General features: G+C 64.0%; 111 protein-coding genes and 2 tRNA genes (2 of these 113 only partly in view). 56 read left to right on the top strand and 57 right to left on the bottom strand.

Translation table 11 applies throughout. The features are described 5' to 3' along the window. A protein-coding gene (locus tag V8683_RS01005; protein ID WP_017422962.1) for a hypothetical protein crosses the window boundary here: on the bottom strand, window positions 1-149 show its 5' portion. 118 nt of this gene lie to the left of the window's left edge; 149 of the gene's 267 nt are visible here — the first part of the coding sequence; its start codon is at window positions 147-149; the stop codon falls past the left edge of the window. Window positions 150-336: 187 nt separating this feature from the next. On the opposite strand from V8683_RS01005, the gene V8683_RS01010 reads away from it, so the two are divergent. Next, window positions 337-1,314, top strand: coding sequence for a hypothetical protein (locus tag V8683_RS01010; protein WP_411187769.1), 978 nt, complete (start codon window positions 337-339; stop codon window positions 1,312-1,314). Between the two features lie 12 nt (window positions 1,315-1,326). On the opposite strand, the gene V8683_RS01015 is transcribed toward V8683_RS01010, so the two are convergent. From V8683_RS01015 to V8683_RS01030, 4 genes are all read right to left on the bottom strand, one after another. Further along, window positions 1,327-1,458 (bottom strand): hypothetical protein, encoded by a 132-nt coding sequence (locus V8683_RS01015; RefSeq protein WP_411187771.1) that lies wholly within the window; start codon window positions 1,456-1,458, stop codon window positions 1,327-1,329. 24 nt (window positions 1,459-1,482) lie between these two features. Beyond that, complete coding sequence (locus V8683_RS01020) at window positions 1,483-1,983, bottom strand: hypothetical protein (protein ID WP_411187773.1); 501 nt, start codon at window positions 1,981-1,983, stop codon at window positions 1,483-1,485. Between the two features lie 68 nt (window positions 1,984-2,051). Continuing rightward, window positions 2,052-2,351 (bottom strand): hypothetical protein, encoded by a 300-nt coding sequence (locus V8683_RS01025; RefSeq protein WP_060091684.1) that lies wholly within the window; start codon window positions 2,349-2,351, stop codon window positions 2,052-2,054. Continuing rightward, window positions 2,351-2,884, bottom strand: coding sequence for a hypothetical protein (locus V8683_RS01030; protein WP_411187775.1), 534 nt, complete (start codon window positions 2,882-2,884; stop codon window positions 2,351-2,353). The genes V8683_RS01025 and V8683_RS01030 overlap by 1 nt, the downstream gene beginning before the upstream one ends. A gap of 978 nt (window positions 2,885-3,862) precedes the next feature. Between V8683_RS01030 and V8683_RS01035 the strand changes: the two genes are divergently transcribed. The 3 genes from V8683_RS01035 to mobF (V8683_RS01045) all read left to right on the top strand — a co-directional run bounded on the left by V8683_RS01035 (window position 3,863) and on the right by mobF (V8683_RS01045) (window position 11,871). After that, a complete protein-coding gene (locus tag V8683_RS01035) occupies window positions 3,863-4,204 on the top strand; it encodes a hypothetical protein (protein ID WP_059890110.1) in 342 nt (113 codons plus the stop codon). Between the two features lie 198 nt (window positions 4,205-4,402). Beyond that, window positions 4,403-6,766 carry a type IV secretion system DNA-binding domain-containing protein gene (locus tag V8683_RS01040; protein WP_411187777.1) on the top strand — a complete coding sequence of 788 codons (2,364 nt, stop codon included), beginning with the start codon at window positions 4,403-4,405 and terminating at the stop codon, window positions 6,764-6,766. A gap of 113 nt (window positions 6,767-6,879) precedes the next feature. Then, window positions 6,880-11,871: a MobF family relaxase gene (mobF, locus tag V8683_RS01045; RefSeq protein ID WP_411187779.1), complete on the top strand. Its 4,992-nt coding sequence runs from the start codon at window positions 6,880-6,882 to the stop codon at window positions 11,869-11,871. A gap of 31 nt (window positions 11,872-11,902) precedes the next feature. Here the strand turns inward: mobF (V8683_RS01045) and V8683_RS01050 are convergent, their stop codons facing one another. The 11 genes from V8683_RS01050 to def all read right to left on the bottom strand — a co-directional run bounded on the left by V8683_RS01050 (window position 11,903) and on the right by def (window position 21,794). Continuing rightward, window positions 11,903-12,139, bottom strand: a complete 237-nt coding sequence (locus V8683_RS01050; protein WP_060091675.1) for a hypothetical protein — start codon at window positions 12,137-12,139, stop codon at window positions 11,903-11,905. A gap of 22 nt (window positions 12,140-12,161) precedes the next feature. Continuing rightward, window positions 12,162-12,740, bottom strand: coding sequence for a hypothetical protein (locus tag V8683_RS01055; RefSeq protein WP_411187781.1), 579 nt, complete (start codon window positions 12,738-12,740; stop codon window positions 12,162-12,164). Window positions 12,741-13,021: 281 nt separating this feature from the next. Next, window positions 13,022-13,097: transfer RNA gene (locus V8683_RS01060), tRNA-Phe, on the bottom strand. Window positions 13,098-13,145: 48 nt separating this feature from the next. Next, on the bottom strand, window positions 13,146-13,829 hold the full coding sequence (gene esaR / locus V8683_RS01065; protein ID WP_027793215.1) for a response regulator transcription factor EsaR: 684 nt from the start codon (window positions 13,827-13,829) through the stop codon (window positions 13,146-13,148). Continuing rightward, window positions 13,830-16,238 (bottom strand): sensor histidine kinase, encoded by a 2,409-nt coding sequence (locus V8683_RS01070; RefSeq protein WP_411187783.1) that lies wholly within the window; start codon window positions 16,236-16,238, stop codon window positions 13,830-13,832. It abuts the gene before it with no gap. Continuing rightward, on the bottom strand, window positions 16,228-16,818 hold the full coding sequence (locus V8683_RS01075; protein WP_411187785.1) for a DUF4390 domain-containing protein: 591 nt from the start codon (window positions 16,816-16,818) through the stop codon (window positions 16,228-16,230). The genes V8683_RS01070 and V8683_RS01075 overlap by 11 nt, the downstream gene beginning before the upstream one ends. After that, the gene (rsmB, locus tag V8683_RS01080; RefSeq protein WP_411187787.1) at window positions 16,815-18,323 is read right to left on the bottom strand and encodes a 16S rRNA (cytosine(967)-C(5))-methyltransferase RsmB; all 1,509 of its coding nucleotides are present in this window, start codon (window positions 18,321-18,323) and stop codon (window positions 16,815-16,817) included. Before rsmB ends, V8683_RS01075 begins: the two co-directional genes overlap by 4 nt. A gap of 165 nt (window positions 18,324-18,488) precedes the next feature. Next, complete coding sequence (gene htpX / locus V8683_RS01085; RefSeq protein ID WP_411187789.1) at window positions 18,489-19,346, bottom strand: zinc metalloprotease HtpX; 858 nt, start codon at window positions 19,344-19,346, stop codon at window positions 18,489-18,491. A gap of 114 nt (window positions 19,347-19,460) precedes the next feature. After that, window positions 19,461-20,114, bottom strand: a complete 654-nt coding sequence (locus V8683_RS01090) for a LysE family translocator (protein ID WP_411187791.1) — start codon at window positions 20,112-20,114, stop codon at window positions 19,461-19,463. 102 nt (window positions 20,115-20,216) lie between these two features. Beyond that, entirely contained in the window at window positions 20,217-21,215 is a 999-nt protein-coding gene (gene fmt, locus V8683_RS01095; protein WP_411187793.1) for a methionyl-tRNA formyltransferase, read from the bottom strand. A gap of 75 nt (window positions 21,216-21,290) precedes the next feature. After that, the gene (def, locus tag V8683_RS01100) at window positions 21,291-21,794 is read right to left on the bottom strand and encodes a peptide deformylase (protein WP_411187795.1); all 504 of its coding nucleotides are present in this window, start codon (window positions 21,792-21,794) and stop codon (window positions 21,291-21,293) included. Window positions 21,795-22,049: 255 nt separating this feature from the next. Here def and dprA point away from each other — a divergent pair, with 255 nt between their 5' ends. From dprA to V8683_RS01115, 3 genes are all read left to right on the top strand, one after another. Next, a complete protein-coding gene (gene dprA, locus V8683_RS01105) occupies window positions 22,050-23,282 on the top strand; it encodes a DNA-processing protein DprA (protein ID WP_411187797.1) in 1,233 nt (410 codons plus the stop codon). 65 nt (window positions 23,283-23,347) lie between these two features. Then, window positions 23,348-23,725 carry a thioredoxin family protein gene (locus V8683_RS01110; protein ID WP_411187799.1) on the top strand — a complete coding sequence of 126 codons (378 nt, stop codon included), beginning with the start codon at window positions 23,348-23,350 and terminating at the stop codon, window positions 23,723-23,725. 240 nt (window positions 23,726-23,965) lie between these two features. After that, window positions 23,966-26,599, top strand: a complete 2,634-nt coding sequence (locus V8683_RS01115) for a DNA topoisomerase III (RefSeq protein ID WP_411187801.1) — start codon at window positions 23,966-23,968, stop codon at window positions 26,597-26,599. A 117-nt stretch (window positions 26,600-26,716) separates the two neighbouring features. Here the strand turns inward: V8683_RS01115 and V8683_RS01120 are convergent, their stop codons facing one another. Both V8683_RS01120 and V8683_RS01125 read right to left on the bottom strand, forming a co-directional pair. After that, window positions 26,717-27,814 (bottom strand): LysR family transcriptional regulator, encoded by a 1,098-nt coding sequence (locus V8683_RS01120; protein ID WP_411187803.1) that lies wholly within the window; start codon window positions 27,812-27,814, stop codon window positions 26,717-26,719. A gap of 309 nt (window positions 27,815-28,123) precedes the next feature. Beyond that, window positions 28,124-29,980, bottom strand: a complete 1,857-nt coding sequence (locus V8683_RS01125; protein ID WP_411187805.1) for a phosphoenolpyruvate carboxykinase (GTP) — start codon at window positions 29,978-29,980, stop codon at window positions 28,124-28,126. A 413-nt stretch (window positions 29,981-30,393) separates the two neighbouring features. On the opposite strand from V8683_RS01125, the gene V8683_RS01130 reads away from it, so the two are divergent. Beyond that, complete coding sequence (locus tag V8683_RS01130) at window positions 30,394-31,407, top strand: D-2-hydroxyacid dehydrogenase family protein (protein WP_411187807.1); 1,014 nt, start codon at window positions 30,394-30,396, stop codon at window positions 31,405-31,407. A 49-nt stretch (window positions 31,408-31,456) separates the two neighbouring features. Here the strand turns inward: V8683_RS01130 and V8683_RS01135 are convergent, their stop codons facing one another. Both V8683_RS01135 and V8683_RS01140 read right to left on the bottom strand, forming a co-directional pair. Next, window positions 31,457-32,332, bottom strand: coding sequence for a patatin-like phospholipase family protein (locus tag V8683_RS01135; RefSeq protein WP_411187809.1), 876 nt, complete (start codon window positions 32,330-32,332; stop codon window positions 31,457-31,459). Between the two features lie 20 nt (window positions 32,333-32,352). Beyond that, window positions 32,353-32,769, bottom strand: coding sequence for a PaaI family thioesterase (locus V8683_RS01140; protein ID WP_027793201.1), 417 nt, complete (start codon window positions 32,767-32,769; stop codon window positions 32,353-32,355). 253 nt (window positions 32,770-33,022) lie between these two features. On the opposite strand from V8683_RS01140, the gene V8683_RS01145 reads away from it, so the two are divergent. Continuing rightward, window positions 33,023-33,098, top strand: a tRNA-Lys gene (locus V8683_RS01145). A 54-nt stretch (window positions 33,099-33,152) separates the two neighbouring features. Here the strand turns inward: V8683_RS01145 and V8683_RS01150 are convergent. Beyond that, a complete protein-coding gene (locus V8683_RS01150) occupies window positions 33,153-34,163 on the bottom strand; it encodes a tyrosine-type recombinase/integrase (protein WP_411187812.1) in 1,011 nt (336 codons plus the stop codon). Further along, window positions 34,061-34,306, bottom strand: a complete 246-nt coding sequence (locus V8683_RS01155) for a hypothetical protein (protein ID WP_411190465.1) — start codon at window positions 34,304-34,306, stop codon at window positions 34,061-34,063. The genes V8683_RS01150 and V8683_RS01155 overlap by 103 nt, the downstream gene beginning before the upstream one ends. On the opposite strand from V8683_RS01155, the gene V8683_RS01160 reads away from it, so the two are divergent. Next, on the top strand, window positions 34,220-34,411 hold the full coding sequence (locus V8683_RS01160; protein ID WP_411190597.1) for a hypothetical protein: 192 nt from the start codon (window positions 34,220-34,222) through the stop codon (window positions 34,409-34,411). The genes V8683_RS01155 and V8683_RS01160 overlap by 87 nt on opposite strands. Here V8683_RS01160 and mobF (V8683_RS01165) read toward each other — a convergent pair. From mobF (V8683_RS01165) to V8683_RS01180, 4 genes are read right to left on the bottom strand one after another with little or no spacing between them, the layout of a single operon-like run. Continuing rightward, entirely contained in the window at window positions 34,367-36,967 is a 2,601-nt protein-coding gene (gene mobF, locus V8683_RS01165) for a MobF family relaxase (protein ID WP_411187814.1), read from the bottom strand. The genes V8683_RS01160 and mobF (V8683_RS01165) overlap by 45 nt on opposite strands. Next, window positions 36,961-38,199, bottom strand: coding sequence for a type IV secretion system DNA-binding domain-containing protein (locus V8683_RS01170; RefSeq protein WP_411187815.1), 1,239 nt, complete (start codon window positions 38,197-38,199; stop codon window positions 36,961-36,963). Before V8683_RS01170 ends, mobF (V8683_RS01165) begins: the two co-directional genes overlap by 7 nt. Window positions 38,200-38,203: 4 nt before the next feature. Further along, entirely contained in the window at window positions 38,204-38,530 is a 327-nt protein-coding gene (locus V8683_RS01175) for a hypothetical protein (protein ID WP_411187816.1), read from the bottom strand. Further along, window positions 38,530-38,844, bottom strand: a complete 315-nt coding sequence (locus V8683_RS01180; protein ID WP_411187818.1) for a hypothetical protein — start codon at window positions 38,842-38,844, stop codon at window positions 38,530-38,532. The genes V8683_RS01175 and V8683_RS01180 overlap by 1 nt, the downstream gene beginning before the upstream one ends. Before the next feature lie 327 nt (window positions 38,845-39,171). Between V8683_RS01180 and V8683_RS01185 the strand changes: the two genes are divergently transcribed. Continuing rightward, complete coding sequence (locus V8683_RS01185) at window positions 39,172-40,155, top strand: helix-turn-helix transcriptional regulator (RefSeq protein WP_411187820.1); 984 nt, start codon at window positions 39,172-39,174, stop codon at window positions 40,153-40,155. Here V8683_RS01185 and V8683_RS01190 read toward each other — a convergent pair. Beyond that, window positions 40,152-40,394, bottom strand: coding sequence for a helix-turn-helix domain-containing protein (locus V8683_RS01190; RefSeq protein ID WP_411187822.1), 243 nt, complete (start codon window positions 40,392-40,394; stop codon window positions 40,152-40,154). The genes V8683_RS01185 and V8683_RS01190 overlap by 4 nt on opposite strands. A gap of 245 nt (window positions 40,395-40,639) precedes the next feature. Here V8683_RS01190 and V8683_RS01195 point away from each other — a divergent pair, with 245 nt between their 5' ends. The 4 genes from V8683_RS01195 to V8683_RS01210 all read left to right on the top strand — a co-directional run bounded on the left by V8683_RS01195 (window position 40,640) and on the right by V8683_RS01210 (window position 44,432). Continuing rightward, window positions 40,640-41,290 (top strand): hypothetical protein, encoded by a 651-nt coding sequence (locus tag V8683_RS01195; RefSeq protein ID WP_411187824.1) that lies wholly within the window; start codon window positions 40,640-40,642, stop codon window positions 41,288-41,290. A gap of 62 nt (window positions 41,291-41,352) precedes the next feature. Next, window positions 41,353-42,123 (top strand): hypothetical protein, encoded by a 771-nt coding sequence (locus V8683_RS01200; RefSeq protein ID WP_411187826.1) that lies wholly within the window; start codon window positions 41,353-41,355, stop codon window positions 42,121-42,123. A 69-nt stretch (window positions 42,124-42,192) separates the two neighbouring features. Then, the gene (locus tag V8683_RS01205) at window positions 42,193-43,707 is read left to right on the top strand and encodes an SEL1-like repeat protein (protein WP_411187828.1); all 1,515 of its coding nucleotides are present in this window, start codon (window positions 42,193-42,195) and stop codon (window positions 43,705-43,707) included. 29 nt (window positions 43,708-43,736) lie between these two features. Further along, window positions 43,737-44,432 carry a hypothetical protein gene (locus V8683_RS01210; protein ID WP_411187830.1) on the top strand — a complete coding sequence of 232 codons (696 nt, stop codon included), beginning with the start codon at window positions 43,737-43,739 and terminating at the stop codon, window positions 44,430-44,432. 358 nt (window positions 44,433-44,790) lie between these two features. On the opposite strand, the gene V8683_RS01215 is transcribed toward V8683_RS01210, so the two are convergent. Beyond that, complete coding sequence (locus V8683_RS01215; protein WP_411187831.1) at window positions 44,791-45,048, bottom strand: hypothetical protein; 258 nt, start codon at window positions 45,046-45,048, stop codon at window positions 44,791-44,793. A 188-nt stretch (window positions 45,049-45,236) separates the two neighbouring features. Continuing rightward, the gene (locus V8683_RS01220) at window positions 45,237-45,431 is read right to left on the bottom strand and encodes a hypothetical protein (protein ID WP_411187833.1); all 195 of its coding nucleotides are present in this window, start codon (window positions 45,429-45,431) and stop codon (window positions 45,237-45,239) included. Between the two features lie 294 nt (window positions 45,432-45,725). Here V8683_RS01220 and adh point away from each other — a divergent pair, with 294 nt between their 5' ends. Next, window positions 45,726-47,246, top strand: coding sequence for an aldehyde dehydrogenase (gene adh, locus V8683_RS01225; protein ID WP_411187835.1), 1,521 nt, complete (start codon window positions 45,726-45,728; stop codon window positions 47,244-47,246). Window positions 47,247-47,321: 75 nt separating this feature from the next. Continuing rightward, window positions 47,322-47,702 (top strand): DUF779 domain-containing protein, encoded by a 381-nt coding sequence (locus V8683_RS01230; protein ID WP_411187837.1) that lies wholly within the window; start codon window positions 47,322-47,324, stop codon window positions 47,700-47,702. A 12-nt stretch (window positions 47,703-47,714) separates the two neighbouring features. Here V8683_RS01230 and eutC read toward each other — a convergent pair whose 3' ends face one another. Both eutC and V8683_RS01240 read right to left on the bottom strand, forming a co-directional pair. Next, window positions 47,715-48,509 carry an ethanolamine ammonia-lyase subunit EutC gene (eutC, locus tag V8683_RS01235; protein ID WP_411187839.1) on the bottom strand — a complete coding sequence of 265 codons (795 nt, stop codon included), beginning with the start codon at window positions 48,507-48,509 and terminating at the stop codon, window positions 47,715-47,717. Further along, a complete protein-coding gene (locus tag V8683_RS01240) occupies window positions 48,506-49,912 on the bottom strand; it encodes an ethanolamine ammonia-lyase subunit EutB (RefSeq protein WP_411190466.1) in 1,407 nt (468 codons plus the stop codon). Before V8683_RS01240 ends, eutC begins: the two co-directional genes overlap by 4 nt. A 157-nt stretch (window positions 49,913-50,069) precedes the next feature. On the opposite strand from V8683_RS01240, the gene V8683_RS01245 reads away from it, so the two are divergent. Beyond that, window positions 50,070-50,549 (top strand): AraC family transcriptional regulator, encoded by a 480-nt coding sequence (locus tag V8683_RS01245; protein WP_411187841.1) that lies wholly within the window; start codon window positions 50,070-50,072, stop codon window positions 50,547-50,549. A gap of 385 nt (window positions 50,550-50,934) precedes the next feature. Here the strand turns inward: V8683_RS01245 and V8683_RS01250 are convergent, their stop codons facing one another. From V8683_RS01250 to V8683_RS01260, 3 genes are read right to left on the bottom strand one after another with little or no spacing between them, the layout of a single operon-like run. Next, window positions 50,935-52,359 carry an amino acid permease gene (locus V8683_RS01250; RefSeq protein ID WP_411187843.1) on the bottom strand — a complete coding sequence of 475 codons (1,425 nt, stop codon included), beginning with the start codon at window positions 52,357-52,359 and terminating at the stop codon, window positions 50,935-50,937. Between the two features lie 42 nt (window positions 52,360-52,401). Continuing rightward, window positions 52,402-52,791 carry a RidA family protein gene (locus V8683_RS01255; RefSeq protein ID WP_411187845.1) on the bottom strand — a complete coding sequence of 130 codons (390 nt, stop codon included), beginning with the start codon at window positions 52,789-52,791 and terminating at the stop codon, window positions 52,402-52,404. A 56-nt stretch (window positions 52,792-52,847) separates the two neighbouring features. Then, window positions 52,848-54,053, bottom strand: a complete 1,206-nt coding sequence (locus V8683_RS01260) for an amino acid aminotransferase (RefSeq protein WP_411187847.1) — start codon at window positions 54,051-54,053, stop codon at window positions 52,848-52,850. Window positions 54,054-54,267: 214 nt separating this feature from the next. Here V8683_RS01260 and V8683_RS01265 point away from each other — a divergent pair, with 214 nt between their 5' ends. Further along, window positions 54,268-54,741, top strand: coding sequence for an Lrp/AsnC family transcriptional regulator (locus V8683_RS01265; RefSeq protein WP_411187849.1), 474 nt, complete (start codon window positions 54,268-54,270; stop codon window positions 54,739-54,741). Window positions 54,742-54,832: 91 nt separating this feature from the next. On the opposite strand, the gene gyrB is transcribed toward V8683_RS01265, so the two are convergent. From gyrB to dnaA, 3 genes are all read right to left on the bottom strand, one after another. After that, window positions 54,833-57,304, bottom strand: a complete 2,472-nt coding sequence (gene gyrB, locus V8683_RS01270) for a DNA topoisomerase (ATP-hydrolyzing) subunit B (protein WP_411187851.1) — start codon at window positions 57,302-57,304, stop codon at window positions 54,833-54,835. Between the two features lie 114 nt (window positions 57,305-57,418). Continuing rightward, window positions 57,419-58,522, bottom strand: a complete 1,104-nt coding sequence (dnaN, locus tag V8683_RS01275; RefSeq protein ID WP_411187853.1) for a DNA polymerase III subunit beta — start codon at window positions 58,520-58,522, stop codon at window positions 57,419-57,421. 281 nt (window positions 58,523-58,803) lie between these two features. After that, entirely contained in the window at window positions 58,804-60,405 is a 1,602-nt protein-coding gene (gene dnaA / locus V8683_RS01280; RefSeq protein ID WP_411187855.1) for a chromosomal replication initiator protein DnaA, read from the bottom strand. 406 nt (window positions 60,406-60,811) lie between these two features. On the opposite strand from dnaA, the gene rpmH reads away from it, so the two are divergent. The 4 genes from rpmH (at window position 60,812) to yidC (ending at window position 63,562) form a co-directional block, all read left to right on the top strand. After that, entirely contained in the window at window positions 60,812-60,946 is a 135-nt protein-coding gene (rpmH, locus tag V8683_RS01285) for a 50S ribosomal protein L34 (RefSeq protein WP_026120950.1), read from the top strand. Between the two features lie 74 nt (window positions 60,947-61,020). Beyond that, on the top strand, window positions 61,021-61,536 hold the full coding sequence (rnpA, locus tag V8683_RS01290; protein WP_411187857.1) for a ribonuclease P protein component: 516 nt from the start codon (window positions 61,021-61,023) through the stop codon (window positions 61,534-61,536). Window positions 61,537-61,624: 88 nt separating this feature from the next. After that, window positions 61,625-61,855 (top strand): membrane protein insertion efficiency factor YidD, encoded by a 231-nt coding sequence (yidD, locus tag V8683_RS01295; protein WP_027793133.1) that lies wholly within the window; start codon window positions 61,625-61,627, stop codon window positions 61,853-61,855. A 30-nt stretch (window positions 61,856-61,885) separates the two neighbouring features. After that, window positions 61,886-63,562 (top strand): membrane protein insertase YidC, encoded by a 1,677-nt coding sequence (gene yidC, locus V8683_RS01300; RefSeq protein WP_411187859.1) that lies wholly within the window; start codon window positions 61,886-61,888, stop codon window positions 63,560-63,562. A 125-nt stretch (window positions 63,563-63,687) separates the two neighbouring features. On the opposite strand, the gene V8683_RS01305 is transcribed toward yidC, so the two are convergent. Continuing rightward, complete coding sequence (locus V8683_RS01305; RefSeq protein ID WP_411187861.1) at window positions 63,688-64,107, bottom strand: transcriptional regulator; 420 nt, start codon at window positions 64,105-64,107, stop codon at window positions 63,688-63,690. Window positions 64,108-64,436: 329 nt separating this feature from the next. Between V8683_RS01305 and mnmE the strand changes: the two genes are divergently transcribed. The 15 genes from mnmE (at window position 64,437) to V8683_RS01380 (ending at window position 76,723) form a co-directional block, all read left to right on the top strand. Next, window positions 64,437-65,837: a tRNA uridine-5-carboxymethylaminomethyl(34) synthesis GTPase MnmE gene (gene mnmE / locus V8683_RS01310; RefSeq protein ID WP_411187863.1), complete on the top strand. Its 1,401-nt coding sequence runs from the start codon at window positions 64,437-64,439 to the stop codon at window positions 65,835-65,837. A gap of 167 nt (window positions 65,838-66,004) precedes the next feature. Then, complete coding sequence (locus V8683_RS01315) at window positions 66,005-67,240, top strand: tyrosine-type recombinase/integrase (protein ID WP_411187865.1); 1,236 nt, start codon at window positions 66,005-66,007, stop codon at window positions 67,238-67,240. Between the two features lie 103 nt (window positions 67,241-67,343). Beyond that, on the top strand, window positions 67,344-67,688 hold the full coding sequence (locus V8683_RS01320) for a S24 family peptidase (protein ID WP_411187867.1): 345 nt from the start codon (window positions 67,344-67,346) through the stop codon (window positions 67,686-67,688). A gap of 84 nt (window positions 67,689-67,772) precedes the next feature. Further along, on the top strand, window positions 67,773-68,069 hold the full coding sequence (locus V8683_RS01325; protein WP_411187869.1) for a hypothetical protein: 297 nt from the start codon (window positions 67,773-67,775) through the stop codon (window positions 68,067-68,069). A gap of 48 nt (window positions 68,070-68,117) precedes the next feature. After that, complete coding sequence (locus V8683_RS01330; protein WP_411187871.1) at window positions 68,118-68,585, top strand: hypothetical protein; 468 nt, start codon at window positions 68,118-68,120, stop codon at window positions 68,583-68,585. A 46-nt stretch (window positions 68,586-68,631) separates the two neighbouring features. Beyond that, window positions 68,632-69,222, top strand: a complete 591-nt coding sequence (locus tag V8683_RS01335) for a hypothetical protein (protein ID WP_411187873.1) — start codon at window positions 68,632-68,634, stop codon at window positions 69,220-69,222. A 109-nt stretch (window positions 69,223-69,331) separates the two neighbouring features. Then, window positions 69,332-69,574, top strand: a complete 243-nt coding sequence (locus V8683_RS01340; protein ID WP_411187874.1) for a helix-turn-helix transcriptional regulator — start codon at window positions 69,332-69,334, stop codon at window positions 69,572-69,574. A 10-nt stretch (window positions 69,575-69,584) separates the two neighbouring features. Next, the gene (locus V8683_RS01345) at window positions 69,585-69,803 is read left to right on the top strand and encodes a hypothetical protein (RefSeq protein WP_411187876.1); all 219 of its coding nucleotides are present in this window, start codon (window positions 69,585-69,587) and stop codon (window positions 69,801-69,803) included. 644 nt (window positions 69,804-70,447) lie between these two features. After that, window positions 70,448-71,362 (top strand): integrase domain-containing protein, encoded by a 915-nt coding sequence (locus tag V8683_RS01350; protein ID WP_411187878.1) that lies wholly within the window; start codon window positions 70,448-70,450, stop codon window positions 71,360-71,362. 269 nt (window positions 71,363-71,631) lie between these two features. Continuing rightward, window positions 71,632-72,210, top strand: coding sequence for a DUF6037 family protein (locus V8683_RS01355; RefSeq protein WP_411187880.1), 579 nt, complete (start codon window positions 71,632-71,634; stop codon window positions 72,208-72,210). A gap of 83 nt (window positions 72,211-72,293) precedes the next feature. Next, window positions 72,294-73,298, top strand: coding sequence for an HNH endonuclease (locus V8683_RS01360; protein WP_411187882.1), 1,005 nt, complete (start codon window positions 72,294-72,296; stop codon window positions 73,296-73,298). Window positions 73,299-73,415: 117 nt separating this feature from the next. Beyond that, window positions 73,416-73,733, top strand: a complete 318-nt coding sequence (locus tag V8683_RS01365) for a DUF3761 domain-containing protein (protein ID WP_411187884.1) — start codon at window positions 73,416-73,418, stop codon at window positions 73,731-73,733. A 224-nt stretch (window positions 73,734-73,957) separates the two neighbouring features. Next, a complete protein-coding gene (locus V8683_RS01370; RefSeq protein ID WP_411187886.1) occupies window positions 73,958-74,641 on the top strand; it encodes a DUF433 domain-containing protein in 684 nt (227 codons plus the stop codon). After that, the gene (locus V8683_RS01375; protein ID WP_411187888.1) at window positions 74,638-75,042 is read left to right on the top strand and encodes a PIN-like domain-containing protein; all 405 of its coding nucleotides are present in this window, start codon (window positions 74,638-74,640) and stop codon (window positions 75,040-75,042) included. Before V8683_RS01370 ends, V8683_RS01375 begins: the two co-directional genes overlap by 4 nt. A 658-nt stretch (window positions 75,043-75,700) precedes the next feature. After that, window positions 75,701-76,723 (top strand): S1C family serine protease, encoded by a 1,023-nt coding sequence (locus tag V8683_RS01380; RefSeq protein ID WP_411187890.1) that lies wholly within the window; start codon window positions 75,701-75,703, stop codon window positions 76,721-76,723. 57 nt (window positions 76,724-76,780) lie between these two features. On the opposite strand, the gene V8683_RS01385 is transcribed toward V8683_RS01380, so the two are convergent. The 4 genes from V8683_RS01385 to V8683_RS01400 form a co-directional block, all read right to left on the bottom strand. Continuing rightward, window positions 76,781-76,945 carry an Ac45/VOA1 transmembrane domain-containing protein gene (locus tag V8683_RS01385; RefSeq protein ID WP_411187892.1) on the bottom strand — a complete coding sequence of 55 codons (165 nt, stop codon included), beginning with the start codon at window positions 76,943-76,945 and terminating at the stop codon, window positions 76,781-76,783. Window positions 76,946-77,009: 64 nt separating this feature from the next. After that, window positions 77,010-77,171: a hypothetical protein gene (locus tag V8683_RS01390; protein WP_027793128.1), complete on the bottom strand. Its 162-nt coding sequence runs from the start codon at window positions 77,169-77,171 to the stop codon at window positions 77,010-77,012. A 169-nt stretch (window positions 77,172-77,340) separates the two neighbouring features. Next, entirely contained in the window at window positions 77,341-77,967 is a 627-nt protein-coding gene (locus V8683_RS01395; RefSeq protein WP_411187894.1) for a LysE family translocator, read from the bottom strand. Window positions 77,968-78,209: 242 nt separating this feature from the next. After that, a complete protein-coding gene (locus V8683_RS01400; protein ID WP_411187896.1) occupies window positions 78,210-78,485 on the bottom strand; it encodes a hypothetical protein in 276 nt (91 codons plus the stop codon). On the opposite strand from V8683_RS01400, the gene sap1 reads away from it, so the two are divergent. Continuing rightward, window positions 78,484-78,825, top strand: coding sequence for a surface attachment protein Sap1 (sap1, locus tag V8683_RS01405; RefSeq protein ID WP_411187898.1), 342 nt, complete (start codon window positions 78,484-78,486; stop codon window positions 78,823-78,825). The genes V8683_RS01400 and sap1 overlap by 2 nt on opposite strands. Window positions 78,826-79,060: 235 nt before the next feature. After that, window positions 79,061-79,615 (top strand): YaeQ family protein, encoded by a 555-nt coding sequence (locus tag V8683_RS01410; protein ID WP_411187900.1) that lies wholly within the window; start codon window positions 79,061-79,063, stop codon window positions 79,613-79,615. Between the two features lie 24 nt (window positions 79,616-79,639). Here V8683_RS01410 and V8683_RS01415 read toward each other — a convergent pair whose 3' ends face one another. Beyond that, the gene (locus tag V8683_RS01415) at window positions 79,640-80,050 is read right to left on the bottom strand and encodes a VOC family protein (RefSeq protein WP_411187902.1); all 411 of its coding nucleotides are present in this window, start codon (window positions 80,048-80,050) and stop codon (window positions 79,640-79,642) included. A gap of 474 nt (window positions 80,051-80,524) precedes the next feature. On the opposite strand from V8683_RS01415, the gene ada reads away from it, so the two are divergent. From ada to V8683_RS01435, 4 genes are all read left to right on the top strand, one after another. Further along, entirely contained in the window at window positions 80,525-81,706 is a 1,182-nt protein-coding gene (gene ada / locus V8683_RS01420) for a bifunctional DNA-binding transcriptional regulator/O6-methylguanine-DNA methyltransferase Ada (RefSeq protein ID WP_411187904.1), read from the top strand. Then, window positions 81,703-82,698, top strand: a complete 996-nt coding sequence (locus tag V8683_RS01425) for a DNA-3-methyladenine glycosylase family protein (RefSeq protein ID WP_411187906.1) — start codon at window positions 81,703-81,705, stop codon at window positions 82,696-82,698. The genes ada and V8683_RS01425 overlap by 4 nt, the downstream gene beginning before the upstream one ends. 233 nt (window positions 82,699-82,931) lie before the next feature. Further along, on the top strand, window positions 82,932-84,554 hold the full coding sequence (gene gshA / locus V8683_RS01430) for a glutamate--cysteine ligase (RefSeq protein WP_411187908.1): 1,623 nt from the start codon (window positions 82,932-82,934) through the stop codon (window positions 84,552-84,554). A 142-nt stretch (window positions 84,555-84,696) separates the two neighbouring features. Continuing rightward, window positions 84,697-85,155: a hypothetical protein gene (locus V8683_RS01435; RefSeq protein WP_411187910.1), complete on the top strand. Its 459-nt coding sequence runs from the start codon at window positions 84,697-84,699 to the stop codon at window positions 85,153-85,155. A gap of 44 nt (window positions 85,156-85,199) precedes the next feature. Here the strand turns inward: V8683_RS01435 and V8683_RS01440 are convergent, their stop codons facing one another. Both V8683_RS01440 and V8683_RS01445 read right to left on the bottom strand, forming a co-directional pair. Further along, window positions 85,200-86,762, bottom strand: coding sequence for a DHA2 family efflux MFS transporter permease subunit (locus V8683_RS01440; RefSeq protein ID WP_411187912.1), 1,563 nt, complete (start codon window positions 86,760-86,762; stop codon window positions 85,200-85,202). A gap of 149 nt (window positions 86,763-86,911) precedes the next feature. Then, the gene (locus tag V8683_RS01445) at window positions 86,912-87,430 is read right to left on the bottom strand and encodes a MarR family winged helix-turn-helix transcriptional regulator (protein WP_411187914.1); all 519 of its coding nucleotides are present in this window, start codon (window positions 87,428-87,430) and stop codon (window positions 86,912-86,914) included. A gap of 15 nt (window positions 87,431-87,445) precedes the next feature. Between V8683_RS01445 and V8683_RS01450 the strand changes: the two genes are divergently transcribed. Beyond that, complete coding sequence (locus tag V8683_RS01450; RefSeq protein ID WP_411187916.1) at window positions 87,446-88,003, top strand: hypothetical protein; 558 nt, start codon at window positions 87,446-87,448, stop codon at window positions 88,001-88,003. A gap of 179 nt (window positions 88,004-88,182) precedes the next feature. Beyond that, window positions 88,183-89,721 carry an efflux transporter outer membrane subunit gene (locus V8683_RS01455; RefSeq protein WP_411187918.1) on the top strand — a complete coding sequence of 513 codons (1,539 nt, stop codon included), beginning with the start codon at window positions 88,183-88,185 and terminating at the stop codon, window positions 89,719-89,721. Between the two features lie 39 nt (window positions 89,722-89,760). On the opposite strand, the gene V8683_RS01460 is transcribed toward V8683_RS01455, so the two are convergent. From V8683_RS01460 to gspG, 8 genes are read right to left on the bottom strand one after another with little or no spacing between them, the layout of a single operon-like run. Continuing rightward, on the bottom strand, window positions 89,761-90,540 hold the full coding sequence (locus V8683_RS01460) for a type II secretion system protein N (RefSeq protein WP_411187920.1): 780 nt from the start codon (window positions 90,538-90,540) through the stop codon (window positions 89,761-89,763). Between the two features lie 38 nt (window positions 90,541-90,578). Further along, window positions 90,579-91,085, bottom strand: a complete 507-nt coding sequence (locus tag V8683_RS01465; protein WP_411187922.1) for a type II secretion system protein M — start codon at window positions 91,083-91,085, stop codon at window positions 90,579-90,581. Further along, window positions 91,082-92,482, bottom strand: coding sequence for a type II secretion system protein GspL (gene gspL / locus V8683_RS01470; RefSeq protein ID WP_411187924.1), 1,401 nt, complete (start codon window positions 92,480-92,482; stop codon window positions 91,082-91,084). Before gspL ends, V8683_RS01465 begins: the two co-directional genes overlap by 4 nt. Before the next feature lie 34 nt (window positions 92,483-92,516). Next, entirely contained in the window at window positions 92,517-93,662 is a 1,146-nt protein-coding gene (gene gspK, locus V8683_RS01475; protein WP_411187926.1) for a type II secretion system minor pseudopilin GspK, read from the bottom strand. Further along, a complete protein-coding gene (locus V8683_RS01480) occupies window positions 93,659-94,357 on the bottom strand; it encodes a PulJ/GspJ family protein (protein ID WP_411187928.1) in 699 nt (232 codons plus the stop codon). The genes gspK and V8683_RS01480 overlap by 4 nt, the downstream gene beginning before the upstream one ends. Next, window positions 94,335-94,739: a type II secretion system minor pseudopilin GspI gene (gene gspI / locus V8683_RS01485; protein WP_411187930.1), complete on the bottom strand. Its 405-nt coding sequence runs from the start codon at window positions 94,737-94,739 to the stop codon at window positions 94,335-94,337. Before gspI ends, V8683_RS01480 begins: the two co-directional genes overlap by 23 nt. 1 nt (window position 94,740) lies before the next feature. After that, window positions 94,741-95,259: a GspH/FimT family pseudopilin gene (locus tag V8683_RS01490; RefSeq protein WP_411187932.1), complete on the bottom strand. Its 519-nt coding sequence runs from the start codon at window positions 95,257-95,259 to the stop codon at window positions 94,741-94,743. A gap of 16 nt (window positions 95,260-95,275) precedes the next feature. Beyond that, on the bottom strand, window positions 95,276-95,764 hold the full coding sequence (gene gspG, locus V8683_RS01495; protein WP_411187934.1) for a type II secretion system major pseudopilin GspG: 489 nt from the start codon (window positions 95,762-95,764) through the stop codon (window positions 95,276-95,278). 170 nt (window positions 95,765-95,934) lie between these two features. Here gspG and V8683_RS01500 point away from each other — a divergent pair, with 170 nt between their 5' ends. Continuing rightward, window positions 95,935-96,348, top strand: coding sequence for a hypothetical protein (locus V8683_RS01500; protein ID WP_411187936.1), 414 nt, complete (start codon window positions 95,935-95,937; stop codon window positions 96,346-96,348). A gap of 20 nt (window positions 96,349-96,368) precedes the next feature. On the opposite strand, the gene gspF is transcribed toward V8683_RS01500, so the two are convergent. The 3 genes from gspF to gspD are packed head-to-tail and all read right to left on the bottom strand — an operon-like array spanning window position 96,369 to window position 101,547. Next, window positions 96,369-97,586 carry a type II secretion system inner membrane protein GspF gene (gspF, locus tag V8683_RS01505; RefSeq protein ID WP_411187938.1) on the bottom strand — a complete coding sequence of 406 codons (1,218 nt, stop codon included), beginning with the start codon at window positions 97,584-97,586 and terminating at the stop codon, window positions 96,369-96,371. Window positions 97,587-97,630: 44 nt separating this feature from the next. After that, a complete protein-coding gene (gspE, locus tag V8683_RS01510; RefSeq protein WP_411187940.1) occupies window positions 97,631-99,154 on the bottom strand; it encodes a type II secretion system ATPase GspE in 1,524 nt (507 codons plus the stop codon). Beyond that, window positions 99,151-101,547, bottom strand: coding sequence for a type II secretion system secretin GspD (gene gspD / locus V8683_RS01515; RefSeq protein ID WP_411187942.1), 2,397 nt, complete (start codon window positions 101,545-101,547; stop codon window positions 99,151-99,153). The genes gspE and gspD overlap by 4 nt, the downstream gene beginning before the upstream one ends. Window positions 101,548-101,991: 444 nt before the next feature. On the opposite strand from gspD, the gene V8683_RS01520 reads away from it, so the two are divergent. Next, window positions 101,992-102,441 (top strand): lytic transglycosylase domain-containing protein, encoded by a 450-nt coding sequence (locus V8683_RS01520; RefSeq protein WP_411187944.1) that lies wholly within the window; start codon window positions 101,992-101,994, stop codon window positions 102,439-102,441. A gap of 124 nt (window positions 102,442-102,565) precedes the next feature. Then, window positions 102,566-103,828, top strand: a complete 1,263-nt coding sequence (zigA, locus tag V8683_RS01525; protein WP_411187946.1) for a zinc metallochaperone GTPase ZigA — start codon at window positions 102,566-102,568, stop codon at window positions 103,826-103,828. A 63-nt stretch (window positions 103,829-103,891) separates the two neighbouring features. On the opposite strand, the gene V8683_RS01530 is transcribed toward zigA, so the two are convergent. Then, window positions 103,892-104,185, bottom strand: a complete 294-nt coding sequence (locus tag V8683_RS01530) for an HU family DNA-binding protein (protein ID WP_462880602.1) — start codon at window positions 104,183-104,185, stop codon at window positions 103,892-103,894. Window positions 104,186-104,630: 445 nt separating this feature from the next. Between V8683_RS01530 and mnmC the strand changes: the two genes are divergently transcribed. From mnmC to V8683_RS01565, 7 genes are all read left to right on the top strand, one after another. Further along, window positions 104,631-106,592, top strand: a complete 1,962-nt coding sequence (gene mnmC / locus V8683_RS01535; protein ID WP_411187948.1) for a bifunctional tRNA (5-methylaminomethyl-2-thiouridine)(34)-methyltransferase MnmC2/FAD-dependent 5-carboxymethylaminomethyl-2-thiouridine(34) oxidoreductase MnmC1 — start codon at window positions 104,631-104,633, stop codon at window positions 106,590-106,592. Window positions 106,593-107,555: 963 nt separating this feature from the next. After that, window positions 107,556-108,761 carry a cation:proton antiporter gene (locus V8683_RS01540; RefSeq protein ID WP_411187950.1) on the top strand — a complete coding sequence of 402 codons (1,206 nt, stop codon included), beginning with the start codon at window positions 107,556-107,558 and terminating at the stop codon, window positions 108,759-108,761. Window positions 108,762-108,861: 100 nt separating this feature from the next. Then, window positions 108,862-109,977: a YbdK family carboxylate-amine ligase gene (locus tag V8683_RS01545; protein WP_411187952.1), complete on the top strand. Its 1,116-nt coding sequence runs from the start codon at window positions 108,862-108,864 to the stop codon at window positions 109,975-109,977. 668 nt (window positions 109,978-110,645) lie between these two features. Further along, window positions 110,646-111,284, top strand: coding sequence for a MarR family winged helix-turn-helix transcriptional regulator (locus V8683_RS01550; protein WP_411187954.1), 639 nt, complete (start codon window positions 110,646-110,648; stop codon window positions 111,282-111,284). A gap of 129 nt (window positions 111,285-111,413) precedes the next feature. Further along, window positions 111,414-112,145, top strand: a complete 732-nt coding sequence (locus V8683_RS01555; protein ID WP_411187956.1) for a glutamine amidotransferase — start codon at window positions 111,414-111,416, stop codon at window positions 112,143-112,145. Window positions 112,146-112,290: 145 nt separating this feature from the next. Continuing rightward, on the top strand, window positions 112,291-113,403 hold the full coding sequence (locus V8683_RS01560) for an NADH:flavin oxidoreductase/NADH oxidase (protein WP_411187958.1): 1,113 nt from the start codon (window positions 112,291-112,293) through the stop codon (window positions 113,401-113,403). 155 nt (window positions 113,404-113,558) lie between these two features. After that, window positions 113,559-113,618: the 5' portion of an SET domain-containing protein gene (locus V8683_RS01565; protein ID WP_411187960.1), read on the top strand. The gene runs 450 nt beyond the window's last position; the window shows 60 of its 510 coding nt (coding positions 1-60); the start codon lies at window positions 113,559-113,561; its stop codon lies beyond the right edge, outside the window.

Raw genomic sequence — 113,618 nt, forward strand, 5'->3', positions numbered from 1 at the left:
TACGCGGTGCGCGTGACGCCCACGGCTTCACGCTCGCGGTCGACGTTCGCACCGACGCTGCGCACCAGCGCTAGGGTCGTGCGCCACCGGTCGGCCGCGTGACGCGCGAGCCAGGAACGCTGGCGTTGTGCGTTTTTCGACAGGGACATGCGGGGCTCCAAAGAGGGGATGCGTTAGCACTAACGCCATAAACCCACCCTCTCTCTAGAGAGGGCTCGAGTCAAACATCGACCGTAAAAAAAGATGGCCGCCGTAGGCCCCCGATCGCTTCGCGCGGGGTCGCCTGCGGCGGCCATCGGGTACCATCGAGCGGTCAAGCAAGAACAAGGACGGGCGATGAAGAAGCACGAGGCGATCTACAACGTGTACGCCTTTTTTGAAACCGACGAACTCCGGTCGGTCGGGATCAAGCAGTACCACCGACAAGGCAGCGACGCGAAGAAGATCGAGTTTTTGCGGGCGCGTGCCGTGATCGACTTTGCGACGGTCGATCGAATCCGCGTGATCAACACGATGACGGCGATGCAGTTCCTGGTGCGGCAACGGCTCGGGCAAGTGACCGAACTGTTTGAGCCGTTGTTCGCGGCCGTTGGTGCCGGCCCCATGCCGCTGTTTTGCATGACGTCGATCGTCGACGGCGTGCCAAAAACCGATGTCAGCGTGCCGCTTGCGCCGCTCGACATGTCGAAACTGCCGGACGGTGTGGGGGAGCCAGGACGAATGGACGACTACCTGTTCAAGTATCGCAACGAGGAGCAGGGCACGTTCGACATGACGGGCCTGATCCATGACGACTATTTCAAGGCGATCCGGCTGCTGTACAACAACGGCCATTACATTTCATGCCTGAAACTGCTGATGTCGTTCCTCGATACCGTGGCTTACGTCGAGTTCGGCGAGCGCGGCCGTGGTGAAACGTCCGTCTTCATCGACTGGCTGCGCACGTTCGCCGACCCGGCCCCGGCCGGGGCCACGCCCGATGAGTTGTGGGAGTTGCGAAACAGCCTGCTCCACATGTCGAACCTGGAGTCTCGCAGGGTCGCCGCTGGGAAGGTTGCACGGCTCACGCCGTACGTCGGCGCCCAGCAATACCCGCCGAGCACCGACCCGATGATGAAGTACGTCAACACGTTCGGGCTGATCGAAGCAGTGGCCGCAGCGATCGCACGGTGGATCACCTCGTACAACGATCACCCGGAGAAAATGCGCACGTTCGTCGAGCGCTACGACCGCGTTGTGTCCGACGACCGCCAGGCGTTCATTCCCATGCCGCCAAAGACAGGGCCGGGCGCGAACCCGGCCCAGCCCTCGTAATCGAAACATGCATCACCCCAGCGAGTCCAGCAACGCGAGCACTTCCGCCCGCGGTCGCCAGATCGGGCCGTGCAGGTCGGCCTCGCTCACCGAAAAGATCGAGTCGAACAGGTCGGCCTCTCTCAGCGAGTTGCTATGCTCCAATGCCCGCACGTGCCGCAGCACGGTTCAGCGGCGCACGCGAAGCGGCTGAACCGGGCCGTGCTCGAACGCAGCAAACCGGCGGCGGTACGCCGGTTCGCTGGCGTCGTTGAACAGTAGGACGTGCTCGCACGAGTGCGCCGGCTCGGGTTCGCGCGGCACAACCAGGGCCAGCGGTGTGTCCCACATCGCGTCGATTTCGGCACGGAAGGCGGCGACCGCCTGCTCGACGGTCGGTGTTGCCGAGGTGCTGACCCGCATGTAGGCCGTCAGGTGCGCCGCACGTTCGTCCGGCGAGAGTTTTTCGAACGCGATCATCGAGGCCGCGACCCAATCGGTGAAGGTCGCTTGACCGGCGGGCGTGCCGTGGTGCTGTTCGTGGAACCGTTGCCAGGCGGCCTTGGCGCGGTCGTACGTGCCCTTCTCGAAACTGAAACCGGTGAAACGGCGGGCGTCGCGCCACGCTTCCCGGTTTTTCCGGCGACGGGCCGTGGCGGGGCTGGGGTTTTGCAGCAAGGGGCGGCTCATGGTTTCCATCCTCTAAAAAACGAGCCCGAGGGATCACGGGCTCGAACGTTGGGTTGCAATAGGTCCGGTTAGGCAGGGGCGCGGGCAAGCCGCATGTACTTCTTGAGGAATACCAGGCGTTCGCGGTCGGGCAGGGCCAGCCAGGCCAGCAGCGCCGCGCCGAGGTGATCGCTCACGCGGGCGGTTGCGGTCGCTTGCTCCGGGCCGGTGAGGCCGGCGCTTTGCGCGACCCAGGCCGCGTGCGCGGGCACCAGCGTCTTCACGTCCGCGTAGACCTGGCGGACGATCGAGGTACCAACCGCGTGCCGCGTCGCCTGCCGGCGAGCGCGCGATGCGCGCGAGCGGACGGTGCTGGCCGGCGTGCCCATCACACGCCCCCGTCCGTAGCCGAAGCGTCGGCGAGGTGCAAAGCAAGGTCGTCCAGGTTCGCCAACGCGTGCACCGCGTGATCGTCATGGGCCGCCTGCGGTGCGTCGTGCGGCGGGTTGTCGAGGCCGGCGGGCGCTTCGTCCGCCGGCTCGACCGAAACCGTCAAGGCCGCCGCGAGAGCGGCCGGCACCGCGCTGATGTACGTGTTCAGGTACTCCAGCCGGCGCTCGCGTTTCATATCGACGAACGCATCGAGCGCAGCGCCCAGCAGGTCGTTCAGGTGTGCGCCGGCCACGACGGCGGCGGTGGCACGGTCCGACTTCGACAGTTTCGGGTTGTCCCGAGCCTCGCGGCAGTACGTCACGTCCTCCTGCAGCGTGGCTTTTGCGCCCGATAGCATGGCGGTCAGGATCGACGCGCCCAGGTTGCTGCGCACGCTCGACCACTTCGCGCGGCTCGCGCGGATGCGTTGCCGCGTACGTTCCAGCCGTCGGGCTTCACGTTCGAGCGGATCGTTCAGGTCGGTGGACATGCTCAACTTCTCCCAGGTCGTAAACGAAAAACGCCCCAGCGGTGAACTGGGGCGAACGTTGCGCGCGACGGATCGCGCAGATGCGATGAGTACAAGATACAGCGATGCGGGCGCAGGTCAACACCTGGCGCTCGCGTTCCGGTACCGCGCACGCTCGACGGTGCCAACGATGCGTGGGCGCTATCGACTTATGGACGGTTTATCAAGAACTCCTCAAGGTTTTTCAGACCGGGCACCCAGCGGTCCACGGCGCGCAAAACAGGCCCAACGACGCGTTTTGTTGCTTGCGACGGCTCCCCCATCCGCCGCGCACCATCCGCCCGGTTTTGCTCGCATCGTTCCTTTTGCTGAAGTGTGGCGGTACAAGAAACGGGCAAAGCAGAGGGGACGTACAAGAAACGGGGCGGGGCAGCGGTCGTACAAGAAACAGGCAGGCGGGTAAGGCGGGCAGAGGACGGGGCAGGCAACACGGACGTACAAGAAACACAGCAACCCTCAACCACCACAACCAGCACCACGATCACCAGCAACAACGAACAGCAGGGGGTAAGACGTACAAGATATGAAGCAGGACACCGAGGGCAGAGGCATCCAGGGCAACGGCAACATCATGAAAGGCGTACAAGCAACACCGTGAAAGGCGTACAAGCAACACCGAGGGAAGCGTACAAGAAGCATGTCGTATCGGTGTGGTTTGCGTGCTCCTCGTTTTACTCGGAGTACGACCACAACACACGCATTGCACCTTCGGTGCCTCCTCCCCTGGCCGCTTCGCGGCCCTTTCGCCTTGCTGCGCAAGGCTCTTATCGTCGCCGCGTAGCGGCGACCGGGAAGGAGGCCAAAGCCTTACCGGAAAAGGCTTTGACGGTCGCCGTGCTCCGGGCGAAAAACGGTCGCCGCGACGTACCGCGGGCACCCGCTTGTCTTTGCCCCGGTTCCTGGTAGTACTGAAGCACCAGCCACCGCACGGAGCCCATCATGGCAATGCCCAACCTGCACATCCGACTGAAACCCACGAGCAACAACCGGCTGAAAGACCTAGCCGAGGCGCTGAACGTCAGCCAGGGCGACCTCGCCCGGCGGGCGATCGACGCCTACCTGGACGGCGTGGACATCGCCGCCGCGATCGACGAGCAGCGCCGTGCGATCGACGCGCAGATCGGCGCGCTGGAAACGCGGCTGATCGAACGGTTCGAGGACCACCTGAAGGCGCTCGCCAACGCGTTCGCAACGATCCACCTGACGGTCGACCAGGCCGGCAACGCCATCGCCGGCCACCGCGATCCGCTGGCACCGGACGCAGCGTTGCGGGCCGCCTGACCGGTCAAAATCCCCGACACGAAAAACCGACGCCGGGCGGCGAGTCCGACCCACCGCCGCAACAAGCCGTCCGGCGTTCCGTTTTTTCAGCAGCACCAGCAGGACCAGCAGCATCCGCCGTTCGTCGAGTCACCCGCGGGCAACGCGGGCTTCCGGGTACCAGGGGCCATCGCGCTCCGCTCACCGGAGGCCGACATCATGGCTCGACACGACGACGACGGCAGCAACGTCTTGCGGCTGTTCATGCGCAAGCAACCCCTCAACACCAGCGCCTCGCAAAAGGTCGCTTACGTCGGCCGCGGCATGGCCGAGGGCGCCCTGACCTGCCTCGCCACCTTTCTGGTGCTGTTCACGTTCACCATGCTGTTCGCGCCGGTCGGCGCCGAGCGCATCGGCAACCTCGATTTCTGGAGCGGCCTGTTCGGCAGCATCGCGCACCAGACCCTGCCCACCCATCCGTTCGAGGGCGCCGCGTACCGGTTCGGCAGCCTGTTCGACGAGTACCCGTTCGACATCGCCTGGCGCCTCGCGCTTGCGTTCGCGCCGTCGGCGGCGCTGGGCTGGTTCGTGTTCCGCGACACGGCCACGCCACGCGACAGCCAGGTGCACGTCGAGGGCGGCCGGTTCCACAACGGCGCGGAGGCGGTGAAACAACTGGCGATCGACACGGCTCCCCCGGCGCCGGCCAAAGGCAAGAAGGCGCCCGCGCAGTTGATGAAAATCCACCCGGACGTTCCGCCGTTGCTGCGCGACGTGTGGGTTCGGCACCAACTGATCATCGGCGCGTCGGGCGCCGGCAAGACCATGATCTTGCTGCACTGGCTGTTCCAGATGCACAAAGCAGAGGTCACGTTGCCCGACGGCACCACCGGCCCGTTCGGTCACAAGTTCGCGGCGGTTGACCAGAAGGGGGATTTTTCGCGGCTGTTCTGCAAGTTCGAGGACGGCGTGAGCGTCGGCGCCGCGCTGATCGACCCGTGGTCGGCGTTGTCGGACGTGTGGGACATCTACCGCGAACTGTCGCGCGACGATGCGCTGGAGGTGTTTTGCGCCACGATGTGGCCGACCAACCCGAACGCGTCGCAACCGTTTTTCACCGACGCCGCGCAGATCGTCGGCTACGGCGTGGTCGAGACGCTGCGCGTCGAACGGCGGCAACGGAAGATCGGCCGCTGGGGCTGGACGGAACTGTCCGAGCGCACCGGCCTGCCGCAGCCCGGCCTCGTCGCCCTGTTCAAGCCCTACGCGGCCAACGAGGACGGCAGCCCGAACCCGAACTACAACGCGGCGATCAACAAGGCGTACAACATCGTCATCGACCCGAACCCGGGCACCATGTCGGTCCTGTCCACGCTGATGAACGGCGCGAAACTGATCGACAACCTGGCGAAAGCCTGGCCCACGACGGTCCCGAACGACACGCGCCGCAAGATCGCGTTGTGCGACTGGGTGAAGGACGACTACACCGGGCCGCGGCAGATGGTCATTCGGGGCAAGCCGGACATGCCGCTGACGGAGAAGTACATCGCCGCGATGTTCAACGTCATGGCCCCGCTGCTGCTCGAACTGCGCGATTCCCGCAGCCGGCTCATCGGCGTGATCGTGGACGAACTGGCCGCGGTGAACCGGCTGAACATCATGGGCCTGCTCGACAAGGGCCGATCCAAAGGCGTGATGTTCACCGCCTGCTACCAGGACATCAACCAGATCAAACTCAAATACAGCCCGGAAGAAGCCAACACGATGTGGTCCCTGGTCGGCACCCGCATCGTCACGCGCACGTCGTCGGGCGACACCGCCAACAAACTGTCGGAGTGGTTTGGCAAACGTGTCGTCAACAAGATGAACACGTCCGTCACCGCGAACGGGCAGAGCGCCGCACAGCCCAACGTGACGAACTCGTACCACGAAGAAGCCACGTTGCTGGTCCGCCCGCATCAGATCAGCGACGAGAAGCACATGGGCGTGCGCAGCGACAGCAACACGCCTTACGGCTTCAAGGTCTCGGGCCTGCTGACGTTCGGCGGTTCCGTCTACAAACTCTGGTGGCCCGGTTTCAACGTGGACTCGCTGGTGCAATGCGAGACGGACGTGCCCGCCGCCTGGACGAAGCCGATGGACGAGCCGGAGGAACAAAACCAGCCGGAAACGACGGCCCCCGCCGCCGACGCTGACGCGACCGAGGGCGGCCACGAGGTGCAGGCCACCGACGAGCCCGACCTGGACATCGACGACCCGATGCCGCCGGACGACGAGCCGATCCCGCCGCGCGTCGTCGCGCTGCTCGACGAACCGGGCGAGCCGGAACCGCCCGTGGAGCCGCCGCCCGCTGCGAAGCCGGCCAAGGCCAAGCCGGCCGAGATCGACGAGGCCGACCTGGACAGCATGATCGAGGAAGCCGGTGAGGAGGTCGCCGCCGACCAGTTGAGCGAAGCGCTCGACGTGCCCGGCCTGGGCGTCGTGCTCGACGCGGTGAAGGTGATCGACATGTACCACGCCTCGAACAAGCCGGCGGGCAAGCCCGGCCAAGGCAAGACCGGCACCACGCCGCTGTTCCGCTGACGCTCGACGGGCGTACCTATATAGAGATGCGCCCGTTGACAGCGGCCCGCCGTACGAGACACTGACTTGAAGGCGTTAGTGCTAACGCCACACCACACCGACCGAGGGCCAGCATGGTCAAATCCACCCCATTGAACTCGAAGGGCTACGGCAAGAAAGGCGCCAACATCCTCCAGTACCTGAAAAACACCGAGTATTACCAAGGTTCAGACGGCAAAATGCAAAACCCCACGCGCTGGATCGGTGACGGCCCGGAGGCGCTGGGCCTGTCCGGCGTGGTCGATCACAAGGCGCTCGACCTCATGGCCGCCGGCCGTGGCCCGAACGGTGAGCCGCTGGTGGCGAACGCGGGCGCCGAGCACAACATGGGCTACGACCTGACGTTCAGCCCGTTCAAAACATTTTCCGTCGCGTGGGCACGGGCCAACCCCGAGGAGCGTGAGCGCCTGCTGGGCGCGCACCGTGCCGCGGTGGACCTGTCGCTGCAATATTTGAAGGAGAACCTGGACGTGCGCGCGGGCGCCGGTGGCACCGAGCGCATTGGGTGCTCCGAACTGTTCGCCGCCGGGTTCACGCACTTCACGAACCGCAACCTCGACCCGCAGGTTCACGAGCACGTGCTGTTGTTCAACGTGGTGCGTGGCGCGGACGGCAAGACCCGATCGCTGAACACCCGCGACCTGCAGCAGCACGTGTACGTCATGGACCAGATCCACAAAGGCGCGCTGGCCCATTCCCTGACCGAGATGGGCTACGCGGTGAACCGGGAGGTCGAACTGCACCAGCACACCGGCCGCGAGACCGGGCACGTCCGGTACGACATCGACGGCATCAGCCGCGAGGTGGTGCTGGCCGAGTCGAGCCGCCGCCTGGAACTGGTGAAGTACGCCGAAGAGCACAACGTGTCGTACAACCAGGCAACCCTCGCGACGCGCAAGAGCAAGGACGAGCCCGCGTTCGCCGAACTCGACCCGATGTGGTCGCAATCGTTCGCCCCGTTCGTCGAGAGCGGCGCCCTGCCGAGCAACGAGCAGCTGAAGCAGCGCCCGCAGCACGACCTGGCGATGCGCGACGACAAGGTCTTGCTCGAAAAACTGCACAAGACCGAGGCGAACGTCACGCGGCGCGACGTGGTGGCCCTGATCGCGGCCGAGGCCGGCCCGGCGTTCGGCCACGACCTGCAAAAACTCGATCGCATGGTCGATGATTTCATGCAGCGCAACGACTTCGTGCAGAAGCCCGAGAACAGCCGCGGCCAGGTGATGTACACGAGCCGGTGGGCCATCGAGACGGAGCGCAGCCTGGTGGCGAGCGACCAGGCGCTGCGCGCGAACACCGCGCACAACCTGTCGCCCGAACTGGTGCAGAAGGCCGTGGACGCGTTCGAGAAGCGCAAGACGGAGGAGCGGTTGCAGAAGGCGCTCGACGACCTCGACGCCGCCAAGGCCGCGGCCAAGGCCAGCCCCGACCAGCAGGCCAAAGCCGCGGCCAAGGTCGCGAAGGCCGAGGCCAAGGTGGCCGACGCGCGCAGCGCCCCGCCGATGAAACTGACGGACGAGCAGCGGCGCAACATCGACTACGCGGCGATGCAGACGGGCGGCGTCGCCAACCTGGTGGGCCGGGCCGGCACCGGCAAGACGTTCACCGCGCAGGTGTTCGTCGATGCGTACCGCGCAGCCGGTTACGACGTGCTGGGCGTGTCCGGCGGATGGAAGGCCACCAACAAACTGGCGGCCGAGGTCGAGGGCCTGGAAGCGCAAGCCCTGGCGCCGATGCTCGCACGCCTGGACGCCGGATCGCTGAAGCTGACTAGCCAAACGCTGATCGTCCTGGACGAGGCCGGTATGGTCGGTGTGTCCGATCGCGCGAAACTCGAACGCTACGTCGCCGAGGCCGGCGGGAAGATCGTCGCGGCCGGCGACGGGCGCCAGTTGAAATCGCCCACGGCGGGCGACTCGTTCCGCGCCTCGATCGACGTGGTGGGCTGCAGCGAGATGACCGACGTGCGCCGGCAGCGCAGCGCCGAGCACCGCCAGACCGTGGCGATGCTGTACGCCGCCGACAACGGCCGCGAACTGTTCAGCCGGATGCAAGACCACGGCCACATCGTCGAGGTCGAGGTGCCGGAGGCGATGAAGGACAAGGGCGAGGACCGCCAGGCCATCTACGAGCGCATCGCCCGCGACTGGGGCGAGAGCGCCGTGCCCGAGCGCAACCGCATGGTGATCGCCACGCGCAACGAAGACGTGCGCGGCCTGAACGACGCCATCCGGGCGGTGAAGCGCGAGAAGGGCCTGCTCACCGGCCCGGACGTGCCCATGCACATCGTCCCGAAAGCCAGCGAGACCGGCGCCACGGTACAGAAGGGGTTCGCCGTCGGCGATCGCATTCAGTTTCTGGACAAGCACGACGACGAGGCCAAGGCGCAGAAGGCGCTCAAGGCCCTGCGCGGCAACATCATCCGGGCGAAGCAAGGCCACGAGGTGATCGACCGCATGACCGGCCAGGCCATCACGCTCGCCGAGTTGCAAGCCCGCTTGCCCGAGGCCGAGCGCAAGGTGCGCACCGCCGGCCTGGGCGTGGTGAACGGTACGAACGCCATCATCGACCGCATCGAAGACCTGGGCGACGGCCAGAACCGCATCCACGCGACGATTCTGGACGACGTGCAGAAGGACGCCAAGGGCCGGCAGCAGGACGGCCGGCGCGTGTCGTGGAGCACCGCCGACCTGAACGCGTTCGACCACGCCAGCGCGATCACGAACCACGGCGGCCAAGGTCAGGGGGAGGAGGACGTGTTCGTGATGACGAGCACGACCGACGAGAACGACGCGATCCTCGTGCAGTTCACGCGCGAGAAGGACATGGTGAGGTTTTACGGGACCGACGACGATTTCCGGCACTTCCCTGAAGCCCTGGAAGCGTTGACCGTCAAGGGCAACGCCACCGACGACCTGCCCGCGCACATGCGTACCGAGCACGAGCAGGCCATGTTCGAGCGCGCCGCGGCGAAGTCCGCCGCCGAGCGCCAGGCGCTGGCCGACACCGCCCGCGAACAACTGAAAGGCATGGGCCTGGACGCGGCCACGACCGCGCACGATCGACGCGCGGACGTGGTGGACACGATGGCCGCCGAGCACGCGGCCCGCGTGCGCCAGACGCCGGACGCCCCGCCCGTCACCGCGGCGGTGAATCCCCGCGACGTGCCCGCGCTCAACGAGGCGATCCGGGCGCACATGCGCGCCGACGGTTCGATCACCGGCGACGACGTGACGCTCACCGTGGCGCGCGGTGCCGACTTCAACCCGACCGCGTTCCGGCCCGAGGCCGATGCGCGCGTGGCGCAGAACGACGATGGCGATCGGTGCTACCGGGGCACGCTCGTCGAAACCGGCACGGGCCTGGTCGATCCCAACGACCCGACGAGCAAATCGCCCTACGCGGTGATCCGCAGCCGTGACGGCCACGAGCACAAGGTGTTCGGCGTCGATGTCGCGCCGGCCATCGAGCGCGGCGGCGTCCAGCCGGGCGACACCATCGAACTGCGGCGCACCGGCGAGCAGCCGGTCGAAATCACCGACCGCAAGACCGGCGAAACGAAAACCGTGTTGCGCAACGGCTGGGAAGCCGCGCCGCACGACTTCGTGGCCCACGAACAGGCCCAGCGCGAGGCCCACACGGCCGAGGTGCAGCGGCAGCGCGACGCGGCCGAGAAGCCGACCGGGCAGGCCGAGTTGAAACTGGCCGTGGGCGACGTGGTGACGTTCGGCAGCCGGGGCGCCGCGCTGTACCACGGCATCGACGACGCGGGCGCACGCCTGACCATCACCGCCGTGGACGGCACCGACCCGGCCAACCCGAAGGCTACGGCGCGGTGGAACGGGCAGGACTTCACGTTGACGAACGGCGACCAGATCGAGCACGCGCACGCCGTACCGGTCTGGAAGGCCGCCCGCGACGCCAAGGCCGCGGACGTGCCCGCGCCGTTCGTGCAGGTCATGGCGAGCGAGGCGGACCGGATCGACCCGCAGGCGCTGCGCGACGTGCAGGCCAGCGCGGAGTCGCTGCACGTGCACGGCACCGGCCGCGCCTTCAAGGCCACGGCGCACGCGCACACCGAACACCAGGCGCAGCGCGAGCACCTGGTCGAGCGGACCGGCGAGGCCGTGCGCTCGATCAACGCCACCGCCACGGTGTCGATCGCCGAGAAGCCCGAGGCCGCGGCCAAGGAACTGGCCCAGGCGTGGGTCAAGAGCGACACGCCCGAGCGCGAGCGCCGCGCCGTGGGCGGTACGCCGCACGACGTGGCGCGGCTCACCGACGCCATCCGCGCCGCGAAGCGCGAGGCCGGCCAGTTGCACGGCGAGGACCACGCCGTGCGCGTGCGGGCCGGCACCACCAGCGTCGAGATGCCGGTGGCCGCGGGCGACCGCATGGTGCTGCGCACCGACAAGAACCTGTCGCTCGCGTTGCCGGTGAAACTGGAGGAGCCCATGAACGCCACGTTGCGCCTGAACACCGTGGGCCGTGGCGCCGACGGCGTGCTGCGCGCGACGGCCACGGTCGAGAGCAGCAACGAGCGCGACCGCAAGCACACGGTGACGCTCGACGAGGACCACCTGAAACGGTTCCGCCACGGGTACGCCACGACGCAGAAGGACGCGGCGAAGAACCCGAGCCCCGACGTGTTCGCACTGGTCGGCGAGCGCGACGCACCGGCCCGCGTCACCGCAGCCCTGGAGTCGGCCGGGCAGACCGCCGTGTTCACGACGCCGAAGGCGGCCGAGCGCCTGGCCGGGCACGTCGAGACGAGCGCCCGCGAGGCCGAGCGCGCGGTGCAGAACGCGGCCAAGACCGCCGAGCGGGCAACGGCCGGCCGCGACGCGATCCGCACGGCGATGGAAAAGCGGCAGGAGCAGGAGCGGGCACGCCAGCAGGCGGCCGAGGCCGCCCGGGCGGACGCGCAGCGCAAGGCCGCCGAGCAGGCCAAGCAGCAGGCCGAGGCCAAGGCGAAGCAACAACAGGCCGAGGAGAAGAAAAAGGCGCAGGAACGGGCTTGGGCCAAGGCCCTGGTGCCGCAGCGGGGCGGCGGCATCAACCTGTAAACGACAACGGGGCCGTGAGGCCCCGTTTCTCTTACGCCGCCGGAGCGTTCAGAAACGCCCGCAGATCGCCGAGTCTGTAATGCACCACGCCGTCCGGGCCGAACGGCTGCACCCATGCCGGGCCGCGGACTTCCTTGCGATCGGCGGACAGTTCAGCGACCGAGCGGCCCAGCAGTTTCGCCGCCTGGTCGGTGGTCAACATCAGGTCGTCGGCCCCGCTCTTCAGCAGTTCAGCCAGCACGGTGGCGTCGTTCAATGCGTTGCTCATGGTTTCCCCGTTTTTTGTATGGTCAAGGCGTGCTGCGCTTACGCTGGTGCGCCGGCAACGGTTCGGCGGTGGCCTCATCGGCCGCCGCGCCCAAGGCCGTACGGCCCTCGCCCACCTTGCGCTCGACCGCCGCCGCCTTGCGTTGCGTCAGGTACTCGTCGAGCGACAGCACCACGGCGCGGTCGTCGTCCGACAGCGCCTCGCCCAGCGTCAGCGACTTGAAAAAGTCCACGGGCACGCCCTGGTGGATCAAGAACGGCCACGTGTCGTCGAGGCCGGCGGTATCCAGGAACTCGCCGAACGACAGCGAGCCGAGCACGGCCTGTTGTTCCAGCAGGGTGGAAAACTCCCGTTGACCGAACATGAAGTCGCGCACCGCCCCCATGCGGTAACGCACCGCACCGCGCTCACCGTACGGCTTCTGCCACTTCGGGCCGGTCCCAGCCTTGCGGTCGTCCTCGACCTGCTCGTACGACCGGCTCGTCAGCATCGCGACCTGCTGCGGCGTGATCCACATCTCGTCCGACACCGTTTTACGGTCCTCAAGGCTCGCGATCAAAAGCAAGTCCACCCTAGTGAGTTCGTCGTTCTTTTTTGCCACGGTCGTGTCCAGTGCGTCCTGTTGTTGCGTGCCCGAAATGGTACCGCACCCGGGAGCCAAAGGAGCCAGGACGGGGAACGACGGGGAAAAGCCGGGTTCAGCAGGGAGCCAAGAGGGAGCCAAAACCAAAAACTGCTGGCAGGGAGCCAAGCCGGGAGCCACGGCGGAAGCGTTGAAAAAGGCGGGAGGTTCGGCGAGGCCGTCGGGCGCAAAGCCTTGCTGGGCAAGGCTTTGGCGGAAATGAAAAAGCCCGCTTGCGCGGGCTTTTTCACTGAAACTGATGGTGGCCTGGGACGGAATCGAACCATCGACACGCGGATTTTCAATCCGCTGCTCTACCAACTGAGCTACCGGGCCAACGAAGAAGAGAGAGTATAGCGGGGCATAGCGAACCGCGCAAGCCCCTTATTCGCCCTTGCTCTTGCCGAGGTCTACGCCGAGCTGCTTGAGCTTGCGGTACAGGTGCGTGCGTTCGAGCCCTGTTTTCTCCGCCACGCGCGTCATGCTCCCGTTCTCGCGCGCGAGGTGGTACTCGAAGTAGGCGCGCTCGAAAGCATCGCGCGCATCGCGCAACGGGATGTCGAACGAGATCGAGGCCGTCTGCGCCGGCGGCGCGACGCTCGCCGCGCCGTCGGCCGCGATCACCGGCAACGCCGCCGCGGAAGCGACAGCCGCGGGACCGGCCGCTGCCGGGCCGGCCGCTTCGCGCGCAACCGGTGTCGCCGTGCCGCGCGCGAGCCCCTGCTCGACAGCCTTCAGCAGCTTCTGCAGTGCGATCGGCTTTTCGAGGAAGTTCAGTGCGCCGATCTTCGTCGCCTCGACGGCGGTGTCGATCGTCGCGTGCCCCGACATCATGATGACCGGCATGGTCAGTTGCCCCTGCGCCGCCCATTCCTTGAGCAGCGTGACACCATCGGTATCCGGCATCCAGATATCGAGCAGCACCAGGTCGGGCACCTGGCGCAAGCGGAAGTCGCGCGCCTCCTGCGCGTCCTCCGCAAGCTCCACGACGTGCCCTTCGTCGCTCAGGATCTCCGAGAGCAGTTCCCGGATACCCATTTCATCGTCTACCACCAGGATGGTTGCCATTTACGCTGCCCTTGTCTGCACTGTTGCTTGTGTTCCCCGCTCCCCCGCATGCGCGCCGCGCTCGCCCGGGGGGGGCGTCGCGGCATCATCGGCCAACTGGAGAAAAAGAATCGAGATCTGCGCGCCTTCGATCACGTCGCCCGCCTTCATGCGGTTACGGATGTCGATACGCGCACCGTGCTCGTCGACGATCTTCTTGACCATCGCAAGCCCGAGTCCTGTTCCTTTGGCTTTGGTCGTAACGTAGGGTTCGAACGCACGCGTCAGGATACGCGCCGGAAAGCCCGGTCCGTTGTCCGATATCGTGAGGCGCACCGCCACGTGCGTGCGGCCGGTCGCGTCCGGGTCACCGTATTCTACGGCGCGCGTTTCGAGCACGACATGTGGGTTCGGTGTGTCGGCCACCGCATCCTGCGCGTTCTGCAGCAGGTTGTGGATGACCTGGCGCAATTGCGTCGCGTCGCCGCGTATCACCGGCAACGTCGAGAGTTCCACCTTGATCGCGCTCTTGCCCTCTTCCGCGCCGTAGAGCGTCAGCACTTCGCTCACGAGCTCGTTCAGCTGCAGGTTCGCGAGCACCGCCGGCGGCGTGCGCGCGTAGTCGCGGAAGTTGTCCACCATCTGCTTCATCGCCGCGACCTGGTTCACGATCGTCGTTGCGCCGCGCTTGAGCACTTCGGCGTCGGCGGGCGCGAGCTTGTCGGTGAGCTTCATCTGCAGGCGCTCCGCCGAAAGCTGGATCGGCGTGAGCGGGTTCTTGATCTCGTGCGCGAGACGCCGCGCCACTTCGCCCCATGCTACCGAACGCTGCGCCGAAATCACGTCGGAGATGTCGTCGAACACCACGACGTAGCCCGAGGTTTGCATGTCGCCGGCGTCGCGGCCCGTGTCGGAAACGAGGCGCGCGCCGCGCACGAGCAGCGTGAGCGGATCGGCTTCGCCGGGAATGGGCACCGAGAATTGCTGCTGCCAGTGGCCACGCCGCTTGTCGCTGTCGCTGCTCGCCGCCTCCTGGTCCGCAAAGGCCTTGCGCACCATCGCGCCGAACTCCGCGAGCACCGCGATGTGATCGAGCGCCACGCCGAGCTGCGCTTCGAACTGCTGACGGAAGATGCGCTCCGCGCCGGGGTTCGCCGTGGTGAGACGGAACTGGCGGTCGAACACGAACACGCCCGCCGTGAGATTCGTGAGAATGCTCTCGAGGTATGCCTTCGAATGCTCGAGCGCGACACGGTTCTTCTCGACGGCGAGGCGCGCATCGGCAAGCTGGCGTGTCATCGCATTGAAAGACTGCGTGAGGAAGCCGAGTTCGTCGCGCGACTTGATTTCGCGCTTGGGCGTGTAGTCGCCTTCGGTCACTTCCTTCGTGCCCTGCGCAAGCAGGAAGAGCGGCCGCGCGAGCTGGTTGCCGAGCGCGAGCGCCAGCATCATCGCCACGAAGGTCGCGAGGAAAAGCGCGAGCGTGAGCGTGCCGATGTACATCTTGCGCAGGCCCGTGCGGCCGAGCGACTTCTCCTGGTACTCGCGATACGCGCGCTGCACCGCATCGGCATTGCGCGCGAGCCCGGCAGGCACCGGCTGCTCCAGTTGCAGGAAGCGCTCCGTCGGCTGCAGGTCGGTGGTGTTCGCATCGGGAATGCGCGTGACGACGCGTAGCCGCAGCGCGCCCTTGGGCCCGAGTTCGCGGGGATCGCCGTCGACCTCGCCTTCTATCGCCGCATAGCCGTGCCCGCGCGCCTGGTCGATCATGAGCTGGGTCGGCATGTCGGCGGGCATCAGCGACGAAAAATTGCTCGACGCCTGGGCCACCACGTGCATCTCCGGCGTTGCGCCCGACATGCTGCGCACGGGCGCGACGATCATCGCGTCCTGCACGCCGAACTGGTCGCGCGTGCGCAGGAGCGTGAGCGTCGTGCCGGCCGAGTCGGCGCTCGAAATCTGCTCGGCCATCAGGCGCGCCTTGGTCTGCAGGTCCGAGAGCGAGGCATCGAGCATGCCGCGGCCGAGATTCAGGCCGGACGTGAGCGCGGTCTCGATGTTCACGTCGAACCACGACTCGATCGAGCGCGAAACGAACTGATACGAAACGATGTAGATGATGCCGCCCGGCACCACGCCCACGAGCGCGAAGAAGAACGCGAGCTTGGCCAATAGCCGCGTGCCGAACTTCCCCCGCCTCAAGCGCACGACGATCACGATCACGAGCGCCGTCACCACCGAAAGGAAGATCAGCGCGACGACGATGTTGGCCGCATAGAGCCAGCCGTAGTAGCGGTCGAAGAACTCGGTGTTCGCGCTCGCCGCGGCGAGCAGCACGAGCAGCAGCGTCGCGGTGAAGGCGACGGTGGACACGAGCAGCCTGACGACGATGCTGCTGACGCTGGTGGCGCGGCGCACTTTATTTAGCACGTTCGGTCACCGTGAAGTTGAAGCGCTTCCAGTCGGAGGCGAGATTCCAGTCGCGGTTGTTGACCGCGTCGATCTGGAACGGCTTGGGCATGAGCGCGACATCCAGTTGCATGCGCACCGAAGCGGTATAGGTTTCGCCGGGATGCACGTCGGTGCGGTCGATCACGTGCCAGGAGGTCACGTGCTTGATGACGGCGAGCGCTTCGCCCAGCGTCGAGAAGCCGAGCTGCAGGCCGCCGCTCGAAACGCGATATTCGCGCGTGAGCGGCTGGAATGACAGACGGATGCTTTGCGACACGCTGACGGGCTGCTCGTCGAACCAGTACCAGCGCGCTCGCGTGAGTTCGAAGTCGGTGGTGAAGTAGAGCGGGATGCCCTTGTTGACCGCGTCTTCCAGGCTGCTGTTGAGGTCGAAGTCGAAGCGGGCGTCGAGGCTCCAGCCGTTGCCGTCGGCCTCCAGCGACGCGCGCTGCACCGAAATCGAATCGGCGCGCGCCGGCGTCGCGGCGATGAAGCCGGCGACCAGCGCGATCCAGATCAGGGCCGCGAGCCGCAGCGGGAAGAAGCGTTTGATGATCACCGTTTCTGAAAGCGCGCGTAGAAAAATCCGTCGTGATCGGCGGTGCGAACGGCAACGGTGCGAGCTTGCGCCTCGTTGCCGGCCGCAAATGGCCGCGCCTCGCTGGCTGCGCCGCTCCTGCTCCCCCCGGGCCGCACGCCATCGGCCGCAGGCAGCAATTGCCCCGGCGCGTCCAATCGTACAGCATCCGCATGGGTGCTTTCAAACCAGCGCGCCTGCGCCTCGCCTTCCTCGGGAAAGATCGAGCAGGTCACGTAGAGCAATTCCCCGCCCGGCTTCAGGAGTGCCCATAGCGCATCGACGATGCGGCGCTGAGTCTGCGCCAGCGCCGCGATATCGCCCTGGCGGCGCAGCCAGCGAATGTCGGGATGGCGGCGCACGATGCCCGAGGCCGAGCACGGCACGTCGGCGAGGATGCGGTCGAACGGCTGGCCATCGTACCAGGCGGCGGGGTCGCCCGCGTCGCCGACCACCACCTGCGCGCGCCGCGCGGGATGCTCAGGATCGGGTTGGGCGAAGCCAAGGCGCGCGAAGTTTTCGCCGATACGCATAGCACGCGTGGCATCGCTTTCGAGCGCAACCAGGTCGATGTCGGCAAGCTCGAGCAGGTGGCCGCTCTTGCCGCCGGGCGCGGCGCAGGCGTCGAGCACACGCATGCCGTCGCGCACGTCCAGCAACGGCGCCGCGATCTGCGCGCCGGCGTCCTGCACGGAAACGTCGCCGGCGAAGAAGCCCGGAATGCGATCGACAGGCAGCGGCGCCGCCAGGCGCACCGCGTGCTCGCCAATCTGCGCTGCCTCGATGTGCTCCGCCTCCAGACGCTTCACGTAGTCGGCCGCGCTCGTGCGGCGCGCATTCGCGCGCAGCGTGAGCGGGCCCTGCGTATTGCCGGCGGCGAGTATCGCCTGCCATGCGTCGGGCCAGGCAGCGCGCGTGGCATCGATCCACCAGCGCGGGTAGTTCCAGCTCGCCGCCTCGTCGCTCCGGGCGGAAGCCAGCAAAGCTTCGCGCTCGCGCAGGAAGCCGCGTAGCACCGCGTTCACGAGCCCCTTCGCGAAGGCCATGTCGCGGCGCGCGCTCACTGCTCGCACTGCCTGATCGACGACGGTAAATGGGGTATAAGCGGCATTCGCCTCGTCGTCGACGAGCAGCGCGAACGCGCACGCCAGCAGGTTCACGACCGGCGGAGGCGGCGCCTTGCTCACACGCTGACGGATCAGCCAGTCGACCAGACCGAGACGGCGCATTGTCCGGTAGGCGATGTCCTGAACGGCCCCGCGCGCGAGCGGCGCGAAATCGGCGGGCAGCGCGGCGAAAGCGCTCGCTAGTGCGGCGGGCAGCGCCGCGCCGGCGCGCACGGCGCCAACCGCCTGCGCGGCCTGGTCGAGCGCGAAGCCGAGCGAATCGGGGGTCAGACGTACGGCCGTGGCAGGCCTGGGCGCGGACTGGGTAGCACGATGGCCGCGTGACGGGCCTGAAGACCGCCGGGAGGAGCTGGATGTCATGGAAAAACCGGAAGCCGGCCGCGCGAGCATCGCGGCGCAAACGTTGCATTGTAGCGTGGCGTAGGCGCAACGCCTGCAATGCACCGGAACGCCATGCAATCCTCGCGCAAACAAAAAAGCAGGCACGCGGCCTGCCCTTTCGTCGCGATGGCGAATGACGTGGGCTTAGTCGAAGCGCCCCGTGCGCGCCATTTCCATGAGACGCGCAATGCGCTCTTCCGTGGCCGGGTGAGTCGAGAACAGATTCTGGATGCCGCCGCCGGAGAGCGGGTTCATGATCATCATCTGCGCGGTGGCGGGATGCGCTTCGGCCGCAGGGAACGGAACGCCCTGCGCGTAGCGATGGATCTTGTCGAGCGCCGACGCAAGAGCCTGCGGATCGCCCGAAATCTGCGCGCCGCCCCGGTCCGCTTCGAATTCGCGTGCCCGCGAAATCGCCATCTGGATCAGCGCGCCGGCAATCGGGGCGAGCAGCGCAACGGCGATACTGGCGATCGGGTTGGCCGGACGGCCGTTCTCATCGCGGCCGCCGAAGAACATTGCAAAGTTCGCGAGCGCCGAAATCGCGCCAGCCATCGTGGCGGAGATCGTCGAAATGAGGATGTCGCGGTGCTTCACGTGCGCGAGTTCGTGCGCCATGACACCCCGCATCTCGCGCTCGGAGAGGACCCGCAGGATGCCGGTGGTGGCCGCAACGGCCGCGTGCTCGGGATTGCGGCCCGTAGCGAACGCGTTGGGTGCGTCTTCGTTGATGAGGTACACGCGCGGCATCGGCAGATTGGCGCGCGTGGCCAGCTCGCGGACCATGCGGTAAAACTGCGGCGCCGTGGTCTCATCCACTTCCTGCGCGTTGTACATGCGCAGGACCATCTTGTCCGAGAACCAGTACGAGAAGAAGTTCATGGCAAGCGCGATCACGAGCGCCAGCATCATGCCGCGCTGGCCCCCGATCATGCCGCCGATCGCGATAAAGAGGGCCGTAATCGCGGCCATCAACATCGCGGTTTTGACCCAGTTGAACATGTGATGTGCTCCTTCACCCAGATGGGATTCAAATCGTCAGGCACCCGCCAAGAAAAAGCGGCGAGCGCAATGTAAGCGATTTGTTAGATATGGGCGAGCGCGAAAAATTCAACTTCAGCGCGTGGCGGTGGCAAGCTTCACGCCCAGACCGACGAACGCCGTGCCGACCGTGCGGTCGAGCCACTTCTTGACGCCGGGCTTGCCCGAGAAACGCCGCGTGACGCTGCCGGAGATCCAGGCGACGAAGCTGTTCCAGACCGTGCTCATCAACACGAACACGACGCCCAGCGCGAGGAACGCGAGCGCCTTGTGGGCGCTCTCCGTGCTCACGAACTGCGGAAAGAACGAGACGAAGAACAGCACGACCTTGGGGTTGAGCACGTTGGTCCAGAAACCTTGCAGAAAAAGCTGGCGCAGCGGACGCGGCGCCGGGGCGGTGCTGGACAGCTCGGCCTCCGCGGCCTCGGTCGGGGTGCGCTCCGTCTTCGCGAAGATCAGCCGCGTACCCAGATAGACGAGGTAGATCGCGCCGACGAACTTGACGACGGTAAACGCCGTGGCGGACGCCGCCAGCAGCGCAGTGAGACCAAATGCGCAGGCGAGCGCATGCACACAGCATCCAGCCGAGATGCCGAGCGCGGAGATAAGACCGGCGCTGCGCCCTTGCGCGACGCTACGACCAACGATGTAAGCGGTATCCGGGCCCGGCGTCACGTTCAACAGAAAGACCGCGACGCAGAAAAAACCAAAATGGGTAATGCCGAGCATGACGTCCTTAGGAAATACGAATCAGGCGAGTCGATTCTAACGCGCCTCGCAGTGCACTCGGGATCTGCCGAACGGACGACTGGCGGGTATCGGTGCCGTCGCTCAGACTGCCGATGATTCCGGGAGTTCGAAGCGCTGGCCCGCGACGAGCGGCAGGCCCGCCAGGAACTCGCGCGCCGGCAGACGTTTGCCGCCGGGCTTCTGCAGTTGCGTTACGCGCAGCGCGCCCTCGCCGCATGCGACTACGACACCGGCGGGCGTAACGTCCAGAATCTGGCCCGGCACGGCGCCCGCGGGGAGAGGCGCGCCGTCGGCCGGCTCGGCAGCCCATAGCTTGAGCTGCGCGCCGTCCAGCGTCGCAGCGCCGCCCGGAAACGGATCGAATGCGCGAATCTGGCGTGCCAGCACGAGCGCCGGGCGGCGCCAGTCTAGCTGCGCCTCCTGCTTGCCGATTTTTTCGGCATAGGTCGCGCCCTCGGCCGGCTGCGGCGTCGCGGGCAAAGCGCCGTTGCGCTCCAGTCCGGCCAGCGCTTCGACGATCATCTGCGCACCCCGCTGCGCGAGGCGGTCGTGCAGCGTGGCCGTCGTATCGCCGGGCGCGATCGGCATGCGTGCCTCCACGATCATCGGACCGGTGTCGAGGCCCGCGTCCATCTGCATCAGCGTAATGCCGGTCTCGGCGTCGCCCGCCTCGATCGCGCGGTGGATCGGCGCAGCGCCGCGCCAGCGCGGCAAGAGCGATCCATGGATGTTGATGCAGCCGTGCGGCGGGATATCGAGGACTTCCTGCGGCAGGATCAGGCCGTAGGCGGCCACGACCATGACGTCGTGCGGCGTCGCGCGCAGCAGGTCCAGCGCGGCGGCCGCTTCCTCGGGATACTTGCCCGCGCGGCGCAGCGACGTGGGCTGCGCGATGGCCAAGCCGTGCTCCTGCGCGTAACGCTTGACCGGGCTCGCCTGCAGCTTCATCCCGCGCCCTGCCGGGCGGTCGGGCTGGGTCAGCACGAGCGGGACCGGGAAGCCCGATTCATGGATCGCCGCGAGCGCCGCGGCGGCGAATTCCGGCGTGCCGGCAAAGATGACGCGAAGGGAGTGGCTCATGAGCGCTCGGAAAACCAGTCGATCAAGGAAACGGCGCAGCGGCGCAAAGCGGGCGTAAAAATGGGCCCAAGCGCGTCACATCGCGCGTTCGAGCTTCTTCATCTTGTTCTTGATGCGCGTCTGCTTGAGCGACGAGAGGTATTCGACGAAGACGCGCCCCGTCAGGTGATCCATCTCGTGCTGGATGCACACGGCGAGCAGGCCTTCGCAGTCGACTTCGTAGGTCTCGCCCTTCTCGTTCTGCGCACGCACGCGCACTTTTTCCGCGCGCTCGACGTTGTCGTAGATGCCCGGCACCGAGAGGCAGCCCTCTTCGTTGAGCTTGCGCTCGTCGCTCGACCAGACGATCTCCGGGTTGATGAACACGCGCAACTCTTCGTGCGTATCGGAGACGTCGATCACCACGACGCGCTCGTGCACGTCCACCTGGGTCGCCGCAAGGCCGACGCCGGGTGCGGCGTACATCGTCTCGGCCATGTCGGCCACGAGCTTGCGGATGCGGTCGTCGAAGACCTCGACCGGCTTCGCAATTTTGTGCAGACGCTTGTCCGGGTAATGAAGGATGTTCAGTAGAGCCATGATTTAACGGAGTTTCTCGGGGCGCCGGTAGCGATGGGCGTCGCGCAGACTAGCCATTCGGCCAGCTTGTCGGACCGTCGCAGGATAGCGAGGATAGTCGGACGATACGGCCGGATTCAACGCGCCGCCCGCCCCGCAGGCCTGTGCCAACTGCCAATGTCTACGCAACGCCTCGGGGAAGCGCCGCATTGTATTTCGGATGGTGAAAATTTTATCACGACGGGTTGCAATGCGCCCGGCGTGGGAGTTCCTGCCATGCTCGCCACCTTGCCGCTCGCCGCGGACGAACGTGCCGCCTGGCTGCGCCTTGCCACGGCACGCGGCCTGAAACCGGCAGCGCTACGCGCGCTGCTCGGCGCCTTCGGGTTGCCTCAAAACGTGCTGGCGCAGCCATTCGCCGCCCTCGCCTCCACAGCCGGCACCGAAGCAGCACGCGCAGCGCTGGGCCCCCCAGCGGCAGATTTTGCGGCGCAACTCGACACGCTGGAAACATGGTGCGCAACGCCCGGCAACACGCTGCTCACACTTGCCGATCCGGCCTACCCGCCGCGGCTCTTCAGCACGTCCGATCCGCCACCGCTCCTCTACGTGCAAGGCCGCATCTCGCTGCTGCACGAACGCAGTATTGCCGTGGTCGGCAGCCGCAGCGCCACGCCACCGGCGCTCGAAGACGCCGCGCGCTTCGGACGCGCATTCGCCGCCTCGGGCCTCGTCGTCGTATCCGGGCTCGCACTCGGCGTAGACGGTGCCGCGCATCGTGGCGCGCTCGACGAATCCGGCGCAACCGTGGCGGTCGTCGGCACCGGAATCGATCTCGTATATCCGGTCGCGCACCGCGCGCTCGCCGCGCGAATCGCCGAGCGCGGCGCGGTCGTCTCCGAATGGCCGCTCGGCACGCCCGCGCGTTCCGCAAACTTCCCGCAGCGTAACCGCGTGATCGCAGCGCTCGTCGAGGGCGTTCTGGTCGTGGAAGCCGCCATGCGCTCGGGCTCGCTCATCACCGCGCGGCTCGCCAACGAAATGGGGCGCGACGTATTCGCGCTGCCGGGATCGATACACGCGCCGCTCACTCGCGGCTGCCATCGATTAATCAAGCAGGGCGCGCAGCTCGTCGAGACACCGGAGGAAGTGCTCGAATCGCTCGGCGCATTGCATTCGGCAGTTCGACCCAACGCACGCCCGAAACACGCTGCCCGCAACAGCCGAGGCACGCCCTGCCAACTGGCTTTACCGGCAAGCGCCACCGTGCCCGACGGGGACGCCCAAGCCCCGGCGATGCCACGGGAAACCAAACGGCCCGCCAGCCTCGGCCCCGAAGCCCAGCGGCTGCTCGACGCCCTGGGTCACGCGCCGGCCACGCTTGAAATCCTCGCGCAGCGCACCGACATGGCCGAAGCGGCGCTGCAAGCCATCCTGCTGCACCTGGAGCTGGCCGGCTACCTCAGCGCCTTGCCCGGCGGGCGGTTCGTGAGGGCGACACCTCGCTAGCGCCGGCGTGTTACATTCGCGCCAAATGCAACGCCTCTATATATAAGAGTAAGCAAGGAACGACCATGCCCGCGCTAGACCTCGACACCGACGGCGACCGGATTGCCGGTCGCGTAGCCGACCATGACACGCTGTTCGTGGCATGCCTGTGCGCGCAATGGTGCGGCACGTGCCGCGACTATCGGGCCACCTTCGACCGCATCGCCGACGCGCACCCGACTATGTGCTTCGCCTGGATCGACATCGAGACCCATGCCGACCGTTTCGACGATCTCGACGTGGAAAATTTCCCGACCATCCTGATCGAAGACGGGACCGCCACCCGCTTTTTTGGCACGGTACTGCCGCACGGCGCCGTGGTCGAACGTATGCTGGCCGACCTGACTGCGCTGCCGGGCGTGAAGGACGCGCCCAAGCTTCGCCCAGCGCTTGCCGAGGCGTAGTCGCAGGAACGCCTGCGGCTGCGCGTGTTCCTGTAATACAACATAAACAGCGGCCCTGAGCCGATCATCCAACCCCAGCAGGACCCATGCTTGCAGCCCGGCTTGCGACACCCTTATGATTGGGCGCCGCGCGCCGCGGGGGCCAGATTAGCAGCAGAGACGAAAATCGCCGCCGGCGCGCCTTGTGCTATAAAGCGGTCGAGAACAGCCGCCAACCCGGATTACCCACTTACACCAGTCATGTCCAAAGCTCTGATCATCGCCGAGAAGCCGTCCGTCGCGAACGACATCGCGCGCGCGCTGGGCGGGTTTACCAAGCATGACGAGTACTACGAAAGCGACGACTACGTCCTTTCGTCGGCGGTCGGCCATCTGCTGGAAATCGCCGCGCCCGAGGAATACGAAGTCAAGCGAGGCAAATGGAGTTTCGCGCATCTGCCCGTTATCCCGCCCCATTTCGACCTGAACCCGATCGCCAAGAGCGAATCGCGGCTCAAGGTGCTTACGAAATTGATGAAGCGCAAGGATGTCGAACGCCTCATCAATGCATGCGACGCGGGGCGCGAGGGCGAGCTGATCTTTCGCCTGATCGCGCAGCACGCGAAGGCGAAGCAGCCGGTCCAGCGCCTGTGGCTTCAGTCGATGACGCCCGCCGCGATCCGCGACGGTTTCACGCATCTGCGCAGCGACGACGACATGCTGCCGCTCGCCGACGCCGCACGCTGCCGCTCGGAAGCCGACTGGCTCGTGGGCATCAACGGCACGCGCGCCATGACCGCGTTCAACAGCAAGGGCGGCGGTTTCTTCCTGACCACCGTCGGCCGCGTTCAGACGCCAACGTTGTCGATCGTCGTCGAACGTGAAGAGAAAATCCGCCGTTTCGTGCCGCGCGACTACTGGGAAGTGCGCGCCGAATTCGTCTGCGCGGGCGGCTTCTACGAAGGCCGCTGGTATGACCCCAAGTTCAAGCGCGACGAGTTCGATCCGGAAAAGCGCGACTCGCGCCTCTGGAGCCTGCCGGCCGCCGAAACCATCGTCGCCGCCTGCCACGGCCGCGAAGGCACCGTTACCGAAGAATCGAAGCCGTCCACGCAGCTCTCGCCCGCGCTCTTCGACCTGACGAGCCTGCAGCGCGAAGCCAACGGCCGCTTCGGCTTTTCGGCCAAGAACACGCTCGGCCTTGCCCAGGCGCTGTACGAAAAGCACAAGGTGCTCACCTACCCGCGTACCGACGCGCGCGCGCTGCCCGAAGACTATATGGACACGGTCAAGCACACGCTCGAGATGCTCAAGGAGAGCAACAACTACCTGCCGCACGCGAAGCAGGTGCTCGACAAGGGCTGGGTGAAGCCGAACAAGCGCATCTTCGACAACTCGAAGATCAGCGATCACTTCGCCATCATCCCGACGCTGCAGGCGCCGAAGTCGCTCTCCGAGCCGGAGCAGAAGCTCTATGACCTCGTCGTGAAGCGCTTCCTCGCCGTGTTCTTCCCGGCGGCCGAATACCGCGTCACGACGCGCATTACCGAAGTCGCGGGCCATCACTTCAAGACCGAGGGCAAGGTCCTGGTCGAGCCGGGCTGGCTGCAGGTGTACGGCCGCGACGCGGGAGGCGACGACGCCAACCTCGTACCCGTGCAGAAGAACGAGAAGGTCAAGACCGACAAGATCGCGGCGCACCAGCTCGTCACCAAACCGCCCGCGCGCTACAACGAAGCCACGCTGCTCTCGGCGATGGAAGGCGCCGGCAAGCTCGTCGACGACGAAGAGCTGCGCGAGGCGATGGCCGCGAAAGGCCTCGGCACGCCGGCCACACGCGCGGCGATCATCGAAGGTCTGCTCGGCGAAAAATACCTCGTGCGCGAAGGCCGCGACCTGATCCCGACCGCCAAGGCGTTCCAGTTGATGACGCTGCTGCGCGGCCTCGGCGTGGAAGAACTCACCGCACCGGAACTCACCGGCGAGTGGGAGTACAAGCTTTCGCAGATGGAGCGCGGCAAGCTCCCACGCGACGCGTTCATGCAGGAAATCGCCCGCATGACGCAGACCATCGTGAAGCGCGCGAAAGAGTACGACTCCGACACCATTCCGGGCGACTACGCGACACTGGAAACGCCGTGTCCCAACTGCGGCGGGCAGGTGAAGGAGAACTACCGCCGCTTCGCGTGCACGAAGTGCGAGTTTTCGATTTCCAAAATCCCGGGCGGCCGTCAGTTCGAGATTCCCGAGGTCGAAGAGCTGTTGCAGAACAAGACGATCGGACCGCTGTCGGGCTTCCGCAGCAAGATGGGTCGTCCGTTCTCGGCCATCCTCAAGCTCTCGTTCGACGACGAAACGAAGAACTACAAGCTCGAATTCGACTTCGGCCAGGATCAGGGCGGCGAAGACGGCGAGGCGCCGGACTTCTCGGCTCAGGAAGCTGTGGGGGCCTGCCCGAAATGCGGCGGCCGCGTATTCGAGCACGGCATGAGCTACGTCTGCGAGCATTCGGTGGCCAACCCGAAGACCTGCGACTTCCGTTCGGGCAAGGTGATCCTCCAGCAGGAGATCGCGCGCGAGCAGATGGCGAAGCTGCTCGAGGAAGGCCGCACGGACCTGCTGACGAACTTCAAGTCGTCGCGCACGGGACGTAACTTCAAGGCGTTCCTCGTCAAGCAGAGCGACGGCAAGATCGGCTTCGAATTCGAGAAGAAGGAGCCGGGTGCGAAGACGGCGGCCAAGGGCGCGGCGCGCAAGACCGCTGCGTCGGCATCCACTGGAGCGCCGGAAGCCGCCAACGACGAAGCAGAGGAAAACGCCAAGCCGGCCGCCCGCAAGACCCCGGCGCGCAAAACCGCCGCCCGCAAGACCCCGGCCAGAAAGACAGGCTCGTAAAGTCGAGCGAGCGCGCTACGCCTTGCCGTACAGGCGGGGGTTCGCCACACCAGAGCAAAAGGCGCGACCCATAACGGGCCACGCCTTTTTTATCGCCTTTAAGACGAAATACCTGCCTTATAGCGGAGACATCGCCGAAGTTCGAGTGCGCGGAGCGGAAGCACGAGCCGCTTTCGGTGCGTGCTCGGTGTCCAGCAGCGTCCCCGCGGCTTCGGCCTCGTCGAACGCTTCCTGCGCGACCGGATGCTGCGCCCCTTGGCGTTCCCGCTCAGGCGCCGGGCGGGCGAGGCCGTCCTTCACCCACTGTTCGCCGAACTGGCCGTTCGGCGTCTGGCTGAAATGCTCGACGAGGTGGTCGATGAACGTGCGCACCTTGGCCGGCAGATGGCGGCGGCTAGGATATGCGATGTTGATCTCCACCTGAGGCAGCCGGTATTCGCCGAGCAGACGCACGAGCCGCCCGCGCGCCATGTCGCGGCCAATCAGGTAACTCGGCAGGATCGCAATGCCCATCCCGAGCAACGCGAACTGGCGCAGCATTTCCGTATTGTTCGCGACGATCACGTTGGTCGGACGCACGCGGATTTCACCGTCCGGGCCCGTGAATACACGTTCGTCGCCCCAGAACTCCGAGGGCAGCGACAGGCAGGGATGCTCCGTCATCTGCTCGGGACGCGTAGGCGTGCCGTGTTTCTCGAGGTAGGCGGGCGTCGCGCACACCGTCATGCAGCCCGTCGTGAGGCGCCGCGTGACGATGCTCGCGCTACGCATCTGGCGCGCCGTGACCACACCGAGATCGAAACCCTCTTCGACAAGATCGACCTGACGGTCGACGAGCGTCACGTCCGGCACAACCTGCGGAAAACGCTGCGTATAGGTTTGCAGAACCGGGGCCAGATTATGGAGCCCGAACACCACGGGCGCGACAATGCGCAACGTGCCGACGGGCTCGTGATTGCGGGCCACCACCATCTGCTCGACGTCTTCGAGTTCGTCGAGAATCTGGCGGGCGCGTTCCAGATAAACCTGACCGGATTCGGTCAGCGAGAGGCTGCGGGTCGTGCGATTGAGCAGACGCGTGCCGAGCCGACCTTCGAGGTCGGCAACGTGACGCGTCGCAACCGCGTTGGAGATATCCATCGCGGCGGCGGCCCGGGCAAAACTGCCGAGGTCGGCCACCTTGACGAATACTCGCATCGACTGCAAATGATCCATGAGACAACTCCTGCCTTGTATTACGGTTCGCTGAACACCACTCAGCGGACCGTGAATTCTCCTACGACCAGGGATTTCCTGCAGAAGTTGCCTACAGACTTCAGGTTTTCTTAAGATTTTCTTTAATTATGTTACTCAACGAATTAACCAGGCGTTCATTGTTTCCTGACAAGAAACAATTTTGCGCGATGCAGCAAAAAAGCGTAGCGACAAGCGAATAGCCAGCCTGTCGCGCCGTGCGCAGATGCAGCAATGAAAAAGACCGCCCGAGGGCGGTCTTTTGTCAGTAAGCACTCACATTCTGCCAACTCAGGCTTCCAGACGCTCCCCCAGCTTCTCGCACGTCTGGCGTAGAGCCTGCGGCAATCCGTACGCAAGTTTTTCGAACAGTTCGGCATGCAGCACCAGTTCTGCGCGCCAGGCTTCGGCATCGACCGAGATCACCTGCTCGAATTGGGCCGGCGAGAAATCGAGGCCGTGCCAGTTCAGATCGTCGTAACGCGGCGAAACGCCGAACGCGTGCGCGTCGCCCTGTGCTTCGCCCTCGACGCGCCGGACCATCCACTCCAGCACGCGCATGTTCTCGCCGAAACCCGGCCACACGAACTTGCCATCCGGCCCCTTGCGGAACCAGTTCACGCAGAAGATGCGCGGCAGCGTCGCGCCGAGTTGCGTGAGCTTCGCGCCCACGTTCAGCCAGTGCTCGAAATACCCTGCCATGTTGTAGCCGCAGAACGGCAGCATGGCGAACGGATCGCGACGCACCACGCCTTGCTGGCCCGCCGCGGCGGCCGTGGTCTCCGAACCCATGGTCGCCGCCATGTACACGCCTTCGGTCCAGTCGCGCGCCTCGGTCACGAGCGGCACCGTGGTCGAGCGGCGTCCGCCGAACAGGAACGCGTCGATCGCCACGCCCTTCGGATCCTCCCATTGCGCGTCGATCGACGGACACTGCGAGGCCGGCGCCGTGAAACGCGCGTTCGGATGCGCCGCCTTGCGGCCGGTCTCCTTCGCGATCTCGGGCGTCCAGTCCTTGCCCTGCCAGTCGATCAGATGCGCGGGCGGGGTGTCGGTCATGCCCTCCCACCAGACGTCGCCGTCGTCGGTCAGCGCGACGTTCGTGAAGATCACGTTCTCCTTGAGCGTCGCCATGGCGTTGTAGTTGGTCTTCTCGCTCGTGCCCGGCGCCACGCCGAAATAGCCCGCTTCCGGGTTGATCGCGTAGAGACGGCCGTCGGCGCCCGGCTTGATCCAGGCAATGTCGTCGCCGATCGTCGAGATTTCCCAGCCGTTCATGGCGGGCGGCGGGATCAGCATCGCGAAGTTGGTCTTCCCGCACGCCGACGGAAACGCTGCCGCAACGTGATATTTGCGGCCCTCGGGCGAACGCACGCCCAGTATCAGCATGTGCTCGGCAAGCCAGCCTTCGGCCCGACCCATCGTCGAAGCGATGCGTAGCGCGAAGCACTTCTTGCCGAGCAGCGCATTGCCGCCATAGCCGGAGCCATAGCTCCAGATCTCGCGCGTTTCGGGGAAATGGACGATGTACTTCGTGTCGTTGCAGGGCCACGGCACGTCCTTTTGGCCTGCGGCGAGCGGCGCGCCCACCGAGTGCACGCACGGCACGAACGCGCCGTCCTCGCCGAGCACGTCGTAGACCGCCCGGCCCATGCGCGTCATGATCTGCATGTTGACGACCACGTAGGGGCTGTCGGACAGCTCCACGCCGATATGCGCGATGGGCGAGCCTAGCGGCCCCATCGAGAACGGCACCACATACATCGTGCGGCCGCGCATCGAGCCTGCGAACAGGCCATCGAGTGTCGCGCGCATTTCGGCAGGCGCGATCCAGTTGTTGGTCGGTCCGGCGTCCTCCTTGCGCTGCGCGCAGATGAAAGTGCGGTCCTCCACGCGCGCAACGTCCGAAGGATCGGAGCATGCGAGATACGAATTCGGCCGCTTCGCGGGATTGAGCTTGCGCAGGGTGCCGGCTTCGACCATCTGCTGGCACAGGCGGTCGTATTCCTCCTGCGAACCGTCGCACCAGACGATGCGGTCCGGCTGCGTATGCGCGGCGACCTTCTGCACCCATTCGACCAATTTTCGGTGGCGCACCCAGGCAGGCACCTGCGCTGCGGCCTGGGCCTGGAAGTCGGGATGATTCATCGAGCGTTCTCCATTCAGGGCTGTAAACAGGATTCGGCCCTTTTCGACGCTGCAAGCGAGAGGCGCAACGGCTGCGAAGCGAATGCTTGACGGCAATCAGCATCCTGTTCGGTTCGCGCAGTTGGGCAGGTCGTCAAGGCCCTTTCAGCAGGGGTTCGCAACCGTCTGTAAAGCGGCTTGCATCCGAACCCGACAAGCTGTTAAAAGTTGCAAATTCGCGGCAAGACCCGCGCCAGATACATCACATGCAAGAGCAACCGTGGTGCCCGCAACGACTGGGGATAACGCGAGGCGCTCCGCACGCAAACAGCTTTAGCTATTCATACCAGCCCTGCGCGTGCTGCATAGTGGGAAAACCACCAGATGAACACGAGCCGCACCAATAACGGTGCGGCAGATCACAAACCCGTGCCATGAAAATTGCCATCCTTGACGACTACCAGGACGCCGTCCGCAAGCTCGACTGTTTTCAACTGCTCGCCGACCACGAGGTCAAGGTTTTCAACAACACCGTACGTGGACTCGGGCAGCTTGCGAGCCGTCTCTCCGAAGTCGAAGCCCTCGTGCTGATCCGCGAGCGCACGCGCATCAGCTCGCAACTGCTCGACAAACTCCCGCATCTGCGCATGATCAGCCAGACGGGCCGTGCCGGACCGCACGTCGATATCGAGGCCTGTAGCGAGCGCGGCATTGCGGTGCTCGAAGGCTCGGGCTCACCCTTCGCGCCCGCCGAACTCACCTGGGCGCTCGTCATGGCCGCGCAGCGGCGTATCCCGCAGTACGTCGCGAACCTCAAGCAGGGTGCCTGGCAGCAGTCCGGCCTGAAGACCTCGGCCATGCCGCCGAACTTCGGGCTCGGCCAGGTGCTGCGTGGACAGACGCTCGGCATCTGGGGCTACGGCAAGATCGGCCGGCTCGTGGCGGGCTACGGCAAGGCGTTCGGGATGCGCGTGATCGTCTGGGGTCGCGAGCATTCGCTCGAAGCGGCGCGCGCGGACGGCTACGAAGCCGCGGCGAGCCGCGAAGCGCTGTTCGAGGAAAGCGATGTGCTCTCACTGCACCTGCGGCTGCACGACGACACGCGCGGCATCGTGAAGCAGGAAGACCTGCTGCGCATGAAACCGACAGCGTTGCTCGTCAACACGAGCCGCGCGGAGCTGCTGGAAGAGAATGCGCTGCTCGGCGCCCTCTCGCACAACCGGCCGGGCATGGTGGCGATCGACGTGTTCGAAAGCGAGCCGATCCTGCAAGGCTACAGCCTGCTGCGCATGGAGAACGTGATCTGCACGCCGCACATCGGCTATGTGGAACGCGAAAGCTACGAGCTGTACTTCAGCGCGGCGTTCCGCAACATCCTGGCGTTCGATGCCGGCGACACGTCGAGCGTCGCCAATCCGGACGCGCTGCAGGGCGGACGGCGCAAGTAAGGCAGGCGCGACGACCGGGCGTCGCGTAGCTCACCGCGCGCGGCGCCGCTTACACGTGCGCGGCGGCTTCGAGCACCTCGGGCAGGCGTTCGAGGAAACGCTCGCCATCCCTACGCCCCAGGTTGTACGCGTGCGGCATCTGTTGCGGACTCGTGTAGTCCCAGCTCGAAATCGGCACCCTCGCCGACGGCTGCACGTAAATGCGCTGCTGCTCGCCCTGCGGCCCATGCGGCACGACGAACATCTGCGGACGCGGATAGAGCCGCGTCACCATCACGAGCACGCGGCCGGGCGTGGCGTCGAGCGCGCCCACCGGCACGTTGTCGACCATGCCGCCGTCGAGCACGGGACGCCCGTTGCGCCGCAGAACCGGCGTGAACGGCGGCGTGCAGGAAGATTGCAGGATCAGGTCGGCGAGATCTTCGACACTCGCGCACGCCTGCGCGGTCACGAACTCCGGGCGGAAGCCGAGCGCGCGGCCGAGCGTGGGATGCAGGGTCTTGCGGACGTGCTTCTCGATGTTGTACGCGATCAGACCCGCCGCGACGGCGCTGCGCGCGCCTAGCCAGCGCGGCACGTGCGAAACGCCGATGCGGATCTCGGGCGCGTCCTTGAGCTTGCCGAAGCGCTCGCCGTAGATGTCGAGCAGCGCCTGACGATAGATGCGGTAATGCGGGAACACCGACTCGCCGCGCAGCAGGTTGCCCCAGTACGCGTTGCGCTTGTTGTGGCGCAGCGCGTCTTCGTAATAGCGCATGACCCAGTCGGCGTCGCGCGTGTACAGCATGCACGCCGTGGCGGCGCCTGCCGAAATACCGGTGATCACGCGCGGACGGATCTGCAGTTCGGGTTGCACGACGTCCCAGAAACCGGCTTGCCACCAGCAGCGGTTGCCGCCGCCGGCGAAAACTACCTGATCGAACATGCGTTGGGGTTCCTTCCAGCCTAGGGGCGCGCCTCGTCGAGCAGCGCATAGGTGGATGTTGCATGAACGGCCATGCGGCCGTCTTCGTCGTAGAGTTCCACCTCGCCGAACACCAGATTGCGGCCCATGCGCAGAACCCGGGCGGTGACGAGCACGTCGCCCTTGCGGACGGCGCGCATGAAGTTCGTGTTCAGCGCCACGGTCGTCATGGGCCTGAACTCGCCTAGCGCCGCCGAAATGGCGACGATCATCGCGGTATCCGCGGCGGCCATGAACACCTGGCCGGAAATCGCGCCACCCGCGTGACGCAGTTCGCCGGAAAACGGCAGGCGCAAGGTGACGCTCTCGTCGCTGACTTCGACCGGCTTCAGCCCGAGCGCGCGCACCCACGGCGCAAGCACGCGCTCTAGCAGCGCGTCGATTGCTTTGTCGTCCATCGATTGCCTTTCTGAATGCTGTCCGGGCGGCGGTTCCAGCGAAGCGGCCGGCGCACGGCTCAAGTCAAGTACAGGTGTGGTGTGGCGACATCATACCGGGATGGCGCCGCGCCGCGCGTAATGGACTTAATGCGCGGGGGGCTGCGAGCGAGGGCTTGCGTGGCCGGTCAAGCTTACGGGCAACTTTTCTCAGGAATTTTGCGAAAAGGACTTGGCAAGACTCAGAATATCCTGCATAATTTCGCTTCTGTTGGGGGCGTTAGCTCAGTTGGTAGAGCAGCGGACTCTTAATCCGTAGGTCGAGTGTTCGAGTCACTCACGCCCCACCAAGTATTTAAAGGGTTCCAAGCGATTGGAACCCTTTTTCATTTCTGGCGCCGTAGCTACAGCGTAGCTGCATCTACGAGTACGGAATCCAACCGCGATGCTGCGACAGCAAGGTGATCCGGTGCCAAGTGAGCGTAGCGCTCCACCATCGCCCCAGTTCTCCACCCACCCAATCTCTGTAGCTCATGGGTCGGCGTTCCCGCCTGCCGCTGCCAAGTCGCCCAGGTATGTCTCAAGTCATGCCAGCGAAAGTCCGCGATGCCAGCCCGCATCAAGGCGGCCCGCCAAGCCTTCGTATTCGCTGAATTGATCGGCCGCCCCCTGAAAGTGAAAACTCGCTGGGGGTGCCGCCCAATCTGTCGCTTGAGTACATCCATCGCCGTCTCGCTCAACGGAACCGCAATAGGGCGGCGGTTCTTTGATTGCGTACCCTTCACCCAGGCATGGCGCAGCTCCAGATTCACCTGAGCCCACTCCAGCTTGAGGACGTTGCTCTGTCTCAAACCCGTTGCCAAGGCAAACAGCACGCAATCGCGCTGATGCTCCGGTAACTCCTGAAGCAGGCTGCGGGCCTGCTCCGGGGTCAACGACCGTTCACGGTTATTTGCTTCTTTAAAGAGCCTGACCTTGGGCACCTTGTCGATCCATTCCCATTCGTCTCGTGCCCGAAGAAGGATGGCTCGAACCAGTGCCAAGTAACGGTTGCATGTGCCTTTCGAACCCTCTTTAAGCCTTGCAGACCTGATTCGATCGATCACATCCATCGTGATTTCATCGAGATTCAGGCTACCGAGATAAGCATGCAGCCATACCAGCTTCCGCTTGTCCTCTTTATGCGTAGCCTTCTCCGAGGTTTCCTCCAGCCAGCGAACAACCGCCTCACGCCAAGAACGCTTGGGCTTAACCCCGAGACGCTCTTGCTCCCACAATGACGCCTTCAGCATGTCGTGATATTCCTGGGCCGCTACCTTGTCGGCAGTCCCAGTACTTCGCTGTATTGCCGGTCCACTGCGGGGCGTGAGCTTGACCCACCAATAGGGGGAGTCCTTGCGTTTGAAGAGTGACATATTTCGTTCCTTGCAGTGTCACCCTGCAACGCTCGCCGCGTATATTGTGACCGGATGTGTTCGATCAGGTCAATTTTGAGAAAAACCCAGCGCTTGCCGATCTTGGCACCAGGAACAGACCCGGTTTTCGCCTTTTCCAGCAGCGTGACTGGATGAATCTTCAGGAACTCGGCGGCCTGTTGCAGGGTGAACGTCTCCATGCATCAACCCCCGATTTCCGGGCCGTCATGCCGATGCTGACCGGCTGAATCCAGCTCCAGCGCAGCGCCCTTGGCGCTCTCACGCGACACGGCATCGGACAACATGGAGCGATCATCGGTATAAATCGTGACCTCATCCCGGGCGCGAGAAATCGCGACGTACCACGCGTTCTCGCTCATCGTCATGCTGTGGCTGTCGGCCTCGACCAATACACGATCGACGGTTTGCCCCTGAGATGCATGAACCGTCACGCAGTAGCCATGATCGAGATGCAGCGGTTGCGACGCATCGAGTATCAGTTGCCGGCCGTCTTCCCGGCTGAGCGTCAATGTTTGTCGTTCGACATCGATGCCCGCGACGATTGCCCGATCTCCGTTTGCAATTTCACGTCCGTAATCGTTCGCCGTTAGCCGGACAGCATCGCCCAACGCCAGCTCCCGAGAAACCAGTTGATACGCGCTCAGGTTGGTCTGAATGGCCGGATGCCACTCAACGCGCCCCCCATCACTACGGAGCAGCGTAACGCGCCCTTGAGATACCTCTTCAACCCGAGCCCAGTCGCCCCGACCGATTCCCAGCGATGCGTACGATTTCTGAGCCTGGACAATGTCCCCAGCTTGATACGACAAGGAACTTCGGGCCTGCGCCATCGTCAGGTCCTTACGCTCCATCGTGGCGACCATGACCCCATGCCCCGCCAGCCCCAACGCTGTCCGAACCTGTTCGTTGATAGAGGCTCTAGCCGCGCGGGTGCCAGCAACAATCAACGATGCCTTACGCTCGTCCGGCGACAACCCGGAAAACTCTCGCGCAATGGCCTGGTGGCGCTCGCGGCCATCATTGATTTCGATCACATTCCGGGCGAGAGCCGACAACGAGCGCGCACCGTCGCCACGTGCAGCCAGCTCCACGGCATGGCGCAGACGCGCATCGTTCTGCCGGAGAATTTCGCTCATCTCGGCGCGTGCGATGCCAGCCTCCTGAAGCTGTGCGAATGGTCGACCCGCCTCGATAGCCTGGAGCTGCTGTACGTCGCCAATGAGCACTACCCGCGCATTCGCCTGCTCGACGCGGGACAGAATGGCATGCATGTCTCGGGCTGATACCATACCGGCTTCGTCTACGATCAGTACGGTTTGCGGCGTGAGCCCCGGCGCTTCGCGGTTGATGAATGCTGCGATGGTCTCGCTCTTGATGCCCACCCCGGACAGTTCCCGAGCTGCGGCAGCAGATGGCGCAATGCCAACGAGCTGGTAGCCGCGTTGATGCACGACCGGCGACGCCACGCCCAGCATAGCGGTCTTACCCGTTCCGGCCAGCCCCTGTATGGCGCTCACCCTGCTATCCGTCACCAGCATGAGCGCCGCTGCCGCCTGCTGCCCCGAGCGCAGATTCGAAGCGGACAAGATGCACCCAACCTGTTGTCCATCCATGATCGGCTCGACGGCTGCTCGACCGCGCAACTCCATCGCAAGAATCTCACGCTCGCGCTGCTGAGCCACTGGCGTGGTGTAGCGTCCATCCTGCGCGATCAGCAAGCCACCGGCAAGCTGATGCGAGATTTCGGCCCGAATTGCATCAAGATTGGTACCGCCCGTGCCCACCTCCAATGCCGCACGCAAAATCTGCGCATCAGTCACGACGGACTGGCGCTCGGTCGTATGTGCAATGGCGTGCGCGACGGCTTCTCGTGTACTCGCCGGATCAATCTGGACCGTAGACAGCTCCAGGGCACGCCGCAATGAAAAATCGATGCCAAGCTCGTGGCTTTTTCCTTGCCACGTCTCATGCAATGCAGCTCGATTCACCTCGCCCTTGGCCTCACGCGTGACCAGCGTCGCCCGCTGTCTCTCAGTGTGGGTCGCATCTGCCCTTGTCAGACCGTCATTGGCAAGAGCGGTAGTGATCGCCTGACTGCGCTGGCTGAACGCCTGGACCTGGCGGTCGGAAATATGGACAAGCTCGAATCGGCCATCGGCATGGGTCAAACGTATGTCATACCCAAGCCGCAGAGCCTCCAGCGCCAACTCTGAACGGTACAGTGCGCCGACAAGCATTTTCTGGCGCAGAATTTCGCCCGGCTCCAGCGCCCGCCATTCGCCATCGGCCCGCTGCGTTGCATTGATCAGCACCGCATGCGTGTGTAATTGCGGGTCGGTCTCGCGCGAGAGGTCATGCAAAAAGCTGGCGATCAACAGATTGCCGCTCTTCTGAAGCTCGGTTCGCCCCCCGTCCGTTACACGGTACGCAGCAAGTCCCTGTACGTAATCGAGTGCTCGCCCAACGGCGGTCTGATGCGCCTCGACCAGGCGGCTATCTCCACCAATCAACGCCTGCATCGATACCGATTTCGGCGCAGAGAATGTCAGGTCGATGCCAGCTCGTCGTCCATCGCCAGCATTATGAATGTGGCTTCCATTCGGCAGGTGCCCATCAAGAAGGCGTGTAAACGTCGTTGCGTCCACAGCGTCGGCCAACCCCATGCGCTCGGCACCAGCTCCCATCCACTGCGATGGTGAACGATCCCCGGTGTAGTAATTGTCAGTCTCAGCATAATAGGTGCTCGCAGCACCACTATTTTTTACTATAGCAATGCTCAGCATGAGCCCTCCATGAACGGTATCTGTACGGCAGGCCGGAGCACTGGGGAAAATCCAACCTGCCGCACGGGCTCGTTACCAGCCAGAGCAACATAGGCGGTCAAATCGGCGAGCTGGGTCAGCTCGCTCGGCAATGCCAGACGTTCCGTCGAACGCTGCAAGCTTTCTCCGCGAGAGATTCCCTGCATACCGGATTGAGTGCTGTATTGCACCCGGTCGATTTCACGGTCTCCAAGCGCCTTCGAGAGGATTTCGCTGGTATCCGGATCGCTCCGCGATAACGACAGCACCACCAGATTACGAAAACACGAGCGAATGCTGATAGCCGTTTCGCGCCCATACACGCGGTCAAGCTGAGCCGTCGATTGCAACCCGGCGATCACGCAGAGACCATGTTTACGCCCCCTCGTGAGTGCGCCTTCCAATGAACTCAATTGGCCCAGTGCTCCCAGTTCGTCGAGCAACAACCACAACCGGCGATCCGGAGACGGCTGAAGACTCAACACGGCATTGCACAGCAGATCGACCCAGCAGCCGATCAGGGGCTGCATGACTGCCTGCATGTCTTCTCGCCAGGTGATATACAGATTGCTATCTCCGTCCGCCAGCCAGTCGCGAAGACTGAAGCTCCCTGGCTGCAAATACTGGTGGGAATTCAGATATGTGGTCAGAATGAATCTGGTGCTGGCCAGCGCCCGACCCGCATCGCGGTCGAACAGCCCCTGAGCCTGCGTTCCCGAAAGGAGCTTCGCCAACTCCTCGACCGTCGCACTAGTCAACCGGTCGAGCAAGTGCATGGTCGTGTTTTCTCCCTGCCGCATCAGAACGCGCATGCCCTCGGCAGCGAGGATTTGCGAATAGAAATGCCAGCTCGCGTCGGGGCCGTGACCGTCGGGAATGAGGGATTTTGCCAACCGGAAATAATCAAAATCTTTCCGGATTTCGTTAAAAATCGTCCACCCCTGCCCGCGTTGGTCAAACGGATTCAGGATGATGTCGCCGTCGCCACCGAAGTGGGTTAGGTGATGCGCACCAGGATCAACCACGATGGCGCGATCCCCACGGGAGACAAGGCCCGCCAAGACCTCGTCAATTAGAGTGGTCTTGCCGACGCCTGTCGAGCCGACGAGCAGGGTATGAAGGGTCTCGTTTTTGGGGGGGAGGCTAACGCCTCCCAGCGTGATAGAAGCACGCTGGGAGGCGCGTCTGCCGAAAGTGGCAGGACGCGTACGCATGGGCTCAGCCTCCCCGCTCATCGATGAAGCGACTGCCACGGCGATGCACGACATTTGCTTTGCGAGCCCACCAGCGACCAATAATGAGAAACAGAATGGTCGTCTGCAAAACGCTAGTCCATGCGATCAGCATCGCGAGGAGGCTATTAACCGATTCGAAAGAAAGCGGCCAGACGCTCGAAAGCCGAATCAACGCATCGAGCCACGAGTCTCCCAGCTGCTGCCAACATACCACCCACAGGAGAACGCTCTGGACGAGCACGAACACCACAAAGTGAACCACGCGCAGCAGGATGGTGTGGACTTGCTGAATTAACGGATCATGAGCCATCACAATGCCTCCTGGCGGCGCTGGTTGCAGGATGCGGTGATGCGTGCAGCGGCCTGTGGGTGACCATGACTGGCCATCAAACGCACCAGTTGCAATGTTTCTTGGATCGCGCGCCAAGCGTCAGGGGTAGCCGTCGCAGGCGGGGTCGCGACGATGTCACGGATCGCGTCCACGACGCTGAGCCCCTCAACAGCGCGATCAAGCACGGCCCGCATGAACGCCGAAACTGTTAACCCTTCGGCGTCGGCGCGCTTGCGGATCGCATCAAATTGGGCGCAGCTCACCGAAGTTTTGAGAAAATTGCGACGTGCCATCACAGCCCCCACAAAATCAAGGGGTTGGCGGTTTTGTGGTCAGGTGCCGGACAAAAACGTGGCCATACACGCTCCCGCTCAGACGGGGCAGCCGAGGCAATCGAAGATTGCGCAGGTGTGTTGTAATTTCGGGAGCTGGTTTTACCTTTGGACAGCCTATCCCAGCCCCTAAGCTGAACAGACAGGTTGATGCATGCGTCTTTCATCTGACCTCCAATTTACTGCCCGGAATGGACAGTTTCGGAGCCGATTCTAGAAACCGCAGCGTCGACAAACACGCCCAAAAATTCGGAACACCTCTCAGAAATTTTGTCCTAGAGCCATTGAATGAGCCGCCCCCAAAAATCAGCGCCTGAAGGCGCCCCTCTGACAGAGAAAGGAAAACGAAAGAAATTTCCGTCGACGGAGAAGAAAAAACTTCGGCCCACTATTCCACCTCATCCTGGGAATATTCTTCGCGACTTAATTGGAGAGAAAAATATTTCCCAGAAAAATCTTGAAACCGTTGCCAGAACATTAGCGACATCAAGAATTGAACTGACTAAACTGATTGATGGGGAAATATCCCTATCAGCTGGCATGGCGTTGAGGTTGAGCCGTGTCTTTGAGGGAAGATCTGCTCATCAGTGGATGAAATTACAGATTGATCGAGATTTTTATTTCTCGGAGATATTTTTAAAGCAACTTACTGAAGGTAGATATATAAATTTCAATTACCTTTTACCCCGAGACTCTCGAAAAGAGAATGGGGAACCAAAAACCGATAAAAAATATCGCGCCGCCATGACTACATTCATGTGCAAGCAGATAGTCGAAAACGCGAATAAATCCAGAAAAGAAGCTGGACAGAAGCGTCTAACAGCGAAGGATTTCGAGATAGCGTTCAACCTCGGAACTGGCGCAAGAGGTGATGAGCACTCGGGCCGCCAATGGAGGCGAATGATAAATTCAGGGCAAGGGGTTGTCGATGAGAAATTTCATCAAATAAAGAACAAAGCCATCGAAATGGGATGGCTAGAACAAACAAGATTTCCAATCACGGAATCAATTCAAAATGATTTCCTCGACGAGGCAGATGGGCTTTATCTTAAAGACCTGCTAATCAAATCAGCAATTCATTTAGGCGAGGTCCATAAAATTACAAAAGGTTCACAAAAACTCCGAATCAACCTAGAATTTTCATTAAACGATGATGCTCGAAATTTTATTCTCGAAATTCTGAAAGAAAACATCGAGACGCTATCCGAATTATTGCCGACCACAGGTGTTGAGATTTTGGATGCGCTGCCGAATATGTGGAGACGCATTTAATCTCGCACCAACTGCTGCCTTAATAAGGAATCAGGGGAAACGCCCAATGCCGCTGCAATGCGCCCAATATTGTAGATGGTGACGTTCTTTTCCCCTCTCTCCAGCATCCCAACATAGGTGCGATGCACCCCCGCCCGCTCAGCCAACGCCTCCTGGGAAAGACCAAGCGCTAGTCGATAGCAGCGCACATTGGCCGCGAACAGACTCACAAGCGGACATTCGGAAGGATGGACGGACATATCGACACTGTCCGTCTCCGCATACTATCATTCTACATACTACGATTAGCATTGCGTGCAGCAACGGCCGCATGGAACATTGCCGAGGCTACTCGCAAGCGGCGCTTAACGATGGTTGGACGCAACAATTCCACGAGCCATGCATTAAGTTCCCGAAAGCTACGTCGTAACACCTTGGAGAGTCTGTTGGATTCTTCGCACGAGTAAAGGAGGCCCATGAACGAAGATCGAGGGGGACGTACCATATGCAAAAAAATCTAGCGGCCTTGTTGATCATCGGATGCATAACTGCATTGGCAGGATGCAGCTCAAGTCCGATCTTGATGCGTGAAGGCAACATCAACGTTCTAGCAACCCATGGTCCTGCCACGCTGCAGCATCTCTGGGGCAGCCCAACTGTGCACGCATCGTCGCTTGATGGTCGTGACAACGAAGCGGACCTGCTGAATCAAACCTTGGCGTCAGAAGGATTCAATGTAGAAATGAACAGGAAGACCCAACTCATTACTATCAGGGAAATTTTTGCGGGCGATCCCAAGCATTACCAAACCACTGATGAGCCGTCGAATCCTATTTCAGGAAAAATGGTTGCCGGCGTAATTGGCAACGCCGCGCTATGTATGTTGCTCAACTCCTGCTCAAATGCTGAATTCCTGAGTAACCAGGTGATGGATGCGGTACAAGATCCCACAAACGAGGCGCCCTACACGACCAAAAGCGATAAGGCTCAACGAAGGCTGAATGCCCAGCTACTCGTCGTAAATGAAGCGTGCACCTTTGCTGGATGCGTCACCGCCTACTCTTCAACGCAAGACCCAGCCGTGACACTCAATGAGCTTCGAGCCGCCAACATCTCGGTCGGCATACCCGTTGCGCTACACGCGAAGTCTCCATAAGAAATAGTACGATTCTTGCCGCACAAAACCCACAAATAAAATCTACGCACGGGGATTTAAACATGCATCAGAATTTCAAGAAATTTGTACTTATTGCCTGCATTACAGCCTTGCTTTCGGCCTGCGGCAAGGGTGTGGACCGAAAACTTAATACTAGCGGCACCGATGACGATTTCAAAGCGTCCCTAAACACCGCGAGTGGAGAAATGAGCGACAAGGACAAACAGGCATACAATTGGGCAGTATCGGATTTAACTATCGCCGACATTCGTCAGCGCTATCCAAACAAAACACTACGGGACATTATCCACGGAGAAGCCAAGCTCGTCAGCGATACGTACCCAACTCAGATTAGTGCGCTGCAAGCAAAGATTCCGCAGTACGACGCCACGCTGCACCAGATTACAAAAATTCAAGCTACAGATACGTCATTCCACCTTGCCAAAGACTTCTTTGGATTACAGCCCAAAGTGGAAACGACTATACACAACAATAGTTCACTCCCTGTCAGCGCTCTAAGTTGGCACGCGAAACTGTATATCAATGGCAACGATACCCCCATTGCCGAAAGCGATTTGTCTGATAGATATGAAAACGGCTTGGCTCCCAACCAAACGGTAAATAGAGAATTTACGGTTGGTTTTGTTTCTGGCGATACGGCATGGACCACTTTGGATATTCAGAATGCCAAAATCACGAAAGTGGTACTAACACCGAACCCCGATAGCGTTGAAGATTTCAGTAATCACGAATATATGGATGGTGCGCCATATAACCAGCTTTCTCGGGATAAAGCCACTTTAGATGCAGCAAAGGAGTACATCTCCTACTAGTGCTTGATCTGCACATTAATGTGTGCCACCAAATTGATTTTGTGTGATCACTCCAATATCTAGTAAATCATGACCCGCACTTCCAAACTTGCTATATCACTAGCTATTCTGGCAGCAATACCTACAATTTCTTTGGCCCAAAGTTCAGCTCCGGAGAAAGGGCTATCGGCCCAAGAATTAAACAAGCAAGGAACAGCGGCGTGGGAGCGAAAAGATTACCAGACTGCACTTCGCGACTTGACGGATGCCGCGACACAAGGTAACGCAGATGCCCAGTACAATCTCGCTATAGTGTATGAAAGTGGTCAAGGTGTTTTGCAAAACCATCCAGAAGCTGTGAACTGGTTCCACAAAGCCGCTGATCAGGGCCACATACTCGCGCAGTTCAATCTCGGTGTGTTGTATTTCGGCGGCCAAGAGGTTCCACAAGATTATCAGACAGCAATAAACTGGTTCAGCAAGGCTGCAAATCAGGGTAACACCGATGCGCAAAACAACTTAGGCACGATGTATTTAAATGGTCAGGGTGTCCCACAAAATTATCAGGCGGCGATGAACTGGTTTCGCAAAGCTGCAAATCTGAATAATGCCAACGCACAAAACAACCTCGGTGAGATGTATCGGGATGGACAAAACGTGCCACAAGACTATCAGGCGGCAGTAGGCTGGTTCCATAAAGCAGCTGATCAAGGATGTGCCGCTGCCCAATTAAATCTCGGCAAGATGTATTACGACGGGCACGGTGTATCGCAAGATCGCCCAATAGCGGCTAGTTGGCTCCGCAAGGCAGCTGACCAAAATGATCCCGATGCCCAATTCCACTTGGGCACTATGTATTTCTATGGCATCGGAATTCCGAAGGATGAACAGACTGCGATAAGTCTTATCCAAAAAGCGGCCGACCAAGACTATGGCTTAGCTCAATTGTCTCTTGGTTCTCTGTACTACAACGGCGAATTCGTTCCACAAAACTATCAGACAGCCGCCACTTGGCTCCGCAAAGCAGCCGACCAGGGATACAGGCTCGCTCAGGTAACCCTCGGCGACATGTATCGCGACGGACATGGTGTGTCGCAGAACTATCAGGCAGCCGCCAATTGGTTTCGCCAAGCTGCCGATCAAAATAGCTCAGATGCGCAATACAGTCTCGGGCTGTTATACGCCAATGGTCAAGGAGTTCCACAAGACTATCAAGCGGCCGCGAGTTGGTATCACAAAGCAGCCGACCAAGACGATGCTTATGCACAAAACAATCTCGGTAGCCTGTACCTCGATGGCCAAGGTGTCCCGCAAAATTATCGGTCGGCATTGGATTGGTTTAGAAAATCTGCTACCCAAGGTAACGCCAAAGCGGAACACAATCTCGGATTGATGTATTACAAAGGCTTCGGGGTCAAGTCTGACAAGGTAATTGCCTATATGCTTTATAACCTTGCATCTGCGGCGGGAGATGACTCGGCAATCCGCGACAGAGATGAGCTGGCTGACAAGTTAGCTGCAAGCCAACTAGAGGAGGGACAAAGATTAGCCGTGACTTGGCAAAAAGGTACGCCCTTTCCGATGCGAAGTCGTACTGGCGGATAAGCCCATCTCATGACGCACACCATAAAAATATGAATGATATATTTTCAAATATCAGAATTGCCCTTTCCATTCTATGGAATTGGTATTTCCTAGCCGCTATCAACTTAATAATTTCAATCGTCTCACTTGGCACCTCTATTGCGAATTCCTTCTCGCAACCATCGATACAATGCAATATAAATAATATCATCGCCGCCGTCGCAGAAGGACAATTCACTGCGCTTTCCACGATGCAGCAGGCGGCTAGTTCTCTTTTTTCATTGGAGCACAACGTCCCTGATTTAACCTCTCCACGGATAGCAATTTTCTTTGGGGCTCTATGGGCACTTCGGTGCATTGCCGATGGAGAGGATAGCGGCCCAAACTTTCTCACCAATCTTTTACTCGGGGCATTGGTTGCTATTGCGATTTTTGTAGACTTCAATACTGGCATCAGAAATAGCCAGGCCCAAGATCGTGCGGGCATGAATATATTCTATCAAGCTTCTGTACTACAGGAATTGAAACCCGATGCCATTCAAGTGGCATCCGAATCATCTTCATCCAGTGAAGATCAACCTATTCAAGCATGCAAAGTCGCGCTTGACATGCTATCGGCCATTCGGCTGCGTTATTGCACAACCGGACCAGAATTTCACGATTGCTTCGTCTCCTCGAAGAGTGATCCTGATCGCAGTGCAGCGATCGAAGCCGAAACACAACGCTGGTTATTTTCTGAAAATTGACCTGATGGGCCATCCACAAGGATGCCGCTCAAGCGGTAACCTCAACCAATCGGCATCCAAGAAACCAAGCGGGACTGGTTGGGGCGTAGCGTCAACGTAGCTACGCATAGCTACAGTCACCCGAATTGCAACTATTTGAGACTACGTTCCAAGCTAGCGAGCGAAACAGGGTGTTGATTTTAAAAGAAATTTCCTTTGAATCCTACCCTCTTAATCCGTAGGTCGAGTGTTCGAGTCACTCACGCCCCACCAAGGATATCAAGCAAAAAGCCCGGTCACCGCGACCGGGCTTTTTGCTTTCCGGGTTCCGCATCAGGCGATGCTGCGCACGCAAAACCAATCAACAGCAACGGCGTGCTCAAGCCAGCGCCCGGACCCGAAACGCCTTCTTTTCAGGCCGCGGCAGCCAGCGGCCACGCGCCTCGAAGCCGTCGAGCTGGCGCAGCAGCATGTCGACCGTGGCAAGCTGGACGTGCGTCAGGTGGTTCTGCTTGAGCAGCGTATAGAGGCGTTTGCGCCAGTATGAGACGCCCATCACCGGCGTTTCGAAGTCGCCAGTCAGTGACGGCGGCATCACATGCGCGATGTGCGCAATTTCCTGTTCGACGAATGTCATGGCTAACCCCGTGTGGCTACTGCGTCGTTTCTTATCGTATGGATCTACTTTAGATCGCCACGGTACGCGCACCAGCTATCAGGTTGAATAGGTAGGGTTGGCCAGCAACTCGAACGTTAGCAATCCTTCAGTCGATCCGGCCGCCAGCCACGACATTGCGCCAGGTTCAGGCAGCCCGGCGGCTGCACTCACAGGAACGGCTTGCCGTCCACCTGCTCGTAGACCACGTTGCCCTCGTCGTCCTCGAATTGTTCGAGGTAATTGCGCGCGCCGCAAAGCGGGCAGCGGAACAGCGGCCCCTGGCCTTCGTTCTTGATAACCACGTCGCTTTGTTCCCAAGGCGTACCGCAAGACTGGTTGCGGCAAACGAACGATTCAGACATACGGCTCCTCCTGACGATAACGGCCGCAAAGCCTACAGCAAACGCGGCCCGAGCGCAGAACTTCCTGACCCCGCTGTTCAGTTTTTGAGCAATGCGCCGCGAGACTGTTCAGCCGCGGCGCGCCCCTTACTCCCACTCGACGGCTCCCCGCGCCATGCACCATCCATCCGGGCGCGCCCGTGCCCGATGCGCCACCGCGTCGCGCGCGTTGGCACGGTTCTGGCGTTAACGCCCCGCGGTAGCGCGGTGCGCCGCGCCCGTCCATATCGATATCGAGAACAGAGGAGCACAACGATGAATCACGCGGAAATGCAGTTCCTGACCACCGGATTCCCGTACAAGAAACAATACGGCAACTTCATCGGCGGCGAGTGGATCGTGCCGCTCGGCGGCGAGTACTTCGATAACGTCTCGCCCATCACCGGCCATCCGTTCACGTCGGTGCCGCGCTCGCGCGAGGCCGATATCGAACTCGCGATCGACGCCGCGCACAAGGCCAAAGCCGCCTGGGGCAAGACCTCGCCCGCCGAACGCGCCAATATCCTGAACCGGATCGCCGACCGCCTCGAACAGAACCTGCAGACGCTGGCCGTCGCCGAGACCATCGACAACGGCAAGCCGCTGCGCGAAACGCTCGCCGCCGATATCCCGCTCGCCATCGACCATTTCCGCTACTTCGCGGGGTGCGTGCGTGCGCAGGAAGGCGGCATCTCCGAGATCGATCACGACACCGTTGCGTATCACTTTCACGAGCCGCTCGGCGTGGTCGGCCAGATCATTCCGTGGAACTTCCCGATCCTGATGGCGACGTGGAAGCTCGCGCCCGCGCTCGCAGCCGGCAACTGCGTCGTGCTCAAGCCCGCGGAGCAGACGCCGGCCTCGATTCTCGTACTGATCGAGCTGATTCAGGACCTGCTGCCCCCCGGCGTTCTGAACGTGGTGAACGGCTTCGGTCTCGAAGCGGGCAAGCCGCTCGCGTCGAACAAGCGGATCGCCAAGATCGCCTTCACGGGCGAGACCACCACAGGCCGGCTCATCATGCAGTACGCGAGCCAGAACATCATTCCGGTCACGCTGGAGCTGGGCGGCAAGAGCCCGAACATTTTCTTCGCCGACGTGCTCGATCACGACGACGGCTACTTCGACAAGGCGCTCGAAGGCTTCGCGATGTTCGCGCTGAATCAGGGCGAGGTGTGCACGTGCCCGTCGCGCGTGCTGATCGACGAAAAGATCTACGACCGCTTCATGGAACGCGCGATCAAGCGCGTCGAGGCGATCGCCCAGGGCCATCCGCTCGACCCGAAAACGATGATCGGCGCGCAGGCCTCGCAGGAGCAACTGGAAAAGATCCTCTCGTACATCGACCTCGGCAAGCAGGAGGGCGCGCAATGCCTGACGGGCGGCGAGCGCAACCGGCTCGCCGGCGAGCTCGGCGACGGTTACTACGTCAAACCCACCGTGTTCCGCGGCCATAACAAGATGCGCATCTTCCAGGAAGAAATCTTCGGGCCGGTCGTTTCCGTAACGACGTTCAAGACCGAAGACGAAGCCCTCGAAATCGCCAACGACACGCTCTACGGCCTCGGTGCGGGCGTCTGGACCCGCGACGGCACGCGCGCCTACCGCTTCGGCCGCGCCATCCAGGCCGGGCGCGTGTGGACCAACTGCTACCACGCCTACCCGGCGCACGCGGCGTTCGGCGGCTACAAGCAGTCGGGCATCGGACGCGAAAACCACAAGATGATGCTCGACCACTATCAGCAGACGAAGAACCTGCTCGTCAGCTACAGCGAAAAGCCGCTCGGCTTCTTCTGATCGGGCCGGCGGGCGGCCGTCCGATGCTGGGCGCGCCGCCCGCCGTCTACCTCCCAGTCCAAGGAGTCAGTCCGTATGGTTGAACGCGTCATTGCCACCCCTGGCGCACTCGCGCTGATCGAAGGGCTTGCGCACGAGCATGGCCCACTGCTCTTTCACCAATCCGGCGGCTGCTGCGACGGCAGCGCGCCGATGTGCTTTCCGGCCGGCGAGTTCATGGTCGGCACGTCGGACGTGCGGCTCGGCGAGATCGGCGGCATGCCGTTCTACATGAGCGCGTCGCAGTTCGAATACTGGGAGCACACGCAGCTCATCATCGACGCCATACCGGGCACCGGCGGCATGTTTTCGCTCGAGCGGCCGACGGGTCTGCGCTTTCTCACACGTTCGCGCTTGTTCGACGACGACGAAAGCGCATGGCTTGCCGCGCATCCGGTCGCGCGGGCAGACGCTTGAAATGCGGCGCACTCAGTCGCGCGGCGCGGACAGCGGCGCGGGCGATTCGGTGCGCGCATCGTCGAGCGCGTCGTCGCTGTCGTCTTTGAGGTTGACGCCCGTGAAGCCTAAAGCACGCGCCCGCGTGAGCAGGTAGTGCAGCTTCGCGGCGGCGGCCGCATAGCCGAGCCCTTCCGGCCGCACGTTCGAGATGCAGTTGCGTTCGGCATCCGTGCGGCCGACACGCGGCGCCGCGGTCAGATAAAGACCCATGCTGTCCGGCGAGCTCAGGCCCGGACGTTCGCCGATCAGCATCACGACGAACGCCGCGCGCAGACTCTCGCCGATCTCGTCGCCCAGCGCGACGCGCGACTGGCGTGCGACCACCAACGGGCCAACGCGCCACCCTTCGAGCTTCGGCAGCAACGCATCGAGCAACGGCAGCGCATGCGTGGCGACGGCACGCGAGGAAAGCCCATCCGCGATCACGAAGACGACGTCGGCGGGTTGCGCTACCGCGCTGCGCAAGGCTGCGAGGCTTGCCGCATCGAGCCGTCGGCCGAGATCCGGACGGCGCAGATAGTGGTCACGATCGGGCGCGGCACTGTGGACGTCGAGCGACGCCAGCCCGCGCTCGTGCAACGCCGCGTGCAGCGCGGGGGCGTCGAGCGGCTGCTGCACCGCGTCGCGCGCCTGCGCGTGCGCGAGCTCGAACGCCAGCAGCGGAGCCGTCGGCAGACCGCTGCCCGCACGGCCCAGCGCAATGCGCGCACGCGTATAGCGGCGCAACGCGTCCCATGGATTCGCCTCGACGGGTCCCCGGCTCATGCGCCCTCCACCCAGTTCGCCGCCTGCGCCAGCAGCGGCGGCTCGGCCGACGCGCCCAGCAGCGTGCCGCGCGCATCGACGATCTGCATCTGCGCGAGCCACGCCTCGAATTCCGGCGCGCGACGCAGCCCGAGCACGTCGCGCAGATAGAGCGCGTCGTGGAACGACGTGCTCTGGTAGTTGAGCATGACGTCGTCGGCGCCAGGCACGCCCATGATGAAGTTCACGCCCGCCACGCCAAGCAGCGTCAGCAGCGTGTCCATGTCGTTCTGATCGGCCTGCGCGTGGTTCGTGTAGCAGATATCGCAGCCCATCGGCACGCCCAGCAGCTTGCCGCAGAAGTGATCTTCCAGCCCCGCGCGGACGATCTGCTTTCCGTCGTAGAGATACTCCGGCCCGATGAAGCCGACCACCGTGTTCACGAGCAGCGGCCGGTAGCGCCGCGCAACGGCGTAGGCGCGCGCCTCGCAGGTCTGCTGATCGACGCCGTGATGCGCGTTTGCCGAGAGCGCGCTGCCCTGGCCGGTCTCGAAGTACATGACGTTGTCGCCGATCGTGCCGCGGCCGAGCGCGAGCGCCGCCTCGTGCGCCTCGTCGAGCAGCGCGAGCGAGATGCCGAACCCCGCGTTCGCCGCTTGCGTGCCGGCGATCGACTGAAACACGAGATCGACGGGCGCGCCCTTTTCGATGGCCGCGAGCGTGCTCGTGACGTGCGTGAGCACGCATGACTGCGTCGGCACGGCATAACGCTCGCGAAAGCCGTCGATCATCTCGAGCAGGCGCACGATGGCGGCGAGATTGTCGGAAGCGGGATTCACGCCGATCACGGCATCGCCGCAGCCGTACATCAGGCCGTCGAGCATCGAAGCGGCAATGCCCCGCACGTCGTCGGTGGGATGGTTGGGCTGCAGGCGCACCGAGAGATGACCCGGCAGACCGATCGTGTTGCGAAAACGCGTGACCACAGGCCGCTTCCTAGCCACCGCGATGAGATCCTGATTGCGCATCAGCTTCGAAACGGCGGCCACCATCTCGGGCGTTAGACCGTCCGCGACCGCCGCGAGTGTCGCGGCCTGCGTGCTGTCCGCCAGCAGCCACTCGCGGAACTCGCCGACCGTGAGATGCGCGATGGGCGCGAAAGCCTGCGCGGAGTGGCTGTCGAGAATGAGGCGTGTGATCTCGTCCGTTTCGTACGGGATCAGCGGCTCGTCCAGGAAGGCGCGCAGCGGCAGATCGGCAAGCGCGAGCCGGGCGGCTACGCGCTCCTCCTCAGTCTCGGCAACGAGGCCCGCGAGCTCGTCGCCAGAGCGCGGCGCGCTGGCCTTTGCCAGCAGCGTGCGCAAACCGTCGAAGCGGTAAACGCGGCTACCCAGGGTCTGGACGTGCGACTGCGCGTGGCTCATCGGGCTCGCTCCTGTGCCGGCGGACGTGTTGCCGCCGGCTTCCACGATAGCGCCAAAAAAACGCAGCGTCACGCCAGCGGACGCCTCGCACACGACAGTGCTATCTTGAATCTCTGACCCGGCGGCCAGTGCCGCCTACCTTCACGGAGGCGCCACCATGCAACAGAGCGACGTCAAGATTGTTACCCTCGAACCGATGGACCTGCTCGCGGTAGGACACGTCGGCCCCTATCCGAAAATCGGCGATGCCTTTTTCACGCTGGCGCAGTGGCTGGGCCAGCGCGGCGTGCCTACGGCGGGCGCGAAGCTGGTCGGCATTTTCTATGACGACCCGGATCGGGTCGAGGCGTCGAAGCTGCGCTCGAAGGCGGCCATACACCTCCCCGACGCATCGAAGGTCACACCCGCTTCGCCGGTGGAGTCCCTGCAGTTGCGCGGCGGCAAGCACGCGGTGCTGCTGCATGAGGGACCGTATGAAGGTTTGAAAGACGCCTGGATGTGGTTCTATGCCGACTGGCTGCCGAAATCGGGCCACGAGGGTGATTTCAATGCGGCTTCGTTCGAGGTGTATTTGAATACGCCCGAAGAGGTCGCGCCCGAGGCGTTGCGCACGGAGCTTTATTTGCCGCTGGCTTAAACGTCAAGGTTGGCGCAGTGCTGCCGGAACGGGCTTCGGTGCGCTCGCTTCAGCAGGGTCTTTAAGGGTTTTCTTGTTTACTTGTATATAAACGTAGTAATAGTTAACAAGATCGCGGGTTTCCTGTGGATAAGCGGGGAAAACCGTTGGGCACTCAATAGCTTGGCTGTTTTATAACTGCGCGCGGCGTGCGTGAACAACGTGCGGCTGCCGCTGACAACTTTTGGCGCCGTGCAAAGCGGCGTGACTTGTCCCCATTCCGTTCACGGACATTCAGCCGGGTTTTCCGGGGGTTATCCGCATGAGGGTGTGGATAGTTTGGGGGCGTATCGTCTCCGCGTCCTGAAGAAACGGGCATCGCAGCCACGATGCCCGCCGACACAGCCTACTTCACATGTTGCTGCAGCATCGGCTGCGGCCGCCGATACCAGACGCCGTACACCACGCTCAGCGCGATCAGGAACGGCACGCCGAAGATCAGCGTCATATGAAACTCGGGCGTGAAGAACGTCGTCACCATCACGGCCAGCATCAGCGCCGCGCCGAGCAGCGTCAGCACCGGGAAGCCACGCATCCGGAACGCGGGCGGCGGCTGGCCGCTCGCGGTCCAGCGGCGCCGGAAGAAGTAGTGCGTCACGAAGATCATCATCCACGTGAACAGCGCGCCGAACATCGACACCGCCATCATGATCGTGAACGACGCATCCGGATACAACACGCTCAGCACGGTCGCCAGCGCAATGCCGAGCGTCGACAATAACAGCGCGCCGAGCGGAATCCCGCGCACGTTCACTTCGCCGAGCACGCGCGGCGCGTGGCCCGCGCGCGACAGGCTGAACATCATCCGCGTCGTGATGTAGAGCTGGCTGTTCATCGCGGAGAGCGCAGCAATCAGGATAACGAAGTTGATCACTCCCGCCGCGGCCGGCAGATGGATCGCCTCCATCACCTTCACGAACGGGCTCTCGTCACGGCCCGCTTCGGTCCACGGCACGATCGCGAGCATCAGCGCGAGCGTGACGAGATAGAACAACACGAGCCGCACGACCGTCGAGCGGAACGCACGCGTGACGGCACGCTGCGGATCCTCGGCCTCGCCGGCCGCGACGGCGATCATCTCGATGCTCAGATAGCTGAAGATCGACACGATCACGGCGACCCACATTCCCCACATGCCCTTCGGAAAGAAGCCGCCGTGCGAGGTGTAATGGTGGAACCCTGCCGCGCCGCCATTCGCCTCGCTGCCGACCAGTTCCGGGTTCACGAACACCACGTACGCGCCGAGCGCGATGAAGGCGATGATCGCGGCGATCTTCACGACCGAGAAGCCGTACTCGACCGAGCCGAACACATCGACGCTGCGCGCGTTGACGAGCACGAGCAGCGACGAGAAGCCGACGATCCAGAGCCAGCCCGGCACCGCCGGGAACCAGTACTTCATGTAGAGCGCGATCGCGGTGACCTCCGTGCCGACCGCCAGCACGATGCACGCCCAGTACGCGTAGCGGACCAGAAAACCCGCCCACGGGCTCACGTAATGCTCGGCATACGCGCCGAACGAGCCGGACGTGGGATGCGCGACCGTCATTTCGGCGAGACAGCCCATCAGCAGCAGCGAGATGAACGCGCCGATCGCGTAGCTCACGAGCACGCTCGGTCCCGCGAAGCCGATGGCGAACCCGGAGCCGAGAAAGAGCCCCGTGCCGATGGCGCCGCCGATTGCGATCATCGTCATCTGCCGCGCGGACAGCGTGCGGCGCAGTCCTTGCTCGCGTGCCGCGATCTGCTGGAATTGTCCTTCTGTTTGCACCGTGTGCTCCTCCGGATTGTTGTTGTGGATATGATTTGCGCGCTACGTGCGTGGCAACGTCGGCACCGCAACATACGCAACCAGCTCGACGCGCATCGCCGGGTGCGCGAAGCCCTGCACGCCGACGCAGGTGCGGTTCGGATAGGGCTCGCGGAAATGGCGCCGGTATTCGGCGTCAAATTCTGCCATGTCCTTCACGTCGGATAGATAGACGAGCACCTGCGCGACGTTATCCATCGTCGCGCCGCCCGCCGCGACCGCTTTGGCGAGATTCGACAGCGTGAGACGCGCCTGCCCGGTCATCGTGTCCCCAACGATCGCACCGGACGCGTCGACCGGGCCGTGCCCGGTGAACATCAGGCCCGCAGCATGCGTGGCCCACGAGAACGGCTGGTCGAGCCTGGGCAGATCGACGGGAATGAGTTCGGCCATCGTGGTTTTCCGTTTCGCCTGGTTTAGTTTCGGTTGAGGTTGAATTCCGGTGCCGCTCAATGACGCGTATTACCCAGCACCGTCGCGATCGACGCGGCAACGTGATCGACGTTCGCATCGTTCAGCCCCGCGATGCACATCCGGCCCGAGCGCAACAGATACACGCCATGCGTGGTCCGCAGCCGGTCGACGTCGGCCGCGCCGATGCCGGTGTAGCTGAACATCCCGCGCTGCGTAACGAGCGCGTCGAATCCGCCGCCCGGCAGTTGCGCGTCGAGCCGCGTTTTCAGCGCACCGCGCATCCGCTTGATCCGCTCGCGCACGCCTGCGACCTCGTTCTCCCACTTCGCGCACAACGTGTCGTCGCCAAGCACGGTCGCGACGAGTTGCGCGCCGAACAGGGCCGGGCTCGAATACATGCGGCGCACGCCGGCCTGAAGCTGGCTCAGCACGGTCACCGCTTCGCGCTCGTTCGCGCAGACGATCGACAGCCCGCCGACACGCTCGCCGTACAGCGAGAAGTTCTTCGAGAACGAATTGCTGACGATCATCGGCAACCCGGCGTCGGTCATGGCGCGGATAGCCCACGCGTCGTCCTCGAGGCCGTCGCCGAAACCCTGGTAGGCCATGTCGAGGAACGGAATTAGCCCGCGCCGCGTGAACACGTCGATCACGTCGCGCCACGTGTCGCGGCTCAGATCGATACCGGTGGGGTTGTGGCAGCACGGTTGCAACAGCACGACGCTGCGCGCGGGCAGCGCTTCGAACGTGGCGAGCATCGCGTCCACGCGCACGCCGTTCGACTGCGCGTCGTAGTACGGATACGTGTGCACGTCGAGGCCGGCCGCGCTGAAGATCACGCGATGGTTGTCCCAGGTCGGATCGCTGATCCACACCGCGCTGTCCGGGAAATAACGCTTGATGAACTCCGCGCCGAGCCGGATCGCGCCCGATCCGCCGAGCGTTTGCAGCGTCGCGATGCGCGCTTCGGCAAGTGCCGCGCAGTCCGCGCCGAACACGAGGCGCTGCACGCCCTGCCGGTACGCGGCGAGCCCTTCCATCGGCAGATACGTATGCGGCGCGCGGGCTTCGCGCAGGCGCTCAGCCGCCATGCGCGTGCTGTCGAGCACCGGAATGCGGCCTGCGTCGTCGTAATAGAGGCCGATGCTGAGGTTCACCTTGTGCTGATGCGCGTCGCGCTGGAAGTCCTGGAACAGCGACAGGATAGGATCGCCCGGATAGGCGGGAATGTGGTCGTACATGACTGTCTCGCGATGGGAAAGAGGGGGACGGCCGGGCGGTGCTGCCCACAGGGCGAATGTCGCGCCGCTTTCGCCGGCGCGGGCTCGCTCGGCCATCGTTTGGATCGCATCTTATCGAGGATGAAATAGAATGAGCTTCGTATTTCGCGCACAGAATCCGCTATTCACGGTAGAGTTTGCGAATATTTCGATGCTGACATAAGGAATCTTCGACATGAACCTCGACCGGACCGATATGCGGATCCTGCGGCAACTCGAACAGGACGGACGCATCAGCAACCAGGATCTGGCGAACGCCGTCGCGCTATCGCCTTCCGCGTGCCTGCGGCGCGTGAAGCTGCTGGAGGAGCGCGGCGTGATCGAGGGCTACCGCTGCGCGATTTCAGCAAAGAACGTGGGCGTGGCGTTCGAAGCGCTCGTGCATGTGTCGATGCGGCCCGATGTGCCGGAGTGGCACGACCGGTTCGTTGAGGCGATTCAGGAGTGGCCGGAGGTGGTCTCGGCGCAAATCATTACCGGCGCGTCGAATTATGTGCTTGTTGTGCGGGCGCGGGATCTGGATCACTACTCCGATTTTGTGATCAACAAGCTGCATCGGGCGAGCGGGGTGTTGTCGATCAATTCGAGTATTGTGCTGTCGACGTTGAAGCGGGAGGGGTCGATTCTTGAGCTGGTGGAGGCGGGGTGAGTGGGTGGGGAAATTAAAACGGGCCCATAAGTTGAAAAACTTATGGGCCCGTTTTTCGGAGGTTATGCGGCCTATCTACAAACCCGACACCTCAAACATCAATATTCCCCGCCCGCAGCGCATTGCTCTCAATAAACGCCCGACGAGGCTCCACCTCATCCCCCATCAGCGTCGTAAAGATCCCATCGGCCGCAATCGCATCCTCGATCTGCACACGCAGCAAACGCCGCACGGCCGGATCCATGGTCGTTTCCCAAAGTTGCCCGGGATTCATCTCGCCCAAGCCTTTATAACGCTGCTTGGATACATTCCGTTCGGCATCCGAAATCAGCCACTTCATCGCGCTCTTGAAGTCGCTCACAGCCATGCTGCGCTCGCCACGCTTGATAACGGCACCCTCGCCAATCAGCCCCTTGAACGTATTCGCCGTGTTCACCAGTTGCTGATAATCGGCCGTGAGCTGGAACTCCTCGTCGATCACCGAGACCTTTACGTTGCCATGATGGCGCCGCTCCACGCGCAGCGAACGCAGTTCGCGCACCGGGTCGTACTGCGGCACCACCGTCACCTCGGGCTTCAAAGGATCGTCGCGCAGTTGCGCTTCCATCGCGCGGGCCGAGGCCTCGGTCGAAGCTTCGTTCGAGAGATCGATCGAGACGCCGTCCATGATCGCTTCAAGCGCGCGCTCGTCATACAGACGGCTCAACCGGTCCACCACGCCGCGCGCAAGCTGATACGAGCGCGCCAACTCGCCCAACGCGTCGCCGGCGATCGGCGTCGCGCCTTCGTTCGGCACGAGTTCCGAGCCCTGTAGCGCGAGCCGCAGCATGTGCGCGTTGAGGTCGGCGTCGTCCTTCAGATAGCGCTCGTCCTTGCCCGCCTTGAGCTTGTAGAGCGGCGGCTGCGCGATGTACACGTAGCCGCGCTCGATCATCTCCGGCATCTGCCGGTAGAAGAACGTGAGCAGCAGCGTGCGGATGTGCGCGCCGTCCACGTCCGCGTCGGTCATGATGATGATGCGGTGATAGCGCAGCTTTTCGAGGTTGTAGTCGTCCTTGCCGATGCCGCAGCCGAGCGCAGTAATCAGCGTAACGATCTGCTCCGAGGAAAGCAGCTTGTCGTAACGCGCCTTTTCGACGTTGAGCACCTTGCCGCGCAGCGGCAGGATTGCCTGGAACTTGCGGTCGCGGCCCTGCTTGGCCGAGCCGCCTGCCGAGTCGCCCTCGACGATGTAGATTTCCGATTTCGCCGGATCCTTCTCCTGGCAGTCCGCCAGCTTGCCGGGCAGGCCCACGCCGTCCAGCACGCCCTTGCGGCGCGTCATCTCGCGCGCCTTGCGCGCGGCGTCGCGCGCCCGCGCGGCGTCGACGATCTTGCCGCAGATGATCTTCGCGTCGCTCGGCGTTTCCAGCAGGAACTCTTCGAGCGCCTTCGCGACGAGCTCTTCCACCGGCGCGCGCACTTCCGAAGAAACCAGCTTGTCCTTCGTCTGCGAGCTGAACTTGGGCTCCGGCACCTTCACGGAGAGCACGCACGAAAGCCCTTCGCGCATGTCGTCGCCCGAGGTTTCGACCTTGGCCTTCCTGGCGATCTCGTTGTCGGCGATGTACTTGTTGATCACGCGCGTCATCGCCGCGCGAAGGCCGGTCAAGTGCGTGCCGCCGTCGCGCTGCGGGATGTTGTTCGTGAAGCAGAGCACGCTTTCGTTGTAGCTGTCGTTCCACTGCATCGCCACTTCCACGCCCACGTTGTCCTTCTCGGCCTGCACGTAGAAGATCGTGGGGTGCAGCACGCTCTTTTGCTTGTTGATGTACTCGACAAAGCCTTTCACGCCGCCGCCGAACGCGAAATCGTCTTCCTTGCCGGTGCGCTGGTCGGTGAGGCGAATACGCACGCCGTTGTTCAGGAAGGAGAGCTCGCGAATGCGCTTCGCGAGAATGTCGTAGTGGTACTCCACGCTGCCGAAAATCGTTTCGTCAGCCATGAAGTGCACTTCGGTGCCGCGCTGCTCGGTGTCGCCCAGCAGTTGCATCGGCGAGACCTGCACGTCGTTCCGCGCTTCGAGCACGCGGTTCTGCGGCACGCCGCGGTGGAATTCCATGAAGCGCTTCTTGCCGTCGCGGCGCACCGTGAGGCGCAGCCAGGACGAGAGCGCGTTTACGCACGACACGCCCACGCCGTGCAGGCCGCCCGAGACCTTGTAGCTGTTCTGGTCGAACTTGCCGCCCGCGTGCAGCTCGGTCATCACGATTTCGGCGGCGCTGCGCTTCGGATCGTGCTTGTCGTCCATCTTCACGTCCGTGGGAATGCCGCGGCCGTTGTCGGTGACGGAGATCGAGTTGTCCGCGTGAATGATCACGTGGATGTCGTCGCAATAGCCCGCGAGCGCTTCGTCGATGGAGTTGTCGAGCACCTCGAAGACGAGGTGATGCAGACCGGTGCCGTCCGATGTGTCGCCGATATACATCCCGGGCCGCTTGCGCACCGCCTCCAGACCTTCGAGGATCTGGATCGACGAGGCGCCGTAGCTGTTGTCGGGTTGCGAGTTGTTCGTATCAGTCATGGATTTTTTCCGGTTCTGCTGTACTGCCAGCGTTACTGCTCGGTGCTTTTCGAAAAGCCATAAAAACGCCAAAGGGGCGCTGCGCCCCCTGGAGTTCTTCTTCTGTCGCGCTTTTTAAATGCGCATCGGCATCACCACGTACTTGAATTCCTCGTTCTCGGGAATCGTGATGAGCGCGCTGGAACTGGCGTCGCCCAGGCTCACTTCCAGCATGTCGATCTTCAGGTTCGCGAGTACGTCGAGCAGGTACGTGACGTTGAACCCGATGTCGATGGTGTCGCCCTGGTAGGCGATTTCCAGTTCTTCCTGGGCCTCTTCCTGATCCGCGTTCGTCGACATGATCTTGAGCTGGCCCGGCTCGATGATGCAGCGCACGCCCTTGAACTTGTCGGACGTGAGAATCGCGGCGCGTTGCAGCGAGCGCTGCAGCTCTTCGCGGCCGATCAGGAACGTGTTCTTGTGCGCCTTCGGGATCACACGCTGGAAGTCGGGGAACTTGCCTTCCACGAGCTTCGAGACGAGCTCGACCTGGCCGAAGGTGAATTTCACCTGGGTCGAGCCGATGTCGATCTTCAGCACGTCGTCGATGTCTTCCAGCAGACGCTGGAGTTCGAGAATCGTCTTGCGCGGGATGATGACTTCCTGGCGCGGGAACGAGCCTTCGATCTTCATCGACGAGAACGCGAGGCGGTGGCCGTCGGTGGCGACGGCCATGAGCTGGTCGCCGTCCACGACGAGCAGCATGCCGTTCAGGTAGTAGCGGATGTCCTGCTGGGCCATGGCGAAGTACACCATGCCGAGCAGTTGCCGGAAGGTCTTCTGCGGAACCGCGAGGTTCGCGCCGAAGTCCTTGGCCTGGGCGACCGTGGGGAACTCGTCCGCGGCCAGGGTCTGAAGTGCAAAGCGGCTCTTGCCCGACTGCACGGTGAGGCGCTTGTCGGCCAGCGAGAGCGTGACCTGGCCGTCGGGCATCGCCCGCAGGATGTCGAGCAGCTTGCGCGCGGCGACGGTCGTGGCCACCTGGTCGTTGCCCACGCCGAAGTCGGCGTGCGTGGTGATCTGCAGCTCGAGATCCGTCGAGAGGAACGAGACGTCGGAACCGTTCTTGGTGATCAGCAGATTGGCGAGGATCGGCAACGTGTGACGGCGTTCGACAATGCCACTCACCGTTTGCAGCGGCCTGAGGAGGTTATCGCGTTCGGTCTTGACCAGTTGCATAGAGTTCCTTCGTTGATGTGACGGCCTGCGCACCCCGTCCCGAAACCGCTTCGGCACCCGCTGTTGCGTACCCCGTTGCGTCATTCCGGGCAGCCGCCCATGGCACTGGCCGCGTCGTGAAATCCGCCCGGGAACGCCGGACGGTTAAACCCATATTGTGCCTGAAAACGGTCCACTTCCCTAAATTGGGGCTGATCCGCGAAAAAAACAGGCGGGGCCGCCGAGGCCGCCGCGCAGGCCGGGACCGGGGTCCGGGCCGCAACAGGTGGCCCGTTCGCCCCTTAGCCCTTGAGCGTCTGCTCGAGCACGTGCAGTTCGTGGTTGAGCTGGGCGTCCTTGCCGCGCTCGTCCGCGATCTTGCGCACCGCGTGCAGCACCGTGGTGTGGTCACGCCCGCCGAACAGCTCGCCGATTTCCGGCAGGCTCTTCTGCGTGAGTTCCTTCGCGAGGTACATCGCAATCTGGCGCGGCCGCGCGATGTTCGCGGGACGCTTCTTCGAATACATGTCGGCGACCTTGATGCTGTAGAAGTCGGCGACGGTCTTCTGGATGTTCTCGACCGAAATCTGGCGGTTCTGCACCGTCAGCAGATCCTTGAGCGCTTCCTTGGTCAGCTCGATCGAAATCTCGCGGCCATGGAATTTCGAGTACGCGAGGATCTTGCGCAGCGCGCCTTCCAGCTCGCGCACATTCGAGCGCAGATGCTTGGCGACGAAGAACGCCACGTCTTCGTTCAGGCTGACGAATTCGGACTGCGCCTTGCGCATCAGGATCGCGACGCGCATTTCCAGTTCGGGCGGCTCGATCGCCACCGTCAGGCCCGAGTCGAAGCGCGAGATCAGGCGGTCGTCGATGCCCGAGATTTCCTTCGGGTACGTGTCGCTCGTGATGATGACCTGCGCCTTGTTGGCGACGAGGGCCTCGAACGCGTAGAAGAACTCTTCCTGCGTGCGCGACTTGCCCGAGAAGAACTGGATATCGTCGATCAGCAGCAGGTCGAGCGAGTGGTAGTAGCGCTTGAAGTCGTCGAACGCCTTGCGCTGGTAGGCCTTCACCACGTCCGAAACGTATTGCTCCGCGTGGATGTAGCGGATGCGCGCGCCCGGCTTGTCGAGCAGGAGCTGGTTGCCGATCGCATGGATCAGGTGGGTCTTGCCGAGGCCCACGCCACCGTAGAGGAACAGCGGGTTGTACGAGATGCCGGGGTTGTCGGCCACCTGGATCGCGGCCGCGCGGGCGAGCTGGTTCGCCTTGCCGGTGACGAAGTTGTCGAACGTGAGCACCGGGTTCAGCTTCGAGCGCTCGTAGGTCGGATCGGCCTCGTTGCTCGATGCGGCGGCGGCCGCGCCCTGGCCCGGGCGCCACGTGCGGCGGCCGGCGGCGGCTTCGTTGGCGTCGAGGCTCGGAAGGTCGAGGTCGGCGTCGCTGGCGTCTGCCGCAGCGGCGTGGACGGTTTGGGCCGACGGTGCGGCGGTGGCTGCCTGTTGCTGCGCCATGCCTGCATGGGCCGAAAGGCTAGCGGCAAAGCCCGCGGACAGATTCGCGCCCGGTGTAACGGCGGCTACGGGTTCGGCAGCGCCTGGCGCGCCTGTGAGGGGCGCCCGCGGCACGGCGGCGGCCGGCGCGCGCATGCCGGCCTTCGGATCGAGGACGAACTGGACGTCGACCGGAGCCTGCCAGAAATCGCGGGCCAGATCGGAGATCCGTCCCGAAAACTGGCTCTTGACCCAGTCGAGCTTGAAACGGTTGGGAGCGGCGATCTGCAGCGTGTTCGCAGCAGCGTCGAAGGCAACCGGGGCCAACGGTTTAATCCACGTCACGTACTGCTGGGGCGTCAGCTCGCGCTCCAGTAGTGCGGAACAGTGTTGCCAGAATTCGTTCATCGAGTTGCTGTGTTCGTTTTGTCTGCACGCGTTGCCGCCGCGCCGCTCTTGCTGCACCAGAAACTGGCGCGGCGAGGCCCTGAGGGCCGACGACAAATGCTCCGGACGCCCGCGCGGCAAGGGTTTTGCGGCTGGCAGGCGGGCCGGAGAGGCATGCAGGATTCTTGGGATAGGCGAGATTCTAACGCCGAAACTGCCTGACCAGGAAGTTATCCACAGGGACGGATCATCGCAAGGAGCGGTGCTCCGCAGAGCGGCGTGCGTCCGCCCCGATGCCCTAACCTATTGACGGCTAACAAAAATCAGGCTTAAATAGCGGGTTCCGCGAAAACCAATCCCTAGTACCACCGGCCATTGCCTTTTTCCGCGATGCTCGCCGCGGTCAAACTCAACAAGTGAGAGCAACATGAAACGTACTTTCCAACCCTCCGTTACCCGTCGCAAGCGTACCCACGGTTTCCGCGTGCGCATGAAGACCGCCGGTGGCCGCAAAGTGATCAACGCACGCCGTGCGAAGGGTCGCAAGCGTCTCGCCGTCTAAGTTGCGCAGGCTCGCCGTCGGCGAACCCACCCGCAGCGCCGCGCGCGCTCGCAGCGAAAGCAGGCATGGCGGACATGGCAGACGATAAGTTTCTCCTTTCGTCGCCGGTGCCGGCCGCTTTCCCGAAAGCCGCAAGGCTACTGAAAACGGATGAGTTCTCATCCGTTTTTCGTTTGCGCCCGTGGCGCCGCTCGGCACACTTCGTCGTGTACGGCCGGCCGACAAGCGGCGCGGCGCGGCTCGGACTCGTGATCGGCAAGAAGTACGCGCCGCGCGCGGTCACGCGCAACCTCGTGCGCCGCATCGCACGCGAGGCGTTCCGGGTGCGGCGCGCGCAGTTCGAAGGCTTCGACCTGTTGCTGCGCCTGCATACGAAGTTCGATCGCAAGGCGTTGCCGGGCGCGTCGTCGTCGCCGCTCAAGGCGCTGTGCCGCGACGAGATCGAGATGCTGCTCGGCAAGGCGGCGCGCGAAGTCGCACGCCGCGGCGCCGTGCCGCAGGCAGAGGCGCCGCAAGCCGCGCAGGCAGCAACGGCGCCGGCGGAGAACGCCGGCATGCCGCCGCTTCCCGGCACGCCGGCCGCATCATGAGTGGCGCACGCGAGCCCGGTCATCCGCCGCGCCCGCGCGCGCGGCAAGACGTTCGTCCTTCGGAGCGGCGCAGTCCGGCCGCCACGCCATGCAAACGGTACTGATCGCACTACTGCGTTTCTACAAGCTGGCCGTGAGTCCCCTGCTCGGCAGCCGATGCCGTTTTTATCCTTCCTGTTCGGATTACGCACGCGAGGCAATCCAGTATCATGGCGCCGCGCGCGGGACTTACCTCGCCGCGCGGCGGCTGTGCCGCTGCCACCCGTTTAGCGCGGGCGGCTTCGATCCGGTTCCGCCCGTTACCCCGAACAAGCGCTGATGCGCCATTCCATCGACACTGAGACCACGCATGGATATCAAACGCACCGTCCTATGGGTCATCTTCTTCGTGTCAGCGGTCATGCTGTACGACAACTGGCAACGCGACCATGGACGCCCGTCGATGTTCTTCCCGAGCGCGACGCAAACCCAGGGCGCCGCCAGCGCGACGCCTGAGGCCGGTACCACGGGCGCTTCGGGCGCCGCTTCCGACCTGCCGGCCGCCGCCGCGGGCCAGGCGCCGGCGGGCACGTCCCAGCCGGCCGAAGCCGCCGCGCAGCTCGTGCACTTCCACACCGATGTCTACGACGGCGAGATCGACACGCGCGGCGGCACGCTCGTGAAGCTCTCGCTCGTGCAGGAAAGCGACGGCAACAAGCCCGACCAGTACGTGACGCTCTTCGACCACACGAAGGACCACACGTACCTCGCGCGCACGGGGCTCCTGGGCGGCGACTTCCCGAACCACACCGACGTGTTCACGCCAGCGGCCGGCCCCCGCGACCTGACGGGCGACGCCAGCTCGCTCCAGATCAGCCTCGACTCGCCTGACAAGGGCGGCGTGAAGGTCACGAAGACCTACACGTTCACGAAGGGCAGCTACGTGATCGGCGTGGATACGAAGGTGCAGAACGTCGGCAGCACGCCGGTCTCGCCCACGCTCTACATGGAGCTCGTGCGCGACAGCCAGCCGGTGGAAACGCCGCGCTTCTCGCACACCTTCATCGGGCCGGCGGTGTACTCGAACGAGCACCACTTCCAGAAGATCACCTTTGGCGACATCGACAAGAACAAGGCTGACTACGTAAGCCAGGCCGACAATGGCTGGGTCGCGATGGTGCAGCACTACTTCGCGACCGCGTGGATTCCGCAACAGGGCGCGAAGCGCGACATCTACGTCGAGAAGTTCGACAACGACCTCTACCGCGTCGGTGTCAAGCAGCCGCTCGGCACGATCGCGCCGGGCGCGACCGACAACGTGCAGGCGCGCCTCTTCGCCGGTCCGGAAGAAGAGCGCATGCTCGAAGGCGTCGCGCCGGGTCTCGAACTCGTGAAGGACTACGGCTGGGTCACGATCATCGCCAAGCCGCTCTTCTGGCTGCTCGAAAAAATCCACAGCTTCGTGGGCAACTGGGGCTGGGCGATCGTGCTGCTCACGCTGCTCATCAAGGCGGTGTTCTTCCCGCTTTCGGCGGCCAGCTACAAGTCGATGGCGCGCATGAAGGAAATCACGCCGCGCATGCAGGCGCTGCGCGAGCGCTTCAAGAGCGACCCGCAGAAGATGAACGCGGCGCTCATGGAGCTCTACAAGACCGAGAAGGTGAACCCGTTCGGCGGCTGCCTGCCGGTGGTGATCCAGATTCCGGTGTTCATCTCGCTGTACTGGGTGCTGCTCTCCTCAGTGGAAATGCGCGGCGCGCCGTGGATTCTCTGGATCCACGACCTCTCGCAACAGGATCCGTTCTTCATCCTGCCGGTGCTGATGGCCGTCTCGATGTTCGTGCAGACACGCCTGAACCCGACGCCGCCGGACCCCGTCCAGGCCAAGATGATGATGTTCATGCCGCTCGCGTTCTCGGCCATGTTCTTCTTCTTCCCGGCTGGCCTCGTGCTGTACTACGTCGTCAACAACGTGCTCTCGATTGCGCAGCAGTACTACATCACGCGCATGATGGGCAAGGGCCGGAGCCAGGCCAAGACCAGTTGAGGCAGCATGCGCGGACGGCGGTAACGCCGGCCGTGCGAGCTTGCGCAGCAGCCGTGAAAGACGAAGCCGCCCGGCTTGAGCCGGGCGGCTTTTTTGTTGGTGCGGCAATCGGGTATTGACGCGCGTCAGCGCCGTTCGGCGTCGCCGTAGAACTCGGCGATCAGTTCCTGAACCAGATAACGGTGATGAGGACTCAGCGCCTCGATCTTCGACGCGAGTTCGATCGACTCCGGCGAAAGCGGGTACTGCTCATCGCGGCGGATCGGCTTGGGCACCGGCGCCGACCCGCCCGGCGAGGGACCATAATGCAGCCAATGGACATCGATCTTGAACCACTCGGCCAAGGTGCGAAGCTTGTCGTCGGTGGGAATGGTGCGGCCGCTCAGCCACTTGTGCGCGGTCTGCGGAGAGACGGGATGCTCGCCGCGATGACGCAGGTTGAAGTGCAAGGCCAGGTCGGTGCTGCCACGCAGCTTCTCGGGTGCGCGCTTCATCGCGAACCTCAGACGTTCTGAAAAGGCGGCTTTTTCTTCGGGGGTCGGCATGACCGGGATTGTGCAATCGACTTTCGAAGAAGAAGACAACCATTCACGTCATATTTAGCGTATTTAAGATATAAATGGCTTGACCAGTGAGTGCGTATGAAACCGCCTGTTACGGCAGACGCATGCAATTAACCCTTTATCTGACGGATTTCCCCCTCATTGCGCCCAAGAATCTGACGGAAGAAAATAAGATCAATCTTATCTAATTAGAGATAAAGGGGATTCGTCCTGGCAGCCCCATGCCTGAAAAGCCCGTGCCGTCGCGCGATACAATGCCACGCACTTTGCGCCGGCCGTCGGCGCGTTGCTTCTCACCGTTCCAGTCCGCCATGCTTGCCACCGATTCCGATCCCATCGTCGCCATTGCCACAGCGCCCGGACGCGGCGGAATTGGCGTCGTGCGCGTGTCGGCCGGCCGCGCCGGCGCGGCGGCCGCCGAAGCGCTGATGCAGGCCTTGACCGGCCAGACGCTCGCACCCCGCCACGCGAGCTACGTGCCCTTCCTTGACGGCAACGGCGAGGCGCTGGACCGAGGCATCGCCCTCTACTTCCCGGCGCCGCACTCTTACACCGGCGAGCACGTCGTCGAACTGCAGGGCCATGGCGGTCCGATCGTGCTGCAGCTCGTGCTGCAACGCTGCATCGAGGCAGGACGCGCATTCGGCCTGCGGCTTGCCGAGCCCGGCGAGTTCACGCGCCGCGCATTCCTCAACGACAAGCTCGACCTCGCGCAGGCCGAAGCCGTCGCCGACCTGATCGAAGCCAGTACGGAAGCCGCCGTGCGCTCGGCGGGCCGCTCGCTCGAGGGCGCGTTTTCGCGCGACATCCACGCGCTCGTCGACGACGTGGTGACGCTGCGCATGCTCGTGGAGGCGACGCTCGACTTCCCCGAGGAGGAAATCGACTTTCTCGAAGCCGCCGACGCGCGCGGCAAGCTCGCCAGCATCCGCGCGCAGCTCGATCACGTGCTCGCGGAAGCGCGTCAAGGCGCGCTCTTGCGAGAGGGTCTCGCGGTGGTGCTCGCGGGGCAGCCGAATGTTGGCAAGTCGTCGCTGCTGAATGCGCTTGCGGGCGCGGAACTCGCCATCGTGACGCCGGTGGCCGGCACGACCCGCGACAAGATTTCCCAGACGATCCAGATCGAAGGCATTCCGCTGCACGTGATCGACACGGCGGGCCTGCGCGACACGGAAGACGAAGTCGAGAAGATCGGTATCGAGCGGACGTGGGGCGAGATCGGGCGCGCCGACGTGGTGCTGCACCTGCTGGACGCACGCGTGGACATGACTGCGGAAGACGAGACGATTGCAGCGCGCTTTCCGGCCGGCGTGCCGGTGGTGCGTGTGCGGAACAAGACCGATCTGACGGGCGTGGCGCCGGCGGTTGCCACGCTCGCGCTGCCTGACGGCGGGGAACTGCGCGAAGTGCGGCTATCGGCGAAGCAGGGAGACGGCATTGCGCTGCTGCGCGCCGAACTGCTGCGCATTGCGGGCTGGCAGGCCGACGCGCAAAGCGTGTATCTCGCACGCGAACGTCACCTGATCGCGCTGCGCGGGGCGCGCGAGCATCTTGCGCAAGCGGCCGCGCATGCGGAGCAGAACGCGCAGTCGCTCGATCTCTTTGCCGAGGAGCTGAGGCTTGCGCAGGAGGCGCTCAATTCGATTACCGGCGAGTTCACTTCCGATGACTTGCTGGGGGTGATTTTTAGCCGGTTTTGTATTGGAAAATAAGCCGTCACCCAAGGTTGCCCAAGGTCGTCTAACCAGGCTGCTCAAACCCCCACCACTTCTAGGTTTCTTCACCTAGCGTTGCCTTACTATGTCTATTGACATCTAGGCATCTATGGTACACATTTAGGTACACAGGTGCGCCGTGTACCTACCTGCTGTGTACCAACATGCCGAAAACCGTCGTTCCGCTGACCGACACCCGCATCAAGGCCCTGAAGCCGAAGGCGGCGCGCTACCGCGTCTCGGATGGCAACGGCCTCGTGCTTGAGGTAATGACGTCTGGCTCCAAGGTCTGGCGCTTCCGGTACACACTGCACGCCGAGCGCCAGCCGATGGTCACCATTGGCGACTACCCGGCGGTGAGTCTGCTGGAGGCCCGAGACAAGGCTCGCAGGTACACAGAGATCGTCGCAAAGGGCGTTTCTCCCATCGCGGACGCCAAGAAAGACCGCGGCGCGGTGAAACGCTTCGACACGCTCAAGGAGTTCGCCGAAGATTGGTACACAAGCCAGGTGGTCCCCATGTCGCCGGAGTACCAGCGGACGATCAAGCGCGCGCTCGAGAAGGACGTCTACCCGGCGATCGGCAACAAACCTCTGGCCGATGTCACGCCCGGCGACGTCCTCGCCGTCTGCGACAAGATCAAGGCCCGCGGCGCCCCGAAAATGGCGCTCTCCACGCGCAACGTCATCAAGCGTCTCTACGAATACGCGATCGCCCGCCAGCTCGCGCTCACCAATCCCGCGCAGGCGGTTGTCGCGCGCTTCATCGCCACGCAGGAAAGCCGCACACGTGTCCTGTCACCCGACGAGATCGCGACACTGCTGCGCGCGGTGTACGCGTCCGATATTCGTCGGCCGCTAAAGCTTGCCATTCACCTGCTGGTGCTCACGATGGTTCGCAAGAGCGAACTGACCGAAGCGACTTGGGGCGAGTTCGATCTCGACGCGGGCGTCTGGCGCATTCCCGCCGACCGCATGAAGAAGGACAAGGAGCATTGGGTCTACCTGTCCGCGCAGGCTGTCGCCATGCTGAGAGAGCTCCACGAGCTCAGCGGCAACCACGATCATGTTTTTCCGACAACGCGCGGCCGCGGCGACCAGCCAATCGCCAAGAGCACGCTGAACCAAGCCGTGCGCTCGCTCAGTCTCGACGTCCAGCATTTCGTCCTGCACGACTTCCGGCGCACCGCCAGCACCCACCTGCACGAGATGGGGCAATCGTCGGACGCCATCGAGAAGGCCCTTGCGCACACGATCAAGGGCATCAAAGGTGTGTACAACCGGGCGGAGTACGCCGACGAGCGCAGGAAGATCCTGCAGCTGTGGGCTGATTTCGTCGAAGCGCAGATTGAAGGCGGCCGGAAGGTGGTAATCGGGAACTTCGGCCAGACGGCCGCGTAGATTGCACGACCGGGCCCGGCGGCTACTGGGCGAGAGCGGTGACGGAGAGTGCGCCAACACAATCCGCCACCTGACCACGCAAAACCTGTAGTGAGGTTAAGCAATGGCTACCGAGCATTCTATCCAGCCCCCGCCAGCCCTGGTGGCTCTTCGGGTCACGTCACAGGAAATGTTCCCGCGGTTCCTCGCCGGCGAGTACGTCCTTTACGAAGAAACTGACGACGCAGCGCCGGGCGATGAAGTCGTCCTCGTGATGCGCGACGGCTCGACCAAGATCCGCAAGCTGGTCGAGCGCACTGATTCGCGCGTTCGAGTGGCGATGTACAGCCCGAGCTCGGTTGCGACTTTCGAAGCGTCGAGCATTTCGACGATTCACCCGGTTGTTGGCTGCCGGAAAGAGCCGGAACTGGCAGCGCTCGGCTTCGTGCCAGAGAGCGAATTGCGCTGAAAGGCGCGATTGAAGCGGCGGCCAAGGTGCTACCAACACCGTGACCGCCTGACCACAACACGACCTATATAGGAGGTCCGTACCATGGCTAAGTGCAATTCTACCGAGCTTGTCCCCGTTGCTATGCAAAGCCTGAATGATGCTGTGAGCAGCCTGCATACCTTGTGGACTCTTGTCGAAAAATCGCTCGACAACGGGACAGATTGGGCGGCATGCGAGATGGTGCATGAAATGCTGCCCTTAATCGGCGGGAAAGTGGATGCGGCGGCGCGGGTATTGGGTGGCTGTCCCACTGGTGTGTTCGATGAGGCTCTGGACGGGCGTGGCATAAAAATCACTTTGGCGCTCGCAGAAGCATCCGCCGGCGCCTGCCAACAATAACTCTTTGCTACGGCGCGCAATTGTGCCGCTCTTATTGAGGAGCCGACTATGAGGCTCGAACTGTACGAAAGTCGCGATCGTGCCTACGGCACCTGGCATCGCGCACCCTCGATTCGCCGGTATCTGCATGCAGCCCAAGCCGAGTCGTTGACAATGGTCGACCTCGATTCCGTCCTCTTCGCGGAGTACGACCACGCGGGAAAGGTTCCGCTAGCGCTCATCGAGGTTGCACGCGACATCGGGCAAGAGAAGCCAGCCGGCGTTATGCAGCAGCTCGCACGACTTGCGAACGTCCCCGCGTATGTCGCCCTCTATACTGCGGCGCCGACGGCCAATCCTATCAACCCGAACTGGGACGATATCGAAAGCTTTCGCGTACGGCGCATGTGGCCGCGCCCTGAGGTTGGGTGGCGTGTTCTCACGCCGGGGCAGTGGGCTCGCGCGCTCGTTCAGATCCGTGGCTGGCAAATGCGCAGGTTCGAAGTGCGGCAACCAGCAAACGAGGACCACTATTAGGATGACAAGCGGGCCACCGATTACGCCGAGTGCGCTCGAAGCGCTTATGGGGTTCCCCAATGATCCCGCTGCACGGGCGGCGCACGAAATTTATCTCCGGTGCGATGATGCTGCCGCGAGAGATACAGCCATTACGCTGTCGGCTGACGAATACCTGACAATCACCTCCCCCAACCTCTCTCGGACGGACATCATCACGCGCGCGGTACACGCGCGGCGCGCCGGCGTTGCCGCTGCGTTCCCGTTCGTGCACATGTATCAGGCCTCCCCGCACTCGAAACCGTCATTGGCAAAGGCCTACCGGGCCGCAGCGGAGATAAAGGCCGACGTCTACGCGAAGACAAAGAAAACGTTGACCGAGGTCTATCCAGACGTACATTCCGATCGGGTGGACCGAAAATATTTTGAGGAATTGCGGCGCGAATTCGAGCCAGTCCTGCACTTCTGGATGGCGCTCTCACTTCTCGTCGGGGACCTAGGCGCCTCACCGAACATGCGCAATACCGAAACGTTTAGCCGGCTTTTGGCTGACGCGGAGAAGTGCGCGGAATACCTCGCGTCGATCAAGTTCGGTAACCGCAGCGCGCCGCCAATAGATGTCTCCAAGCTGATTCGCTTCTCTGCGACACGCCGCTAACCCTTATCCGGCATCGGTCCTATAGGGAAAATCGGATTCCCTCACTTCATGGCCGAAAACACCGCCGGCATCCTGCAAGCACGCAAACAACGCCTAGGAGCGCCAAAGCATGAGTGCGAATGCCGAAACCAACAACGCCCCCGCGACGCTTCCCGCAGTCGGCTTCTCCCGCTGGAACCAGCTTCAGCAGTTCATTCCAGTCAGTCGTGAAACGTGGCGCAAGCTGGTGAAAGAAGGTCGTGCCCCACAGCCTCAGCGCTGGACCGAGCGCTGCACCGTCTACAGCAACGAGGAAGTGCATCGCTGGATGAAAGATCCGGCAGGCTACCAAGCGCAGCCGCTTGCCGCGTAAGGGGCTCGCCATGGCCCAAAAACAAAAAGCCGCGACTCGAGCGAGCGCGGCCAAAGAGATCTTCAAGCCGCAGTATAGCAACGACGCTGCGGCTCAACGCGGCCGCGTGCTCGAATTTCTGCGGTGCAACGGTTCGGAGGCCGTGCGCACCTCCGTCAGCAACGAAATTGCTTGCATAGGTCGCATTCGTCGGAATAATCTGTCACTGCAAAACCCCGCCTCGGTATGAGGCATCGACCGAAATCAGCTGCGATATCTGCAGCCATGAAGTGGAAGCTCGCTTTGCGGGCGCGGTGGTTCGCTCCATCGCCATAAATTTTCAAGTTGGGCCCGACACCCAAAATCCGTCCATCGCTTTATGGTGGACGATGCAACTGCTTCGTCGATAGACGAGGCGTCCTGTTCGCCTTTTTGCTTCCTGCGAAAGGCGCGCTGTGTAATCCCCCGTTCGCCGCTCCTGCGGCACATCAATCCGTGACGTGCGCTCCCCAGCGCCTACGCCGGGCCTTGCTGCGTCTGTCGTTTTCGTCCTCGTGACGAACGGCGGCGCGCAGGGCCGCGGTGTCTGCAATTTCGTGCCGGCTTGCCCGGCACCTATCAATTCGCGCGGTCAGGGCATTGGCGCCCCCTGATCGATCGCTCAGCCAAATTCACGGAACGAACGGGGGAAGCGTTCACCTGCTGCGACTCTCGCCTATGGCGACGTCGTGCAGGCTGCGTCGGCTTGCTGGCGCAGCACGCTCCCGAACTCACCGGCACTGGCTCGTGCCTCCGTTCGTTGTCTTCCTTGCGCGTCGCGCGCAGGCATCCCGTGGCCCATCGAGGGAGACAACCTGGGGTCGAGCCTCAACGCTGGATTGACGGGGTACACGCATGTCTCACAAATCACTCACGGCCGACCTGTGCCGCGCTGCGCGCTCGGCGCGTGGGAAACAGGCACACCACACCCGCAAGGGGCGTGAGCAATCGCTCGCGCGCTTCGCTATCTTCACCTGGGAGGAGGGGTTTCAGGTCCACACCGCGAGCCAGCTCAAGGAGAAGCACGTCGAGGCGTGGGCGGCAGATATGCTCGCGCACGGGCTCAGTAAGCGCACGATCGCGAACAACATGGCGCACATCCGGACTGCGCTGGAAGGCATCAAGCGCCGGCCGTTCGCGGACAAGATGAGCAACGCCGCGTTGGGTGCTGGCGGAGCGAGCCGCGCCGGAACCAAGCGGCCGATGACACGCGAGGCTTTCGAGGCGTACCTCGCGATCGTCGCTGCGCTCGATCCCGGTGTCTCGATGGTGCTGGAGCTGCAGGCGGAATTCGGCCTGCGCGCCGAGGAGGGCGTGCGTTCGGTAAAGTCGCTCGCGGACTGGCAGCGCGCGCTGGTGAATCCGGTGGCTGACGGCTTCGTGAGCGTGATCCACGGTACCAAGGGCGGCAAGTCGCGACGCAGCCCGCCGCTAGATCGCCAGCGCGCCGTCGCGCTTGTGCTCCGCGCGATCGAACTCACCCAGCGGTATGGGGGCAAGCTGGTGCGCAAGTCCGATCTGGCGGCTGCGATGAACCGTTATCACTACGTGGTGCGCCAGGCCGGAATGACTGGCGAGAACGCGCCACACAGCCTTCGGTACGCGTACACGGTCGAGCACCTGCAGCGTATGAAAGCGGCCGGTGTCTCGCGGCGGGAAGCTGCTGCAGGCGTGTCGACTTGGCTCGGGCACGGTGATGGTCGTGGTACGTGGGTGGAGTACGTCTACGGGCGCGAAGCTCTCGGCGCCGGGGAGGTGCGCAATGCATAAACACGCCGATACGCTGCCGCTGGTTGGCCACTCCCGCTGGGCGCAGATCGCCCCGTTTGTTGGTGTCTCGCGGGAAACGTGGCGCCAGCTCTGTCTGGCCGGACGCGCTCCAGCGCCGATTCGACTGTCGTCCCGTTGCACTGTCTGGAAGAACGCAGACCTTCACGCGTATTTGTATGACCCGCTCCAGTACCGTGCACTCCAGATCCCTCAACTTGTTGCCGTAGTACAGGCAACCAGTCAGTAACCACCGAAAGGCAAAAGCAACAATGGCGCAATTCAAGCTAACTTCGCTCGCGGAACTCCTCCCCCGAATGACTGCCGCAGACGTGGATCGTGCGCACTTTCGGCTTCGGCTACACAACGGCCACTTTGACGTTTTCGTTTTCGTCGATGTTGATCCGTATGTTGTCGCGTTTGGTGCGCTTGGCGAGAATTTCTATTTTGAGTTGAATGTGAATCCGCGAACGCTAGAGACATCGAACAAATTCGAATCGGACGTTTATTACAAGCTTCTCGACATTCTCGGTCTTCGTGGTTCAACCGAGCGATTCACGCCGAGCGCCTTCCTTACCCACCTGAATGAAGCGATGAAAGGGGTAGCTTTCCGCAAGGCCACGCCACGCGACTTGGCGCCCTACCGGCGAGACGTCGAGGACTCGAAAAAGGTGTGGTTTTGCGGCTGGCACGACAATACAAAGAAAAAAGAACACGTGCGGCCCAAAAACCTTGAGAAGACGCGCAAGTGGCTGGGCGAGAAAGCGTATGCGCGCGCTGTCGAGCGCAATCTCAGTAGTTGCTGGACCGACGATCCCAACCAAGCCATCGAGTACTATCTTCCCGAATGACGTGCGTACCGGGGCAGAATTGAAGAATTGCGAGACTTTGCGTAGACCATTGAATCGGCAGGTTTTCACGAGAGAGATTGAAGATGGGAGTCGAAGATAGGTTCAAATCAAGCCTGATCGTCACGCTCGCGAAGCGTGCCGCAAACCAATGCTCCAATCCCGACTGCGGTGCGACGACAAGTGGCCCTGCGGAAGACCCGAACGACGCCGTCAACGTCGGAGAGGCCGCTCATATATATGGAGCGAATCCGGGTTCCGCGCGATACGACCCGGAGATGACTTCGGCCGAACGGAGCGCCATTACTAACGCGATCTGGCTGTGTGGCAACTGCCACAAGTTAATCGACGACGATCCTCTTAGGTACCCCGCCGGCCTGATGTTTGAGTGGCAACGAGCACATGAAAATCGTATCGCCGAGCAGGTCGGGAAAGCGGCCGCTGAAATTCGGCACCGCTATGAACAGCGGCATCTGGAGGAGTTCGGGCGCTTGAGCTATCTCGCCGAACGAATCATCCTTGAGAAGGGCTCTTTCTGGGAATATCGCTTGACCGTAGAGATGCTGCGATTTGAGATGTCGCCGGTATTGCAGAGATGGTCTGCGCTCAAACGCGGTTTGTACATTAGGCCCACAACGCGGATCGAATCCTCCGAATTCCCCTTGTGGCTGTCCGAACGAATGCAGGAGCTTGAGCAACTCGCCGCGGCGTTCACCACATTGGCAAACACGGAATTTACCCGAGCATGGGGTGAACCAGGCATTGCCGGCTCAGATGTAGAAATTGTTGCTGTATGTAGACTGGTCGCTGAAATGTGTGCGAGCGCACTTGCCTGGGAGGAAACGGTGCGCTTTTCCCGCGTCAGCGACCCTTTCGCTGAGGTGCATAGGTTGCTGAGTGGTGCCGCCGCCGACTTCATTGAGCAAGCTAACAAAATTCCCGAGTTCATTTCGAGCGTGATCGAACAAAACCCCGTCGGTGGAAACCATCATCTTCAACTGGTACTCGGTCTTCCCGAGCATTTTGCAGAGAACATCATGACGGCAACGGAACGAGCAATCATTGCAATGCAACGATCCCATAGAGGCTGAACAGTCCCGACGAGCTGATCAGCGCAAGCCCACACCTCGGTGTAGCATGACGCCCGAGAGGCCGGGATCGACTTGGAACGGGTTGACCGGCACCACAGAACTAATTTGAGGACAGGGATGACGGGGATCAACCTGAGCGAGGGCCGTGCTGCTGCGCGTGTATTGGGCGCGCTTCGACGCGGCAGTCTCGTAGCCCTGTTGGCGCTGGCCAGCACCGCCCACGCTTACCAGCCGACCTCCCCCGACGAGTCCCAACTGCAGGAGCACGGGCACTACGTGAACCACGACGGACATGTCGTTCATTCGCCCGCACACTCCCGAAACGGCCACGTACCGGCCGGTGCCACCGCGAGGTGTGGTGACGGAACATACAGTTTCAGCCAGCACCACTCTGGCACGTGCTCGCGTCATCAAGGTGTCGCCGAGTGGGAATGAATAACGAGGAATCGGGTGCGGTCAATGACGCCCGGAGTGACAGGTGTCGTCGCGACTCCGTCGGTTAGTGCCAGCGTCACGGTTCACCTAAGCTACGTTCCAGGTTAGCACCGCATCGCTGACGACAACGCGTCGCCCAAGGCCGGCACCAGATTTAGGTAGAATCGGGCGTCTTTCGAGTACCGGGGGTTTCCCGGCGCGTCAATTTTCTGGAGGGAGGGGTTATGCAGCTTACTGGCATCGGCCTATACACCTTCCCTGAGGCGGCTCTGCTGACGAAAATCCCGGTCCGGGATCTACGCCGCTGGCTGGATGGATATTCCTACCGGGACAAGAAGCACGAGCAGGTCTCCGTTGACCCACTCTGGGAAACGGCACTCGCCGCCGATGAGCTCGACGGCATCAGCTTTCACGATCTCCTTGAAGTCCAGTTCGTGCATGCTTTTCGCGAGCACGGCGTCAGCCTGCAGACGATTCGTGTGGCGAGTCAGCATGCCCGCGAGCTTTTCAAGACGGACTACCCGTTCACCTCACAGCAATTCCGCACTGATGGCCGAACGATTTTTGCATCGGCCATTGAGAAAACCGGGGAAACCGAACTGCTGGATCTGGTGAAACAACAGTATGCGTTCCGGAAGATCATTGAGCCGTCGCTGCGTACCGGTATCGAGTTCGGCGCTGACCGATTGGCCGCCCGCTGGTACCCGTCTCCGCGTAGCAAGGCGATTGTGCTAGACCCGGCCATCGCCTTCGGCAAACCCATTGTCACCCACGGTTCTGTCAGGACATCAGTTCTGTCCGAGGCGTTCAACGCGGAGGGCGACAGGAACTTCGTCGCAAGGCTCTACGAAGTGCCCGTTGCCGCAGTCGATGCGGCGATCGCCTTCGAAGAAAGTCTGGCTGCGTGAAGTTCTTCGTCGACAACAATCTTCCTCCCGCCCTAGCAAGGGCCCTCCACGCATTGAGCGAGTCCCGCGGGCACTTCGTGGTGCATTTACGGGAGAAATTCGAACAGGACACCAAGGACGAGGCCTGGATCAAGGTGCTATCGACAGAGGGCGGCTGGTCGGTGATTACTCACGACAGGCTGAACAAGGGATTGGAACGTGAAGTACTGAGCCGGGCTGGACTAATCGTTTTCTTTTTGGACAAGAGTTGGTCGAAGCGCACTTTTTGGGATATATCCCACAACATTGTGCGCTGGTGGCCGAGGATCATCGAACAGTCAGAAGGGATGCAGGGCGGCGCTGCGTTCAAGGTCCCCTACAGTTTCTCCGGCAAAGGACGATTCGAGCAGGTCAAACTGTAAGTCCGATGCCGGACCCAGCGCTGATACACCGCAGTATTGCGATGTGGATAACTCCAGTCAGCCAAGCTTTTTGGTACACACTTCGGTACACAAAATTTCCCGAGTTCTCTACGAGCTAGACGCAGCAAGCCTCAGCGGCCAATCAAGAGGTTCTGTATCGAAGCCGTCACCCAAGGTCATCTGGCCAGATCCCTCAACGCCCCATCCCTGCAGGGTTTCATCGCCTGGCGTTGCCTAACCCTGTCTATCGGCATCCAGGCCTCTGTGTACCAGCATGCCGAAAACCGTCGTCCCGCTGACCGACACCCGCATCAAAGCACTGAAGCCTAAGGCGCCGCGGGCATCCGGCGCATAACGCGCAGACAAAAAAAGCCGCGGCGACGCCGCGGCCAAAGAGCTTGCCACTACTACGCGGCGCGAGGGGACGTCGCCGCCGTCTCATTCTCATGGCTCGCGTAGCGGCCTTCAACGGGACGAGTGCGATTTTGACAATTGTTAACCTTTCCGGCGCGCCACTCCCGGCCGGCATCGCAAAATCCCCCCTTTTTCCTCAGCATAAACGCGCGTGGAAGCACCGCTGCGGCACGCTCCCCAGCCTCTTGAAAATGCCCTATGCCCCCTGCATGTACTGCGCACTTTCCATCGGAGAAATCTGACCATGGGGCGCCGTCCTTCCTTTATCGACGATCTGTCTCGCGTCGCCGCCGACGATCCTGCTCCGCGCGCAGACCCTAACGACGATGTCCTCCTCGATGCCTATTCGCGCACGGTGATCGGTGCGCTCGAGCGCGTGCAGCCCGCCGTCGCCTTTATCGCCGTCGAGCGCCGCGCAGCAGGCAACGCCAACGTACGAGGCGGCAGCGGCTCGGGTTTTCTCTTCACGCCGGACGGCTATCTGCTGACCAACAGCCACGTGGTCCACGGCGCGAGCCGCCTGCGCGTGACGCTCGCCGACGGCGCCACCTACGCGGCGGACCTCGTCGGCGACGATCCGAGCACCGATCTCGCCGTGCTGCGCATCGGCGCGGCCGAGGCGCTGCCGCACGCCGCCCTCGGCGAGTCGGCAAAACTGCGGGTCGGGCAGATTGCGATTGCAGTCGGCAGTCCGCTCGGTCTTGCGCAAACGGTGACAACCGGCGTGGTGTCGGCCCTCGGGCGTTCGCTGCGCTCGGACTCGGGCCGCATGATCTACGACGTGATCCAGACCGACGCCGCACTCAACCCGGGGAACTCGGGCGGCCCGCTCGTCAACTCGGCCGGACAGGTGATCGGCGTGAACACGGCGATCATTCCGGGCGCCCAGGCCATCTGCTTCGCGACGGCCATCGACACGGCCAAATGGGTCATTACGCAACTCTTCGCCCACGGCCGGGTACGGCGCGCTTATGTGGGCATCGCGGGGACCAACGTCCCACTCGCGCGCAAGGTGCAGCGCTACTTCGATCTGGCCGCCGCGAGCGCGGTGCGGGTGATGGAAGTGGCGAAAGATAGCCCCGCCGCGCTCGGCGGATTACGCGTGGACGACACGATCGTCGCCATCGACGGCGTACCGGTGGATGGCATCGACGCGCTGCAACGCCTGTTCGACGCCACGCGTATCGATCGGGAAGTGGAGATCGACGTTATCAGGCTCACGCGCAAGCTCACGTTGCGCGTCACGCCCGTCGAGCAGACAGGCTAAGGGCGGTATCAGATGAGAGAAGGCTAAGGGGACGACGCGGGCGCGCTCCGCGCCCATTCAGGGCGCTCGCTCGCTGCCGCGGTGCTGCCCGGCGCCCTCATCCGACGCATCCGGACCGTACCGGCGGCCGCGAGACGGCGAAAGCAGACTCAAGGCGATCGACAGCACCACCAGCACGAAGAGCGAGACGAAGTACGTCATCCAGGGGAACTCGGCTTCCACGAGTGCCTCCTCGGTTCAACGCGTCATCGTGTCTCCGGGGTGCGTCGTGCCCGGACGGCATCCTTCAGTGATGAAGGATGCTGCGCAGCGGATGGCGCCAGTCGATATGCGTTGCTCCCGCTTCCACGCGTTGCCTGTGCTCCTCAAGAATCTCGTCCGAAAACAGAAAGACGACGATCACAAGGGGGATCACCAGAAACGCACCCAGTATTACGTGTTCGATCACGATAACCTCCTGGTTGTCAAGCGGTTGCGATTCTATTGTAGCCGTTACGCGACAGCTTGCACTGTTTGCGAGCACTCACTTGCATTGCGACCCGCGCATCCGCTTTAACGATGGGAGCCGCAGAACGTGTGCCTGCCGTACCTGGCGCCGCTTGCCGGTATTCCGAACCTCAGGCGGCGGCTTTTTTCCACGCCGCGGCGAACAGTCCGGCGCCAATCAGCAATGACCCGCCCGTGCGATTGACGGCGCGCTGTACGCGCGGGTTGCGCACCGCCTTGCGCGCGGCGGCGGCCAGCATGGCATAGCCAAATACGTTGAGCGTCGCGAGCGCGAGAAACGTCGCCTCGAAGACGACGATCTGGGGCAGTGCCGCCGTATGGGGATCGATGAACTGCGGCACGAACGCCACGAAGAAGATGATGCTCTTCGGGTTCAGCGCCGTGACCGCGTAGGCGTGCGCGACGATGCGGCCGGTGCGCGTTTCGGACGTGTCGGGGGCATCGGCGTCCATCACGGGCGCGCGCCAGAGCTTGATGCCCAGATAGATCAGGTAGGCCGCGCCGATCCACTTGAGCATCGAAAAGAGTGCCGCGGAGGCCGCGAGGATCACGCCGAGCCCGAGCATCGAGGCCGTCATCGCCGTGAAGTCGCCCAGCGCGACGCCGGCCGTGGTCGCGAGCGCATAGCGTCGGCCGTGCCCTAGCGCGTAGGAGACGACCAGCAGGACGGTAGGTCCGGGAATGGCGACAAGGATGGCCGAGGCGATCGCGAACGGCAGCCAGTGTGCGAGAGTCATGGGGGTTCTCCAGAAGGAGCTCCGATTTATCCATGAAGTGCCGCAGCGCGCAAGCGATCCCGGTGGCAATCGTCTCTCGGGCAGCGCGGCGCTAATGCCGTGAGCTGGCATCGATTTTGTTTTGCGGTCGACGGATTAATCGCCCATTTTGCAATCGGATCGATTGCGACCTTATGTGCGCCGCGTCATTGGCTCGCGGCGTTGTATTAAACGGTTTAATTCGTCGGCGATTTCCCGGTCGATTAATTCACCTGAATGTAGTGTGCCTTGCCAGACAGGGTCGGCAGCCTGATCGAACGTTTCGGATTGCTCGCTATTCCCGCGGCAAGCGCCGCCAAACCGGCCAACTTCCCCACTGGGGCGTGTCGCTCGCCGTCTGCGGCAATCCGCCGCTGTTGCAGTCGCACACGAGTTGTTCTTGAAGTCTCATCGCGTTCTTCTAGATTGAAAAACGCGTGTTCGAGGTGGAAGTTAAATACATAGCTAACCTGAGTAATTTCACGCAGGAGGCAGAACATGAAAATGCTATCCGCGGTAGCTATCGCCACGGCAGGTTTGTTGTGCACCGCATCCGCACTCGCTCAGGACGCCACCGTCAAGCCGCAGCAAACCGTGCAGTTCAAGCCGGGCTCGTACGGCTGCCTGTCGAAGGACAACCTCGACGCTGTCGCTCAGCACGAGCAGGCAGGCGAGCAGCAGCAGATGCAGGAATATTTCTCCGGCTTCCAGTGCATCTCGACACCCGATAACCAGTCGTTCCGCATCGTGCGCGTGGTCGGTCACGACGTCGAATTCGTGAACGCCGCCAATACCGACCAGCAAGGCCTCTGGACCAGCGATCGCTTCATCAGGCAGTAACCACGCGCGTCCTGCGCGACGCACCCTGATGGGCTTGGCGCATGCTCGCCGGGCTACAGCATTTTCAGGCCTGCGAACGAAGCGGGCGAAGGCCACTCCCCCCCGCTGTCAAACCGCCGTCACCTTCCCGACCCATTATCCGCCTGAGCACGGTACGCCCGCGCGCGTTCGGCATGCCACTTGCTCGCTGAAACTTCGCTATCATGTGCGGCTTTTGCGCAGCCCGGGAATCGGCATGGCACTCAAATCGACCATCTTCAAGGCGGAACTGCAGATTGCGGACATGGACCGGCACTATTACGCCGACCATGCGCTGACGATCGCCTGCCACCCGTCCGAAACCGACGAGCGGATGATGGTCCGCCTCGCCGCCTTCGTGCTGTTCGCACATGAGCGTCTGGAGTTCTGCAAGGGACTCTCCGATACCGACGAACCGGATCTCTGGCGCAAGGACTATACGGGCGCGATCGAAACGTGGATCGAAGTCGGTCAGCCGGACGAACGGCGCATCGCGAAAGCCAGCGGGCGCGCCGAAGAGGTCATCGTGATCGCCTACGGCGGCCGCGGCTCGGACATCTGGTGGCAAGGCGTGCGCGGCAAGGTCGAGCGCTTGCGCAATGTGACCGTCTGGACGCTCGCGGAAGGCGTGGCCGAGGCACTCGGCAAGCTCACCGAGCGCACCATGCGCCTGCAGTGCACGGTGCAGGACGGCACCGCGTGGATCGGCAACGGCAGCAGCGAGCCCGTAGCCGTGGAGTGGGCCGTGCTCAAGGCGCCCGAGAAAGTCTGAAACGAAGCTCGTCCGGCCCGAGGTTCAGGGGGAAGCCGGCGGCCCTTTCAACTCCACCATGTTGCCTTCGGGATCGAACAGATAAAGCGAAGGCCCCAGACCTTCCGCGCCGTAGCGCTCCACCACGTCACCCGGCCGCGCGCCGAACGATTCCAGATGGGCCTTGAGCGCGTCGCCGTCGAACGGCTCGACGCGCAGGCACAGATGATCCATGTTCCGGCCCGCCGGATCGCCTCTGCCGGACTCGCGATCGAGCGGGCCGCCAATTGCCGCCAGATCGATCAGCGAGCGCCCGGCGCGCAACTGCACGAGCCCCAGCTCGCGCTGTTCGCGCTCCACCCGGCAGCCCAGTGCATCGCAATAGAAACGCGTAAGCGCCGCAAGATCCGCGGCGCGGATAACGACGTGATCGATTTCGCGGATCTGGATCTGCATGATGCGCCCCTCCCGACCGGACGACGGCGATGATGATGGCGGTTCCGACTGCATCGTACACAAGCAGGTCGGTGTGCGTGCCGCGAGCAGCGCGGGTGCGAAAAGAGGCGGAAAATCGAGAAAGAATGGCGATGGAAAATCGCTGGACGAAAAAAAGCCCGCTACTGTGAGCGGGCTTAATCCATATCAGGAGGAGACATGGAGGAGACAGGAACCACTATACACAGCCGCCTGACGCGACGCAACAACTTTTTAAGGGAAAACCCGCAATGATGCCATTTTGTCGCATCAATGCCGGGCACAGCTCCCCGAGGCCAAAATGAGGGGCAAAGCGTGAGGAGCAAAGCGGGCTTCAAATCGTGGCGCGGCAGACCGGGCGGGCGCCGGAATGACAGAGCAAGATCCGGCGCGCCGCGGCAGCGCCCTGCGGCTACAGTGGGAACCGTCGAAACTGTTCATTCCTGGAGTCAAGCCATGACCGCCGCTTCGTCCCCGCTTCATGCCCCGGCATCCTCCTTCGCCACCGACGCCGCACGCTGGGAAGCCGTCGCCACGCACGATGCGAGTGCCGACGGCGCGTTCTTCTACGGCGTCCGGACGACCGGCGTGTTCTGCCGGCCCTCGTGCGCGTCGCGGCTGCCGCGCCGCGAAAACGTCCTCTTCTTCGACAGTGCCGACGCCGCCCGCGCCGCCGGCCTGCGCGAATGCAAGCGCTGCCGTCCGGGCGGGCTGCCGCGCGAGCTGGAGATCGTGCGGCGCGCGTGCGCCGCGCTCGACGCCGATCCGCAGGCGCGCCTGACGCTCGCCGAGCTGGGCGACGCGGTGCACCTGAGCCCGTTTCACCTGCAACGCCTCTTCAAGCGCGTGCTTGGCGTTTCGCCGCGCCAATACCAGGCGGCTCGCCGGGGCGCGGCCCTGCGAGAGGCCCTTACCCAAGGCGCGGGCGTCACGCGTGCGAGTGCCGATGCGGGCTTCGGCTCGTCCTCGCGGCTTTACGAGAGCGTACCGGCCGAGCTCGGCATGGCGCCGTCGGCATATCGCCGCAAAGGCGCGGGCCTGACGATCCGCTACGCAAGCGCGCCAACGCCGCTCGGCATCGTGCTCGTCGCCGCCACGGGCCGCGGTATCTGCCGGATCGCGTTCGGCGACGATGCGGCCACGCTCGCCGTCGGCCTCGCTGCCGACTTCGCGAATGCCGACCGCATCGAAGACACCGCAGCCGTCGCGCCGTTCATCGCGCAGATCGATGCCTACCTGCACGGCCGCCGCGACCGCTTCGACCTGCCGCTCGACGTCGCGCCAACGGCGTTCCAGCAGCGCGTATGGGAAGCGCTCCAGCGCATTCCGTACGGCGAGACGCGCAGCTATACGCAGATCGCCGAAAGCCTCGGTGCGCCGCGCGCGGTGCGGGCGGTGGCAAGCGCTTGCGCGTCGAATCCCGTGGCGCTCGCGATTCCGTGCCATCGCGTCGTGCAAAAAGGCGGCTCGCTCGCGGGCTATCGCTGGGGGCTGGCCCGCAAGGCCGCGTTGATCGACGCCGAAGCGAAGGGCCGCGCGGAACACGGCGCCGGGCCGTCGACCGGTGAAACGACCGCGGCCCGAACGCGCGATGGCCGGCGCCCTGCCCGCATAAACGCGCCGGAGACCGCGGCTTGAGCAACGCCAAACCGCGAATCGGCGCACGGGAGCAGGCTAGGGTCGAGGCCAGCGCCACGCTCGAATTGCCGTTCCGGGCCCCCTACGACTGGCCGCGCCTGCTGCGCTTTTTCTCCGGGCGCGCAACGCCGGGCGTCGAAAGCGTCGAGGACGGCACGTGGCGCCGCGCCATCGACTTCCTCGGCGCAAGCGGCACGCTCGCGGTGCGCCGCCATCCGCGGCGGCGCTGTCTCGTCGTCGAGGTCGAAGGTCCGGCGAGCGCGCATGCGGCCGCACTCGCCGCGCCGCTCGCGCGCATGTTCGACGTACAAGCCGACCCCGCTGCCATCGCTGCGCACTTCGCCGCGGATCCGTGGCTCGCGCCGCTCGTCGGCGCCGCGCCCGGCCTGCGCGTGCCGGGTGCGTGGTCGGGCTTCGAGCTCGTGGTGCGCGCGATCGTCGGCCAGCAGGTCAGCGTGAAGGCTGCCACGACGATCGTCGGACGCCTCGTGCAGCGCGTCGGCAAGCCTATCGACGGTCATCCGCATACCGGCACCGCGTGGCGCTTTCCGGCGCCCGCCGACCTCGCCGCCGCCGACCTCGCGGGCATCGGCATGCCGGGCAAGCGCGTCGCGGCGCTGCAGGGCTTCGCCGCGGCCGTGGCGAGCGGCGCGGTGGTGATCGAACGAGGCCCGGAGAAAACGAACCCACCGCAAGGCACAGCCGCAGACACCTCTCCCGACCTCGACGCAATGCGCGAAGCCCTCCTCGCCCTGCCCGGCATCGGCCCCTGGACCGTCGAATACGTCGCAATGCGCGCATGGCGCGACGCGAATGCCTGGCCCGCCACCGACCTCGTGCTGATGCAGGCCATCGCCGCGCGCGACCCCGCGCTCGTGCGCGCCACCCAGCAGCGTGCGCGCAGCGACGCATGGCGTCCGTGGCGCGCGTATGCGGCCATGCATCTGTGGAACGAAATCGCCGATCGCGCAGGCGCCGCACGCGGCGGTTGAGCCGCCAGCGGTATGACGAAACCGGCCAGGCGCGGCCGGGTCACGGGATGCGAACGAGGTACCAGCGGGGTGCCAACGGCACGCTGCGGCCGCCGGATTCACCCTGCGGAGCGGGCCGAATCGACCGCAAGCAGGTCTTACGGCGAGATGTTAAAGTGCCCGCTAACGAAAATATTCAGGCTGGCGCGCGCAGGGGAACATGACGCCGCCGGCTTGCGCCCCGACCTGCCTCAATGCCAGACACGACCTCTACAAGCACGCACGACGTTCTCGCACAGCGCCTTTCCGTGCTGAGTGCCGGGCCGCACCGCGACGCGCTCGCGCGCGGTCTGCGCGGCATCGAAAAAGAAAGCCTGCGGGTGACGCGCGACGGGCAGCTCGCGATGACGCCGCATCCGGCCGCGCTCGGTTCGGCGCTCACGCATCCGTCGCTCACGACCGACTATTCCGAGGCGCTGCTCGAGATCATCACGCCCGCGGAGCACGATCCGTCCATCACGCTCGCACGCCTCGACGAACTGCATCGCTACGTCTACGCCGTGCTCGCGCGCGATGGCGAAGTCCTCTGGAACGAATCGATGCCGGGCCTGCTACCCGCCGCCGACGAGGGCATTCCGATCGCCGAATACGGCGCCTCGAACATCGGGCGCCTCAAGCACGTCTACCGCCTCGGCCTCGCGCTGCGCTACGGCCGCACGATGCAATGCATCGCCGGCATTCACTACAACTATTCGCTCAGCGAAGACGTCTGGCAGGCGCTGCATGCGCATGAGCGGTCGTCGTCCACGCCCGTCGACTATCAGTCGGAACGCTACCTCGCGCTGATCCGCAACTTCCGCCGCACGAGCTGGCTGCTGATGTACCTGTTCGGCGCCTCGCCTTCGCTCGACGCGCGATTTCTGCGTGGCCAGCCGCACAGGCTCGAAACACTGGACAACGAAACACTCTACCTGCCGTACGCGACGAGCCTGCGCATGAGCGACCTCGGCTACTCGAATACGGCGGGCCAGTCCGCGCTGCATGCCGACTACGACACCCTCCCCGGCTATCTCGAGGCGCTGGCCGACGCGGTGAGCCAACCCTATCCGCCGTATGAGGCGATCGGCACGCACCGCGACGGCGAGTGGGTGCAGATCAACACGAACGTGCTGCAGATCGAGAACGAGTTCTACTCGACGATCCGGCCCAAGCGCGTGACGTATCCCGGCGAGCGCCCGCTGCATGCGCTCTCTGCGCGCGGCGTGCAGTACGTCGAGGTGCGCTGCATGGACATCGATCCGTTCGAGCCCACCGGCATCGCGCTCGAGACGACGCGCTTTCTCGACGCCTATCTGCTCGCCTGCGCGCTCGACGAAAGCCCGCTCCTGCCCGCGGCAGCCGGCACCGAAGCCAACGAAAACTTCGGTCTGGTCACGAAAGAAGGTCGGCGCCCGGGCCTCTCGCTCAAGCGCGACGGCAAGGACGTGCCCTTTCAGGAGTGGGCCGAGGAACTCTTCGCGCGCATCGAGCGCACCGCCGCCGCACTCGACGCGCTGCGCGGCGGCGACGAACACGCGCGCGCCGTAGCGGCACAGCGCGCGAAACTGGCCGATGCCTCGCTCACGCCCTCGGCCCGTGTGCTGCAAACGCTGCGCGACGAAAAGCAGACCTTCCTGCAGTTCGCGCTCGCGCAAAGCCGCCACCACGCCGACTACTTTCTCTCGCGCCCGCTCGATGCCGGAACGACTGCGCATTTCGAAGGGCTCGCACGCGCATCGCTCGACGAGCAGGCAAAGCTCGAACGCGAGGAAGTCGGCTCGTTCGATGCCTTCGTCGCGGCCTATCGCGCCTATACGCTCAATCGCTACAGTGTCTGAGCGCTGATTGACGGACATGGCGGGCATGTCGCTTGCTCGAAACGAACGCGCGCCTGCGCGGTCCAATACTTATACCCATGATCGTCGTGCCGGCAGCCACGCAAGGCGCCGCGCGCGGCGCCTGAAGGGAGGACTCCATACCATGAAACGAATCCTGCTGATGCTGCTCTGCGTAACGGCAGCGGCCTGCTCCACGCGCGGCCAGGTGAACCCGGACGTCATGCAGATCGCGACCGCACCGCTCACGTGCCCGGACAAGACACAGTGCGATCTGTGGTGGCAACGTGCGCAGGACTGGGTGCGCACCCATTCGAAGTACGAAGTTCAGACTGTGACCGACACGCTGATCCAGACGTCGGGCCCGGGCGGCGGCAGGCGGCTGCTTGCGTACGAGATCACGAAGACGGCCAACCCCGACGGCACCGCGACGATCGGCTTCGCGGCGCACTGTGACAGTTCGCTCGGCTGCAAGCCCAACCCGTGGGAAGCCGGCGCGGCATTCAAGCAATTCGTGCGCACGGGTGTCGAGACGACCGTTCCCGGCGACGACGCCGACGAAGCGGCAACGACGGGCGGCGCACAACCCTCCACGTCCCCCTGACTTCGGTTCACCGGCGCCAACTTCGCCGGCCCCGCGCGGAACCGTCAATGCCCCATCGACGGTCCGCCGCCTTTCTTCGGTTTCGTGATCCAGACCAGCACCGCCAGTACGAGAAACATCACGCACGAGATGCGGAAGAAGTCGTTGGTCGCCATCATGTAGCCTTGCTGCGTGACGATTTCGTTCAATTGCGCGGTCACGCTCTGGCCCGCGAAGCCGAGGCTCGTCAGCGTGTCGCTATATGAATTGGTGTTCTGCGAATACTGGCTCACCGACTCCGAGAGCACCGCGTGGTGGTAGATCGCGTCGTCTTCCCAGAACGTCGTGCTCACCGCGGTCCCGATCGCGCCCGAGAGCGTGCGTAGAAAATTCGACAGTCCCGAGGCACTCGCGAGCCGTTCGTCGGAGATGCTCGATAGCGTGATGGTCGTCATCGGCACGAAGAAGCACGCGACGCCAATCCCCTGCACGAGACGCGGCTGGATCACGTGACTGAAGGGCACGTCGAGCGTGAAGGTCGAATTCCAGATCGAGACGAACGCAAAAATAAGGAATGCGAAACTTGCGACCATCCTCAGGTCGAGTTTGTGCATGTTGCGCCCGATGAGCGGCGAGAGCACGAGCGCAAGCAGTCCGACCGGGGCCGTTGCGAGACCCGCGATGCCGGCCGTGTAGCCCATCACTGTCTGCAACCAGAGCGGAAAGATCACCACCGAGCCGAAGAACGCCATGAAGCCGAACGAGATGATCAGCGCGCCCAGCGCGAAGTTGCGGTCGCGGAACAGCGATAGGTCGACGACGGGTTCCTTTTCCGTGGCCTCCCAGACCAGCATGAAGGCAATCGACACCGTGGCGACGATGGCGAGCGTGACGATGAACTTCGAGTTGAACCAGTCGCGGTCCTTGCCGAGATCGAGCATCATCTGCAGGCACGACACGCCGATCACGAGCAGCGCAAGACCGACCGCGTCGATGCGCTGTTTCGTGGTTTTCGTCTCGCGTCCGCGCAGCAGCAGGTACGCGCAGGCGCCCGAGAAAAGGCCGATTGGCACGTTGATGTAGAAGATCCACGGCCACGTGTAGTTGTCGGTGATCCAGCCGCCCATCACGGGGCCGAAGATCGGCGCGACGATGACCGTCATCGCCCACAGGCCCAATGCAAGGCCGCGCTTTTCCAGGGGATACGTACGGATCAGGATGGTCTGCGAAAGCGGCACCATCGGCCCGGAGACGAGACCCTGCACGAGACGGAAAAAGATCAGCGTCTCGAAGTTCGACGCAAAGCCGCAAGCCGCCGACGCGAACGTGAACAGCACGACGGAAAGCGTGAAGAGCCGCACTTCGCCCACGCGGCGCGCGAGCCAGCCGGTGAGCGGCACCGCAATCGCGGACGCCACCGAATACGACGAGATCACCCACGTGCCTTCGCTGTTGGCAACGCCCAAGTTGCCGGAGATGGTGGGTACCGCAACGTTCGCGATCGAGGTGTCGAGCACCTCCATGAACGTGCCGAGCGCGAGGCCGACGGTGAGCAGCGCGAGCGTGCCGCCGTGCAGCGGCGCGGGCTCGGCGGCTGCGGCGTCGGGCGCCGTGGTGGAAGCGTTCATCGGTCCTGGATCCTTGTTCGTCGAACCGTCGGCGCCGCTTGCTGCCCAGCGTCTCCAGCTCTTCTATCGATGCCCCGGCATTTTCTGCCCAGACAGTTATTGGCCCGCACAAAGGGCGCTGCTCAGGCGCGCGCCGCCCGTTACGGGGTTCAGCCTTCCGGATGCAACGCCTGCGCCGCCGGGCAGGCGAGTTCTTCGCTGCAAAGCGGGTCGGTAGCCGGATCGTTGGCAATGAAGCGCTGCAACAGGCGCACGAGCGTCGCGACTTCGTCGGCGGCAAAGCCGCGAAGCTGTTCGCTGAGCACCTGCGAGATCAGATCCGGCAGTTGCTGCGCCGCGTCACGGCCAAGCGGTGTCAGCGTCAGTTCGACCACGCGCCGGTCCGCAAGGCTGCGCTGGCGCACGAGGAAGCTTTTCTTCTCCAGCCGGTCCAGCATGCGCGTCATCGATCCCGTGTCGTACGAAAGCACGCGCGACATCTCGTTCGGCGTGCGTGCGCGCTCGAACCACAGCAGCAGGATCACGCCGATCTGCGAGGACGTGAGCCCGAGCGGCGCGACCGCGCGGTCCATTCGCGCGGCCAGCACGTTGCGCGCCGTCGAAAGGAAGTAGCCGAGGCTCGAATCCACACCGGGCTTCGTAGGGACGAAAGGGGCTTCGCTCGTCATGACGCGGGAATCCAGATGCATAGAGGCAATCGGCGTATTTTAGCTGCTCAGGCAGATACGTCAATCAGGAAAGAAGAAGTCATCGCCTGGACAAAAAACAACAGGAAGATTGGTGCAGTGCAAATAAGTTTGTTATTTGATTGCTTAGTCAATATTATGTCAGGCAATCACTTCAACGCCATCACGCCTCATTACGCCTCGGATCGCACCATGCCGTACCTGAAAAATGCGCTCGGCGGCTTTGGCCGCTCCGTTACCGACACCGCCCGGCTCGCGCTCGCGCAAGCCAGCGCGGCGGGTTGGCGCAAGCTCGCGGTCTATGCGGCGGTGTTTGCTTTGCCGGGCGGCTCCCTCGCGGTCCTGCTGTTCATGTGGGCGCAACGCCGGCGGGCAAAGCGCGCCGTGTCGTCCACGCAGGCAGCCCGGGCTATCGTCGCGGCGCCGCTTTGCGCGGACCGCCGGGCCGCGTGCCGCGCGGCTTGCGCCCAGGCGCGCGCGGGCTACACGCCGCGCACGCGGGCGGGCGCCTACGCGCTCGACGCCCTGCGCCGCTGGCGCCGTAACCGCGCGTAATCTGCGCGGCATCGGTCGTAACACACCGCAAGGCAACCCTGCATTAACCTTACGCGTTCCGCGCGGCGCGTGCGCTACCATTCCCGCGACACGACAAACCCGCTGCGTGCCCCCGCGACCGGCCATCCGCTGCGCCTCGCGCGCCTGATGACTCCGGCCGCCTCGACAGGATTGCTTGCATGCCGCGTTCTTCCCACCACGCTGTCCGTCTGCCCGGATTCCCGAAGCGCCGCGCACTCGCCTGCGCCGCGGCCCTGGTCGTAGTCGCGTTCCAGTTGGCCGGCTGCGCGGTCGGCCCGAACTATCAGCGGCCGTCCACGGGCGCCATGCCGGCTTCGTTCAAGGAAGCGCCCGAAGGCTGGAAAGTCGCGCAGCCCTCCGATGCCGCCGACCGCGGCGACTGGTGGACGATCTACAACGACGCCCAGCTCAACGCGCTGGAAGACCAGCTCGACGCGCACAACCAGACCATCGCGCAATATGCCGCCGCGTACCGGCAGGCGCGCGCGCTCGTTGGCGAGGCCCGGGCCGCGTATTTCCCGGTCGTCAGCGCATCGGCCGCCGGTACGCGTTCGCGCACGCCCACGCGCGTGAGCAACGCGAGCGGCAGCTTCCCGAGCGGCACGATCGACAACAACTTCAATCTCGGCCTCGACGCGACCTGGGAGCCCGATCTGTGGGGCAAAGTGAGCCGCACGGTGAGCTCGCAGGAGGCCAGCCAGCAGGGCGCCGCCGCCGATCTGGCCAACGCGCGCCTTTCCGCGCAAGGCACGCTCGCGCAGACCTGGTTCACGCTGCGCTCGCTCGACGCCCAGCAGAAGCTGCTCGACGACACCGTCGTCGCGTATCAAAAGACGCTCGATCTCACGCAAAACCAGTACGCGCAGGGCGTGGCGGGCCGTGCCGACGTGGTCCAGGCGCAGGCGCAACTGCAGTCGGCGCAGGCCTCGGCGATCGACAACGGCGTCGCGCGCGCGCAGAACGAGCACGCGATCGCCGTGCTGGTCGGCCAGCCTGCCTCGACGTTCTCGATCCCGCCGTCGCCCCTCGCGGCCACGCCGCCCACTGTGCCGCTCTCGATGCCTTCGGCACTGCTCGAGCGGCGCCCCGACATTGCTTCGGCAGAGCGCAAGGCCGCGGCGGCGAACGAGCAGATCGGCGTGGCGATGTCGGCGTTCTTCCCGTCGCTCACGATTTCGGCGTCGGGCGGTTTCGAGAGTTCGGTGCTGTCGCAGTTGCTGCAGATGCCGTCGCGCTTCTGGACGCTCGGGCCGTCGCTCGCCGGCACGATCTTCGACGGCGGCCTGCGCAGCGCGCAGACCGAAGCGGCCCGCGCCGCCTACGACCAGCAGGTCGCCACCTACCGCGGCACCGTGCTGGCCGCCTTCCAGGACGTCGAGGACAACCTCGCTTCGCAACGCATCCTCGCGCAGGAAGTCGGCGTGCAGCAGCAAGCCGTGGAGTCGGCGAAGCGTGCGCTCGACATCGTCGTCAACGAATACAAGGTGGGCACGACCGACTACCAGAACGTGCTGTCCGCGCAGACCACGGCGTTCCAGGCCCAGCAGAAGCTGGCGAACCTTGCCGGCGAGCGCATGGTGTCGTCGGTTGGGCTCGTGAAGGCGCTCGGCGGCGGCTGGAGCGTCGCGCAGATGGATCGCGAAACCGGCGCGATGAGCGAAACGGCCAAAGCGGGCGAGGCCGCCAGGGCGGACTAATGCCCTAACGCCCGAACACCCGCCGCAGCGCGGGCCGGTTCAGCGCACGAAGGTCAGCGCGACCGTGCCTGGACCGGTGGGTCGCCCGAGCAGGTTCAAGAGGCCCGCAAGGTTGTCGCGCTGATCGGGCGCCGCGCTCGCGGTGCCTTCGAACGACGTCGACGCGCGCGAGAACACGCCGCGGCCGTTCAGCATTAGCGGACCTTTGCGCGTGGAGAGATCGAGCGTCGACGACGCCCCCTGTGCCTGGATCACCGCCTCGTACGAGCCGAGCGGCTTGACGAGCGAGACCCGCGAACTCATGTCGGCGAGCGAAACGGTGAGCCGGCCGAAGGCGTCGTTGCCGAACGTGCGCCACGGGGTCCACGTCAGACGCACGCTACCGTCGAAATCGAGCGTGTTGAACGGCGCACCCAGCCCCGCGAGCAGCGAGGCGGGCACCGCGATCGAGCCGGCCGTCACGGTGGCGCTCCTCGGCGTGGCTTCGACCACGACGGGGTCGGGCATCGCCTGGGTCTGGCGCATTTGCATGCGCACGCGGCCCGTCAAGAGCGGCCAGAACGCCGTCCGCCATTCGATGCGGCCGGGCAGCAGGGTCGCTCCGGTGTCGTCCTGGCCCGCCGCGAGCATCAGCGTGGCGGAGCCTTGCCAAAGCGAGCCGGCGGGATCGACGAGATTCACGTGGCCCTGCGTCGCGCGCGCGAATTGCGGCGCGATCCAGGCGGCCGGCAGACGGGCGAGCAGCACCATGCCGCTCGACAGCGCGCCCACCAGAAGCCACGGCAACGCGGCGCGCACGCGCCGCATCCAGTACGTCATGCGAGGGTCTCCGGTCCCATACCAGGCGGTCGGCGCATTTACCGCGCGCTCGCCGGCTGCAGCGAGGCGGTCAGGTCGACCTGGCCGTCGGTCTTCAGCGCGCTCATATGCGCTTCGACCACCTGTACCTTGTACTGCTTGCGCGCATCGTCGAGCCAGTTCGTAAAGGCCGGGAACGAGGCGTTCTTCATCTGCACCTGCACCGTCGCGCCGATCAACTGCACCTGCGCACCCTGCAGGCCGTGATCGGCCAACGACGCCGTCAGCGCGTCCTTGAGCGCCTGGCCGTCCGGCGCGACGCTCGCCGCCGCGCCCGAAAGCCCGCGGGCTTCGTTAGCCTCAGCCGTCATTTGCGCGAGCTGCCGCTGCAGTCCCGGCAGGCTCTCGTGCAGACGCGCGCGGCCGTCGGAGGCGGGCGCCCACAGCACCGACCAGCCGATCGCCACGGCCAGCAAGGCGCCGCCCCACGTCAGCATGGTCTGCTCGCGCGGCGAACGCGCCTCCCAGAATTCGGCCCATGCCTCGGTCAAAGCCGTTGTATTCACGATGCGCTCCTGATGGTCCACTTGCCGCTGCTGCTGTCCTGCGTGCCTTCGAGGCCGTTGCGCGCGAGCCGCGCAGCGAGGCCGGCGTCGACGTTCGCGCCTGGCTTGAACGTCACGTCGAGGCGCCGGTCGTGATAGTCGAGCGCGGCGATGCTGTTCGGCGGCACCGGGCCCAGCGCGCGCGCAAAGCCGTCGGAGAGCGCGAGGAAGTCGTCGGCCGAGGGCTCGCCGGCCGCGACACGCAACTGCTGCAACTGGCGCGCCATCTGGCCAGCGGGATCGAGCACGACCGTCGTCTTCGGGAAGGTGTTGAGCAGAAGCTCCGTCATCTGCGTTTCCATCGCGTCGCGCTGGCGCGAAAGCATCAGCCATTGCAGGTTCGCGCCGACGATCGCGATAACGAGCGAGGCCGCGAGGAGCGCGATCGGCAACCGCAGGCGGCGCAGTGTCGCGCGGTCCAGACGCCACGGCTGCGAGGCGAATTCGAACTGGCAGAGGTCGAAGCGGCAAGTCAGTGCGCGGCGCGCAAGCGCTTCGAATGTGAGCGGCTGCGCGCCGGGCAGCCGCGCGATCCCTGCCTTCGATGCGTTGCCCGCCGGTTCGCCCGGCAGGCCGGTCAGCGCGTAGAGCGTCACCGGCGTGTCGCCGGCCAGCGCCTCGATGGTGGCGGCCACGCTCGCCGCGGGCACGGCGAAACCCTGCGCCGTCGCGCCGCGCACGATCGCAAGCTCGAGCGCGACGCCCGGCGCCGAGAGCGCAAGATCGGGCGCGGTGCCCGCAAGCAGTGCAGGCGCGGTCGACATGACCGGGCCGAACACGCAGGCCGTCACCGGCTCGGCAGGCAAGGGCGCGGAAGGCGCAGTTGCAGCCGATCCGGCGGATTCGGCCGTTTTCGCCGCCTCGGGCGGTTCAGCAGTCCCGGTGGTTTCAGCGGTTTTTGCGGTCCCGGCCGTCTCGGGCAGCGGGAGGCACCGCGCGACAGGCACCGCGCGCAAGTTGCGATGGCCGGCGGCAGCGAAACCCTCGACGAGAAAGCGGAACCAGCCGCGATCGATCGCCGCGACCACCTGCCGGTCGTCCGGCAGCGCCTGCGAGTCGAGCGCGAGGTGACAGGTCTGCGGGTCCTGGATCAGTTGATCCTCGACGACGTTCGGCAGTGCCTGGCGCAGCCGCGGCCCCTTGAGCGGCGGCACGGCGGCCGGAATCGTCAGCAGGTCGCGCGCGGCGACGAGCAGGATCGTGGCAGACCCGCGCGGCAGGAGCGCCAGCGCCGCGCGACCCGCGCGCTGGGTGCGGCCCGTCTTGTCGAGCAGCACGAACGGCAGTTCCGGCAACTGCCATTCCTGCGAGTGGACCGCCGGGTCTCGCGGCGGCATCAGGACGATCAGCGTGCTCAAAGGCACCTCGTTTCGATGTTGGACTGAAGCGGTTTCATGGGTCGTCGCTCACGCGCACGACGCGCGTCGTATGGGTGAGCGAGTCGCGCCAGACAAGCGTGGTGCGGTCCAGTTCGGCGCGCTCGTGTTCGACGCGCCCATGAACCAGAAAATAGCTCGTGTTGACGTCGCACAGCGACGTATCGATCGCGGCCTGCGGCACGCCAACACCTTGAAGCGCGAGCTGCACGTCGCCCACGTTGCGGAAGAACACGCTCTGGCGCCGCGCCACGAGCGCCTGCGCGCTCGACAGGCTCATGCCCGGCATGATGGCCGCGATCACCTCGGCGCTTGCCGTGTTCATGTTGACGGGCGTCGTGGTGGGCAGGATCGTCACGAAGGGCCGCAGGCGCGCGAGCACGTCGGGCGTGAAGCCCGGCACGTCGAGCAGTCCGTCCACGCTCGTCATCACGATCGGGGCGGTGGCGCTGCTGTTTTCGGTGTCGTCGAGGCCCGGATTGTCGCTGAACGTCGCGCCGCCCGCGGCGCCTCCCACGACCTGCGGCGTCGTGGTCGGGGCGCCGGGGACCGTGGCGGTCTGAAAGCGCGTCGCGGAATAGGCGAGGCCCGAGCGCAGATAGACCGCCGTGCTCTGCGCGAGCTGGCCGTTGAGGCCGAGCAGTTGCAGGAGTCGCGCGAACGCCTGGATCTGCGTGAGGTCCAGTTGCAGGGCGCCGGGCGCGGGACTCGACACCAGGTTGCGCAGATTGAAGCGCGCTTCGGCGTCCTCGATGGAACCCGAAAGGTAAGTCGTCGCGCCCTGGGCGGAGCGCACGTCGCCGATCTGGCCGAGGAAGTCCGAGAGGCGCGTGCGCGCGAGCGGCACGCCCCAGGTGCCGCCGAGATAGGTGATGCCCGCCGTGGTATCGGCCTCCGAGCGCAGCACGAGACGGGTCCAGTCGAGCGCGCCGCGCGCGATCCACTGCGCCTGCGCGATGAGCCGCTGGTTTTCGATGCGGCGTAGCTGCACCTGCTGGCGCCACAGGATCCCCGAAACGAGAATGGCCGACAGCGCGACCACGAGCAACGCGGTGATGATCGCCGCGCCGCGCTGGCTATGCCGATCCCGCCGGTTAACGAGGCAGGTGGGACGGGCGGGGCGGCGCGGACGGGCCGCAGGAAGGGGCGCGCGCAGGTTCATTCGCCCACCAGAAAAACCCGCGTGACGGGCGACTGCAGCGACGTGGCGCCCACGCGTATCTGGAGCCCCGTCACGGAGCGCGGCATGGGCGCGTTGCCGAGCTGCGGCACCCTCATGCTGTTGATGTTGGCGGTGAGTTGCGCGCGCACGTCCTGCATGTTCGAGGTCCAGCCGACCTTCGGCACGTAGAGGTCCGCGTTGATCGAACCCACGCCGCTCATCATCGGCAGCGCGCTCCAGTTGTCGCCTTCGCCGCCGCGCGTCGCGCGCCGCAGCTCGCCGAGGTTGGCGATGGGCGGCGAGGCATAGCGCACCACGCGGCCCTCGCTCACGCGATAGCGCACGACCTGCAGCCGCGGCGCCGCGCCGGGCGGCACGGCGAACGCGCGCACGATCTGCAGCACGCCGCCGTCGAGCGAGATCGCGGGCGCGCCGGCTTCGTCGTCGGAGGCGGCGCGCTGGCAGTCGATACGCATCTGGTCGAACATCTGCGCGAACACGCGCTCGTCGGCCATCTCGCGCGAGATCGTCTCGCGGCCGCGCATGATCTGGTCGAGCCCGCGCCACGACAGGATCGCCACCACGGCGAGGATCGCAATGGCGACGAGCAGTTCGATCAGCGTGAAGCCGCGCGCACCGGTGCCGCGCGAGGCGCGTGCGGCACGCGCACGGTCACAGCGAGCGGTTCGTCTCATTGGCGACCACCGTGACGAGTTGCGCGAGATTGCCGGCGCGGCCCGGCGTCATGACCGACACCTCCACGCGGCGAAAGACCGGATTGGGCGTGGTGCTCACAGTCTGCACGCAAGTGAGCTCGAGATTGCCCTGCGAGCATTCGAAGCGGCTCTCGCCCACGTCGGGCCACGCGTGCGCGAGATGCAGCTGCGCGAGGGCATTGTCGGCGCTCCAGCCGGCGAGCAGGCGGTCGTGCAGATCGGCTTCGCTCGCGGCGAGGCTGCCCACCGCGCGCATGGAAGCGGCAAGCGCGATGGCGACGATCGCCAGCGCGACCAGCACCTCGATCATCGTGAAACCGCGCGCCGCTCGCGCGCGGGGCAGGCGTCGTGCTTGCCGCATGTCAGCGCACCTCGTAGCGGCCGCTGCCGGTGCCGACGATCGTCGCGCGCCCGGCTGCGGAAAAGAGCGTGACCTCGACCGGCACGTCGACGGCCTCGGTGCCGAACACGAGTCGGCTGGCTCCGTTGTCGTCGTCGCCGCCCGGATAGCTGATCGCAACGCCCGTCACGCCGCCTTCCCACTGGCGCGGACCGAGCAGGTCGTCGCGCAGCGGGCGCCAGCCATCGTCGGTGCGCACGTCGAAGCGAAATCCGCCCTCGACCGGCTGCCAGGCGATGGGGCGTGCGCGCACTTGCGCTTCGTCGCCGGCCGATTCGAACAGGAGCGCAAGGCGCTGGGCCTCTTCGTTGAGGTCGGTGCGCGGATTGCGCGAGAGCGACAGCGACGCGAGCGAAACCAGGATCCCCGCGATCAGCAGCACCACGAGCATTTCGAGCAGCGTGAAACCGCCCGCGCGGCCGCGCGCGAAGGCGCGCGGCGTCGAGCGGGCGGCGTGACGAAGCGGGAAGGGCTGGCGCATGCCTCGCGAGAATCCGCTACTGCCAGGAGCCGATGTCGGCGTCGTTCCCTTCGCCGCCAGGCTTGCCGTCGGCGCCGTAGCTGAACACGTCGATCTCGCCGTGCACGCCCGGATTCAGGTACTGGTACGGATTGCCCCAGGGATCGCTCGGCAGGCGTTCGAGATAGCCGCCGTCCTTCCAGTTATTCGGAACCGGATCGGTGGTCGGCTTCTGGATCAGCGCCTGGAGGCCCTGATCCTGGGTCGGATAGCGGCCGTTGTCGAGACGATAGAGCTTGAGCGCCTGCATGACCGTGCCGATGTCCTGGCGCGCGGCGACGCGCCGCGCTTCGTCGGGACGGCTCATGATCTTCGGCACGATCAGCGCGGCGAGAATGCCGAGAATCGCGATCACGACCATGATTTCGATCAGCGTGAAACCGCGTTGGCGGCGAGCGCGCAGCCCTTCGATTCCGGCACGGTGCTGGTCCCGGCGCTGGTCCCACTTGGTGGCCCACATGGACATGGCTTGCTTCCCTCCTGGCGATGATTTCCCGCGGCGCCCGTCCTGGCGCCGCATCCGACCCTGCGTGTCATGAGGACACGTGGCGGGTCATTGTAATGTCACGCGGTGACGGCTTCCGGGCATACCCGCACGCCGTCGAAAAATTCACAATACTCCGTACAATGGAACGCATGAACGCACTGCAAATCCGACTCGTCTCCCTCGCCGCCTTCGCGGTGCTCTGCGCCACGGCAACGTGGTGGGGTATCACGCTGGCCACGAGCCGCGCGGCACCGATCGTTGCCGCCGCCGCGCACGCGCCCGTTTCGCTCGACGAGGCCTCGACGCTGTTCGGCGGCAAGCTCGACCGCAGCGCGGTGCAGGACATCCACCTCTTCGGCATCCTCGCGCTCCAGCACGGCGCGGCCGCCATCGTCAGCATCGGCGGCGATCCGGCCAGGGCCGTCTCGCTCGGCGGTCCGATCGGCCAGGACGCCACGCTCGCCGAAGTGCGCCCCCGCTCGATCGTCGTCGACCGCCACGGCGTGCACTCCGAAGTCTTCCTGCCGGCCAACGCCGCCGGCCCCACCATCTACGTTCGCTGACGCCGCCTCTGCCGTTATCGCTACTGCACGAGGTTGTTCAGCTCGATGATCGGCAGCATCACCGCGAGCACGATCACGAGCACCACGCCGCCCATCGCCAGAATCAGCAGCGGCTCCAGCAGACTCGTGAGGAACATCGTGCGGCGCTCGAGCTCGCGCGCCTCGCCTTCGGCGGCACGGTCGAGCATCGTCGTCACGTCGCCGGTCGCCTCACCCGACCGGATCAGGTGCACGAGCACCGGCGGAAACGTCTTCGTGTTGCCGAGCGCCCGTGAGAGCGACGTGCCTTCGCGCACGCGCACGATGGCCTCGTCCACGTTCGTGCGCATCGCGCGGTTCGAGAGCGTCTCGCCCGCCGCCTGCAGCGCGCGCAGGATCGGCACGCCGGCCGCGGAAAGAATCCCGAGCGTGCTCGCAAAGCGCACCGTGTTGTAGCCGCGCACGAGCTTGCCCGCGAGCGGCGCGGTGAGCACCCAGCGGTCGAACGAAAGACGCGGCCCCGGCTGGCGCAAAATCGCGCGCACCGTCCACGCAAGTATCGCCACGACGATCAGCACGGCCCACCACCAATGCCTCACGAAGCCGGAGAGCGCCATCATGACGATGGTGAGAATCGGCAACTGCTGCTTCGTGCTCGCGAACACGTTCACCACCTGCGGCACCACGTAGCTCAGCAGGAACGTCACGATGCCGAACGCGATGATCGTGACGATCGTCGGGTAGGTGAACGCCAGCACGATCTTCTGCTTGAGCGCGTTGCGCTGCTCGATGTAGTCGGCAAGACGCGAGAGCACGATGCCGAGCTTGCCCGTATGCTCGCCGGCCGCCACCAGTGCGCGGTAGATGTCGGGAAAGTCGCGCGGATGCTGCGCGAGCGCGTTGGCGAACGAATGGCCGCCCAGCACCTCGGCGCGGATCGCCGCCATCAGCTCGCGAATGTAGTCGCGCTCGGCCTGCTCGGTGAGCACCGCGAGCGCCTCGCCGAGCGGCAGCCCCGCCACCAGCAGGCTCGCGAGCTGGCGCGTGAGGATGGCCTGCTCGCGCTGCGACAGGCGCCGCCCGAGCGCCAGGCGCTGCTGGCGCTCGCCGCGCGTGCGGCTGGCCGCCGGCTCGACGACGAGCGGCGTGAGCCCCTGGCCGCGCAACTGCGTGCGGGCGCTGCGCGCGCTGTCGGCCTCCAGTACGCCTTTTTGCGCCTTGCCCGCGGCGTCGATCGCTTCGAAACGGAATGCCGGCATCTTGCTTAACGCCCTTGCTTAGTGACAAGCCATCGGACGGCCCATCATGCGCCGCCCGTAACGCGCAGCACTTCTTCGAGCGAAGTCGTGCCCGCCTCGAGCCAGCGATCGCCGTCCTCGCGCAGCGTGCGCATGCCCTGCTCACGGCCAGCCTGGAAGACCTCGGCGTCCGCGGCATTGCGGTGGATCAGGGCGCGGATCGGTTCGTCGATGAGCAGCAGCTCGTACACGCCGCGACGGCCCGCGTAGCCCGACTGGCCGCAGCGCTCGCAGCCCACCGGATGCCAGCGCCGGTCGCCATTTTCTTCGGTGCGCTCGTCCTTGCAGTGCGGACACAACTGGCGCACGAGGCGCTGCGCCAGCACGCCGAGCAGCGATGAAGCCAGCAGGTACGGCTCGACACCCATATCGGTCAGACGCGTGACGGCCGAAGCCGCGTCGTTGGTGTGCAGCGTGGCGAGCACGAGGTGGCCCGTGAGCGAGGCTTGCACGGCGATCTGCGCGGTCTCCAGATCGCGGATTTCGCCGATCATGATGATGTCGGGATCCTGACGCAGGATCGAGCGCAGCGCACGCGCGAACGTCATGCCGATACGTTCGTTCACCTGGGTCTGGCCGATGCCCGAAAGGTCGTATTCGATCGGGTCTTCCACGGTCATGATGTTGGTCGTGGCCGTTTCGAGCCGCGACATCGACGCGTAGAGCGTGGTCGTCTTGCCCGAACCGGTCGGCCCGGTCACGAGCACGATGCCGTGCGGCTTCGCGATGAGCTGGTCGAACTTCGCGAGCGTGTCGGTGGCCATGCCGAGCGCCTGGAGATTCAGGCGCTGCGCATCCTTTTCCAGCAGACGCAGCACGGCGCGCTCGCCGTGGCCCGTAGGCAGCGTCGAGACGCGCACGTCCACGGGGCGCCCGCCCACGCGCAGCGTGATGCGGCCGTCCTGCGGCAGCCGCTTTTCGGCGATGTCGAGCTGCGCCATGATCTTGATCCGCGAGATCAGCGCGCCGTGCAGCGCCTTCTTCGGCCGCACGACGTCGCGCAGCGTGCCGTCCACGCGAAAGCGCACCACCGAAGCGTTCTCGAACGGTTCGATGTGAATGTCGGAGGCCTGCTCGCGCGCGGCCTGCGTGAGAAGCGCATTGATCATGCGGATGATCGGCGCATCGTCTTCGGACTCCAGAAGATCTTCCACTTCCGGAATGTCCTGCATCAGCCGCGACAGATCGACTTCGCCTTCCACCTCGCCCACCACTTGCGCGGCGCTGCCGTCGTGGCGCGCGTACGCCTGGTTGATCGCCAGCGCGAGTTCGTCGGCGGGGATGCGCACGAAACGCACGGCGCCGAAATTGCGCGCGACCTCGGCGATCGCCGCGCCGTTCGTGCGCTCGCCGATCCACACTTCGAGGCCGTCGGCGTGCTGCTGCGCAACGAGAATCTGGCCGCTCTTCGCGAAGCCGTAGGGCAGGAGTCGCGCCGCGAGCGGCGAGGGCGCCTCGCGCGGCGCCGCCGCATGCGGGGCGCCCGCCGTGGCCCGCGACTCGCTACCCGGCGTTCGCGGCGTGCTCACTGTTGCACTCCCGGCGTAGTCAGCAAAGGTTGCGCGGGCAACGTCTGGACGGGCACGGCGGGCTGGGACGGCGCCGCGCCGTTGGTGGGCACGGCGTAGCTGCTCGCGCCGCCCGCCGTACCGGCACCGCTCGTGCTGTTCGTGCTGTTCGTGCCGTTCGCCCCGCTGGCAGCGGCGGGCGCCGCGGGCAACATTCGCGTGGCCTGCTCGCGCCGCATCTTGTCGAGATCGAACAGGTTCAGCGCCGATCCGCCTTCGTTGGGACCGACCGGCATCGGCGGCACCACCGGATCGTCATTGTCCTTGATCAGGTTGTTATCGGACTTGTAGGCGCCCGTCATGCCCTGGATGTAGTCGTAGCGGTTCGACGTCACCGCACGCGCCGTGTCGCTGTCGCCGATGATCACCGGACGCAGGAACACCATCAGGTTGGTCTTCGTGCGCGTCTTGTTTTCCGAGCGGAACAACTGGCCGATCCAGGGAATGTCGCCAAGCAGCGGCACCTTGCTGTTGCTGACCTGGTAGTTGTCCTGCATCAGGCCGCCGAGCACGATGATCTCGCCGTTGTCGGCCAGCACGGTCGACTGGATCGAACGCTTGGTGAAATCGGGACCGGCGGGATTGGTCGTCACGTTGGTCGTGCCGGTCACGATCGCCGAGTCCTCGGTGTACAGCGTCAGCTTCAGGATCCCGCCTTCGGTGATCTGCGGCTTGATGTGCAGCGTCAGACCGACGTCGACGCGATCGTAGGTGTTGAACGCCGAGCTCGCCGTGCTGCTCGTGAGGTTCGAATACGAGCCCGTCTGGATCGGCACGTTCGTACCGACGACGATCTTCGCTTCCTGGTTGTCGAGCGTGACGAGGTTAGGCGTGGACAGCACGTTGGCGTCGCTCGTCTGCGACAGCGCCTGCAGCAACGCGCCGAGCCCCTGCACGCCGAACAGATTGTGGACCCAACCTACGTTCAACCCCTGCTGGAGGGTGCTGTTGGCGAGCGCGCCGGCCAGGCCCCCGGTAGCGCCGGCGGCGAGTGCTGCCGACGTCAGGTTGATGATGCTGTTGCCGCCGCCGGTGGCAAGATTGGTGCCGGCCAGCACGTTGCCGCTGCCGATCTGCCACTGGATACCGAGGTTGGCGTTCGTGTCCGAGTTCAGCTCGACGATCAGCGCCTCGATATAGACCTGGGCGCGCCGCGCGTCGAGCTGGTTGATCACGGAGCGCAGGTTGCGGTACACCGCGTCCGGCGCCGTGATGATCAGCGAGTTGGTGGCCGGGTCGGCCTGGATCATGCCGCCCGCCGGGTTGTCGTCGCCCTTGTCCTTGTTGTCGCCGAGGAATGGCGCATCGTCGTTGCCGTTGGCCGAACCGCCGCCCGTCATCGGGTTGCTCGACGACGTACTGCCGCCGCCGAGCGAGCTGCCCGGCAATGGCGGCGTGCCCGACGTGCCGGTCGAGCTGTTGCTGCCGTTGCTGCCGCCGCCCGTGTTCTGGTTGAACGAGTTCGCATTGTTGCCGGACGACGAGTCGTTCCCGCCTTTGCCCATCATCCCGCGCAGCGTCTTGGCAAGCTCCACGGCGTCGGCGTTGCGCAGCCGAACCACGTGGATGTTGCCCGGCATGCTCGTGGGCGCGTCGAGCTGCTTCGCCAGTTGGGTCGCGGCGGCGAGGCGCTGCACGTTCGAGGCGCGCAGCATCAGCGAGTTGGTGCGCGGGTCGGGAACGACCGAGACCTTCAGCGTGGGATCCGAAGCGCCGATCGCGCCCGGATCGAGCATCTTCGAAATGAGCGGCGCGATGTCGAGCGCGTTGGCGTTGTGCAGCGGCACGACCTGGACCTGCTGGCCGGCGGCCGTATCCACACCCGCGATAATCGCGGCGATGCGGCGCACGTTGTCGGCGTAGTCGGTGACGACGAGCGTGTTGTTCGACGGGTAGGCCGCAATCGTGTTGTTCGGCGAGATGAGCGGGCGCAGCACCGGCAGCAGGTTGTTCGCCGACTCGTTCCTCAGTACGAACACCTGCGTGACCACCTGGTCGCCGCGCGCCACCGGCGTGTTGCCGACATAGGTGGGCACGCCCTGCAGCTTGGCGTCGGCCTCGGGCACGACCTTCAGCACGCCATGATCCTGCACGAGCGCGAAGCCCTGCATGCGCAACGCCGACTGCAGCGTCTTGAGCGCCTGGTCCTCGGGAACGGGGTTCTCCGAAACGAGGTTGAGCTGCCCTTTCACGCGCGGGTCGACAATGATGGTTTTGCCGGTCGCGGCGCCAATCGCTTTCGCCACCTGGTCGATGTCGGCATTGACGAAATTAAGCGTCACCTGAGCGTGCGCGACCTGCGCCGAGATGATTCCGCTCACGAGTAGCGCCGTGGCAACGCGGCGCAAAGCCATACGATTTCTTCTCATGGATGTCATATCGAAGCCGATGGCGGGCGTCACCGGCTGTTCGTGCGGAATGAGCGAGCGGCGGTGAGCGCGTGGCGGGCCTGCGCGCCTGCCTGCCTCCACCGGCCGATCCGGGCAGCCGCCTCTCTCGTCCCCTCGGCCACCAATGATCTACAAAAAAACGCAACAGTAGCAGCTTTTCGTGTCGAATTTGTCACAAGGTTAGGCAGTCCGTGGATTTCTTCTACTCTCCTCTACTCGTTTCGCAGACTTAAAAGCATTTTGTAAGCCATTGGGCCGCGTGATCCGCGTTTATCCTTACCGTTCCTTACCGTCTTTTCGGCGGGACCGTGTTTGCCGGGCCTCATCCGGATGGGACAGGCGGCTTGACGCGTCATAAGCGGCCGGTATCATACGGGCGATCCGGATGCCCATATTGCTTGCCCTGCCATGAAGAAGGCCTGGTCCCGCCCGATTGCCCTTGCTGCCGCCGCGCTCGCGCTGGCCGGCGTCAGCACGCTCGCGCGCGCCGACTGCTTCGATGCGGCCGCCCATTATCAGCAGGTCAATCCGCTGATCCTGCGCGCAATCGCATGGCAGGAATCGCATAATCATCCCGACGCAGTACACAGGAATGCTAACGGATCGACCGATTACGGCGTCATGCAGATCAATTCCGTGCACCTCCCCACGCTCGCGCAGTACGGCATCTCGCAGAGCACGCTGATGGAACCCTGCAAGAACGTCTATATCGCCGCGTGGCATCTGCGCCAGCAGATGAACAAATACGGCAACACGTGGGCCGCGGTCGGCGCCTACCATTCGGAAACGCCGACGCAGCGCGACCGCTACGCGCAGCAGATCGCCGCTATTCTTCGGCAGTGGCATTTCCTCAAGTAAGCCGCAACGCCTGCCCGGTCTGAAAGACAGGGCCGATCAGCGCAGGGCGCGCACATGATGCACAATGCGTTCTAGCGCCGCATTCGTGCGGCCCGTCTTTCGTCCTTCTGATTGCCACACTGCGATGAACCAGCCGCCACTGCCCGTCACCGTGCTCGCCGGGTTCCTGGGCGCGGGCAAGACCACGCTGCTCAACCACATCCTCGCGAATCGCGCCGGCCTGCGCGTCGCCGTGATCGTCAACGACCTCGCGGCCGTCAATATCGACGCCGCGCTCGTGCGCGATGCCTCGGCGCTTTCGCACGTCGAGGAAAAGCTCGTCGAAATGTCGAACGGCTGCATTTGCTGCACGCTGCGCGACGATCTGCTCACCGAGATCCGCCGTCTCGCGCAGGAACAGCGATTCGACGCGATCCTGATCGAATCCACGGGTATCGCCGAACCCATGCCGATCGCCGAGACCTTCACTTTCGTCGACGACGACGGCACTTCCCTTGCCGACATCGCACGCCTCGACACGATGGTGACCGTGGTGGACGCGTTCAACTTCCTGCGCGATTACGCCTGCGCCGACGCACTTGCCGAACGCGGTCTCGCCGCCACAGAAGAAGACGACCGCACGCTCGTCGAGCTGCTGATCGAACAGGTGGAGTTCTGCGACGTGCTCGTCGTGAACAAGGCCGACCTCGTGAGCGACGACGAACTCGCGCACCTGCAGCACATTCTTGCGCGCATCAATCCGCGTGCCATCCAGGTCGTGAGCCGTTTCGGCACCGTGCCGCCCGGCGAGGTGCTGAACACAGGGCGCTTCGATTTCGACGCGGCCTCGAGTGCTCCCGGCTGGCTCGCGTCGCTCAACGATCACGATCACCACCACGGCGAAGCCGACGAATTCGGCATTGGCAACTTCGTCTATCGCGCGCGGCGGCCGTTTCATCCCGAGCGCCTGTGGGCGCTGCTGCACGAAGAATGGAAGGGCGTGCTGCGCACCAAAGGCTTTTTCTGGCTCGCGACGCGCAACGACGTGGCCGGTTCGCTTTCGCAGGCGGGCGGCACGTGCCGGCATGGGCCGGCCGGCACATGGTGGGCGGCGCAGCCGCGCGAAACCTGGCCGCAGGACGCGGAGCTCGAACAGGAAATCGCCCACGACTGGTACGGCGACGCGAACGACGCAAGCATCGGCGACCGGCGCCAGGAACTCGTCATGATCGGCGTGGATCTGGATCGCGCAGCGTGGCAGGAGAGGCTCGACGCCTGCCTCTTGTCCGATGCCGAATTCGCGGCCGGCGCACCGGCATGGAGCGCTTTCGCCGATCCGTTTCCGTCTTGGGACCTCGAAGACGATCACGAAGGCGGCGAGAGCGAAATCGTTCACCGACCGGAATAACGCTAAAAACGCGGACGAAAAAAACCCGCCAGGGGGCGGGTGTCAACTTAAAGCGGCAGTACCTTAGCGCTTGTTGACGGCGTCCTTGAACGCCTTGCCAGCCGTGAACTTGACCGTCTTGGCTGCCGGAATCTTGATGGTTTCGCCCGTCTTCGGGTTGCGGCCCGTACGCGCTGCACGCTTGCCCGAACCGAAGCTGCCGAAGCCGATCAGCTGCACGGCGTCACCCTTCGCCACAGCCTTCTTGACCACTTCGAGGAGCGTGTCCAGCGTCTCGCCGGTTTGCGCCTTGCTTGCGCCCGTCTGTGCTGCAACGGCGTCGATCAGTTCCTGTTTATTCATTGAGAAAGTCCTTATCAGTTTAGGTTGACACGAACAGCGCGAACGCGCCGATTATACGGACGCGTGCCGCGCCGTCGAGCAGCGACGGTTCCGGAGCACCCCGGCGTTTTTCGTTGCGGCGCAGAGCGTAGCGCCTCACCGCAACGGCCGTGCTGCCGCTTCCCTGGGCGGCGCTTGCTATGATAGCGCAGCGCAAACCCAATAACGACAAGGGTTTCGAAGATTTGCAGTGGGATTCTCCCGAATTCGCGCTAACGCCTGCATTTTTTGGCCGCAATCCCTCGAAAAGGCCGCTGCATTGACGATTTCTAACAGTCGTGCGTTGCGTCCGGCCAACGCCCCGATGCCGCAAAACCAGGCTGGACGGGGGTTTTGAGAAGTCGAGCCAGGTCTTTGCCGCGCCCTGGTCTCTGGCGCCAGCGCGTTTTTCACTGCACGTTCCAGCCCGTTCGCGTTCCTTATGACCGCCATCCTGACTCCCGCCACACTCGCTTTTCGCGAGGACGGTACGCCGTTTTCTCCCGCATTCGGCGACATTTATCACAGCGCATCCGGGGCATTCGCCCAGTCCGAAGCTGTCTTTCTGCATGGCAACGGCTTGCCCGAACGCTGGCAGGGCCGCCGCATTTTCACCGTGCTGGAAACAGGCTTCGGCATGGGCGTGAACTTCCTCGCCACCTGGTCGGCATGGCGCAACGATCCCGCACGTTGCGAGCGGTTGCATTTCGTTTCGGTGGAAAAGCACCCATTTACATGCGGCGATCTGCGTGCCGTGCTCAATGCGATCGTTGCTCACGCACCTCTTTCGGCGCTCGCGCACGAACTCGCCAACGCCTGGCCGATGCTCGTGCCGGGCACCCATCGGCTCGAATTCGAAGGCGGACGCGTCACGTTGACGCTCGTTTTTGGCGACGCGTCCGAGGTGCTTCCCAAAATGTGGTTACGTGCGGATGCTTTCTATCTCGACGGCTTCGCACCGGCGAAGAATCCCGATCTGTGGTCGCCGGCGCTTTTCAAGGCGCTGGCCCGCGTGGCCGGCGACGACGCAACGTTCTCGACCTGGAGCAGCGCCGGCGAGGTCAAGCGCGCGCTCGAGGCGAGCGGCTTCGAGTACCGCAAGGTCGAGGGCTTCGGGTCGAAACGCGCGATGCTCGTGGGCCGCTTCGCACCACGCTGGCGCGTGCGGCGTTATGAACCGCCGCTGCCGGCCGCGGTGCGCGAGCGCCATGCGGTCGTGATCGGCGCGGGGCTCGCAGGCTGTGCGCTCGTGGAGCGGCTCGCGGCCCGCGGCTGGCGCGTGACCCTCGTCGAACGCCGTGCCGCGCCGGCGCGCGAAGCGTCGGGCAATCCCGCAGGCGTCTTCCATCCGCTGATCTCGCGCGACGACAGCAGCGCGTCGCGCATCACGCGCGCGGGCTTCCTCTACGCACTGCAGCGCTGGGCCGCGCTCGACGCGGCAGGCGAGGGACCCGTGCGCTCGAATTCCGGACTCCTTCATCTCGCCACCGACGACGAATCGCGCGCCGTGGCCGCGGCCCTCGGTTCGTTCGGTTATCCCAACGAATACGCTCATGCGGTTTCGCGTCAGGAAGCCGCGCGAATCGCAGGCATCGAACTCGCTTACGACGGCTGGTTCTATCCGCTCGGCGGCGCAATCGATCCGGCTTCGTTGTGCCGCGCACAATGCGCGGCGGCGGGCACGCTGCTCGACGCGCGTTTCGGCACGAACGCGGCGCGCGTCGAGCGCACGGCAAACGGCTGGGACGTCTTCGACGAAACCGGTGCGCTCATCGCCCAGGCCGAGGTCGTGATCTTTGCGAACGCGCACGACGCCGCGCGCGCGGCGACGCTCGATTACGCCCCGACACGCCTCGTGCGCGGCCAGCTCACGCTCGTCGCGCCCAGCCCGATCGCGCCGCTGCGCGTGCCCGTGATCGGCGACGGCTACGCGGTGCCGCTCGCGAACGACGTCACGCTCGCGGGCGCCACCTACGAAGTCGACGACGCAGGGACCGAGCTACGCGCGGCGGGACACGTGGAGAACCTCGAACGCGTTGCCCGGATGCTGCCCGGGCTCGATGCCGCGCTCGCGTCCGGTCGCGCCGGCGAGCTGGACGGGCGCACCGCATTTCGCTGCGTGACGAGCGACCGGTTGCCGATGATCGGCCAGCTCGGCGACGAGGCCGAGGCGCGGCGCTCTGCAGAGCGTCTCGCCGGCGCGTGGCCGCTCGACCTGCCACGCGTGCCGGGCCTCTACGGCGCTTTTGCCTACGGATCCCGCGGCCTCGTATGGTCGGCGCTGGGCGCCGAACTGATCGCCTCGCAGCTCGAAGGCGAGCCGTGGCCGCTCGAACGCGAGCTCGCGGAACAGCTCGATCCCGCGCGCTTCTTGCAACGCGCGTTGCGCCAACGGAATCTCTAGACATGTTCGATACGCCATCGCGTACCGCGCCAAGGTTATCCACGCCATGTTGTGGATAACCGCGCGGATTGCAGGTGAAGCACGTGTGGAATCGATGTGGACGTAAACGGGGTAACTCGCGGCTCCGCCCAGATGGCCAAAAAGTTGCTCCACGATCCCAGACCACACCTCACATGCTTTGCGACCGGTTGTGCGAGCGCCAAGTCACTGATCTTTTGGAGCTATCCACAGTTGTCCACAGGAAAGAGGCCCCTTTGTTAACTTCTACTATGTATACATACGGTAAACCATAAATTCAAAGCTGACGCCATCGCTATCGGCCGTCATTCCTTTTGTACGGTTTGCTTCGAGATCCCCGTATAGCGGTCAAAATTTCCATCTGTGCCATCAGTCAGACGTAATTACCGCTCCGACAGCCGGCTGCGGCCAGTGGGGACAATTGCAAAAAAGCTATGGCACAATCGCCGTTCTCCCTGCGTCGCGTGCCGTATCTGACGGCCGACGCATCCATGGAACGGATGTCGCTTGTCCTGACTCTTAGTGCTCAGGAGAAGCGGCGGCGTTCGTTCATCCAACGCGGGCGCCGCCATCCACACGTACGCGCCCGCACCGGTTGTCTGCCACTTCCGGCACGCCGGCGCTGTGCTTTCCCGTAGTTGCGCAGTTGAACCCCGCCCGGCGGGGCGCGCACCGTCCGTGGAATTTCGGCCTTGTATTCTGGCCGGCTGCGCCACGCGCCGAATGACGGAAGCCCGGGCTGAGCGCCCCGGTGCGGCACGCGGCTTGCCTGTATTGGCCCGTGCGTGAGCCGTTGTCGATCACCCGCAGTTGGTCGCCTGCAGTCGGTCACCTGCTGTTGATCACCGTCGGACAGCCGGACCGTCTTCCGTGTCGACCCGAGTTGGCGCTCGAGCGCCTCGCTCCGGTCCCATGCAAGACGTTGCACAAGGAGAAGCCACCACGATGAAGTCGGCGTTTTCGTTCTTTCCTGCCTGGCCGCTGCAGCTCGACGGCATTTTCTGGGCGGGCCTCGCATTGCTGGCCGCCGGGCTATGCGGCGAACTCTGCTACCGCGCCTGGCGTTTGCCGCGCATTTCGGGGTATGCCGTCATCGGTCTCATTGCGGGCTCGGCGGGCTTCGGCGTCATCGATGCCGACGTTGCGCGAGCCGCGCGGCCGCTCCTCGACGTTGCGCTCGGCCTGTTGCTGTTCGAGCTTGGAAGCCGGCTCGACCTGCGCTGGATCCGCCGCAATCCCTGGCTGATCCTGTCGAGCCTCGCGGAAGCGACGTTCACGTTCGTGCTCGTGCTGATCGTGCTGCTGTTCCTCAAGGTGCCGCTGATGGTGACGCTCGTGGTCGCGTCGATCGCGATGGCCACGTCGCCCGCCATGGTCATTCAGCTCAAGACCGAGTTGCGCGCCGAAGGCCAGGTCACGCAGCGGCTTCTCACGCTCACCGGGCTCAACAGCATGTACGCGGTGGTGGTGGAAAAACTCGCTTCGGGCTGGTTGCATCAGGAGATCTACGGCAACGTGATCGCGACGATCCTGCAACCGCTTTATCTGCTGGTCGGATCGCTGATCCTCGCGTATCTGCTCGCACGCGCCTGCACCTTGTTCTACCGGCGGCTCAGCCCGCAGGACGAGCATTCGTTCGTCGCGCTGTTCGGCCTCGTGCTGCTCGCTATCGGCATCGCGCATGTGTTCAAGCTATCGACGATTCTGAGCCTGCTCGCAGCCGGCATCATCGTGAAGAACCTCGAAGCGCGGCCGCAATTGTGGCCGCAGCATTTCGGCACGGCCGGCTGGCTGCTCACCGTGATCCTGTTCGTTCTCACACTGACGACTTTCGAGTGGCACGACATTCTCGTTGGCGGCGCGGCCGCGGCCGGACTGATCGTCGCGCGGTTCGTCGGGAAACTGGTCGGTGTGCTGATTTTCGCCAAGCCGAGCGGCCTCGAATGGAAGCAGGGCGCGGCGCTTGGGGTCGCGCTGACGCCGATGTCGGCGCTTGCCTTGCTGCTCATGCAGGACACCTACGAACTCTATCCGAACTTCGATCCGCGGCTGCGCGCGATCGTGATGTGCGCGGTCGTCGCGCTGCAACTGCTCGGACCGTGGCTCGTCTATCGCGCGCTTGCACTAGTGGGCGAGCGGGGCGAAGAATGAAACCGGCGGCGCTGCGGCCACGCCGCGCGCCGCCGCAAGTGGAACACTGCGCACCTCGCCCGCTGCCATCCGGGGCGATGCGCCTGCACTAGGGGACGCCATGTCACTGGAATCATTTGTCGACTCGAAACCGTTCACGTTCGGTATCGAACTCGAAATGCAGATCGTCAACACGCACGACTACGATCTGACGAAGGCCGGCAGCGACCTGATGCGCCTCGTGAAGGATCAGGAGATTCCGGGCAACATCACGCCCGAAATCACCGAAAGCATGATCGAGCTCTCCACGGGCATCTGCACGACGCACGAACAGGCCGTGACCGACCTGCGCAAAATCCGCGACACGCTCGTTGCCGCGGCCGACCGGCTCAACGTGGGTTTGTGCGGCGGGGGCACGCATGCTTTTCAGCAATGGAGCGACCGCCGCATCGTCGATACGCCCCGATTTCAATACCTTTCGGAACTCTACGGATACCTCGCGAAGCAGTTCACCGTGTTCGGCCAGCACGTTCACATCGGCTGCCCCGACGCGGACAGCGCGTTGTTCCTGCTGCACTCGCTCTCGCGTTTCATTCCGCACTTCATCGCGCTTTCGGCGTCGTCGCCGTACGTGCAGGGCGTCGATACCGGATTTCACTCGGCACGCCTGAATTCCGTGTTCGCGTTCCCGCTGTCCGGACGCGCACCGTTCGTGCTGAGCTGGGAGGCGTTCAAGGGATACTTCTCGAAGATGGTGCACACCGGTGTTGTCAACAGCATGAAAGACTTCTACTGGGACATCCGGCCGAAGCCAGGCTTCGGGACCATCGAGGTGCGCGTGATGGACACGCCGCTTTCAGTCGAGCGGGCGGCAGCCATTGCCTGCTACATCCAGACCCTCGCCCGCCATTTGCTCACCGACCGGCCGATCATGCCGCTCGAAGACGATTACCTCGTCTACACCTTCAACCGCTTTCAGGCATGCCGCTTCGGGCTTGCCGGCACCTGTGTCGATCCGCAGACGGGCGAGCGGCGCACGATCTCGGAGGACATCCTGGCGACGCTCGAGCGCATCGCGCCGCACGGCGAGGCACTGGCTTCGACCCGGGCGTTGACCGAGATCGGCACGATCGCCCGCGGCCAGGCCAACGACGCCACCTGGCTGCGCAGCGTGGTGGCCGAGGAAAAATCGCTGCACGAGGCCGTGCGTCAGCAATGTCTGCGCTGGCGCGCTTGAACCGGGAACTGGTCCTGCCAAGAATGGCGGAAGGAGGGCAGCCTGCAGGCTGCCCTTTGCATTTGAACAATCCGATGTCCAAGTCCCGCAACACTATTTTTCGCGGCGTTACGGTTCATTTCGATGTCCTCCAGGATTTTGCTTAGCGTAATGTTTAGGTTTTCGATGCAATCGAAATCGACAAAAGCGGGGGACGTGTCGCCGGCAAGCGAGAAAATGCCTGAAAACTCAAGGGATTACGCTAATGCCGGGAGCGTGAAGCAGTGCGACAACCGTGTAGATTCCAGTTGCGTTTGCGCGAAAAATACGGGATAACCTGCGAAGGTCTGATCAGCGCGCAGGTGTTATCAAGAGCTTACCCACATACTATCCCTGCGCTTATCAACTGGTTATCCACAAACTGCGCGGGATAACTTAGCTGTACGATTTGCTACTCTCGCATAGAATGTCGGTTTGTTGCGGAGGGGCAGGGCAGAAACGATGTCCGAAGCCTCAGCGGCGAGAGAAAAACGACTGTACGAAGCCAGCCGGAGCACGGCGAAGCAAGGCAGGGGTGGTTTGAGATAGTATGCGGTCCGGAATACTGGACGCAGGGTTCCCACAAGGCCGTCGCATTGCGCGGCGGCTGACGATGCAGCGCAAGCTGCCAATAACACCAGCGAAAGACTATGAGCGAAGGCGTATACGGAGAGCAAGCAGCCGGGCGAGTGACCCATAGCCTGCTGCGACTCAGCACGGCGATGCGGAGCCAGGCATGGGACTGGGCCGAAGGGGCGGGACTCACGCCGACCCAGGGCGAAATTCTCGTGCTGCTGATGCAGCGGAAGGGGCCGATGCGCCTCGGCGAAATTGCGCGGGAAACGGCACTGACCGCCGCGACGACCAGCGACGCGGTGAGCACGCTCGAAACCAAGGGGCTCGTCGAAAAGCGTCGCGCACTCGATGACGGTCGCGCCCTCGCGGTGCGCCTCACGTCGCGCGGCCGCACGGCAGCAAAGAAGGCGGCGCAGTGGCCGGACTTCCTGGCCAAGGCCGTCGGCACGCTGCGCGGCGACGAGCAGGCGGGGTTCTACCGCACGCTGCTGAAAACCGTCTATCAGCTCGAAGTTCAGGAAGCCATTCCGCAGCACCGGATGTGCCTGACCTGCTCGAATTTCGAGGTCAGCAAGAACCCGAAGAAGGCGCCGCATCACTGCCGCCTGCTCGGGATCGACATGTCGGACACCGATCTGCGGCTCGATTGCTCGGTGTACGAACAAGCCGATGCGACGACCCAGAAGAAAAACTGGAAGATCTTCGCGGCGTAACACCTGCGGTTTCTGGTCGACTGCGCAGGCCGGCTGCGGGCCGCTTCGATGAGTGGTCCCGCCGTGCGCCGGCGGCTTACGGCTGCCGGCCCGCCTGTTTTTAGCGTGACACGCCCTATGAATCAGCCGATGAATCGCGAAGTATTGGCCGTGCGCCATGTCTATTTCGAGGACCTCGGCAGTTTCGAGCGCGTGCTCGGCGAGCGCGGCCGGCTCGTCCGTTACCTGGACGTGGGCTTTGCGCGCGTCGGTGCGCTCAATCCGGTATCGGCTTCGCTGATGGTGATACTCGGCGGCCCGATCAATGCCTGCGACGACGCACGTTATCCGACACTGGGTGCGCTCGCGGGGTTGATCGAAAAGCGCATCAGCGCGGGCCTGCCCACGCTCGGCATCTGCCTCGGCGCACAACTGATCGCGCGGGTGCTCGGCGCGCGGGTCTACGCGGCGGCGCAGGCCGAGATCGGCTGGACGCCGCTCACGCTCACCGACGCCGGCCGCGCGTCGCCCATACGTCATCTGGACGGCGAAACAACGTCCATGCTGCACTGGCATGGCGATACCTTCGATCTGCCGCAAGGCGCCACGCGTCTTGCCTCAACACCGCTTTGCGAGAACCAGGCGTTTGCGTGGGGCAAGCATGTGCTCGGGCTGCAGTGCCATCCCGAAGTGCGCGCCGACCGCTTCGAGCCCTGGCTGATCGGTCACGCGGCCGAGATCGCGCAGGCGGGTGTCGACGTCAACGCGCTGCGCGCCGATACGGCAAACTTCGCTCCCCGGCTGGAAGCCCAGGCGAGCCGCATGTTCGGCGAATGGCTCGATACCGTCGATGTGACGGATGTCGCGGTGAAGCGCCCCTGAGCGACAGGTAGCCGCACCGTCTCTACCGGTTTGCGAATCGCCTTCCTGCCGGTATTGCCGCCGCGGGATGTCCTGGTTGCGCGTCTGCGCGCGAAAAGTCGGCGTGCTATTCTCAAACGCTCCTTTTTTCGTTCGCGATTTCCTCATGAGCCCGCTCTTCACACCGTTGGCGCTGCGTGGCATGACGCTCGCCAATCGCATCGTCGTCTCCCCGATGTGCCAGTATTCCGCCGACCGCGGCGAAGCCACCGACTGGCATCTGATCCATCTGGGGCATCTCGCGCTTTCGGGAGCGGGGATGCTTTGCATCGAGGCCACCGCGGTGGAGCCGGACGGGCGTATCACGCCGGCCGATCTCGGCTTGTGGGACGACGTGACCGAAGCGGCGCTCGTGCCGGTGCTCGCTGCCATTCGCCGCCATTCGCCGATCCGCGTGGCCATGCAGCTCTCGCATGCGGGGCGCAAGGCATCGAGCCATGTGCCCTGGGAGGGCGGGCAGTTGATTCCGGTGGCCGAAGGCGGCTGGTTGCCTTGCGCACCCTCCGAGCTGCCTCACAAGGACGACGAAACGCCGCCGCTCGCGCTCGACGTCGCGGGCCTGAACCGCGTGCGCGAAGCGTTCGGGGCATCGGCACGGCGTGCGGCGCGGCTTGGCATCGACGCCATCGAAGTGCACGCGGCGCACGGCTATCTGCTGCACCAGTTTCTTTCTCCGCTCGCGAATCAGCGCAGCGACGAGTATGGCGGTTCACGCGAGAACCGCATGCGCTTCCCGCTCGAAGTCTTCGACGTCGTACGCGCCGAGTTTCCCGGCGATCGCCCGGTGGGTGTGCGCGTATCGGCAACCGATTGGGTGGAAGGGGGCTGGACGCCCGACGATACCGTCGCGTTTGCCGAGGCCCTCAAACAGCGCGGTGCGGACTGGATCGACGTATCGTCGGGCGGCGTTTCGCCGTTGCAGAAGATTCCGCTTGAGCCCGGCTACCAGGTGCCGTTCGCGCGCAAGGTGAAGGCGGCAACGGGCTTGCCGACCATCGCGGTCGGGCTTATCACCGATCCGCTGCAGGCGCACCAGGTGATTGCGGACGGCGATGCCGACATGGTGGCCATGGCGCGCGCAATGCTCTACGATCCGCGCTGGCCATGGCATGCCGCGGCGCAGTTCGGTGCGAGCGTGAGCGCGCCGCCACAGTATTGGCGCTCGCAGCCGCGCGATCAGAAGAGCCTCTTTGGCGAGACCACGCTCGGGCAGCGTTGAGGCACGCCGCACGCGTGCGCGCGATGGCTTGAACGAAAACGCTGCGAACGTGTACGATTCCAGTTGTGGCGCGCCTTTAGCGTGGCACGCGCGCGGCGCCTCTTCGGCGCCGCGTTTGCGTGAAGCCTCCCCAGTACTTCACAAGGATTCAATCAATGAGTGTACGCAAGATCGTGGTGCGCCAGTCCGGCGTGCACGGTAAGGGCGTGTTTGCG

This window comes from Paraburkholderia sp. AV2 (assembly GCF_054968425.1).

Coding starts and splice junctions, on each gene's coding strand:
- V8683_RS01010 (WP_411187769.1), top strand. CDS start 337: ATGAAGAAGCACGAGGCGATCTACAACGTGTACGCCTTTTTTGAAACC.
- V8683_RS01020 (WP_411187773.1), bottom strand. CDS start 1,983: ATGAGCCGCCCCTTGCTGCAAAACCCCAGCCCCGCCACGGCCCGTCGC.
- V8683_RS01025 (WP_060091684.1), bottom strand. CDS start 2,351: ATGGGCACGCCGGCCAGCACCGTCCGCTCGCGCGCATCGCGCGCTCGC.
- V8683_RS01030 (WP_411187775.1), bottom strand. CDS start 2,884: ATGTCCACCGACCTGAACGATCCGCTCGAACGTGAAGCCCGACGGCTG.
- V8683_RS01035 (WP_059890110.1), top strand. CDS start 3,863: ATGGCAATGCCCAACCTGCACATCCGACTGAAACCCACGAGCAACAAC.
- V8683_RS01040 (WP_411187777.1), top strand. CDS start 4,403: ATGGCTCGACACGACGACGACGGCAGCAACGTCTTGCGGCTGTTCATG.
- mobF (WP_411187779.1), top strand. CDS start 6,880: ATGGTCAAATCCACCCCATTGAACTCGAAGGGCTACGGCAAGAAAGGC.
- V8683_RS01050 (WP_060091675.1), bottom strand. CDS start 12,139: ATGAGCAACGCATTGAACGACGCCACCGTGCTGGCTGAACTGCTGAAG.
- esaR (WP_027793215.1), bottom strand. CDS start 13,829: ATGGCAACCATCCTGGTGGTAGACGATGAAATGGGTATCCGGGAACTG.
- rsmB (WP_411187787.1), bottom strand. CDS start 18,323: ATGACATCCAGCTCCTCCCGGCGGTCTTCAGGCCCGTCACGCGGCCAT.
- htpX (WP_411187789.1), bottom strand. CDS start 19,346: ATGTTCAACTGGGTCAAAACCGCGATGTTGATGGCCGCGATTACGGCC.
- V8683_RS01090 (WP_411187791.1), bottom strand. CDS start 20,114: ATGCTCGGCATTACCCATTTTGGTTTTTTCTGCGTCGCGGTCTTTCTG.
- fmt (WP_411187793.1), bottom strand. CDS start 21,215: ATGAGCCACTCCCTTCGCGTCATCTTTGCCGGCACGCCGGAATTCGCC.
- def (WP_411187795.1), bottom strand. CDS start 21,794: ATGGCTCTACTGAACATCCTTCATTACCCGGACAAGCGTCTGCACAAA.
- dprA (WP_411187797.1), top strand. CDS start 22,050: ATGCTCGCCACCTTGCCGCTCGCCGCGGACGAACGTGCCGCCTGGCTG.
- V8683_RS01110 (WP_411187799.1), top strand. CDS start 23,348: ATGCCCGCGCTAGACCTCGACACCGACGGCGACCGGATTGCCGGTCGC.
- V8683_RS01115 (WP_411187801.1), top strand. CDS start 23,966: ATGTCCAAAGCTCTGATCATCGCCGAGAAGCCGTCCGTCGCGAACGAC.
- V8683_RS01120 (WP_411187803.1), bottom strand. CDS start 27,814: ATGGATCATTTGCAGTCGATGCGAGTATTCGTCAAGGTGGCCGACCTC.
- V8683_RS01125 (WP_411187805.1), bottom strand. CDS start 29,980: ATGAATCATCCCGACTTCCAGGCCCAGGCCGCAGCGCAGGTGCCTGCC.
- V8683_RS01130 (WP_411187807.1), top strand. CDS start 30,394: ATGAAAATTGCCATCCTTGACGACTACCAGGACGCCGTCCGCAAGCTC.
- V8683_RS01135 (WP_411187809.1), bottom strand. CDS start 32,332: ATGTTCGATCAGGTAGTTTTCGCCGGCGGCGGCAACCGCTGCTGGTGG.
- V8683_RS01140 (WP_027793201.1), bottom strand. CDS start 32,769: ATGGACGACAAAGCAATCGACGCGCTGCTAGAGCGCGTGCTTGCGCCG.
- V8683_RS01150 (WP_411187812.1), bottom strand. CDS start 34,163: ATGTCACTCTTCAAACGCAAGGACTCCCCCTATTGGTGGGTCAAGCTC.
- mobF (WP_411187814.1), bottom strand. CDS start 36,967: ATGCTGAGCATTGCTATAGTAAAAAATAGTGGTGCTGCGAGCACCTAT.
- V8683_RS01170 (WP_411187815.1), bottom strand. CDS start 38,199: ATGCGTACGCGTCCTGCCACTTTCGGCAGACGCGCCTCCCAGCGTGCT.
- V8683_RS01175 (WP_411187816.1), bottom strand. CDS start 38,530: ATGGCTCATGATCCGTTAATTCAGCAAGTCCACACCATCCTGCTGCGC.
- V8683_RS01180 (WP_411187818.1), bottom strand. CDS start 38,844: ATGGCACGTCGCAATTTTCTCAAAACTTCGGTGAGCTGCGCCCAATTT.
- V8683_RS01185 (WP_411187820.1), top strand. CDS start 39,172: ATGAGCCGCCCCCAAAAATCAGCGCCTGAAGGCGCCCCTCTGACAGAG.
- V8683_RS01190 (WP_411187822.1), bottom strand. CDS start 40,394: ATGTCCGTCCATCCTTCCGAATGTCCGCTTGTGAGTCTGTTCGCGGCC.
- V8683_RS01195 (WP_411187824.1), top strand. CDS start 40,640: ATGCAAAAAAATCTAGCGGCCTTGTTGATCATCGGATGCATAACTGCA.
- V8683_RS01200 (WP_411187826.1), top strand. CDS start 41,353: ATGCATCAGAATTTCAAGAAATTTGTACTTATTGCCTGCATTACAGCC.
- V8683_RS01205 (WP_411187828.1), top strand. CDS start 42,193: ATGACCCGCACTTCCAAACTTGCTATATCACTAGCTATTCTGGCAGCA.
- V8683_RS01210 (WP_411187830.1), top strand. CDS start 43,737: ATGAATGATATATTTTCAAATATCAGAATTGCCCTTTCCATTCTATGG.
- V8683_RS01215 (WP_411187831.1), bottom strand. CDS start 45,048: ATGACATTCGTCGAACAGGAAATTGCGCACATCGCGCATGTGATGCCG.
- V8683_RS01220 (WP_411187833.1), bottom strand. CDS start 45,431: ATGTCTGAATCGTTCGTTTGCCGCAACCAGTCTTGCGGTACGCCTTGG.
- adh (WP_411187835.1), top strand. CDS start 45,726: ATGAATCACGCGGAAATGCAGTTCCTGACCACCGGATTCCCGTACAAG.
- V8683_RS01230 (WP_411187837.1), top strand. CDS start 47,322: ATGGTTGAACGCGTCATTGCCACCCCTGGCGCACTCGCGCTGATCGAA.
- eutC (WP_411187839.1), bottom strand. CDS start 48,509: ATGAGCCGGGGACCCGTCGAGGCGAATCCATGGGACGCGTTGCGCCGC.
- V8683_RS01240 (WP_411190466.1), bottom strand. CDS start 49,912: ATGAGCCACGCGCAGTCGCACGTCCAGACCCTGGGTAGCCGCGTTTAC.
- V8683_RS01245 (WP_411187841.1), top strand. CDS start 50,070: ATGCAACAGAGCGACGTCAAGATTGTTACCCTCGAACCGATGGACCTG.
- V8683_RS01255 (WP_411187845.1), bottom strand. CDS start 52,791: ATGGCCGAACTCATTCCCGTCGATCTGCCCAGGCTCGACCAGCCGTTC.
- V8683_RS01260 (WP_411187847.1), bottom strand. CDS start 54,053: ATGTACGACCACATTCCCGCCTATCCGGGCGATCCTATCCTGTCGCTG.
- V8683_RS01265 (WP_411187849.1), top strand. CDS start 54,268: ATGAACCTCGACCGGACCGATATGCGGATCCTGCGGCAACTCGAACAG.
- gyrB (WP_411187851.1), bottom strand. CDS start 57,304: ATGACTGATACGAACAACTCGCAACCCGACAACAGCTACGGCGCCTCG.
- dnaN (WP_411187853.1), bottom strand. CDS start 58,522: ATGCAACTGGTCAAGACCGAACGCGATAACCTCCTCAGGCCGCTGCAA.
- dnaA (WP_411187855.1), bottom strand. CDS start 60,405: ATGAACGAATTCTGGCAACACTGTTCCGCACTACTGGAGCGCGAGCTG.
- rpmH (WP_026120950.1), top strand. CDS start 60,812: ATGAAACGTACTTTCCAACCCTCCGTTACCCGTCGCAAGCGTACCCAC.
- rnpA (WP_411187857.1), top strand. CDS start 61,021: ATGGCAGACGATAAGTTTCTCCTTTCGTCGCCGGTGCCGGCCGCTTTC.
- yidD (WP_027793133.1), top strand. CDS start 61,625: ATGCAAACGGTACTGATCGCACTACTGCGTTTCTACAAGCTGGCCGTG.
- yidC (WP_411187859.1), top strand. CDS start 61,886: ATGGATATCAAACGCACCGTCCTATGGGTCATCTTCTTCGTGTCAGCG.
- V8683_RS01305 (WP_411187861.1), bottom strand. CDS start 64,107: ATGCCGACCCCCGAAGAAAAAGCCGCCTTTTCAGAACGTCTGAGGTTC.
- mnmE (WP_411187863.1), top strand. CDS start 64,437: ATGCTTGCCACCGATTCCGATCCCATCGTCGCCATTGCCACAGCGCCC.
- V8683_RS01315 (WP_411187865.1), top strand. CDS start 66,005: ATGCCGAAAACCGTCGTTCCGCTGACCGACACCCGCATCAAGGCCCTG.
- V8683_RS01320 (WP_411187867.1), top strand. CDS start 67,344: ATGGCTACCGAGCATTCTATCCAGCCCCCGCCAGCCCTGGTGGCTCTT.
- V8683_RS01325 (WP_411187869.1), top strand. CDS start 67,773: ATGGCTAAGTGCAATTCTACCGAGCTTGTCCCCGTTGCTATGCAAAGC.
- V8683_RS01330 (WP_411187871.1), top strand. CDS start 68,118: ATGAGGCTCGAACTGTACGAAAGTCGCGATCGTGCCTACGGCACCTGG.
- V8683_RS01335 (WP_411187873.1), top strand. CDS start 68,632: ATGGGGTTCCCCAATGATCCCGCTGCACGGGCGGCGCACGAAATTTAT.
- V8683_RS01340 (WP_411187874.1), top strand. CDS start 69,332: ATGAGTGCGAATGCCGAAACCAACAACGCCCCCGCGACGCTTCCCGCA.
- V8683_RS01345 (WP_411187876.1), top strand. CDS start 69,585: ATGGCCCAAAAACAAAAAGCCGCGACTCGAGCGAGCGCGGCCAAAGAG.
- V8683_RS01350 (WP_411187878.1), top strand. CDS start 70,448: ATGTCTCACAAATCACTCACGGCCGACCTGTGCCGCGCTGCGCGCTCG.
- V8683_RS01355 (WP_411187880.1), top strand. CDS start 71,632: ATGGCGCAATTCAAGCTAACTTCGCTCGCGGAACTCCTCCCCCGAATG.
- V8683_RS01360 (WP_411187882.1), top strand. CDS start 72,294: ATGGGAGTCGAAGATAGGTTCAAATCAAGCCTGATCGTCACGCTCGCG.
- V8683_RS01365 (WP_411187884.1), top strand. CDS start 73,416: ATGACGGGGATCAACCTGAGCGAGGGCCGTGCTGCTGCGCGTGTATTG.
- V8683_RS01370 (WP_411187886.1), top strand. CDS start 73,958: ATGCAGCTTACTGGCATCGGCCTATACACCTTCCCTGAGGCGGCTCTG.
- V8683_RS01380 (WP_411187890.1), top strand. CDS start 75,701: ATGGGGCGCCGTCCTTCCTTTATCGACGATCTGTCTCGCGTCGCCGCC.
- V8683_RS01395 (WP_411187894.1), bottom strand. CDS start 77,967: ATGACTCTCGCACACTGGCTGCCGTTCGCGATCGCCTCGGCCATCCTT.
- sap1 (WP_411187898.1), top strand. CDS start 78,484: ATGAAAATGCTATCCGCGGTAGCTATCGCCACGGCAGGTTTGTTGTGC.
- V8683_RS01400 (WP_411187896.1), bottom strand. CDS start 78,485: ATGTTCTGCCTCCTGCGTGAAATTACTCAGGTTAGCTATGTATTTAAC.
- V8683_RS01410 (WP_411187900.1), top strand. CDS start 79,061: ATGGCACTCAAATCGACCATCTTCAAGGCGGAACTGCAGATTGCGGAC.
- V8683_RS01415 (WP_411187902.1), bottom strand. CDS start 80,050: ATGCAGATCCAGATCCGCGAAATCGATCACGTCGTTATCCGCGCCGCG.
- ada (WP_411187904.1), top strand. CDS start 80,525: ATGACCGCCGCTTCGTCCCCGCTTCATGCCCCGGCATCCTCCTTCGCC.
- gshA (WP_411187908.1), top strand. CDS start 82,932: ATGCCAGACACGACCTCTACAAGCACGCACGACGTTCTCGCACAGCGC.
- V8683_RS01435 (WP_411187910.1), top strand. CDS start 84,697: ATGAAACGAATCCTGCTGATGCTGCTCTGCGTAACGGCAGCGGCCTGC.
- V8683_RS01440 (WP_411187912.1), bottom strand. CDS start 86,762: ATGAACGCTTCCACCACGGCGCCCGACGCCGCAGCCGCCGAGCCCGCG.
- V8683_RS01445 (WP_411187914.1), bottom strand. CDS start 87,430: ATGACGAGCGAAGCCCCTTTCGTCCCTACGAAGCCCGGTGTGGATTCG.
- V8683_RS01450 (WP_411187916.1), top strand. CDS start 87,446: ATGCATAGAGGCAATCGGCGTATTTTAGCTGCTCAGGCAGATACGTCA.
- V8683_RS01455 (WP_411187918.1), top strand. CDS start 88,183: ATGCCGCGTTCTTCCCACCACGCTGTCCGTCTGCCCGGATTCCCGAAG.
- V8683_RS01460 (WP_411187920.1), bottom strand. CDS start 90,540: ATGACGTACTGGATGCGGCGCGTGCGCGCCGCGTTGCCGTGGCTTCTG.
- gspK (WP_411187926.1), bottom strand. CDS start 93,662: ATGAACCTGCGCGCGCCCCTTCCTGCGGCCCGTCCGCGCCGCCCCGCC.
- V8683_RS01480 (WP_411187928.1), bottom strand. CDS start 94,357: ATGAGACGAACCGCTCGCTGTGACCGTGCGCGTGCCGCACGCGCCTCG.
- gspI (WP_411187930.1), bottom strand. CDS start 94,739: ATGCGGCAAGCACGACGCCTGCCCCGCGCGCGAGCGGCGCGCGGTTTC.
- V8683_RS01490 (WP_411187932.1), bottom strand. CDS start 95,259: ATGCGCCAGCCCTTCCCGCTTCGTCACGCCGCCCGCTCGACGCCGCGC.
- gspG (WP_411187934.1), bottom strand. CDS start 95,764: ATGTCCATGTGGGCCACCAAGTGGGACCAGCGCCGGGACCAGCACCGT.
- V8683_RS01500 (WP_411187936.1), top strand. CDS start 95,935: ATGAACGCACTGCAAATCCGACTCGTCTCCCTCGCCGCCTTCGCGGTG.
- gspF (WP_411187938.1), bottom strand. CDS start 97,586: ATGCCGGCATTCCGTTTCGAAGCGATCGACGCCGCGGGCAAGGCGCAA.
- gspD (WP_411187942.1), bottom strand. CDS start 101,547: ATGGCTTTGCGCCGCGTTGCCACGGCGCTACTCGTGAGCGGAATCATC.
- V8683_RS01520 (WP_411187944.1), top strand. CDS start 101,992: ATGAAGAAGGCCTGGTCCCGCCCGATTGCCCTTGCTGCCGCCGCGCTC.
- zigA (WP_411187946.1), top strand. CDS start 102,566: ATGAACCAGCCGCCACTGCCCGTCACCGTGCTCGCCGGGTTCCTGGGC.
- mnmC (WP_411187948.1), top strand. CDS start 104,631: ATGACCGCCATCCTGACTCCCGCCACACTCGCTTTTCGCGAGGACGGT.
- V8683_RS01540 (WP_411187950.1), top strand. CDS start 107,556: ATGAAGTCGGCGTTTTCGTTCTTTCCTGCCTGGCCGCTGCAGCTCGAC.
- V8683_RS01545 (WP_411187952.1), top strand. CDS start 108,862: ATGTCACTGGAATCATTTGTCGACTCGAAACCGTTCACGTTCGGTATC.
- V8683_RS01550 (WP_411187954.1), top strand. CDS start 110,646: ATGAGCGAAGGCGTATACGGAGAGCAAGCAGCCGGGCGAGTGACCCAT.
- V8683_RS01555 (WP_411187956.1), top strand. CDS start 111,414: ATGAATCGCGAAGTATTGGCCGTGCGCCATGTCTATTTCGAGGACCTC.
- V8683_RS01560 (WP_411187958.1), top strand. CDS start 112,291: ATGAGCCCGCTCTTCACACCGTTGGCGCTGCGTGGCATGACGCTCGCC.